Genomic DNA, 82,428 nt, shown 5'->3' with positions numbered 1-82,428 from the left:
CTATTTGTTTTTATTTACTAAAATCAACTACAGAACATCTGCATCTTTTAAATTAGAAAACTCAAAAAATCTATACTGAGGAATAAGCACCCAAGACCAAAACTGATGTTTTTGACATTTTACAGGATAATTTTCCCCAAACCTGCTTTTCCATCCACAAAGTTATCCACAGGCCATGACGGTTTATGGGTTTCCTGCAATCACGGCCGTCCGGGAACCTTTGGTTTTGTGACAAAAAATGCTGGTGGTCAGTCGACTGCATTGCTAAGCAGGTGCAAAGGGAAATTCAGGAAAGCACGCATGAGCACCGACACATTGTTATCTGGTCCGGCCAAACCGGCTGCCTCGGGCACCACCAAAAGCGTTGTCATCTTTCTGCATGGCTATGGCGCGGATGGAAATGACCTGATCGGTTTGGCGCCGCATCTGGCACGCGCCCTGCCCGACACCACCTTTTATTCACCAAACGCGCCCTTCCCGTGCGAAATGTCGCCGTTCGGACGCCAGTGGTTCAGTCTGGCCGAATATGATCCCGAATTCCTGCGTCGTGCGCCGGAAACCATGTCTGGCGCCCTTGCTGCCATGGCCGAAGGTGCACGTAAAAGTGCTGCCTATGTCGATGACTTCATCGATCACGTCATGGAAACCCACGGTGTGTCTGCGGACAAGGTCGCACTGGTCGGCTTTTCGCAAGGAACGATGATGTCCCTGCAAACCGCCCCCCGACGTGATAATGAAATTGCCGGCGTTGTCGGCTTTTCCGGTGCATTGCTTGGCGAACAGACTTTTGGTGCTGAAATCAGGTCCCGTCCGCCGATGGTGCTGGTCCATGGTACCGCCGATCCGGTCGTACCCATTGAGGCATCGCGTCTCGCCAAGGAAACGCTTGCTGCCAATGGCATTGAAGTCAGCCTTCATGAACGGCCCGGCCTGCAACATGGCATTGACGAAGAAGGCCTTCGCATTGCCGCAGGATTTTTGACAAAGGTGCTTGCCTGATCCCACGGGTTTGATCCGTCGCAAGACATTTGAAAAGGACATCTGCAATGATCGCAGATGTCCTTTTTTGATTCCTGACCGAACCCTGTGCGACACCACTTGTCTGCGCCTGCATGGACCCGTGTTGTCGCGCTGCAACAGGCACAACTTTTGATTAGTGAATTTCCTCAACAGGGCTAAATATTACTATACTTTTCGACAGGTAACTGTTTTAAAATATACGCGCATCAAGGGGTAAGGAAAGGGTGCCATCCCCCTGACATCGCTGCTGAAATGGCAACATACACGGGTACAGATCACATGTTACAAAACATCAAGATCAGCAAGAAGGTCGCGAGCCTGACCTTGCTGTCACTGGTTGCACTGCTTGTAATCTCGGCGCTGGAACTTTTTGCATTGCGGGAGGCCCTGCTCGAGGACCGCAAGGACAAAGTTAAAGCCACAACCACAATGCTTGTGACGGCCGCACAGTCCTATCAGGACCTGGTCGATAGCGGCGACCTTAGTCAGGAAGAAGCCGTAACAGAATTTTACCGGGTTGCTGCGGCATCCAAGTTCGACGATGGCACGGGTTATTTCTTTGCCTATGACAGCAAGGGCGTCAACATGATGCATGCCGCCAACCCCGCCCTTGTCGGCAAAGACCTTAGCAAACTTCAGGACCCGAGTGGCTCCTTCATCATTCAGAACATGCTCGACGTCGCCAAGGCACCGGCGGGTGGGTACTTCACCTATCTGTGGCCAAAGCCCGGCCACCCCGAAGAAGACCTTTTCGAAAAACAGTCCTTTGCTGCAACACTGCCCTGGGGCGACGTCATCGGTACCGGCATCTATATTGATGATGTCGATGCAGCTTTCTGGGAACAGGCTATTTTCGTTCTGGTCGTCATCGCGATTGTCATTGCGATCATGCTGGCTGTTTCCTTTGCAATTGGCCGCAACATCACGGTCGGACTAAGCAAACTTTCAAGCCGCATGACCGAAATCGCCAGTGGCAAACTTGAAGGCGAAATCGAAGGTCAGGACCGTGGTGACGAAGTTGGTGACATGGCCCGCACCGTGGTCGCCTTCCGCCAGCAGGCGCTTGAAAACCAGAAACTGCAAACCCGCCAGCAAGAGCTTGAGGCACAGGCCGACAAGCAACGCCGTCAGGACATCACCGATATGGCCGACAGCCTTGAATCGCGTGTCAAAGGCTTGATCCGTTCGATCTCGGGCTCGATCACCGAGATGAAAAAAGCCACATCCTCGATGGAAGAAGCCAGCAACACCAACAGCTCTCTCTCTGCGGCTGTGGCATCTGCAACAACCCAGACCTCGACCAACGTTCAGACTGTGTCTGCCGCGACCGAGGAACTGACCGCATCTTCCGATGAAATCGCCCAGCAGATTTCCCATTCCGCGGAAATCGCCAATCAGGCCAACGAACAGGCCACCCGCACCAACCAGACCGTTACCGGTTTGGCGGATGCGGCCCAGAAGATTGGCGATGTTGCCAAGCTGATCGGGGATATTGCCGAACAGACCAACCTGCTGGCCCTTAACGCCACCATCGAGGCGGCACGTGCCGGTGATGCTGGCAAAGGCTTTGCCGTGGTCGCAAGCGAGGTCAAAAACCTTGCCAACCAGACCGCCAAGGCGACCGAGGAAATCAACCAGCAGATCCTCTCTGTTCAGAATGAAACCGGCGAAGCGGTTGAGGCGATCCGTCTGATTTCCGAAACCATCGCGCAGGTCGCCGATAGCTCAACCGCGATTGCAGCCGCTGTCGAAGAACAGCATGCCGCGATTGGCGAGATTTCGCGTAATGTTCAGCAGGCTGCTGATGGCACCAGCGAAGTCTCCCAGCGGATCGAGACCGTCAATGAAAATGCCGGTCGCGTATCGTCTGGCACCAGCCAGTTGGCCCAGTCGGCCGAAAAACTGGTCGACGAAGCAAAATCGCTTGATGAGGCGGTTGAACACTTCCTTGCCGATCTGCGCAAACGCGCAACCGACTGATCCGCATCAACACGCAAACCATCCGAAAGGCTAGGGCAGAAATGCCCTGGCCTTTTTTGATGGCTCCGAAACTTAGAAATGACATTCAGTCAATATCTTAAACCGATACTGCAAGCCCATCGGTAAGTGCTACTTCGACGTTTGACTATACATAAACCTACACTTTAGGCTAATCTCTCTTGCATATGATCTGAAACTACACCAATATATTCGTATATTTTGATCAACAAGCCCTCGTCTGGCGGAGAAACCATATGCTTGGCAATCTAAAGATTGGTTACAAAATCGTCATCTTGTCTGTCATCGCGCTCATGGGCGTCATCGTCGTTGGCGGGCTTCAGCTCTCCACCCTGCGCGATGCACTCCTTGAAGACCGCAAGGACAAGATCCGGTCCACCACCAACTACATCACTTCAATCGCGCAGTCCTATCAGGACAAGGTTGATGCTGGTCTTCTCAGTCAGGAAGACGCGATCAGCCAATTCTACGAGTTGGCCGGTGCTGGCAAATATGACGGCAAGATCGGATATTTCTTTGTCTTTGCGACCAACGGCATAACCGAAATGCACGGTGCCAATCCAGCGCTTGTCGGCAAAAGCCTGAATGACGCGCAGGATTCCCAAGGCAATTATTTCATCCGCAATCTGATCGCGTCCGGTAACAAGGCCGGCGGTGGTTTCTCGTCCTATCACTGGCCCAAACCCGGTGAAGATGAAAAACTGACCTTCGAAAAGCTGTCCTTTGCCGAACCCCTGCCATGGGGCTCAATCATCGGCACGGGCATCTATATTGATGACGTCGATGCGGCTTTCCGTGAACAGGCAACATTTGTTGTCATCATTGGCGGTGTCATTCTGTTGATCCTGACCCTGGCCGGACTGGCCATTGGTCGCGATATCACCGGCGGACTTAAAACCCTTTCCGCCCGGATGCGGATTATCTCGTCAGGTGATCTCGAAGGCGAAATCGAAGGCCAGGGCCGCGCAGACGAAGTCGGCGACATGGCGCGCACCGTGGTCTCTTTCCGCGAACAAGCGCTTGAAAACCGTAAGCTTCAGGAAAATCAGCGTGCGCTTGAAGAACAAGCCGAAGAAAATCAGCGTAAGGCCGTGATGGAAATGGCCGATTCTCTTGACGTCAAGGTCAAGGGCCTGATCAGTTCGATCTCCAGATCGATCAAGGACATGCAATCGGCCACCGATGAAATGCGCAGCGCGACCAACATGAACAGCGAACTGTCGGCTGCTGTTGCCTCGGCAACCACCCAGACATCAAGCAACGTCCAAACAGTCTCCGCAGCGACTGAGGAACTGTCCGCGTCCTCCGATGAAATCGCCCAGCAAATTGCAACCTCGGCAAATATCGCCAATCAGGCCAATGAACAGGCGACCCGCACCAACCAGACCGTCACCGGCCTGTCCGAGGCCGCCCAGCGGATCGGCGACGTCGCAAGTCTGATTGGTGACATTGCCGAACAAACCAACCTGCTGGCCCTGAACGCCACCATCGAGGCCGCCCGTGCGGGTGATGCTGGCAAAGGCTTTGCCGTTGTGGCAAGCGAGGTCAAAAACCTTGCCAACCAGACCGCCAAGGCGACCGAGGAAATCAACCAGCAGATCCTGGCCGTTCAGAACGAAACCACCGAGGCGGTTGATGCCATCCGTCTGATTTCCGAAACCATCGCCCAGGTCGCTGACAGCTCAACCGCGATTGCGGCTGCGGTCGAAGAACAGCACGCCGCCATCGGCGAGATTTCACGCAGCGTTCAGCAGGCAGCTGACGGCACGCGCGAAGTATCCGAACGCATCGAGACGGTTAACAGCAACGCTGGCAAGGTATCTTCCGGTACCAACCAGCTTGCCAGTACGGCCGAAAAACTGGTCTCCGAGGCAGTCGCCCTTGATGACGCTGTTGAGGCCTTCCTTGATAACTTGCGCAAAAGCGCAACCAAATAAACGCACACACCAAGTAATTCAGGACACGTGCAAAAAAGCCGCCCCGGAGCATCTCCGGGGCGGCTTTCTTTTCGGATGGTCAAGCGTGTGCCGAGTTACGGACGCATGGCCTCGATCTCGATTTTGATGGTCACAGCGTCACCAACCTGTGACGTGTCCTGCCATTGGCCCTGCCCGACACCAAAGTCCGTGCGGTTAATCGTCACCGTCCCTTCGGCTTCGGCCTTGTTGCCTTCGATCTCAAGATCAAACGGCAAGATCACTTCGCGAGTGACATCACGGATCGTCAGATCAGCAACCGCTTCGTACTTGCCCGGCGCAACTTCGCTAAAGGACTTGGTGGCGAACTTCGCGGTCGGCCATTGTGCCACATCAAACCAGTCTGGCGAGACGATCTGACTGTCACGGTCGCCATTGCTGGTATTGACCGATGCAATATCAATCAGAACCTCGACCGAGGATCCGGCAAGGTCATCGGATGAAAAAACGATATCGGCTTCAAAGGATTCGAACTTGCCTTCAAACTCTGCACCAAGCTGGGTGCCGGTAAATTCAATTTCGCTTTCGTTGGCGTCCACCACCCATTGGTCGGCGGCCAGTGCAGCCCCGGAAAAACCGGCGATGGTCGTGGCAATTGCCAATGCAGGCAGCATTTTGCGTTTCATCTGAAACATGTCAGTTTTCCTCGAGTTTGCCGGGCAACATACGCCGCAATGTCGCGTCGCGATCCCAAAAATGATGTTTGAGTGCCGCTAGAAAATGAACACCGACCAGTCCGGCAACCGCCCATGACAACAACCAGTGCACCGTCCGCAAGGTTTCGAACAGTTCCTGATTGGGCGACACAAGATTGGGCAAGGTAAACAGGCCAAAGACGCTGACAGGGAAGTTCGCGGCCGACGACATGGTCCAACCGGTCAACGGCATGGCAAACATCAACAAATACAATCCCAGATGCCCGGCCTTTGCCGCCAGACGTTCGATTTGAAATTTGCCAAGCTCATGCGGGCTCGGTTCACTCAACCGCCAGATAACGCGAACGATCACCAACGCCAGGACCGTTATGCCAAGTGACTTGTGGCGCGATATCCATTCCAGCTTTTCCATACCCAGTGGCAGGAAATCCATGTACCAGCCAATCGAGAAAACGCTGATGACAAGAAGCGCCATCACCCAGTGAAAGGTCTTGGTCACCGCACCAAAGGCGTGCTTCGTACTGCGAATTGTCATAACCGGCTTTCCTTGCTGCCTGCCCTTGTCTTGCCCGGGTCTGAAATGTGATGTGCGCCGCAGCAAATTTGCCACAGCGCACACCCGAAATCCAATAAAGCCGGATTACTTCTGCTTCAGGAATTCCGAAGAAATCTGAAGCGTTACTTCGTCACCGACGCCCGGCACGAGGAAGTCCATGCCGTAATCCGTACGGGTCACAACACCGTCTGCCGAGAAACCGACAACTTCGTCACCGGTCATCGGATGGGTGCCTTCACCGCTAAGGGTAACGTCAAGAACCAGCGGCTTGGTTTCGCCAAGAAGGGTCAGGTCGCCGGTGACGGTTGCCGCATTGTCACCAACCAGCTCAACAGAGGTGCTGGTAAAGGTCGCGGTCGGGAATTCTTCGACATTGAAGAAATCGGCGGTTTTCATATGGTTATCAAGCGCCTCGACACCACTGTCGATCTGGTTGAGATCAATCGTGATGGTGGCAGATGATGCCGACGGATTTTCGCGATCAAGGGTCAGTTCGCCGGTAACACCGCCAAAACGGCCCTGATAATCGGAGAAACCAAGGTGGTTCACGATGAACAGAACACTGGTGTGGGTCGGATCCAGTTTATAGGTGTCGGCCGCCTGGGCCGAGAAAGCCGCACCGGAAAGACCGGCAACGACTGCCAGCGTTGCGCCAGCTTTTTTAATCGCGTTAAACATTTTAAATTCCCTCATTTTCACAAGGTGCAAAGGCTCATTGCACCGCAATAAATCGTGAAGTGAGGATGACAGGCCTACCCGGCGCTCTCAAGCCAACGAAACCGCAACACATATTTTCGGTTTTGGAAACAATGACAAAAACATTCGCCATATTCTTGACAATATAGCCCCAATCTCACCGAAACGGCTGGCCGCGATACCGTTGGTTTTTCGCCAATCCTGCAAAATCATGCAGCCGCACCACGAAAAAAAGCTGACCACATTTGCGGTCAGCTTGTTGCCAATCTGGATATGATCGGATTTATGGCTGCTCCGGGGCGGCCTGGCCTTGCGGGGCGGATTCGCCGCCGCTGGCATCGCCCTCGGCCGGATCAAGACATTCTTTCAGCCACACATCATAGACCGGATGTTCAAGAGCCGACAAACCGGGACTTGATGCGAACATCCAACCGGAAAACAGGTCTTTGCGGGGTGTGTTGCCATCTTCGCGAATGTCGGCAATATCAAGGAAAGTCGCACTTTCCGGCAGTTCTTCCGGGGGTGTTCGATAACATGCATCCACCCGGATTTCGAGTGTCCCGAAACGCGCAACCTGCCCTACTGGCACTTCAAAGGTCGAAATGCGGGCGGTAATTTTATCCAGTCCCTGCAACTGGGCAACCGGGGCCGGGCGATAATCAAGCGCCGAAGACGCCGTTCCGATCATTGCACATGTCGAACAAATCGCGGCAATCGCAAAGGATCGTTTCATTGTGGTCTTCAGTCCTGTTCGTCGCTTTTGTTATAGGGATTATGCAGTTCGGCAACCAGATCGCGCATCACATTACGGAACTGTTCTTCGTCACAGCCCATCAGAAGCGCATCTTCAAGCGCGTCCTGCATGATCTCGCGCAGTTCGCCGAAATTGTCATTGAGAACCTTGATCTTTTCCACGCATGAAAGCGGCGAGCCATCGCTGGCCTGCCAGGTGGGAAAGTGATCAACATTTCCGGTCTTTTTCATCAACCGCTCCGACATTTGGGGCAAGACAGGTCTCTTACGAATTTGACCGACGCCTTGCTGCGTTCTCTGCGTCGCACCTTGCTGTGCAATCCCGGCAAAATCATGGCCGCTTGTCGCGGGCCTCTGATCAATCAATTATCGCTGTTGGTCGAAGAATAGATAACCTGACCAATAAGATCTTCAAGGTTTACCGACCCTTGGGTGAATTCAATTTCGCCACCGGCCTCGATCATGTCGATATCCCCGCCCGGCTCAAGCGAAACAAATTTGCCACCCAGCAACCCGTCAGATGCAATCTTTGCCGAACTGTCCATCGGCAATGCCAGATCGGACCGCACCGACATCTTGACGACCGCCATATATGTATCGGGATCAAGTTCCTGGGCGGTCACCGTTCCGACGGTTACACCTGAAACACGAACGTCATTGCCAACAACAAGACCATCTATGCGATTGAAGCTGGCCATGATTTCATAGCCTTCCACCGTACTGATCCCGGCGCGTGAATAGGAATAGGCCGCAAATCCGACCGCAACAGCGATCACGGCAGCACCGGCAATGGTTTCAATCAGTCTGTTGCTCATCGACCTTATCCGTTCTGTATCTCTTTGAGACGTATATTGTATTGCCCCGCCTCGAAAAACAACCACCCAAAAGACAACCGCCGCAAACGGGCCATCGGGAAACAGAATTCAGGCAAAACATATCGAAAACACAAACGGGCGCGAGTTGCCCCGCGCCCGCCTGTTAATCGGTATTCTTTCGGATCAATCAGCCTTCCGGCGACCAAGCCTGATAGTCACCGGTCGCCGGTGCACGCTTGCCGCCACTATATTCATGGCCCTTCGGACGATAGGCATGCTTGGTGCCCGTCAGGTTCGGCTGGTGTTCTTTCTGCCAGTCATAACGGTCTTCGGCCTTTTCAGACAGCGGCGCATCAAGGGTGTAATGCAGCCAGGCATGCCATTCAGCCGGGACCTTGGATCCCTCGACGACACCTTTATAAACAACCCAACGCTTGGTGCGACGACCCTTTGCCTGAGTCTTTTCGGTGTAATAGGTATTGCCGAAACGGTCTTCGCCAACGCGCTTGCCAAACAGCGCAGTATAAATACGGGTGCCGACGGTGGCCATGTTGGGTCTCTCTCCAGATCTGGTTTGTCCGCCTGCTTTACGCGATGGCGGCAAAAGGCAGTACAGCGTGTTTGGTGATACAACCTGTCAATCAAGTGACTTATATGTCGTGATGTTCGTGGAAAGTCAATGTTTCAGGGCCCCCGGCCTCAACAATCCCAAGACAATTTATATCTGTTGGCAAACCGCCTCCTCACCCTGCCCCGCGCACGAATAAATCAGCGTCGGCCTTTGATGGAAATTTCCGTCTGAAAACAACCCACAACTGCTTGTAGGGCGACGACTCTTTGATCCATCTACATCTGGGGGCTTTGTCCACCTCCTTATCCACAATGCGCCCCATATATGTAGTAGGCCGGAAGGCTTGCTCCCCCTGCCTTTTCACACAGATCCGAAACAAGACTTTCATATAAATATCAAACTGTTATCATTGGTTTCCATGCTACGAAAAACCACGCGGTGCCTAATTTTCAGCTTGGCACTGGAAATGGAATGAAAACGGCGTTAGCTTGATCAAACGTTGGGTGGGTTTAACGCGTTCCCACACAATATGTAGTCCGAGTCTTAGGACCGACACACAATCGCGCTGCGAAACAAATCGCAGTTTTCCGGGCCTCCCGGACCGATTCAGAGATTGTTAACGAGAATCCCACCAGCATCGAATCAACAAGACAGCAATCAACCCACTACATGTTGTGGTAAAAATTACTGTCAACCACAAAGATTAGTGGACTGTGGCGAAATTTTGCCATTATAGTCTTTCCCACGGACCGGATGGTTCCAAGGGGGGACCAAACCACCGAATACCCATACCTGCGGGCTCTGGAAATGCTGGAAAATATCGGCATCAGGGGCAGCGCAAGAGCATTGAGCAAACTATATAAAGTCAGGCGATGTTGGCGCATCACCAGATAGCGCCCTGTTACGTCTGATCAGAACCGGAGCAGACCATGCGGATTACCAGAAAATTCACTCAGGAAGGTGTCAGCCCTTACGCCGACATCGAATTTCGTAAGTTGTCATCTGTCATCAAAAACCCGGATGGTTCCGTTGTTTTTGAGATGAATGACATCGACATGCCCGCCTCCTGGTCACAGGTCGCGAGTGACGTTCTGGCACAGAAATATTTCCGCAAGGCCGGTGTTCCGGTTGCCCTTAAACCGGTCAAGGAAAAGGACGTCCCGTCCTGGCTGTGGCGTAAGACCGCTGACACCGCCAAGCTTGACAAAATGCCGGCTGAAAAACGCTACATCAGCGAAACCAGCTCGACCCAGGTCTTTGACCGCCTGGCAGGCACCTGGACCTATTGGGGCTGGAAAGGCGGCTATTTTGACGCCGAATCCGATGCGCAGGCTTTCTTTGATGAAATGCGCTATCAGCTCTCCCACCAGATGGGTGCGCCGAACTCGCCGCAGTGGTTCAACACTGGTCTGCACTGGGCGTACGGCATTGATGGCCCGGCACAGGGTCACTCCTATGTTGATTTCAAAACCGGCGAACTGACCAAATCGGCAAGCTCGTATGAGCATCCGCAGCCGCATGCCTGCTTCATTCAGTCCGTTGCCGATGATCTCGTCAACGAAGGCGGCATCATGGACCTGTGGTCACGTGAAGCCCGTCTGTTCAAATTCGGCTCCGGTACCGGTTCTAATTTCTCCAACGTACGTGGTGGCGGCGAAAGCTTGTCTGGCGGCGGTCGTTCTTCCGGCCTGATGAGCTTCCTGAAAATCGGTGACCGTGCTGCTGGCGCCATTAAATCGGGTGGCACCACCCGTCGTGCTGCCAAAATGGTTGTCGTTGATATCGACCACCCGGACATCGAAGAATATATTGATTGGAAAGTCGTCGAAGAGCAGAAAGTTGCTGCCCTCGTCGCCGGTTCCAAACTGGCTGAAAAGCACCTGACAGCTGTTCTTGCTGCTTGCACCAACTGGGACGGTGCTGCTGACTCCGATGATCGCTTTGTACCGCGCGCCAACCCGCAGCTCAAAGAAGCTGTCTTGGCTGCCCGCGCTGTGATGATCCCGGATTCCTATATCAACAAGATCATCGAATTCGCCCGTCAGGGCTTCACCGAAATCAGCTTCAAGACCTATGACACTGATTGGGACTCCGAGGCATACCTGACCGTTTCGGGTCAGAACTCGAACAACTCTGTTCGTGTGTCGAACGACTTCCTTCAGGCTGTTCTTGATAACGGTGACTGGGAACTGATCCGCCGTACCGATGGCAAAGTTGCCAAAACCATCTCTGCCCGCGATTTGTGGGACAAAGTTGGTGAAGCTGCCTGGGCATGTGCAGATCCGGGCATCCAGTACGACACCACGATCAACGAATGGCACACCTGCCCGAACTCGGGTCGCATCAATGCGTCCAACCCGTGCTCGGAATATATGTTCCTTGACGATACCGCATGTAACCTCGCATCGCTGAACCTGATGAACTTCCGTTCTGATGACGGTGGCGTGGATATCGAGGCTTACGAACATGCTGTCCGTCTGTGGACGGTTGTTCTTGAAATCTCGGTTCTGATGGCGCAGTTCCCGTCTGACCGTATAGCGGAACTCTCCTATCGTTACCGTACCCTTGGTCTTGGCTATGCCAACATTGGCGGCCTTTTGATGAGCATGGGCATCCCGTATGACAGTGACGAAGGCCGTGCGATTGGCGCATCCCTCACCGCGATCATGTGTGGTGTTTCCTATGCAACCTCGGCTGAAATGGCCAGCGAACAGGGTGCGTTCCCGGGTTATGCCGACAACGCAGCTGAAATGCTGCGTGTCATGCGCAACCACCGCCGTGCCGCTTACGGCGAACAGGAAGGCTACGAAGGCCTGTCGATCAATCCGGTTCCGCTGGTTGCCGCTGACAGCCCCTATGCCGATCTTCCGGTTGCCGCCCGTGCGGCCTGGGACAAGGCGGTCGAGCTTGGCGAAAAGCATGGCTATCGTAACGCCCAGACCACCGTTATTGCACCGACCGGCACGATCGGTCTGGTCATGGATTGCGACACCACCGGTATCGAGCCTGACTTCGCACTCGTGAAGTTCAAAAAGCTTGCTGGCGGCGGTTACTTCAAAATCATCAACCGCACCGTTCCGGTTGCGCTTGCAACGCTCGGATATACCGAAAACCAGATCCGCGACATTGAAAAATACGCGGTTGGTCATGGCACCCTGGTTGGCTCGCCGTCCATCACTCATGATGACCTGAAAGCCAAGGGCTTTGACGACGACGCCATTGCCAAGGTTGAAGGTGCACTGAAGAACGCATTTGATGTCAAATTCGTCTTCAACAAATACACCTTTGGCGATGATTTCTGCGTCAACCAGCTCGGTCTGGATGCCAAGGCAATCAACAGCATGGACTTCGACATGCTGGCCGCCCTCGGTTTCGATAAAAAACAGATCGAACAGGCAAACACCTATGTTTGCGGTGCGATGACCCTTGAAGGTGCCCCGCATCTGCGTGACGAAGACCTCGCTGTCTTTGATTGTGCAAACCCGTGCGGCCGTATCGGCAAGCGTTACCTGTCGGCTGAAAGCCACATTCGCATGATGGCCGCGGCTCAGCCGTTCATCTCGGGTGCGATTTCCAAAACCATCAACATGCCAAGCAGCGCAAACATCCAGGATTGCAAAGATGCTTACATGCTGTCCTGGCGTCTCGGCCTCAAAGCCAACGCGCTGTACCGTGATGGTTCGAAACTCAGCCAGCCGCTGAACTCTGCCCTGGTTGAAGAAGACGATTACGCCGATCAGCCGACCGCTGCCAAGGCAGCCCAGGCGTCCGAGCAGATCGTCGAGAAAATCATCGAACGCGTCATTCGTGGCGACCGTCGCTCCCTTCCGGGCCGTCGCAAAGGCTACACCCAGAAGGCGACCGTTGGTGGGCACAAGGTTTACCTGCGCACCGGTGAATACGAAGACGGCAAGCTTGGTGAAATCTTCATCGACATGCACAAGGAAGGCGCTGCATTCCGCTCGCTGATGAACAACTTCGCAATCGCGGTGTCCATCGGCCTGCAATATGGCGTGCCGCTCGAAGAATATGTCGAAGCCTTCACCTTCACCCGCTTCGAGCCGTCCGGCATGGTTTCCGGTAACGATGCGATCAAGATGGCAACTTCCATCCTTGATTACATGTTCCGCGAACTGGCGATCTCCTATCTTGGCCGTAACGACCTCGCCCACGTTCAGCCGTCCGACATCCTGCCGGATGCGGTTGGCGAAGGTGTCAGCGAAGGTGATCTTGGTGAAGAAGCCAAGAAAACCGGCGATCAGGCGATTGAAACCATCCGCAAGGTGGCATCAAGCGGCTTCGTGCGTCGCAACCTCTATGTGGTTGATGGCGGTGTACAGACCGAAGAACGCGTCGTGGAAGTCAAATCCACCGGCACCGACGGTCATGGTCACAGCCATGAAACCACCGCAAGTGCGACCACCGCTGCACCGTCAGCACCGCAGAACAATGCGATCCTGACCACCAGCGAAGAAGTCATCGCCAAAACCGATGCCAAGATGGAACAGATCCGCGAAGCCCGCATGAAAGGCTACGAAGGTGATGGTTGCCCGGATTGCGGTAACTTCACCCTGGTGCGCAACGGCACCTGCCTGAAATGTGACTCTTGTGGCGCGACCACCGGTTGCTCCTAAGGGGTTGTCCCTTCCGAACACCTGATGTGATCAGCAAACCGGCCGGGGATTTCCCCGGCCGGTTTTGTTTTGGCCCTTTTATTGACGGAGTATCCCTATGTCCCTGCCCGTCCTCCACAACGACACCGCACTCATCGTCCTTGATGTGCAAAAGGCCATTGATGATCCGCGCTGGAATTCCAAAAACAATCCCGGCTATGCCGATGTGATTGCAAAGCTGTTGTCGGAATTTCGTGCAAGAAACCTGCCGGTCATTCACGTGCGCCACGAAGAAGCCAACCCAGCCTCAAGCTTCTATGTCGATGGCCCCGGCCAACCGTTCAAGGACGAAGCCCTGCCCATCGACGGCGAAACCGTCATTGCCAAACAGCAAAACTGTGCCTTTGTCGGCACATCACTTGAAAAACATCTGCATGACCGCGGCATCAAACGCCTGATCTTTACCGGTGTGGTTATCCATAATTCCATGGATGTCACCATCCGCATGGCCCATTGCCTTGGCTTTGAAAACTGGCTGGTTCTGGATGGCACCACGGCGATTGATGTGACAGACGCCAACGGCAAGACCTTCGCGGCACAGGACGTGTTTGATCTTTATGCCGCTGTGCTGGCCTCGGAATATTGTTCGCTGACCCAGAGTTCTGATGTGATTTCCGAATTGTCCTGATCGAACGTGCCCCGTCGGGAACAAGCATGGGGATCGTGCGTTATCTTTTCTGTTCAATATGTTGGCGGCTGCCATGCCCCCTTATACAGGGCGGCGCCAACCAAAACAGATAAAGACAGGAGCAAACATCATGTCCCTTGGCCGTATTCTGGGCGTTGTCGCCCTTGTAGTCGGTGTTGCCCTTTTGGTGACGGGCTATAACGCATCCGAAAGTGCTGTTGATCAGCTTTCGGAAACTTTCCTTGGCCGCTATACCGACGAAACGGTCTGGTATCTGATTGGCGGTATTGCCAGCGCGATCGGTGGCTTGCTGTTGCTCATCATGGGTGGCAAACGATAAGATTTCCGCCACTGTCCACTGGCAAAGTCCCGTGGGCAGTGGCAACAAGTCCCAGCCTATCCTCTCTATCCTCCTCAGACCGCCGCATTACGCCAGCGTATGCAGCCAGTGCTCATAGCGCTTATCAACACCATCACCAGCATGGTGCGCATGCGGTCGATGTCCGGCCCTGACATCCCCTGGCGTAACACCGTATTTCGCGCGGAACGCCCGGATAAAACCGGCATCGGTTTCATAACCACATTCCAGCGCAATGTCATACAGTGACCGCCGCCGTTCTGTGGGATCGCCCAGCAGTTTCAGGGCATGGCGCAGCCGCATCTCGCGCAGATAGTTTTTAACCCCGCCATGTTTTTCAAACAGCTGATACAGGCTTGATCGTGACAGGCCAAGATCATTGGCGGCCTTGTCTGCGGTCAATTCCGCCGCGAACAGATTTTGCCGAAAATATCGCCGGATCATCACACCTTTTTCGATATCACGGCGCATTGCGTCGGTGGAACGGGTCCCTCCGTCTGCGGCATTCAGGCAGGCTGACAGCATCATGATGATCGTTTTCTGCAACACCGATATTTCGTGATCGGCAAGCTCGTTGATATAGCGATTAAGAGCCAGAATTTGCTGAAACAGGATGCTGACCAGCGGGTCACGCTCTGACAGGAAACGCAGATTGTGATCATCAGGATGGGTCAGATGGTCCTCGACCAGATGCCGTGGCAAAAACAGATGCATCGACTTGAAGCCATCGCTGGTCTGGGCCTCGGTCCGCTGCGAAAGATCAAGCAGCAGCAACCCACCGGGTTGAAGAACATCTCCGCCAATGCCGATCTCGGATTTTACCCCGCCATCGGTGTAAAGCTGGATGTTGTAATGATCCATGCCGTCGGCGGCGATCATTTGCGATGTGCGTGAAAAGCTTTGTGAACAGCTTTGCGCCTCGATCATCAAAAGGTCGCGATGCCGCCATGAATTAAGGTTCGCAACAAAACCTGCCTCGCGGGTTTTGCGATCCATTTCGACACTGTAAATACAGTTGATGCTTTCTTTCCAGATCTCGAACTGTTTTGCTCTTGGCAGCTCGCCAAGCGAAAAACGCGACCTTTCAAGCAGCGCAGACTTGGGGTTTGTTTGATGCGTCATACCTTGACAGCCATATGTGGAAAACTCTTCCTGTTTTTACCCTGCGCCTATTTCTCCCGCTTTTCAATGGGCTTCTTATGCCAACGCATAGGGTAACCCTACTTTGCACCCCACCCAGAACTTCCCATTTTTGCGACGCAAGGCCACAGAAAATATGGCTTCAAGGCCCCTTTCAGTGTTTCCCTGAAACAAACAAAACCGGAAAATGGCAACAGACTGTTGACGAACAGTGACTGGTCAAGGCCAGATGCGACACGCATATTCAATTCAAATGGTTGAATAGCCCGATGAGGTATTCCAATGACTGATCCATCAGCAAACACCGACAGCACTGCACAAAGCCTGGCGCCAATGTTTATTTCCCATGGCTCGCCAATGCTGGTGGCGCGTCAAAGCACCCCGGCTTTCCATTTCTTTGTCGATGAGCTTTCGAAACTGACCGATGGCGTGCGTGCCATTGTCATGATCTCGGCCCACTGGCAGACCGAACGCCCGACGATCTCCACCGCGCAACGCCAGGAAACCATTCATGACTTCTATGGTTTCCCGCAGCCACTTTATCAGTTGCATTACGATGTGGCGGGTGACCCGGAACTGGCAGAACAAATCGCAGCACAAATCGGCAGTGAGACCGATGCCAAACGTGGCCTTGATCACGGGGCATGGATGCCGATGATCCTTGCCCGCCCGAATGCAGATATTCCGGTCTTTCAGCTTTCCATGCTCGGTCACGGTGGCCCGCGCGAACATTTCGAACTTGGCAAAAAGCTGCGCGGGTTGCGTGATCTGGGTGTTCTGGTCGTGGCAAGCGGTGCGATGACGCATAATCTGCGTGCGCTTGATCGCAACGAAGGCGCAATTGACCCGTGGGCAAAGGAATTCACCAACTGGATGGTGGAAAAGATCAAGGCACGCGATATCAACGCCCTGCTTGATTACAGAAGTCTTGCCCCCCACGCCGCCATGGCCCATCCGGACGACGATCATCTGATGCCCTTCTATGTTGCGCTGGGTGCTGCATCAGATGATTTCGAACCCGATCTTCTCCATGACAGTTACGAGTTCGGCAACCTTGCCATGACCGCCCTTCGTTTTTATGACCAGGGCGATGTCAAAAGCGCAGCCTGATCACGCTTTTTCGCAAAATTAAAAAGGCCGGGAGAATTCATCTCCCGGCCTTTTGTCTAGAACATCACGCGAAGCCCGGTGACCAGATAGGTCGCCTCGTAATCCTCGCCATCATGCTTGGCAAAATCTGCGGTGTCCCCGAACTTCCGTTCATAGGCAACACCGACATAGGGCACGATGGCGCGATCAATCAGGTCGTAGCTCAGACGCAAACCGAACTCCGCACTTGATAAGCCTTTCCCGACCTCGATCTCACGATCTTCGGAAAAGGCGGCATTGATCTCGAACGACGGCGTCAGGGTCACCCGATTGGTCAAAAGCCCTTCATATTCGACATCAAGCCGCGCACTGCCATCGCCCGTCTCGCTGACAAACAGATCCGCATCGACTTCAAACCACTGCGGTGCAAGCCCGACAACACCAACCGTGCCATACCAGCGATCCGCGCCCTCGGGGGTGTCAATCCGCACACCGCCCTTGGCATCGAAAAAGTCACTGATCGGGGTTTGCAGGACAAACCGGTTCTCAAGCTTTTCATAACTGTCGGCATCAAGGTCACGTTCGCCCTCCCCCTGCCAGCGCAGCTTGAGTTCGTCCGTTCCGACAAAGGCATCCGCATCCCAGACGAGGCGCTTTTCGCTTTCATCACTAATGCGGTATTCAAGCTGTTCTGCCTGAAAGCCATAGTAAACCCTGGCTTCAGCTGCCAGACCAACACCCGGAACGGCGCCCAGTGTCAATGCGACACCACTGGCGATCATCATCAAGTCACGTTTTTCCATGATCGATCAGTTCCCGTTCTCAAGCTGGGTGATGGCCGGACCGCCTTCAACAATGACCTTGCGGAACATGCCGGTTGCCATGTGATAGCTCAAATGACAATGGAATGCCCATTCACCCGGTTCATCGACCTCAGTTTCCGAATAGACAGTCGTGCCCGGATTGATGCTGATTGTGTGTTTGACCGGGTTCCACTTGCCCTGCCCGGTATCAAGGATCGACCACAATCCATGCAGATGCATCGGATGGGTCATCATGGTTTCATTGACGAATTTGAACCGCACCCGTTCGCCGTATTTCAGGCGGATCGGATCAGCATCCTCGTATTTCACACCATTGATCGACCAGCTATAGCGTTCCATATTGCCCGTCAGGCGCAATTCGATCTCGCGCGTTGCCGGGCGTTCTGCATAAAGCGGCTTCTGTGCTTTCAGATCCCCATATGACAGGAACTTGCCGCCATTGGCCGCCGCCGGAATAAGGCCACTGCCCGCCGCATAAAACGGATCGGCATTGTCGGCCATGGCGGAATGATCCATCCCGGCCATGTTCGAATGATCCATACCAGCCATATTCGAATGGTCCATTCCCGTCATGTTGGAATGGTCCATGCCTGACATACTGGAATGATCCATGCCCGGCATTGCATCCTGCGATCCGCCGTCTGCGGCACCATGATCCATTCCGGCCATATCACCATGCCCCATATCACCATGTGCCATGCCCATATCCGCCATGGTCAGCAACGGTGAGTCGGTGCGCAATTCCGGCATTTCGGCCCGCATTCCTTCACGCGGGGCCAGGGTGGCAAAGGCATAGCCCGACCGCCCCATCGATTCCGCAAGGATCGGATAGGCCTTGTCGTCCTTTGGCTGGACAATCACGTCATAGGTTTCGGCAACCGCAATGCGGAACTCGTCGACCTTGACCGGCTGGACGTTATTGCCATCTGCCTGCACCACGGTCATTTCAAGACCCGGAATACGGATATCGAAATAGGTCATTGCCGATGCATTGATGAAACGAAGCCGCACCCGTTCTTCCGGGGTAAACAACCCGGTCCAGTTCTGTTCGGGTGACATGCCGTTAATCAGGCCAACAAAGCCCTGAACATCTTCGATGTCGGTCCGCATCATCCGCATCTCACCCCAGTCGCCACGCTCCGAAAGCGTCGCGCCCAGACCGTTCTTGGAAACATCATCAAAGAAGTCGCCAATCGTGCGCTGTTTGCGGTTGTAGTAATCCGGCATCATTTTCAGATTGCGCAAAATGCGATCACCCGAATGGGGATGCTTGTCTTTCAGGACCACAACATATTCGCGGTCGAACTTGAAAGGCTCGCGTTTTTCCGGCTCGATAATGATCGAACCATAGGCCCCGTCCGGCTCCTGAAAACCGGAATGGCTGTGGAACCAGTATGTGCCGCTTTGCTTGACCGGAATGCGATAGGTAAATGTCTCGCCCGGTTCGATCCCGGGGAAACTGATGCCCGGCACCCCGTCCATCTGATAGGGCAGGATCAAGCCATGCCAATGGATCGATGTCGATTCTTTCAGGTTATTGGTGACATTGATCACCGCTTCCTCGCCTTCCTTGAAACGCAAGGTCGGCCCGGGTGATGCACCGTTATAACCGATGCCTTTGGTTTTGCTTTCACCGGTATCGATGGTGACATAATCGACCGTCAGGTCATAGGTCGCCGCCCGACTGCCAGTCGACAGGGCAACCATCGCCAACGCCCCTGCAAGGACGCCTTTGAGGTAGTTTGTTTTCATTTTATGGATTCCCAAAAACTTGCAGAAACGCCAGAGGCATTGGGCGTCGCCCCGCCTCTGGCACTTCAAACCAACTGGCCTATGACTGCAGACGGACCTTGCCCATCATGCCGCTTTCATAATGGCCCGGGACATTGCAGGCGAATTCAAGCTCTGCGTCGGCCGGGAAAGTCCAGATGATCTCGGCTGTTTTTCCGGGTTCAAGAAGGACACTGTTGGGATCGTCATGTTCCATGGTCATGCCGTTGCCCATATCCATTTTCATCCGGTCCATATGGATCTTGTCGATATCAAGCGCACCATGTTCCATCATCATCATCATTTCCTGCTGATGGCTGGCATGCATGGCCGCAGTCCCGATGTTGAATTCATGGACAAACTCGCCCTTGTTCTCGATCTGGAACAGGATGGTTTCACCTGCACGGACCTCGATCGTTTCCGCATCAAAGAAGTTGTCTTCCATGACCACCTTGATGGTCCGGGTGACATCTGCGGCGTTGCCCGGTGCACCGATTTCCGAAACTGTCGGTCCGGCACCGTGACCATGGCCTTGACCGTGGCTCGGGCTTGCAAACAGCGCACCCGGTGCGGCCATCAATGCGCCGATCATGGTTGTCGACATTGCAATACGGGCGAAAAAGGACGTTTTGAAGTTGGGCATATCATGCTCCTGAAAATAATCATCGAACGTGATTGCCGTCGCAGCCCTGCTTAAACAGGCGCGCATGGTGCTGTCAGGTCCCGACGGGATCAGACAAGCGACGGCAAGTGTTAGAAAAAGACGGGATTATTTTCAGGCGCGCGGGGGCCGGTAGTTGCCATCTGCATCCGCGGACGCAACCGGACGATCCTTGATCCAGAATGTCGCAGCCGAAACAATCGGCATGAACATTGAAAGTCCGTTCTGTTGATCAACATACGGCCCACAAACGGTCATGCCGCAAATATCGCCATGTGACGAATGCGGATCGTGGGATATCGGTTTGGCGACCGAGGAGGTTTCAATCACCATACCATGATGGCCTGCGTCGGGTTGGCCGGACGCTGCATGCACGCTTCCCTGACCCGACAGCAGGACTGTCAGTGCAATCAGAATAACAAGCGTGCAGGAAATAAGGCGCAAAATGGTTTCCACTCAGAAGTTGACAGGCAAATCGTTATGCCCGCCGCACCTTAACGTCAAGTGGCAATATTGTGGCACGCGGCTTGGTCGCCTGTTTGGGCCCACGCGCTGCCCTTGTTATTAACGCCGACGGTCTTTACGATCACAGGAAATGCAACGTCATCGCAGGATGGATTGGCTCCATGCTTTCGCAAGATCAGATCACTCTTGAAATCACCACCAGCGGTCAGGGATTGTACGAAGTCACCGAACCGATCCAGTCATGGGTGGCCGGGACCGGTCTGGCACGTGGGCAGCTGACCATCTTTGTCCGTCACACCTCGGCCAGCCTGACCATTCAGGAAAATGCCGATCCGGATGTGCGCTTTGATCTTGAAACCTTCTTTGGCCAGTTGGTGCAGGAAAATCCCAGCCTCTATCGCCATACCTGCGAAGGTCCTGATGACATGCCCGCCCACATCAAATCGGCCCTGACCGATGTGTCGCTGACCATCCCAGTATCAAACGGCCGCGCCGTGCTTGGGACGTGGCAAGGGATCTATCTGTTTGAACATCGCCGTGCGCCCCATCATCGCAAGGTCACCCTGCATCTGATCGGCGAATAGGCTTACGCGATTATGTCGTTATGCCGCCAAGTGCGGCTCGGACGCCCAAAGTCCTTTGACCTGCACTTCAAGCAATTCACGCAAAGTCCCGCACATATCCTCGCAGTCAAAATTCTGCGTGCTGAAATGTTCGTGGATGGTGAACAAAAACAACGACATCAGGGTTTTCTGGATCAAAACCGGCGGCAAATCACGGTTGAGCTCGCCTGAAAGCTGCGCTTCCTCGATCAGGGCCTGAATGGCTGCAATCAATCCGCTGCTTTCCATAACGGCATGCACCGCCCCCTTTCTTGGCGAAAAGACAATCTGCTGCATGATCACCTGCCACAGGCCGGGATTAAGCCCCACCTGCGTGAAGCGATAGGACGCAACATGCATCATCTTGTCCACAAAGCACCATTCCGGGTCCATCGTATAAAGACCCTTTTCAATCGCCTCTGCCATCTGTTGCCCAACGCAGCAGATCAGAAGATCTTCCTTGGTCGGGAAGTGATTGAAGATCGTTCCTTCGGCAACGCCGGCACGTTTTGCAATCTCTCGCGTGCTGACAGCGTCAAATTCCCCGGCACAGAAACAGTCACGCGCGGCATCAAGGATCTTCTGGCGCGTTTCTTCACGTCGCGCAGCTCGAATATTCATCAACGCCTCCGATTTAAATGAGCACACTCACTGAGTACACTCATTTAAATTACCGGATCGCGCATGTCAATTCCTGCCCAAGCCCTCACCGGCGTGCGGCGTGTATTACCGGCGCCCGACAGGTAGCAAAGATGTCTGTTTCCGGGCGATATAGTCCGGTCGCAACATGCATCGCGCCCAGCACGGTCGAAAACAGATTGTCATGCGAAAAGCGGCCCGTTTGCGCCTGCGCTGCAAGGCAATCGGTCTCGATCCTGTTGGCATCGGCATAGCCATCCGACATCCAGATCATCATCGGCACCTTGGTCTGTTCCGTGGGTGCGAGCATGTAGGGCGCACCATGCAGATACAACCCGCCCTCGCCCAGGGACTCTCCGTGGTCCGACACATAAAGCAACACCACGTTGTAATCATCCTGATAGGCTTTCAGCCGTTCGGTCAATTGGGCGACGACATAGTCGGTATAACGGATCGTATTGTCATAGGTATTGATCAGTTCTTCGGCGCTGCAATTTTCAATGTCACTGCGCGGGCAATCGGGGACAAAGGCCCGATGCTCATCGGGATAACGCTTGTAATAGGTCGGCCCGTGACTGCCCATCAGGTGAAAGGCAATCAATTGGTCGTGCGGTTCACCGGATGCGACTTCGTCGTCAAGACCGCGCAACATCACCGCATCAAAGCACGTCCCCAATGCACAATCATCGGGGAAGTCATCGGGCGATATTTCGATATGGCGCACCCGATCACACACCCCCTTGCAGCCCTCGTCATTTTCCTTCCACAGAACGTCGATACCGGCATGTGCGAGCACATCCATCAGGCTTTCACTATGGCGTGCGACGTCGCCGTCATAACCGGCATGATCCATCGGCGAAAACATGCAGGGCACCGAAACTGCGGTTGCCGTGCCGCACGATGAGACATCCTGAAACGCCAGCATGCCGTCAATCTGGCTGGTAAAGGGCGATGTCGGGCGCGTGTAGCCATTGGCTGCGACGCTTTGGGCGCGTGCGGTTTCACCGATCACCAGAAACATCAATGTCGGTTTATCATCACCGTCCGGCGCGACCTTGCGGGCATCCTGCCCGATGGTTTGAAACGGCATGTCGGCATACAGATACCGTCGCTTCACCAACTGGATCGTGCCGGCGATGTAGTTCGACGGCACAAGCTCCTTGCCCAGAACCTTGTGATTGCGCCCGACCGATGCGTAATCCTTGAAATAAAGCGATCCGATCCCGCCCAACACCAAAAGCGGCACCACCATCAAAACCAGCCGCTGCCCGATCCCGCGCAAAACGGTCTTCGGGAATTTAAGCGGCACAAGGATCAGTATCGCGGCCGGCAGAAGCCCGGTCACGGCAAACCACAATCCGGCCTGCAAATTCAAATATGAAAGCGCCTCGCCCTGATTGGTCTCGACCACGTTTTCGATCATGCCGCGGTCAAACACGATGCCGTATTTCAACATCGCATAATGCGCCAGCGCACCCGTGATAATCAGGAAAACAAAGAACGGCTTGAACAGATAGCGCCAGGAAAACGGCGTAAAAACAACAAGCGATGCACAGATCAGAACAAACGGCGCACTGATCGCAAAGCCCGCGTCATAATCGCCAAGGCCTGCCAGAATGCCGTAAAAGTGGCTAAGGACCTTCCAGTTCAGAACCAGCGTGAAATAGACCGCGAGTGTTAAAAGGCCAAATCGATAATCAATCGGTGAAAGGTGCAAAAAGGAACGAAGTCGACGCATCCGGGCATCCTTGGGGCAATGAACCATGCCCCTCGCATACCGTGCGAAGCTGACAACAAGCTGAAGTCACCCGGAATGTCTAATGATCCATCCGTCAAGTCAGGCCGCCGCCCTTGCTTGTTTGTTGGCCCTCTTGCTGGCACGCAGCCCCAAAAGGCTATGAATAACAAGCGTGGTGATCACCACCGTCCCGCTGATCAATGTCATTTCGTCGGGCACTTCATTGACAAACACCCAGACCAGAAACGATCCAAAGATCGCTTCATTAAGCATGATCAGACTGACCTCAGCGGCGGGAATTTTGCGCGATGCATAAGCGATCAACAAGAAGGACACCGGCAACACCCAAAAGCCCAACATCAAAAGCCAAACCCAATCCAGACCAACTGGCGATAACGGTTCGGCACCGGGCAGCAGGATCAGGGTGACGACAAACGCGCCAAACAACATGCCCTTAAGCGCGTCCACTTCGGGCTTGGCACCCAGCACATTGAAATAACCCGCCATACAGATCGCCGCCCCAAGGGCCAGCATATCCCCCAGCGCGTTTTTCCCGCCAAACCCGGCACTGAACATGCCAAGCAAGGCAACAAACACCACGACTGAGGCCACCCATGTCCGGATCGGCTGGGAACGCTTAAAGATAAACACGCCAATCAACCCGGCCAGAAGCGGTGTGGCGGCAATAATGATCAGGGTATTGGCGGCATCGGTATTGCGTACCGAAAACATGAAAAGCGTACAGGTCCCGCCGTAAAACAGACCGGTCAGCATCTCGAACCCGTTGGGCCGGATCGACTGCACGATGCCCTCGCCCCGCTTGGCCCCGTTCCAAAGTGCCACCAGCAAAAGCGCCACGGTCAAAAAGCCCAGCCGCCAGAACGCGGTTGTAAAATCATCGGCCGCAATCAGACGCAGCAAAAGCGCATCTGGCGACAGGATCACAACCCCCAAAAGTGCAATCCAGCCACCATGAACACTCCCGAACCGATCCCGCAACGTCATCTCACCCAACCCCTACGCGGTTTGCACCGCATCAAAATCCCAAAAACAAGGCAGCAGGTTTTCGCCGTGCTGCCGATAACCCATTGTTACGGGCCTTTCCCCTTATGGCAATTCGATTTTATTCAACTGTTTGAAAGGATCGCACAAACACTTGCCGCACCGCCCCTGCGCTTGATTGCATCGATACAAAGAAACTGTTTTGTTTGCCCCGCAACCCCGATAAGTTGGGGGCAAATTTGAACATCTGCCAAGCAAAAGGATGGATCATCATGGCTGGTAAAATCGACGCTCATCTTGCCGATCTCGGCATCACCCTGCCGACTGCGACTGCACCGGTTGCGAACTATGTGCCCTATGTCATCTCGGGCAAGCTGGTTCATATTTCCGGTCAGATCACCATGGAAAACGGCGAGTTGAAATTTATCGGCAAACTCGGTGCCGACTATGACGTCGAAACCGGTCAGAAGGCCGCCCGCCTTTGCGCACTCAACCTTGTTGCGCAACTCAAGGCCGCCATCGGCGATCTCGATAAGGTCACCCGCGTTGTCAAACTGAATGCGTTTGTTAATTCCGCCCCCGACTTCACCGATCAGCCGAAAGTCGTCAATGGCGCATCTGACACCATGGTCGAAATCTTTGGCGATGCGGGCAAACATGCGCGCTCGGCTGTTGGCGTCGCCGCCCTGCCGCTCGGTGTTGCGGTTGAAATTGATGGCATTTTCGAAGTCGCCTGATCTTTCAATCAGCCGCCTGAATGCAACACCGATCAGCATCGCTGGTCGGTGTTTTCTTTTGCGCGTTACAACTGATGGAAATGGGTTCGCACCATCTCGGCAAACACGTCGCGCACTTCGTTATGTGCGCCGGGTTTTTCCATCAGGCTGATTGCGAATTTCGGTAATTCCGGCAATGCATCATCCCGGCCCAGTGCTTCAAGATCATCGGGGATCGTGCCAACCAGAAATGCCGTGATCGACAAATCCGATCGCACCGTTGCCGCGGTTGCTTCGATATTGCCGCTTTCAAACACGCTGCGCCAGGCTATCCCTGCCTGATCCAGCGCATCAATCACTGCCGGTCGAAACGCGCATTCACGACTGACGAGCGACACCGGAAGCGGGCGCTTTGTCTGGGCCTTGCCCGATTTCGCCCCGACCCAGACCAGCGGCGCAATTTTCAGGAAATCACCCGTCATCTGCCCGACCGGCTCCTCAACCAGGGCAATATCAATCTCGCCACTATTGACCATGCTCCGCAGTTCCTGGGAGCTATGACACCGCAGTGAAAGCTCGATCCCCGGATAGTGATCGCAAAATTTTCTAAGCGGCGTGCGCATAAACGTGCCAACAAGATCATAAGGAATGCCAACGGTAAGCTTGCCGACATGGCCCGCCCCGGTCATGTCCTGCCAGATCTCGTCATTGAGCAAAAGCATCCTTTGCGCCTTGCGCAGCAATTGCTCCCCATTCTGGGTCAGGCGCAATCCCTTGCGCGCGCGCTCAAACAATCCGCACCCGAATGCGGTTTCAAGCCGCTTGATCTGCTGGCTGACCGCCCCTTGCGTCAGGTTAAGCACGTCCGCCGCACCGGTCATGCTGCCGGTTTCCGCCACCGTCACAAAGGCGCGCAACACCGCCACATCAAGGTTTCGCATGATATCCCTACCGATCCGGCTACAACATGATCAACAGCATTAACAAACGTAATGCCATCCATAATGAACATTCGCTTTCCTGATGCAAAGAATTGTTTTCTGATGTTCCTACCGCCCGGGCAACGCGCCACCACAGGACGATAGAATGATCGAAACACTGCTGCCGGTTTTATCCTTTACCCTGGCCGCGGCCCTGTCGCCCGGCGGGGCAACGACGCTTGCCACCGCATCGGGTGCGCAATTCGGCTTTCGCCGTTCTGTGCCGTTCATCATGGGTATTTCAATCGGCATGCTGACACTGGCAGCCGCCGGCGCGCTTGGGCTGGCGAATTTGCTGCGCGCCTTTCCGGCGATTGAGCTCATCACCAAACTGATCGGCACCAGCTATCTGGTGTGGCTGGCCGTCAAGATCGCCATGGCCCCGCCGCCACCCACCTCGACGATTGCGCGCAACCTTGATCAGGACACCCCGACAGACAGCAAACCCATCCCGTTTCTTGGCGCCTTCGGCCTGCTGTGGCTGAACCCGAAAGGCTGGGCTGTCACCATCGGCGCGGCGGCATCCTTTTCTGCCATCGCACAGGACCCGACCGAACTGGCCATTATTCTAGGCAGTGCCTTTGCCTTTTCCGGTTTTTTGTCGATGGCGCTTTGGTGCGCATTGGGCTTAAGCCTCTCGCTGTTGCTGACATCGGATTGGCAGTGGCGCACGGTCAATGTGACGCTTGGCGTACTTCTGATCGCCTCGATCATTCCAATGTGGCTCTAAAATCCCCTTGACCTCAACCCCGGTTGAGGTCGGACAAGGATCGCATCACATCCATTTGGGGAAACAGAATGCGCGTCTTTGTCACAGGTGGAACCGGCCTGATCGGATCGGCCATCGTTGAAAACCTGATCCGCCATCAACACGATGTCGTGGCACTTGCCCGATCACGCGCCAGCCACAAAATGCTGGCCGATCTCGGCGCAACGCCAATCCGGGGCGATATCACAAACCCGACCGCTTGGGTCAACGACCTGCCCGATGTTGATGCCGTCATTCACACGGCCTGTGATTTTTCCGATCAGATGCCGCGCATTGATGCCAATCTGCTCGATCACTTGATCCCGGCCCTTCATCGCATACCAGGCATGGTGCGCTTTCTCTATACCGGCGGCGTCTGGAGCTACCCGCAAACCCAACCGGGACAGATCGGCGATGAAACACTGCCCTTTGCCACTTTACCGGAATTTGACTGGATGATTGCCGGGCTAAACCGCATTCTTGGCGATGAAAAACTGCACGGCATCGTCATTCATCCCGGATGCGTCTATGCCACCGGCCGCCGTGGGCATACCGGCCTGTTTGAACGCGCCATCACATCCGCCCAAAGCAACAAGGTGATTACCATTGTTGGCGGTGACCATATTGATCAACCGATGGTCCACACCGATGATCTGGCCGATCTTTATTACCGCGCGCTCACCAATGCCAACCCCGGTTCCAGCTATATTGGGGTTGCGATCAACGGTGTTTCAAATGACGCCGTTGCCAAGCTGATCGCGAGCCACTTCGCCATTGATGACTGCCAGTTTGAAACGATCAGCAAACAAACCGCGATGAGCCGTCTTGGGAATTGGGCGGAGGGACTTGGCCATCATCAACATCTCAGCAGCGCCAAGGCAATCCGTGAACTGGGCTGGGACCCCAAACACCGTGATATCGAACAGGACATCAAGGCTTGTGCCGCTGCAACAATGGCCCACAGTTAACGATATTAACTTTCCGTGCTGATGGTCTTGAGCCCGACCACCCCGCCAATGATCATCAGCAACAATACCGCCTTAACTGCGGTCATCGGTTCCTTCAGGAACAACCAGCCAATCAGGGCGACCGATGCCGTGCCAAGCCCGGCCCACACCGCATAGGCCGTGCCGACCGGAATGATGCGCAACGTCATCGACAAAAACCAGAAGCTCAGGCCATAAACGCCAAGGCTTAACACCGTAAAACGCCAATCGGTAAATCCATCCGAGAATTTAAGCGATATCGTCCCGATCACTTCAAGACTGATCGCAATAAACAGATATACCCAGGCGAGCATGATCTTATTCCTTGTTTTTGGGGTGGTGGCGGAAGGCGCTCCTGACGGAAGGCACTCCCAAAATGGCCCAATTTTCCTTATGGGGCAATCCCCGCGCCCGCCTTATCGCCCCCCACCAAAATCGCCTTGCCGTAATCTGGATCAAAACGGATGGCAAAATCGTTGCGTATAGTGACCCAACAGGGCACATTGCCCGCAACGATTTGCCGGTCATAGCCGCACAGATGTGCGCGTGATATCCGGCCAGAGAATGGGATAAACAGTCATGATCGAAACCGATATTCTGATTGCAGGCGGCGGGATCGCCGGAATGAGTGCCGCGGCACGTTTTGCCGCCGACGGCCATCAGATCGTGATTGTCGACCCGGCCCCCTCTGACATCGGCGAAGGCACGGATTTACGCACCACCGCCTTCCTTGAGCCGGGTATTGAGACGCTTAAAAAAGCTGGCGTCTGGGATGCCATCAAACCGACCGGGGCCGAACTTCGCGTCATGCGTATTGTTGATGCCGGTGGTACCGAACGCACCCCGCGCGAAACTGCCGACTTTGATGGTTCTGAAACCAAGAACGGTTTCTTTGGCTGGAATGTCTCAAACAAGGCCGCCCGGGTGGCCCTGATGGCGCGCTTGGCCGAACTTGATAATGTCGATTTCCGCTTTTCCACCACCGTGACGGCGTTCAAAGGCACCTCGCGCTATGGCGAAGTAACGCTTTCGGATGGCCAGACCGTACGGGCCAAAGTCGTCATTGCCGCTGATGGCCGCAATTCATCCTTGCGCGACATGGCCGGGATCAAACACAAACGCTGGGCCTATGATCAAAGTGCGCTGGTGTTTGTCGTCACCCACAACAAACCACATGACAACATCTCGACCGAAATCCACCGTACCGGCGGCCCGCTAACACTCGTTCCCATGCCCGACCTTGATGGCAAGCCCTGCTCGTCCGTCGTCTGGATGGTGCCAGCTGCCCGCGCCGATGAACTCAACGCCATGAGTGACGAGGCCCTGTCCGCCGAAATCACCCACGACACCATGAACCTGTTTGGCCCGCTGACCGTCGCAAGCCCGCGCGCCGTCTGGCCGATGATCTCGCAAGTGCCATCGCGCCTGATTGCCGCCCGCCTTGCCTTGATCGCAGAATCCGCCCATGTCGTGCCACCAATTGGCGCGCAAGGCTTGAACATGAGCCTGCATGACATCGAAACCCTGGCCGAACTGATGGCCAAGGCCAAACTGCATAATGAGGATATCGGCGCGACCCCGCTCCTGAAATCCTATGAACGTCGCCAGCTTCCCAAAACCGTCATGCGGGTCGGCGGCATTGATCTGCTTAACCGCGCATCGATGTTCGAACCCAAGACCCTCCGCGACCTGCGCTATGCCGGCCTCACCGCGATTAACCGCATCGGCCCGCTTCGCAAACTCGCCATCAAGGTCGGGGTGGGCAAATAAGCCTGTCTCGCTTCAGCTTTGATGCAGACGAAGCTCGGCCATGAAGCCGTCCGCATGATCCGGGCGTGGGGAATAAAGCCTGAGCTCGGATTTAGTGTTGCGTGCAATCGCCTCGACAATCGCCAACCCAAGGCCCGAACCATCGGCCTTGCTGCTCGATCGTTTGAACCGGGTGGTCAGTTGATCCAGTTCATCCGGGCGAACGGGTGCACCCCCATTTGCGACTTGCACGATGTGCCCCTCGATCACGCGGATGTCGACGGGTTCTTCATCGCCACCATATTTCAGGGCATTTTCAATCAGGTTGCGCATGCAGATCGCAAAGGCATCAAGGTCAATATTGGCCGATAATGTCGCCAGATTGTCGGCATCACAGCGGATATGCGCCCCTTCCATCCCGGCCCGCTTGAGGTCTTCAATCACCAGATTAAGCGTCGGGCCAAGATCCTGATTATGCCCCGTCGGGCTAAAGCCACCGCTTGATTCCGCGCGTGCCAGCTGCAAAAGCTTTTCTGAGAGCCGCGACAGGCGTTTAAGCGCCTCTTCCGTCTGGACCGCACGTTTGCGGGCCGCGTGACCTTCGGGCAGTTCCGCCAGAAGCCTTTGCGTTTGCGCCAACGCCACGGCTATCGGGGTGCGCAGTTCATGCGCACTATTGGCGGTAAAGCTGCGCTCGACACTGAGTGCCGCCTCAAGCTTTGCCATCAACCGGTTGACCGCCGTGACAATGGTGCTGATTTCTTCGATCGGGTCATCCTGTGCAATCGGGGTCAGGTTGCCTTCGCCGCGCGTTTCGATCTCGTTGCGGACATGCCGCACCGGGGCAAGCGCGTGGGTCACGCTATAGACCACCGCAAGGATGGTCACCGGGATCAGGAAAATCAGCGGCGTAAATTGCGACACCATGGTTTCAATGATCGCTTCATTGCGATGCTCGGTCGGTTCGGCCACCTGCATGAACAGATCACCATTGCCGGTCACACTGGTATAAACGCGCACTTCATCACCATCGCTGAAACCGGGCTCAAGCGGCGCATCAAACGGCGTTTCCGGTGCATTTTGCGACCGCAGCAGAACGTCACCCTTTGCATCACGCAGTTGATATTGCATGAAGTCATCGAAATCGTCGAAATCACCATCATGATCGTCATGATCGCTGTCGTCGTCATCATCATGAACAGCGTCAAAGCCCGGTTCGGGCAAGACAACAATCCCGCCCGCGCCCTGATGGTTTTCAAGATAATCGATGATAAGGGTCGAGGTCCGCCGTGATGTCTCGACAAGGGCGGTATCCGCCCCCTCCTCCATCTCATGGCGGGCGGTATAGGCCGCAAACAGTGCGCCGATCACCCAAAACACCGCAACGATCAGCGTCAGGCGTTTGGTCAGAATAAACTGAAGACTGTTTTGCACCCTGATCTTCATTATCCCTCAACCCGATAGCCGACACCGCGCACGGTTTTGATGACGTCTTTGCCAAGCTTGCGGCGCAAACGGCTGACATAAACCTCGACCGTGTTGCTCTCGATCTCGGCCCCGAATTCATAAAGCGCTTCTTCAAGCTGACGTTTCGAAAGCGTCTGGCCCGGCCGTTTGACCATCTGATCAAACAGCGCCCATTCGCGCGATGTCAGATCGATATGTTCGCCATCGCGCAGCACCGACCGCCCGGCAAGGTCGACCTCGACCCCGCACTGCAGTTCCACAAATGGATTGGGATTGCCGCTATAGCGCCGCGAAACGGCGGCCAGGCGTGCGGATAACTCATTGAGATCAAACGGCTTGACCAGATAATCATCCGCCCCGGCATTTAGCCCCTCGATCCGGTCCGAAATCTGATCCTGTGCGGTCAGGATAATGCACGGTGTCGCCGATCCTTGGCGGCGAAGACCCCGCAGAAGATCAAGTCCCTTGCCATCGGGCAGGTTAAGGTCCAGCAGCAACACATCATAGTTGGTCCCGCGCAGCATGATCTCGGCATCGATCACACTTGCGCTGTGATCGACCGCCTCGCCGCTTGCCAGTAAATGATCGCGCACCGCCTCTGCCAGCATCAATTCATCTTCAACCAGAAGAATACGCACCCCAACCTCATCCCGAAACTTTGCACAATCGGCCTTGGTTAAGGGCGTTTCCTGACAATGTGCTGAACGGCGAAAAATATCCGGTTCAGGTTGCTGTCAGGGAAGCACGCCATACTCGGCACCGATCTTGACATATCCCCTATCTTATGAAGGAACCGAGCCATGAAAAACACTGTTTTGAAGAAAGCCGCCTTTGGCCTGTTTGCGACCACGCTTCTTGCCACTGCCTCTCTTGGCCTGAGTGCGAATGTCGCACAGGCCAGTGACGATTATTGCAACGTGCCGAAATCCGAATGGCAGAGCATGGATGCGCTCAAGGAAAAACTGACCGCCGAGGGCTGGGACGTCCGCAAGATCAAGGAAGATGAAGGCTGCTACGAAGTTTATGCCGTCAAGGCCGATGGCAAGAAGGTTGAAGCCTATTTCAACCCGGCGACTTTTGAGCTCGTCAAGGAAGACGACTGATTTTAATCGGTCCTCCCTCGGCTGCGTGCGCCTTTGACCGAAAGTCTGTCCCCCGGCCCCGTGCCTGCCTGCACGGGTGTCCTCGGTCAAAGCCGCCTCTCCGAACCAGTTACCTAAAACCGCATTAAACCGTCAGGAGCACGCATCATGTCTGTCAAAGTATGGGACCCGTTTGTCCGCCTGTTCCACTGGGGCTTGGCGGCAAGTTTCGTCATCGCCTGGATCACGGCCGATGAATGGGACAGCCTGCATCACTGGGCGGGCTATGCCGCAGGTGCCCTGATTGCGCTGCGCCTGATCTGGGGCCTGATTGGCACCCGTTATGCCCGCTTCACCCAGTTCATCAAAAGCCCGGCGGCAACGGTTAAATATCTTGGCGATATCCTGCGTGGCACGGAACCCCGTTATCTCGGCCATAACCCGGCCGGGGCGGCGATGATCGTGGCCCTGATGCTGGCCATGGCCGGTTGCGCGCTGACGGGCTGGATGTACACCACCACCATGTTCTGGGGCTCTGAATGGGTGGAAGAAACCCACGAGGCGCTGGCAAACGGCCTTCTGTTCCTGGTGCTGCTGCATGTTGGCGGCGTGTTGCTCGCCAGCATCCGCCATCACGAAAATCTGGTGCGTGCCATGATCACGGGCCGCAAACGCCACCCGGCAACGGATGATATTTCCTGACCGGACTTTACGACCTTCACGCCCTCAATGCTTCCCTGACATCCTGAATTAAGGTTTGTCCCAACTCAAGGCAACCGCGTCCACCCCTGGCCGGTTGCCTCTTTTTTCTGGGGAAACAGTCCTTAGCGTGCAATTGGCTTTGCCGGATTGCCAACAACCGTCGCACCCGCCGCAACATCGCGCGTCACCACGGCCCCGGCGCCAATGATCGCATCATCACCAATCGTGATTCCCGGCAGAATAATCGCCCCGCCGCCGACCCAGACATTGTCGCCAATCGTCACCGGCCGCCCGATTTCAAGATGCTGTTTGCGCAGTTCCGGGTCGCGATGATGATCGGCACAGTAAATCTGCACATTCGGGCCCAGCATCGAATGCCGCCCGATCTTCACGGGTGCGGTATCCAAAATCACGCAACCGACATTTAAAAACACGTCGGCGGCCAGATGGATATTCACCCCATAGGCACAATGAAACCGCGCCTCGATCCGCACATCGTCCGCGCATGATGCGAACAACGCGCGCAGTTTCGGCCCGATATTGCCGCGCTCTGCAGGATAGAGCACGCTATGCTCATGACAGGCCTCAAGCGCGCGATGGCGCATCACGGTAAGTTCCGGATCAAGGCAGGAATACCAGTCACCGGCCTGCATTTTTTCAAGTTCGCTTTGGGCCATGATGTTCAGGGATGTTGTTCAGGACGGTCTTCACGTTACGCCCGATTGCGGGTAACTGCAATCTGCACAGCACCCCGCCGTTAACACCACCGACCACCATGGCCCACAAAGCATGTCGAACTTTACTTGCCCGTCACATGCGCCAGTTCCGCACCATGGGTTGCCAGCGCATCACACGCCTTTGCCCATGCCGGGTCGCTTTCATCAAATGCACTGCGCAGATAGGCCGCACTCATCCGCTGGGTTACGGCAAGGCGATCGGGATCTTCATCATCGGTTTCCTTGGCATCGTAGCCTGCAATACCGCCCAGCCCGTGCTTGCCGCCTTTGAGCGTCAGCAAATAATCACCGCCCGGGCTGCAATGGAACGGGTCGGTATGCCATGCCGCCCCGCGCGTGGTCAGGTGCGGGTTATCGTCTTCATCCCCCGCCACCACAAGGGTGCGTGTCGTCATATGGGAAAAATCGGGATTGAGTGCTGTATAGTTCGCGCGCGCATGCTCGCTAAGGCTCTCCCCGCCATTGCCCGGCGCTGCCAGCAACACACCGACCTTGATCCGCGGCTCCAGAAGGTTGACATCCTGCGCATCCGGATCGGCGGTATCGGTCAACCGCGCGCCGAGTAACATTCCCACCGTCTGCCCGCCAAGTGAATGCCCCACAGCCGCAATCCGGTCATGGTCAAGTCGCCGGTCAAGGATCGGGTGGGCGGCTTCGATCTCGGACAGGTGATCAATGATATGTTTGAAGTCCTCGACCCGCGACCGCCAGAAAAACGGTGCCCCCGGTGCGTCCGGCCCGAACCCGGCAACTTTCGAATTGCCGTGGGTCGGCTGGATCACGGCAAAGCCCTGCTCTGCATAAAACTGTGCCAGCGGGCCATAGCCATTCATCGACGGAATATAAAGCGACGGCCCATGCCCGTGCGACAACAGGATAATCGGAAAATGATCCCCCACCGCAGGCAGGGTAATCCGCATCTCAATCGGCTGTGGTCGATCAGCAACCGGCAAAATCACCGGACAGATCGAAAGGGTCGGCACCGCATCCCGAACCGGAATATGACGGGCACTGGTGATCAGATTGTTCATGAAAAGCATCCTTGTTTTGCTTGGCGAAACCGTCGATTTCGCCTATAAACCAACAAACGGAACGACGTTCCTGTTGTCGATTCAAATACGGAACAATGTTCCGTTTATCAAGTGTGAAATTCAACACCCGGACTCCGTCCGCGTCCGATCACGCTGGTTTATTGTGGAATAACAAAGCGATGCAGGAAGAAACCACCGGCACAAAAAAACGCATCCGTGCTGATGCCGCCCGCAACGAAGACGCGGTGCTTGAAGCCGCCAAGACGGTTTTTGCCACCGCGGGCGTCGATGCGCCGGTGCGTGAAATTGCCAAATCCGCCGGGGTTGGGGTCGGCACGCTCTATCGTCGTTTTCCCAAACGAAGCGATCTGGTCGTTGCCGTCTTCAAACGCGAAGTTGATGCCTGTGCCGCAGATGCCAAAACGCTCGCAAAGGACCACCCGCCGGGCGAGGCCCTGTCGCGCTGGCTCAGGCGCTATTGCCAGTTTATTGTCACGAAAAAGGGATTGGCCTCGGCACTTCATTCCGGCGACCCGGCCTTTGATGCCCTGCCCCATTACTTCCGCAGCAACTTTGAACCGGCCCTGCAAAACCTGCTTTCTGCGGCGGCCAAGGCGGGCGAAGCCCGATCAGACATCGATGCCTATGATCTGCTGCGCGCCATTGGCAACCTTGCCAGTGCCGGGAGCACCTCAGGGGGCAAAGCGGGCGACGATCCCGAACATCATGAAGGCATGCAGCATACCTATCGCATGCTGGATCTGATGATTGATGGCCTGCGCTATGGCAAATCGGGCTGACGGGCCGACAACAACGCCCTAAACGTAATCCGGCGCAAACTGTTCAAGATCAAGCGTCGGGGTTTTGCCGATATCGCCGCGATGTTTTTCAAGGAACACGCCCGCTGCCTCGCGCCCCTTGTCGCGCAGCATGGTCATGAAATCCCATTCCGCATTCATCTTGGACGTGTGATCCAGCTCAAGCATCACATCACTGGCAATCAGATGCATGCGCATGGTGCCCCAACTGCTGGCTTCGCACTGATGGGGCGGCATGTCCTTGCGGATCACCGACATCATGCGCAGCTCCTTGACCAGCGAACTGTTAAACGAAATCTCGTTAAGTCGGCTTGATATCTCGTGCGAGGTTTTCGGGATCCCCGGCCGTTTGACCGGATTGATCTGTACGAGCACCGTGTCATTGGCCGAACATTCCCGCACAAGCGGGCCAAGGCTGGGATTGCCGGAATATCCCCCGTCCCAATAGGGCACGCCATCAATCTCGACGGTCTTGTAAATATTGGGCAAACAGGCCGAGGCCAGCAAAACATCAAGGCTGATATCGGGGTTGCGAAACACCCGTGCCTGCCCGGTTTCGACATTGGTCGCGGTGATGAAAAGCTTGGTCGGGCTTTTGTTGAGCAAATCAAAATCGACCACATCGCTCAAAAGCGCCGCCAGCGGATTATCCCCCGCCGGATTAAGGTCATAGGGCGAAAACAGTTTCGCACTCATATCAAGCCACTGATACATCGGCGAATTGCCAAGCGACCAGTTGCCAAACAAAACATCAATCGGGGAACGTTGCAGCGGGCTGAACCGCGCGGCCTCCGATACCGCTGACCAAAACCGCTCAAGATCCTCGCGCGCCCCGTCATATTTGCCCTTGCAAAAGCCCGACGTCACCACGGCGGCATTCATCGCACCCGCCGATGTGCCCGAAATCGCCTCAAGCTCGATCTCTTCATCCTCAAGCAACCGGTCCAGAACGCCCCAGGTAAACGCCCCGTGCGATCCCCCGCCCTGCAGGGCAAGGTTGATCTGTTTGCGGTTGGTCGCCGTCGATTGCTTCGCACGCTCGCTCATGCCATCTCCTGCACCTGGGTCATAATGTTCGGATCACTGGTCATGATATGTCGCAAACAGCGCGATCTGCCAGCAATGATATCACCGAAGGAAGGTTAGGCTTCTCAATCTTTATCGAATGGCGGGATACTCTCATACATCAAACCTGTTTTGGATTTTGCGCCTTCTCTGGATGTTTGTTTAATCTGCGCGAAGACCAAATAATTTTTGGCAACAAAGCAAAGATAGCCCGAAAATACTCCGGCGGCGCTTGTGGCTCGGTGTCTTTTTCCATACAATAAAACAGGAATAAAAGATCGATTTTATCTCCTTATAGTTGAAAATTACACATACAAAAAAGGCAACTCAGTACACTTCGAGGTAAAAACATTCATTTATGGAAGGTACCCGTATGAACGATGAGGAGCTAAAAACGTGGCTTTGCTCTCAAATGGCTGCAATTGAAGATGAGCAAACAATTCGAGAGCGGTTGAGAAAGTTAGTTTCTTTATATGAAATTACAGATAACGGATTAGAAAAAGCCAGCCTAGCAGATCAAATCCAAATGTTGGAAGAACACCTGGAGGAAGCGCCCCTACGCACATTAGACCAACCACAAGGTATAGATGAACTTATGCTAGGCCTTATTCAATACAGATCAATGGTATTTGCCTTTGAGAAGGTAAAATCTGAGAATAGCCATTTCGAAAAATTACCCTTTTTCAAAATGTGGATAGTATCCGCAGGCTACCTTGTCGCAACAATTATTGGTAAACTTACAAACAAACATAGTCGAGATAACTCTCTTAAATCCGCTTGGAAAAAATGTAATCAAGCAATTAAAGAGTCCGGCATAATTTCGACCGAGGAATGGAAGAAATTAGACAACTTAATGCGAACCAACACGTACTTCTCGAATGAAAGCTCCAAAGCAATTCGGTTTCGCAACAAGACCATTGCTCACAATGAGGCAACATTCACTCCAAGCTGGTCCGATTTTGACAATGACATTAAGATTTTGGCGCGAGTTTGGTCTGTGCTCTCAATATGGTGTGCATTTCCTCAACCATCCCCATTCAATGATTCAAAACAGATGTTTTCGGGACTAGAGGCATTTTTTAACACCAATGAATTTGATCAACTGAGCAAACACTACGAGCACTATGTTTCACAATTTTGCGAATGGTGCCGGACAAGTTTGGTAGCTGGCGAGCCACAAACTAGGTCTCCGTTTTTGTCACTGAAAGTCACGATCAAGCATTATCCGAACCGTGTTTAACAAGAAAACGAGAACCATTAATAACGTTTAGGTCTTATACCACGTCAAACTGGCCGGAAGGTCCTGCTTGGGGGCCAGCGCAATCACCTGATCAAGGAACAGGCGCGCAATCGGTGACAGGCTTTTGCTTTTGCGCGTAATCACGCCGATATGGCGATGGCGTTCCGGGGTGGTGAGTGGCACAAACACCAGCTTTTCGGGTGCTGCCATATCCGACACACGGGCGGCCAGTTCCGGCAGAACCGTGATCCCCACCCCCTCGGCGACCATGGCCGCCAGCGTAATGGTGTTGGATGTTTCAACAATCGGACGCGGCAGGATCGGTCCGGTTGCGCCCAAGGCGATATCGCTGCCTTCCTCTGCACTGCTGGCGTTCGGATCGAGTGAGCGCAGCACCTTTTCCTCGGCCCGCATCGCCTTCTGCGCGCGGGCCAGAACCGTTTTCGCCGCCGGAATGCCCGCCGCCACCGCATCGCGCACAGCAGGGCTCAGGACCGGCATGGTATCGCTTGAAAGGTCGCTGGTCACACCGGGCTGCGCCATCATCGCGCCGGTCCCGGATTCCGGCCCCAACCCGACAAGCTTCTCACCGGTCAAATCCGACCAGCGCAAAACAGATTTTTGGGCAAAGGCATGATCGGCCCGGCACAGCACGCCAAACCGATCGGAAAACAGCGGGCGAAAGGCAATATCGGGCAACGCCTGCCACTCCCCGGCAATGCCGAGATCGGCGGCATTATTCGCCACCGCTTCATGCACTTCACCGGCATTGCGTTCATCAAGGCGAATACGCGCATCGGGATGGGTAGCAACAAATTCGGAAATCACGGCGGGCAAAATACGCGTCAGAACCGAGGGTGCCGCTGCAATCGTAATCTTGCCACCGACACCTTTGGACAGCGCATCCAGATCGCCAAGCGCCTCTTCAAAATCGGCCAGCAACCGCCGCGCAATCGGCAGGAAACGCTCGCCGGTCTGGGTCAGCGCCACCTGCCGTGTCGTCCGATCAAAAAGGGCGGCCCCCGTCACATCCTCAAACTGGCGAATGGTTGCGGTAACCGCGGGCACCCCAAGGCCCAAAATCCCGGCCGCAGCCGTAAAATTCCCCTGATCGGCAACTGCGACAAACACGCGCATATGACGGATATTCAGCGATGACAGCATGGTCTTGATCGTCCGTTCCGGTTAACTCCCCTGCCCGATCAAGAGCATAGCGCCCGAACCGGATTTGGGAAAACGGTTATTGGGATGACGTCGCAGCAGTCTTTTCAAGCGTCGGCGGCACAGTCTTGATTGCGGTCACGGTTGGATGCACCTCGATCAGGCATTCGCGGAAGACGCGCGCCATGCGTGACATCACCGATTGCGGGAAGTTGGCGACACACATGGCGATCTTGAAGCTGAGCAGATCGGGACGAAGGGCGCGCATTTCGCCGCGTTCCACCCATTGCCGGGCAAAGTGGGTTGGCAGGAAACTGACGAACTTGCCGCTTCGGATCAGGTAAGCCAAGCCTTCCATGTCATAGGCCGTCGCACTGGGCGGATGTTTGAACAGGGACTGGAACGCCAGCGCCACCGAATAACCACGACGGGCGTATTTCTGTTCGGCCAGTTGTTCGATTGGCATTTTTTCATGGGCCTTTTCAAACAATGGATGCTCCTTGCCGCAATACATCGTCTGTTCTTCGTGAAAAAGCTGCTGCATCTGCACGGCTGCATTCATCGGCTGGTTGGGCATGACGGCGATTTCCATCTGCCGACTGAGCAGCGCGTTTTCAATCTGGTTGGGCGATACGACAACAAAAGTCGGATGTACGCCGGGTGCCCGTTCATGAAACAGCGCAATCGCCCGATCCAGTTTGCAATTGGGGTTTTCGACCATGGCATCGACCACCCCAATGCGAAGTTCCCCCACCATATTGCCGCGAATGGCCCCGACCTCGGCCCGGAATGAGTCGGCCGCGGCAAACAGTTTGATCACTTCGCTATAGATTTTTTGCCCATGTTCGGTCAGCGAAAAGCCCGACCGCCCGCGCCGACACAGCTTGACCCCCAACCGGGTTTCAAGCGCGGACATCTGGGTGCTGATGGTCGATCTTGAAATGCCAAGCTCGTCCTGGGCGGCGGTGAAACCGTTGCTTTCGACGATGGTTCTGAAAATCCGCAACTGGCGGAAATCGACATCACTGAGCGGCGGAAGTGTTACTGACATCGGCGCTTGACCTTCGTGAAAGCATTACGTTGAAAAAATCAGACGTTTAGTTTGAAAGTTTCATATTATTGAACACGTCCCCGCGTGGCAATCTTCGTCCAAGCTTTTGAGATAATTGCCGTGTCCGCGCGTCACCCCACCCGACCGCGACGGCATGCCACCACCATCGCCACCATCGCCATCGCGCCAGGATCTGCCCTCATGCCCAACACTGCTGACAAACCTGATACTGCGTCCGCTATTTCCTTTGTACCGCCCTCGGCGATGACCCTGCCGCGTTATGCCGGGGTGGCAAGCTTCATGCGCGCCCCGCATCTGTCGATTGATGACCCGGTAACACGTGACGTCGATATCGCCATGGTCGGCGTGCCATGGGATGGCGGCACCACCAACCGTCCGGGTGCGCGGCACGGCCCGCGCCAGTTGCGCGATCTATCGACCATGATCCGGCCCAAACACCCGGTCACCAGCCAGAACCCGTTTGAAGACCGCAACATCGCCGATCTGGGCGACGCGCAGGTCAATCCGGCCGACATCATGGATACGCTGGAAAGTGTGACGGGCTTTATCGCCAAGCTGAAATCAAAGGGCATCAGCCCACTTAGTGCCGGTGGCGATCATTTGCTGTCCTATCCGATCCTCAGGGCACTGGCATCCGATGGCCCGCTTGGCATGGTGCATTTCGATGCCCATACCGACCTTTTTGACAGCTATTTCAACGGTTTCAAATACACCCACGGCACGCCGTTCCGCCGCGCGATCGAGGACGGCTACCTTGATCCCAAGCGCGTGGTTCAGATCGGCATTCGCGGCACGATGTATGACGGCGAAGATGTTGAATGGGGCCTGGCCCAAGGCGTTCGCATCATCCGCATGGAAGAAGTCATTGATCGCGGCCTTGATGATGTGATGGCCGAGGCGCGCGAAATTGTTGGCATGGATAAGACCTATGTCAGCTTTGACATTGATTCTGTGGACCCCGCCTTTGCACCGGGCACCGGCACGCCGGAAATCGGCGGCTTCACCAGCCGCGAGGCGCAAAAAATGATCCGGCTGTTAGCCGGTCTAAACCTTGTGGGTGCAGACCTTGTCGAGGTCTCGCCCCCCTTCGATCCTTCGGGAGGAACAGCCTGGCTTGGCATTTCGCTGATGTATGAATTGCTGTGCGTGCTGGCCGGGTCAAACGCCACCAGAAACCCGAACCGAAAATCGGGCTAAGGCCAAATCAAAGAAACCAAAGTCTAAATCAGAGAGCATCTCACACCGGAGACACCATCCATGAAACGCATTCTTTCGAAAATCTGCCTGTCGGGTGCGGCCCTCGCAACCGCCTTCTCGCTTTCCACCGCCGCCTCGGCCGAGGAACTGACCATCGCCCACTCGACCTGGGTTGGCTATGGCCCGCTTTATATCGCCCAGGACGAGGGCTTCTTTGAAGAAGAAGGCCTTGATGTCAAACTTGTGGTTATGGAAGACGTCAAAACCCGTATGCCGGCCTTGGCGGCTGGCCGGATTGATGTTGCCGTCACCACGATTGATACCGTGCTTGGTTTTTACACCGATGACCATCCGCTGACCTATCTGTTTGCGCTTGATGATTCACGTGGCGGTGATGGCATTGTTGCCAATGCCGACATCAAAACCATCGAAGACCTCAAGGGCAAAAACGTCGCCTATACCGAGGGGTCAGTTTCGCAGTTCTTCCTGAGCGTTCTTCTCAAGGAAGCCGGCATGAGCCTTTCTGACGTCAATTCGATGAACATGTCGGCCGGTGATGCCGGTGCGGCCTTTGTCGCCAAGCGCGTTGATGCGGCTGTTACGTGGGAGCCGTGGCTGACACGCGGCAAGGATACCGAACATGGTCACCTTCTGATCGATAGCTCCAAGGCACCCGGCCTGATCACCGATATCGCGGTGACGACCGAGGAAACCCTGGAAGCCCGTCGCCCGGAAATGGAAGCACTTTATCGTGCATGGGCCAAGGCAATCGCCTGGCAGAAAGCCAACGAAGAAGCAGCCGACGTGATCATGGCAATGGGTGTTGGCGGCTGGCTTGAAGATCCGGCGGTCTTTGCGGAAACCCGTGCGGGCATTGCGTTTTATGATGACGCAATGAACAAGACCTTCATGGATCCGGCCAACGAAGACGGCATTGTCGGCACCATTTCCAACGCCATGACCCTTGGCAAGGAAAGCGGCATGGTTACGTTGGACGCCGATCCGAAAAGCCTGCTGGCTGCGGACATCGTCAAATAACGTGAACAACACCTAAGCTTAAAAGAGCAAGCATCATGTGGACCAGATCCCTCTTCTCGCCCAAGACCGATATCGACAAGGGAACCTATGTCACCCTGTCGCTGATTTCGGTTGCTATTATCCTGGCCCTGTGGTGCTTGCTCACCTATGGCGGGATCACGCCCCGGGACTTCCTTGCCGCCCCGCATGAGGTGGTTCAAGCCGGCATCAAACGCATGGCCAATATGTCTTTGTTTGAACATATGTGGGCAAGCCTTGTTGTCATCCTGTCGGGCTTTATCCTGGCCTCGATCTTTGCCGTTCCGATCGGCATCCTGATGGGCAGTTTCCGCGCGGTGCAGGCGCTGATTGAACCGATCACCGGTTTCATGCGCTATATCCCGGTTTCGGCCCTGATCCCGCTTCTGATCCTGTGGATCGGCATCGGGATCGAACAGAAAATCATGGTGATTTTCCTCGGCACCTTTTTCCAGCAGCTTATTCTGATTTCCGATGTGTCGGCCCGGATTTCCAAGGATCTGATCGATTGCGCCTATACGCTGGGTGCGGATCGCCGCCGTGTCGTCACGCGCGTTCTGGTGCCGGCCTGCATGCCCGGTGTGATGGATAACCTGCGGGTTACCATGGGCTGGGCCTGGACCTATCTGGTGGTGGCCGAACTGGTCGCGGCCGATACCGGCCTTGGCTACATGATCCTGAACGCCATGCGCGGGCTGTTTACCGATGTAATTTTGCTTGGTGTCTTTACCATCGGCATCTTGGGCCTGATCACCGACTTCTTCTTTAAATGGGCACGCCGGCGTTTGCTGCCCTGGTCTGCCGATTTTTAAGGGGCGATACAGTCATGAGCATGCTTTCCCTTCGTGACATCACGGTACGGTTCGAACCCAAGGGCAAACCACCGGTTCTGGCCCTTGACGACGTCTCGCTTGATGTTGCCAACGATACCTTTTCCGTCATTGTCGGCCCGTCGGGTTGTGGCAAATCAACGCTCCTCCGCCTTGTTGCCGGGCTTGAAACGCCGACATCCGGGCGCCTTGAACTCGATGGCCAACCGATCAACGGCCCGTCGGCCGATCGCGGCATGGTGTTTCAAAGCTACACCCTGTTTCCCTGGTTGACCGTGCGTGAAAACGTCATGTTCGGCCCGAAGCTCAAGGGCCTTTCAAAATCCGAATGCGAAGACATCGCCGATGATCTGATCAAGGCAGTCCATCTTGACGGGTTTGAAAAATCCTATCCCAAGGAACTCTCGGGCGGCATGCGCCAGCGCGTGGCCCTTGCCCGGGCGCTGGCCAATGATCCGCGCATTTTGCTGATGGATGAACCGTTTGGCGCGCTTGATAGCCAGACCCGCCAAATGATGCAGGAACTCCTGCTTGATGTCTGGCAAAGCCGCCGCAAGACGGTGCTTTTCATCACCCATGACATTGACGAGGCGATCTTCCTGGGCGACGAAGTGCACGTGATGTCGGCGCGCCCCGGCCTGATCAAGCAGTCGCTTGATATCAACATTCCGCGCCCCCGCCACATCGATGCGCTCACAAGCCCGGAATTCATGGATTACAAACGCACCATCCTGTCGCTGATGCATGACGAGGCGATCAAGGCCGAAGACGCCGCCAACCAGCGCAAATCGGCCTAAAGCCGTCAAAAAAGCGCGGCAAAACAAACACCTGCCTGACTTGCCACCACCCGACAGGCTCAGGCACAGGGAATGTGCGGCTCACAGCAAATCCCGCACATTCCCGACTTTTATAGTCAGGTGATTTTCCGTCAGACTTTCGGCTCTCTTCTTACCAAAGAAGCAAGCGCCACCAGAACCGGATTTATAGGAATAGTTTGAAGGTTACATACTTGCCGCAATCGACAGGTCATAATAGGCCATGACATCAAGCTTACCTTCGGCAGGGACAGCAGAGACCTCCGTCTCGGCATTGATGGCCGACATTAAGAGGCACTTTGAAGGTGCCTAAAAATAAAACTGTCCCCTTTTTTTGTTGCATTAGTCGGGCTCTATCAAATAGCCACGAAGGCAGAGTATAACCGCTTCATTCAACGTCGCAGCATCTCTCCGAACAGATCTCTCAGGATTTTCTCTAACCGCAATAGCACAGGTGTATAAATTGCCAAGGCGCTGCACGTCAGAACGGATCATCAGAGAACACCCATTGTTCGCAAGTTCAGAAAACAGTCTCTCCAACTCATCCAATGAAAAGACTCCGGCTTCCGCTATAGATTTTGCGATGTCCATTTTCACCTCAACGCATTTGCAATGTCTGACACTTCCACTAAGTCACCTCTCTCGACTCTAAGAGTTAGCTCAAACATTTGACTATCTGTAAGATTTACAGTTAACCCAGTTCTTCCCGCAAAACTCTTATATGCTGCGATAGCAGTTCTCTTATTTCCGTTTTCAAAAGTGTGGTTTTTTATTATCGAACGGAAAATTGCCGCACCTTGTTCTGATGGTAAATCGTAGTACGAAGCGCTCTGCAAAATTGAGTGAAGGTCGCCACTAAACAAATTTCCTCCGCCATCTGTCGTGCGGTTGAAATCAATAATTTCCTCCACAAAGCTATCAGTGTCGTTGGCGAAGTCGAATGTCTTGTTTGCCCCACTTATAGCACCATTCTTATGGCTTGCAATTTTACTGAGCAGATCATCAGCCTTATCCGTCAGGCCTGCCTTACGGGCAAGTTCATAGGACTTCTCAAGAATCTTGAGTTTGCCAAGGGTAACGTCGATGGCCACATTTAGACCAGCCTCCAGAATGGCATCCTCAAACTGCTCGTCGGTCAGTTCTCCATTGATATACGCATCAACCAGTTCATATGCAGTTGTCGCATTGTCATACAGCTCATAAGCCGTCCATGCGACCATCGCCCCTTGGAATAGCAACACTACCGCCGGCAAGATGTTGTCATTTGCAACACTCTCGCCCGCATCGGCCCCGATATAGACCTCGTTACCGCTGGTCGCGATCAAGGCCGCCGCCGCCGCACCGGCAAGACGCCCGACATCCACTCCATTCTGGCGCCACTCCTCAAACATGGCATTCATGGTGTCGCGTTGTTCTGGCGTGATCTCTTCGGGTTTATCCAGGTCAATCTTGGTAAAGTTCTGAATTTCTTGAAGTTTGCTTTCTTCGGTCAGCCACTGATAGAGCTCGGCTGATACCGCGCCACCAACACCTCCAGCAGCACCGGCGGCACAACCACCGGATTGCGAAATTTCGCCCCGCGCACAGCCCAGTGCCGCATGAGCGACCTTGTGCCAAAGCCAGGTTCCCGGATCGACACTGGTTGTCCCATCGGCGTTGGTGGTCATCATCGCCTTGTATTCGGCACCGATTTCAGCCGCCAGCGACGCGCCAATCGTGCTTGCCGCCGCCAGCCGCAAATTTCCGACCAGCGTATCGCTGAAATCAGCCCCAGTAATCGCGCTGTCCACACCAGAGCGAATGACACCGTCGATGCTATTTTCCAGAAGCGTTGTAATGAATTCAGAATTTTCGCCGAGCTGCTCAAGCCCGAACGTATCAAGGTTAATTGAATCTGTAGCGCCAGCGGTCAGGGCACTAACTACGATGCCACGGAGTGTGTTACTGGAGAAAATAGATTGAAAGGCCCCACGCATATCACCCGAAACAGCACCATTGGCAATCGAGGTCGCTGCCGTTGCCGCAACACTTGCAAGAGCGGCATTAACCATGGTCATGGTCGTTAATTGTGCAGCTGTTCCTGCATATATAACGCCATTAAAAGATGCTGTTGCCAAAGTTGTCGTCGCACCTGCCTCAAGGGCGGCTGCCCCGACAAGGTTGGCTGACAATGCAGCAGTTGCGCCGGCAGTAATAATCGCCGTCGCAATCGCAATCAGTGCCATTGCACCACCACCAAGGCCAGAGCTCTGGTCGTACCAGGTCTCATAGATTTCCTCGACGCCCTGCCAGTCGACATTCTCCATGCCTTGCAGGTCAGCAAGGTATTCAAGGCCCGGTGCCTCGGCCAACTGGGCGATGTCAGTGGCAAAATCGCCGGTGGAGCGGTATTCAACCACCACGCCGCCAGGGCTTTCGATGATGAAATCCCCACCCGATTCAAGGATGGCATGACGGACCACTTCCTTTTCGTGGCCATATTCCGTCATCGTCCATTTAAGGGTGCCGCCCTCATATTCCGAAACCGACAGGTAATCGCGTTCCTTGTCGGTCAGAAGCCACAATTTGGCATCCGGATCGGCAAACGGACCTTTGCCGACGCTGATGTTCAAATCGCCCCCGGCCGAAACCCGGCTGGCACGAATGGTGGTATCCGATCCCGACTGCGTGGTCAGATCGGTAAGCGACGTGATTTCCGTCCCCTTGATCTCGGTCAGATCGCGGATTTCCGTGCGCGAGCTGGATCCACCGAACATCCCGCCGAAGCGGCCTGTTTTCTCGACCTTGTGTTCACGGTGATGCTGTTCCTGAAGCGAGGTAATCGTCAGCCCGCCAAAGGCAGTAATGTCAATATCGCCGCCGCTTTCGACTTCGGACCCGGCAATGCCGATATTGCCCATGGCATTGAGCGACATGTCATCGCCGCTAGACAGCACACTTTCCTGATAGGTCAGGTGATTCTCGTTAAGGCTTTCGGTTTTCTTCTTGCCAAAGAAACCGCCGCGCCCAGAACTCGACTTATAGGAATAGCTTGAGTTTTCCATACCTGCCGTAACCGACAGGTCGTTATAGGCCATGACATCAAGCTTGCCGTCAGCAGAAACGGTGGATGCTTCGATCCCCACGTTGGTGCCGGTCATAGCAATATTGCCACCGGCATTGATCGCCGACGTCAGGAGCTCTTCGGAATGTGCCTTGGATGATGACTTGCCACTGGTTTGCGAATAATCATAAACATTGCGCGCAGAGCCGACCAAAAGGTCACCGCCCGCTGCCAGTTTGACGTCACCATCAACATTTGCATCAGTCCCGACCACCGACACGTCATTGGCTGCTTCAACCGTCAGGTTACCGCCAATATTAAGCGTGCCGCCCTGATGGGTAACAGATGTGCCACTGCCGCTGCCGGTTTTGACGCGTTTGGTCGTGTATTTCTCACAATCGCCATCATTTGATGAACAATCGGGATTTCTAACCCGAACATCGGAATAGAGAGCGCGGGTGAAGTTGGTTGTCTCCTCGATGGTTTCAACCAAAACATCGCCACTGTCACTTTTAAGCGTGACGTCGTTTGCGGCCTCGATATCCACCGCCGCAAGGCGGACTTCCTCGTCACCCGAAAGGCTGATATCGCCATCCGATTTCAGATCGCCGCGTTCAAGGTCAATCCGATCAGCAGTGATAGTCGTTTCGCTGTTACTGACAATCTGCCCACCGCCAATTTGCTTGACCTCACCGGCAGCAATATCCACCTTGTCAGCAGAAATCAGCGCCCCGTTGCGTTTATCAAGGAAGGCAGTCACCGCAGAAAGCGGTTTGGCCCCATTATCGCTTGAAGTCGGCAGAGCCAACGCAAGTTCAAGCTGATCACTGATCACGTCATTGCGTGTCTGACCGGCACCATCCCCGCCAAGCAGTTGGGCCGTGCGAATTTGCTGGGTCGCCCAGGCTTGGCGTACGGTGGGGTCATTGGAAGACAGCACTTCAAAGGCGCGCAGTTCGTTCTGTTCGATCAGCGGCTCAAAATCAAGTCGGCTGAACAGATAGGGCGATGACATGAAGGCATCGAGTTCACCGGATTCCGGGGTTTCGAAATTCTCGTGTGCCTCTTCAAGAACCTCTTCAAGTTCGGCGATCAGGTTAACCAGGGTCGACGTTTCCGCACCTGGCGTTGATGTTTCCGGTGTCGGTGCAACGGTGCTTTTGGACGGTTTTGGAACCTCTGCGTTCAGACGGTTGCTGGTGCTTTGAAGATGCACGCCGATATCGGCCAGCAACTGAGACGCACTTCGGCTGCCGATCGTCATGTTCTTGAGTGAATCGGTCACCGAAATGTTCAGATTTCCATGTGCTTGAATCACACCGCCAAATGTATCCGCGAAATCAAGCACACCTTCGTGGCAGGTGAAGCAGCCGCGTTTATGCACTTCATGGCGGGACTGACTGGCCCCAAACGACGTATTGGTCAGATTTTCAGCGGTGATGTCCAGGTCGCCCGCCGCCTGAATAGCACCATAGACATTGTTGATATTTTTGGCTTCAAGCAGAATGTTCTTGCCTGCCTTAAGTTCCGCCAGAACGCCATCGTCATTCAGGGTATCCTGGGTGATCGTCACCAGGATCGTGTATCCAGCGCCCGAACCCGCCCGAATAGAATTCCACAGATTGCTGATTTCCGGCAGGACGGCCCCGTCCTTGACATAAGAAGGATTAAGGGCTGCAAGCGTATCGGCACTTATGGCCTGACCAGACGACAGGCTTTCCCAAAGGGCCAGATATTGCGGAAGATACTCCGCCTTGATAGAGCCGGGCTCAGGACCTTCCACAACCGGCTCCGGATCTGTCGGCGCACCTGACGAGCCCCCTGCTCCGCCCGGCTCCGTGGTTTCAGGCTCGGCAACGACCTCTTCAACACGCGCGCTATCAGCCATAAGGTCACGCATGAATTCGACAAGGGACGGCACACCTGCCTCGGACGCCTTACCTGACAGACGTCCAAAGTATGTAACCCAGGATGAACCAAGTGTTTTTCCGTCACCACCAATTGCCGAGGCCTGCAACAGAAGCAGGAGCTCCGGGTCAAGTTCTGTTGCACTATTCAACTCGTCAGAAAACAGCTGTTCCCAGAGCGCGACATAGCTTTCGGTATATTCCGGCCGCACTGTGCCGTCTTCAGCAAGATATGTCGCAGAAAGCAGGCGGCTTTTGATATCGCCATTCGGGTTAACCGGGCCCGGGGTTTCATAGAACTGATAGATGTTGTCCTTGATATTTGCCGTCGGCGCGGTGCCCTGGTTGACGATATTCTCGGCCTTGATTTCAAGGTCACCCCCGAACGCTTCAATGCGGCCATTGCGGTTCAGGACATAATCGGCACGCCCGTTCGCAACCTCGGAGGAGCCGATCGTGACATTGTTATTGGCCCACAAAATACCGCCATCATTGCGGATATCGGGCGCGTCAATATCAAGGTTGCCATAGGCCGCGACAACGCCGTTATTTTCGATGCCGGTTCCGGCCTTCAGGGTCGTGTCACTTTCTGATCGGATCAGGGCTGTTTTGCCCGATGTGATCTGCTCTTGCGCTTCAAGGCTGACGCTTGCACCCGAATTCAGCTCGCCACTGTTTGTGATATTCTTGGCGGTGAGATTAAGGTTACCCGCAGATTTCACACTGCCCGCGCCCTCGAAATCCTCGGTCGTGGTGATTGTTGTTTCAGCACCCGATGAAACTTTCGACGCAGCGCCGAAGCTGATTTTGCCATTCGCATCAAGGGTGAGGTTGCCTGCTGACGCCACAGCACCATTCATATTCACCCCAACCCCGTCATCGGTTGCGATGAGGCTGATGTAATCCGCATACATGCCGCCAAGTGCTGCCACATCCAAGGCGACTTCAGGCACAGCACCACTGCCAGCGATCTCGCCATGGGTCAGCCCGACATAATCGACAGAATTACTGCCGGTGATGACATTAAGTTGCTTTGCCTTGAGCTTTGCGGCATCGCGAATGGCAACGGTTCTTGCAATCAGGTCGATCTGATCACTGGCCTGATTGCCACTGACCGCATCCAAACCCGTGCCATTAATCAAAATATCACCGCGGGTCACATCAAACCCGGCAAGCTCCCCTGAGGCGTTGATATTGGCCGCACCTGTGGAAAGGGTTGCTCTGCTGGTGTTGATAAAACCGCAGCCATTACACGTGATGCCATTTTCGTTGACGATGACAAGCTGGGCCTTTTTGCCTGCCACCTCCAGAAGACCATTCATCTGGGATCGCGACCCGCCAATGATCTGATGAAGGATCGTTGACGCTTCCTGCCCGCTTCTCAGGTTCGGGTTACCTTCGATGTAGCCTTTTTCCAGCTGGGAATAGGTTATCGTCGCAGAGTTGTTATCGATTGCGCCACGGGTGGGAATATCGAAACTGTTATGGATGTTGTTCGACAGGCCCTTGGCGTTGGGCGTATTGATATTATAGATCGTCAATCCGTTTCGCGATTGGTCAACAGCGGAACGGTCCGTGTTTGCCGCCTGCTGTGCGCCCGCAACAACAGGTGAAAGCGTGTAAAGCACGGCTGCAATCAAAGCTGAACTTTTCTGAAGACCCGGCAAAAGTTTGCTGATGTACTGCATGATCTATGTCCCAACGGCCCCGTTAAAACGAAAAAGACGCTTGCGCGTATCTGATTATTCCTGAATCCGTGAAGGCTTCGGGACGCTTAAGCGCCCGGGCAACCACAAGATCCAGATTGAAAATCCCAAGGAAATTGACCCGTACTCCGGCGGATGCTCCTGCCAGAAACGGGGCGTCATAAGTCTCTCGGTCATCCTTGCTGAGCTCGACATAACCGGCATCAAGTCCAAGCACGATGTCCAGGCTGGCATCTTCATCCTGAAATGCCCGGTAGCTCAGATCGTTGCGCGTCGAAATGCCCGACCTTCCGGAAAGACTGTCTTCTCGAAAGCCACGGATGCTAAAATATCCACCCCCGATGGCGAACTTGTCGGAGCTCCCAAGATTATCTTCCGAATATTGACCATTGATTTGGTGGCTCAAACGCAAAAGCCCCTCTGCAAAGCTGGCTTGCAGCGCAGAGCTCGCCGTAAACAGCAATGGCTCTGGATCAATGTCGGAGTCCAGTGGCGGCTCCGCCCCCAGCGCGTTCAGTCCGCGAATGGCGTTGACAGACCAGTCGTGGTAGCCGTTCTCAAAATTGAAACGCCCATTCACACCGAACTTGGACTTGGTCGAAAATCGCCTTTGAACGACGACTTCGAATTCGTCCAGGAAGTTTCTTGAACGGGATGTTTCAATACCGGCGACTGCATAGAATTTGGAAGATTCTCCGCGCCAGATAAGGCGTTGGAGATCGGTGGAAATCCAGTGACTGCGCCCATATACGGGCAAGTCCTCGTTGATTGCCGGAAGAATAAAGCCGTATTGGCTATATCCGGCGCCAACGCTGACACTCCAGTTGCCGAACGGTACAAAATAACTTCCGCTCGCCGTTCTGGAATATGTATCGCTCGAAGTTAAACCCTTCTTCGTAGAAGAGGCATTCAACTGAATCGTGTCATTAAGATTCAGCAGGTTATCGTAATACAGGTTCCCGCCGATCTTTTGACGCCCGGTATTTTTGTAGCCGAAATTGTTGAAGGTCAGCGTTCCGCCATAAGGTCGTTCATTCACCGCAGAAAGACGAATGATCGAAGTCCCTTGCCGTTCTCCGGGGTAAAGTTTGAACTTTCCCGATTGCGAGCGCGGAGAGTTGAAGTTTTCCAACGCTTGCTCGATCTCGCGCAAATTGACGATGTCCCCTTCGCTTGTGGGAAAGGCCCCCACAATACGGGAGTCCGCATCGTCCCCGGACTCGTAGTCAAACCCCTCAATACGCCCGGGTATGATCAGGACTTTGAGGATGCCGTTTGAAAGATCCTGTTCCGGCAAATAAACGCGTGTCGTGATATAGCCGCGATCCGAATAGAACGCGTTCATATCATTCAAATAGGCGTTGAGATCACTGAGATTGACACATTTGCCATTCAGTCGGTCGAAGTTGTCGGGCACAACCTCAAAACCGTCCAACCCTTCGATCTCTGTAGACTGAATTGCAAAGCAAGGCTGATCTGTGTCGTCCGGAACGGTGGGCGCAGACGTTTCCGGTTGCAGCCGGATATCGGGCCTGCGTTGTGGTTGCCGCCCAAAATCCCAGTCTCTCTGCTGCTGGCGCAACTGTTCCTGTTCAATTGATCTGTTGACCGCGTCAGGAACAGTTTGGGCATGTGCCGAAACCAGCACCAAGCTGGCCGAAAGCAGTACGCCCCCCCATATGCAGCGGCGAACAAAATTTCGACGCACGGAAGGGTTAATCCGATTAAACTTGCGGACTAGGTGTTCGGTCTGCCGACCACATTTAACGGCGTTCGAATTCATCGTACTTAGCGATTGCACTCAGATCAAAAAAATGAACGGCAACATCAGATTTTTCTGATTTAAATGACTGTGCGTCATTTTTTCTTCGCTAAGACAAAATTCAGAAATCGAAAGTGACGAGCGTCACAGAAAGTTGAAATCGATTGATAAAGAAGACGCCAACAATAACCATAGGTTTCTGTTGGCTATACTCTACGGGCAGAACCTACCCCAACGAGGTAATCCCAAAGAACGTTTTATGACCACCGTTCGTCAACTAGCGCCACCCCAAACGTGAAGATTTGAGAGGCGATCAAGGCTGAAGACGCCGCCAACCAGCGCAAATCGGCCTAAGCCCCGCAAACAAAGCGACAAAAACAAACACCTGCCTGACTTGCCACCACCCGACAGGTTCAGGCACAGGGAATGTGCGGCTCACAGCAAATCCCGCACATTCCCGCTCCTAACCGCATGATGCCGCGCGGCTCGGGCGACATATCTGGAAAAGACGGGAACTAAAATCTCGGTGCAGAGGAGAACGCTCTAAGCACTCAAATCCACATGTCGCGCACCACCATTGGCGTCCGACCACCACATCAGCGCTTCGCGATAGGCGGGCATATTCGGCAGGTCGTGCGCAGTGCCGTTACTGCCAATGACCTGATCCCAGGCCTGGGTCAATTTATTGACCACCGGATTATCGGTTCGGACATCCTCGGTTCCACCGCTTAGCATGTAGGCGGTTTGATGCGAGGCACGTGCCTCTGCCCAGGCAAATGTTTCCTTTTCCGCATCACTTGCCACGTCATAGAATTCGATCATTTTGCGATGGACTTCAGTCCAATCACCGTCTGGGCCGCTTGATTGGACGATATCGGAAATTCGGCTCGCCACTTCGTCTTTGGCCGCCTTGACTTCCGCGTTGGAAAAAAGCCCGCCTTCATTGGTCTGAATGGCATACAGCATCTGGCGATCAAATTCGGGAAAACCAACCGTATCCCAATCATCTGACGTCATACGCGCGGTATCAGCGCTGCCAAGCTTGGCATATCCGGCATCGATTTTCGCCCGCGCCGTTAGTGCGGCACCGGCCAGCGTGCCGTGGGTGGCGGTCGGTTTGGCTGGCGCCTGCTCCGTCGCTTGGCCGGCTGGGGCGGCACTGCCGTCGGACTTTGCCCCAACAGCCGATCGTTGACCTGACTTGGGGGACAGATAGGAATAGCTGTTTGCCAGAAATCCCGAAATAGACGTCATTATCGCCCCCTGCCCGTTATGCATTGCCCATAAAGGGCATTCTTGGATCCAAAGAGAACTCATAGTTACACAGAACAACTTTAACGAGCAATTAAATTCAACCAATAAATGTCTGCAAGTCAGATAACGCCTCAAAGAAATCCAACCCTGAATCCTCCAAAAAGTCGAATTGTATGAGGATTGAAAATACGTCATCGCGGTGCATTTTGACCGGCGCTTTTGAGTACCCTGCCGGGCGTTTTGATTATTCACTTATTTTGAATAATCTTTCGGAATTTTCGATTTGTCTATTCAATCGCGATCAGGTCAAATGGGTTTGCATGCCAGATCGGGGTGCCGGCCCGCACCGGAAAAAACCCGATAAAAGCATATGATATTATCATACGAGTATTGAGAGAGCCTGATGTCCGTTTCTGCCCCGGCTGCCATTCCGGTTACCAACGCGTCAAACAAAAGCGTGATCAAAAAGCTGCCGGCCCTGACCCCGGATCGGTCGCTGGACAGTTTGACGCTGGGCTTTCTTAAAACGCTGGAGGCCGAGGGCAAGTTTGAGGGTGAAATCCATGCCGATTTCCCGACCCGGCTGATCAATGCCACCGATAACAGCGTTTATCAAGTGATGCCAACCGCCGTGCTGCAGCCCAAGACGCGCGATGACATCAATGTCGTGATGGAACTGGCGGGGCGCGAGAAATTTTCCGAGGTCAAAATCACCCCGCGCGGGGGGGGCACCGGCACCAATGGCCAGTCGCTGAATAACACCATCATTCTCGATACCTCCAAACACCTCAACAATATCCTGGGCTTTGATGCGGAGCGCGGGCTTGTCCATGTCGAGCCCGGTGTGGTGCTGGATCAGCTTAATGCCTGGCTAAAGCCATACGGCTATTTCTTCCCGCCCGCAGTATCCACCGCAAGCCGCGCCACGGTGGGCGGCATGATCGGATCGGATAGCTCCGGCAAGGGATCGCGGATTTATGGCAAGACCAGCCATTATATCCATGACATGACCACGGTCCTGATCGATGGCACGGATTTCAATACCCGCGCGATGACCGCACTTGAGGCCCAAGACACCATGGAACGGGCAGACCGGGTTGGTCAGCTTTATAAAAAGGTCCATGACGAGATCGCGCCCCGGCGGGATCAGATCAAATCAACCTTCCCGGAAATGAACCGGGGGCTGACCGGCTATAACCTTAAGGAAGCGGTATCTGACACCGGGGACATGAACCTGTCGTTCCTGATTGCCGGGGCCGAGGGCAGCCTTGGCATGGTCAAGGAAATTACCTTCCGCGTCATTCCACTTCCCAAGCACAAGGCCGTCACGGTGGTGCGCTATGACAGCTTTGACAGTGCCCTTCGTCACGTCAAAACGCTGGTGCAGTTTGACCCGGTGGCAATTGAAAGCATCGATGACAAGGTCATGAAACTGGCCGAGCAGGATGAAAGCTGGCACATGCTGGGCAAGCTTCTCGGCACGGAAAACAGCAGCACGCCGACACGCGGCTTTAACGTCGTCGAGTTCGTTGGCGAGACGGAGGCCGAGGTCGCGGCCAAACAGGCGGAACTCAAATCCTACCTCGATACCAACCCGACGGAAGACTTTGCCCCCATCGGCTTTGTGCAGGCGACCGACCCGGGCCAGATCGCCGCCATCTGGTCGATCCGGGCGAAATCGGTGGGACTTCTGGGGAACCTTGAGGGCAAACGCCGCGCCACCCCGTTTGTCGAAGATACCGCCGTACCGCCGGAAAACCTTGCCGATTTCATTGCCGAGTTCAGAGCACTTTTGGATGCCGAGGGGCTTGATTACGGCATGTTTGGCCATGTCGATGTCGGCTGCCTGCATGTCCGCCCGCTGCTTGACATGATGGATGAAGAGGACGAGGCCCGCATTCGCCGCGTTTCCGACGCGGTGGCGGAACTTACCAAACGCTATAACGGCCTGATCTGGGGCGAGCATGGCAAGGGCTTCCGCGGCGAATACTCCCCCGTTTATTTCGGGCCGGAGCTTTATGATGTTCTGCGTCGCATCAAGGAGGCGTTCGATCCCGAAGGGCAGCTTAACCCCGGCAAGATCGCCTCGCCTTATTCCAAAAACACACCCATAACGGCGATTGACGAAGCACCCATGCGCGGCCAGTTTGACCGCCAGATCGAGGATGCGTTGCGTGATGAATACCTGAACGCGACGCGGTGTAACGGCAACGGGGCGTGCTTTAACTGGGATCTGATGGATGCCATGTGCCCGTCCTATAAAGTCACGCGATCGCGCGTGCATTCGCCCAAGGGCCGGGCCGGGATGATCCGCGAATGGATCCGACAGCTTTCGGTCGGCACCGATCCGATGAACAAGGATCTGGCCGTGATCAATGGCCGGGATTTTTCCCATGACGTCTATGAGGCGATGGCCGGTTGCCTGTCGTGCAAGGCGTGTGCGGGGCAATGCCCGGTCAAGGTCGATATCCCGGAAATGAAATCCCGGTTTCTCGAGACCTATCACACGCGCTACAAGCGCCCGATCAAGGACCATGTGATTGCATCGCTTGAAAACATCGCCCCCCTTCTGGCAAAGGCACCGGGGCTGTTTAACGCGTTGCAATCCATCCCGCCGATGCCATGGATCTTCAAACGCTTCATCGGGCTTACCGATTTGCCGAAACTCCATCGCCAGAGCCTTAAATCCGGCCTCCGCGCGCGTGGCATTGGCAAGTTCAAGCAGGCGGAGCTAGAGGCCTTAAGTGCGGATGAAAAGGCCAAGTCGGTGATCCTGGTGCAGGATTGCTTTACCACGCATTACGACACCCATGTGGTGCTGGCCCATGTCGACCTGTTGCAACGCCTTGGATATCGCGTGTTCGTGCCGCCCTACCGCCCGAATGGCAAGGCGATGCATGTGAAGGGGTTCTTGAAACGTTTTGATTATCAGGCGATGCAAAATGACATTGTGCTGGGCAAAATCGCGCAAACCGGCGTTGCCATGATCGGGATCGAGGCCAGCGTGACCCTGACCTACCGGCAGGAATACGCCCAGCGACTAAGCAACCGCCCGGATTATCGCGTGCATCTGTTCCATGAATGGCTGGCGGGCGAGATCGAGCACGGCCGCCACACCCCGCCGAAAATTGATAACGGCGTTAACATCAACACCACCGATACCCCGGCAAGCCTGTTCCCCCATTGCACGGAAAAGACGTCGCTTCCCGATGTCGGCGTGAAATGGCAGAAAATCTTTGCCGCGTTCGGGCTTAAACTGACCACGGAAAAAACCGGCTGCTGCGGTATGGCCGGTGTTTATGGCCATGAAACCCGCCACCTGGAAACCTCGCGCGAATTGTATGATCTTAGCTGGAAAAAGAAGGTCGATGCGACGGGGCCTGAAAACATGCTGGTGACCGGCTATTCCTGCCGCTGTCAGGTGGACCGCTATGAAGGTGTGAAGCCGCAGCATCCGGTCGAATACCTCGCCAAACTTATTGCATAGGAAACCCCATGATCCGTCACATCGTTCTGACCAAATTCAAGGCCGAGGTCACCAAGGCCGAAATCGACAGCCTGTTTGCCAAGTTGGCGGACCTTCAAAGCCACATCCCCGGCATGCGCGGCTTTGATGGCGGAGTGTCGGTCAGCCCGGAGGGCCTGGAACAAGGCTTCCGCCACGGATTTTCAATTGATTTTGACGATGCGGCGGCACGCGACGCCTATCTGGAACATCCAGAACATAAAGCCTTGGGTGGGCAGTTGGTTGGGCTGCTGGAAGGTGATGTCGCCGGGTTGGTGGTGTTTGATCTGGTTGTTGGAACCTCAGCGTAGTCGTTCGGTTTTGAGCTCGAACAGCCTGCTCACAGTCTATCGCCGCCGCTGTCAGCTACTCTGCGATATTGTAAGAGTAAAGCCTTGCTTAGTATCCGGTAGAGCATTGGTAAAAGCGGTGAAGGAGTGACTATTAAACTAAGCGTACTCTGGAGACAAAGCTGTTTGAAAGTATGACAGCTCCGGGCCGCTCGCATTCAATCGTTTAAAGAACTGTGGTGGCTGGAAAGCTCCCACCTTGGAGCGAATTGACGACAACGATAGGCCTTTCCCTAGAGGAAACACGTCCTCGAACACAATTGCATAGCCCTTGGTCGCGCCAGAAAAATATTCTTTAAATTCAAATTCGCTAACGCCGCTGACGTCAGAAAATTCTTCCCAGATGCCATCTGGACTCGCCTCAGCGACCCGGTCCACTACACCAAGTGCGCAAACTTCGCCTTTTGGAAGTTTGCTATATATCCAGACGTGCGTGCCTGGCACAAGGTTGAGAGCTTTACGGCGCAACTCTACTTTCTTTTCTCCGCGAAGCATTCGGCGAACATATCGGTCTTCGACTGAGATAAGAATGTTATCCGTTCGCGCCATTCAATCCCCCTGCAGCAACCACTTTAAGTAGCTCGTTATGACTAATACGTGTTGCGGTAACAAACCGCGCACCATTGTTGCATCCGAGCTTACACAGTTTGCTGTATGACACGATATCGTTAAATTTCACTATACTGCTACAAAGCAAAGTTAGCTTGCGCGGACTTTTGCCAATGTTCTTAAGTTCCGAATGCCGCACTACACCAAATCGGTTGGTTTCAACTGCAATCTGTGCGGATGTCAGCTCTCGCACCTGTGTTGCATTTGCAATTGCGACTGCACTGCTTCGCCCATTTCCGGCAGACGACTCATAAAAAATAATCACACTATTGGGCTGTATAGTTTTATTCGGCCTACTGTAATAAACGCGTGAACTGTGAATCGAAGCGGAGTGATCCCCCAACAAAGAGAGCTGATCAGAAGTCCCAAGCAGGTCGTCCGCATAATATCTTCGGATTGGTACAATCAATCCATCGCGATGCGGCAAAAGAAGAATTAAAGGTGACAACAGCGTCTCAAATTCAGCGAGAGACAACTGATTGAGGTTATCCTCTGCGTCACGATACTCAATTACTTGACTGGCGCTTTCATACTTCGGTGGCTGCTCAGGCAACTTTATTTTGGCGAGAGCAATTAAGTCGGCCCTGAACTGAGACCAGAGATTACTTGTAATGACCTTGCCGTATGAAATTTTATGGAAAACTGTTCTAGAGGTTTTATCTTCATCGTCGGGGCGAAATCCCAGTGAGAGAGCGACTTCACGTGTTTTCGCATGCCCTACAGGTATTTCCAGCTCAAGAATTGCCGGCGCATGCTTAGATAAGTTCTCACAAAGTTTTCCAAGTAGGCCATCAACGACAGCTTTTGTATTTCCGGAAGTTTCGCTGGCAACTAATTTCACTGATGTGGCAGATGGCCCGCGCCGCTCAGCTTTCCAAGTCATCATTGCGACAAGCTTATTACCTTCTTTAACAGCCTGACAATGCGCTCCTGTCAGTCCTGTCCAACCTTTTAGCAAGGCGGATCGAAGACCTTCACTTAACAATACGATATCAAAGAAGCCTTCTACTTCCGCCTTGGACACAGCCTTAGCATCAACGATAGAGATTTCGACATTGGTGATTTCGTCTGAGCGAAACTCTAGTCCCCGATTAAATTCGTCGTCGGGGCTTTCAGCAAAATCGCTGACGCTCAAGACGTCCAACTGATAGTTTTCCAGCAGACGGTCTCGCGCTCTCAGAATTGCCTTCTCACTAGTGATGAAGCCATTAGCAGCGTGAATAATGCACAATGACAAATGCCTAAGGTCGGAAATATCTTGCTTAGTTAAAGTTGCCGACCGCGCACGATCTGGAAAAACCAATCTGGCAAGGTCATTCTGAAGACCTTTAAGTTTCCTTAGCTCGTCTTTATCCCTTACGTCCGGAATTTCAGAGAATAGGGCACATAGCTTCAGCATAGTATCGTCATCGGGATTATAGCTTGTGCGCAAGAGCTCTTTCGGAAACTCATCAGTCAAAGCTGCTTGAAACTCATGATTTAGAGCAGCTTTAAGAACTGCCTTTGCCTCCTTCTCGCGAGGTCGCCCTTTGCTAAAATCAAAAAGAACATTCAAGTCTATCGCATAAAGAGGCGTTGCTCCCGAAAAAGCGCTTTTCAACCCAAGGCTTGGAACCGAAGCTTGGCGTTGATCTCCCATTAGATCGAACAAATTGGGAGTATCAAGGTCTAGGACTTTCGTCAAAATGGTGCGGTTGCGGACCTTCCCACCTCTTTCTGATCGAACCGTTTCGAAACCTGAGTTTTCATAAAACTTGTTTGCGGCAACAAGGTCAGATGCCACCCGGGCGGTAATACTCAGATACCCTCTAGTTTCCGCCCAAGACACAAGAGTACTGATTAGGGATTTCCCTACACCCAGATGGCGACATTCCGCGACGCAATAGGTTTGCATAACCCTTACGTAAGGAAAAACGCCGCCAAACATCAAATGGCCAAGGTAAGCACCACTTGAGGAAACAGCTACAAATAGCTTTCCCTGCTCTGCAGCTTGTTGGTAAGCAGCTTCTGGCAAAAAACCTAGCGCCAACCTCTCGGTATCAGCCGCCTCCTGGCAATCGGTCACAAATTTATATACGTCGACAGCCTTAGATAAAATTGAGAACCCAATAGCCAACTGCGACCCCTTTAATTCAACACCCACCAACACGTATAATATTTGGCGGACTGCCTATACAAGAACTAGTTAAAGTAGAAACTCAAATTTCTTGTAAGAGGCCTAGTTGTTTATTCGCGCAATTTATTAAAACTCGCCCCCAAAGACAGGAACCTAAAGCTACGTAGTTTAACCAAACCCAAAACCTCGCGGTCACTGCACTTAAATTTGTTTTTGCAGAAGACAAGAAACGCAAAAAGGCAGCACCTATTTATGGTACTGCCTTTTGGTTTTGGTGCGTGTGGTGCGAGATTCCCGCCTTCGCGGGAATGACGGTTTGGGGTGGTGGCGGTGTGGTGATGGTGGCGGGTTGCGCCGGTCTAATCAGACCGGCTTTGAGGTCACCAAATTCGATTTCTGCCGTGGCAGGTATTTGCCATCGCCCTTTTGGCCGGTGACTTTGCCGTCCTTGACCACGGTTTTGCCGCGCACGATGGTGTGCACCGGCCAGCCTTTGACTTCAAGGCCTTCATAGGGGCTGTAGTCGCAGCCCTGTTGCAGGATGTCGTTGGTGATGGTGACGTTTTTATTCGGGTCCCAAAGGGCCAGGTCGGCGTCCGAGCCAATGGCGATGGTGCCCTTTTGCGGGTACATGCCGTACAGTTTGGCGTGGTTGGTGGCCGTCAGTGCGACAAAGCGATTGAGGTCGATGCGGCCCTTTTGCACGCCTTCGGAAAACAGGATCGGCAGACGCGTCGCCACGCCCGGGATGCCATTGGGGATCCAGCGGAAGCTTTTCTTGCCCTTTTCATTGAGCTTGCCTTCCGGGTCATTGAAGCGGAACGGGCAATGATCGGATGAGAACAGGTCAAACACACCGCGTTCCAGACCATCCCAACAGGCGTCCTGACTTTCCTTGTCGCGTGGCGGCGGGGAGCAGACGAATTTCGCGCCCTCAAGCTCATCCTGATCAAGATCATCTGCGGTCAGCATGAGATATTGCGGGCAGGTTTCGCCAACAACCTTGGACCCGCGCACGCGCGCGCGTTCGATTTCTTCCATCGCCTGCTGATTGGAGACATGGACAATCACAATCGGGGTATCGACGATTTCGGCCAGTGACAGCGCGCGATGGGTGGCTTCGCGTTCGGCCGCGATGGGCCGCGTTGTGGCGTGGGATTTGGCGGAGAATTCACCGGCGGCTTCGTGCTGGCCGATCAGGAAGCGAATGGCGTCCTCGTTCTCGCAATGCACCAGCACCAGCGCGCCGGTATTGCGCGCCGCGTCAAGGGTATCGAGAATTTCATCATCGCGCAGACGCAGGTTTTCATAGGTCATGAAAACCTTGAACGAGGTATAGCCGTCCTCGACCAGGGCCGGGAGTTCTTGGCCCAGCACGGACGGGGTCGGATCGGTGACGATCAGGTGGAAGGCCACATCAATATGGCAATTGCCATCCGCCTTGGCGTGATAGACATCAAGCGAATGACGCAGGCTGTCGCCCTTTTCCTGCATGCAGAATGCGAGGATCGAGGTATTGCCGCCAATCGCGGCCGAACGGGTGCCGCTTTCGAAATCATCGGCCATGACGATGCCATCGCCGGATGGCTGATCAATATGGACATGGCTGTCGATCCCGCCGGGCATGACGTAAAGCCCGGTGGCATCAACGATGTCGTCCGCGCCGGTCAGGGCATCGGCGATGGCGGCAATCTTGCCATCCTTGATGCCCAGATCAGCAACATAGGTGTCGCTGGCGGTAACGATGGTGCCGTTTTTGATGATGCGGTCAAACTGCATGATGTGGCCTGCCCCCCTTATTGATCGGTCGCGTCAAGCAGGCGGTCAAACGCCGCAGTCAGACGGTCCACCTGTTCAATCGTGTTGTAGTGCACCATCGACACACGCAAAACGCCAGCATTATCAGACAGGCCCATATATTCGACCAGACGGCGGGAATGGAAATCACCAAAGCGAATGGCGATCTTTTCGCGGTCAATGATCTTGCAGACGTCCTCTGCATTGCGGCCATCAAAGCGGAACGCAATGGTCGGGATGCGCGTGCCATCGCGGTTGGTGTCCTGCCCGATGACAACACAGTCATTGCGTGCGCGCAGGTAAGTCAGCAACCGTTCGGTCAGGGCATTTTCCTGTGTGGCGATGGCGTCATAGGCGGCGACGATTTTATCGCGTGTGCTGCCGGTGCCGGACTTGTCTCCCATGGCCCGTTCGCCCAGCTCCGTCAGGTAATCGACGATGCCGCAAACCGAATAGGCCATTTCATAGCTGGGGTTGCCGGGCTCAAGCTTTCCGGGGACTTTGTCCTTGCCGTAGAAGTAGTGGTACAGCGTATCAAGCTCGAGCAGCAGGTCATACTTGCCATACATCATGGCCCCATGCGGGCCGTAGGTTTTATAGAGGCTAAAGACATAATAATCCGCGTCAAAGGCCTTCACATCCACCGCGCGGTGCGGGGCATAGGCCACGGCATCGATACAGATTTTCGCACCATTGGCGTGGGCGTAATCGGCGAATTCGCGGATCGGGTTGATTTCGCCAATGATGTTGGACACGTGCGTGACGCAGACCAGTTTGGTCTTGTCGCTCATTGCAGCCTTGAGGCCATCAAGGCTGAGACGGCCGGTTTTGACATCGGGTTCCCAGAAACGGATGTTCACACCGAATTCCTCGAGTGCCACCCACGGGCCGATATTGCTTTCGTGATCGCCGATGGTGACGACAACCTCATCACCCGGTTTGAACTGGCTGCGCATGGCACGCGCGAGGTTTTGCAAAAGAACCGTGGTCGAGGCGCCGAAAATGATTTCTTCAGGCCGCGTGGCATTGACCAGCTGGGCAGCGGATTTGCGGGCATCGAGAAGTGCTTCGGCAGCCTTTTGCGAGACTTCGTAGGAGCCGCCGATCTGCACATTGCGCTCGATCAGAAACGCATTGATGCGGTCCAGTGCCTTGGACAGGATTTGCGAGCCGCCGGCATTGTCAAAAAAGGTCCAGCCATTTGCGAGGGCGGGAAACTGGCTGTGGACATAGTCCATATCAAGGGTACGTTGATCTGCCATTGAAGGCATCCTCCGGTTGATTTGTCTTTTATTTTAATGGTCGAGAACGGCGTGGAGGAAGTTCCTTGTGCGTTCTTCTTTCGGCGCATCAAAAATTTCGCTGGGCGTTCCGGCCTCGATAATCGCGCCGCCATCCATGAACAGGACGCGGTCGGCGACCTGACGGGCAAAGCCCATTTCATGGGTGACCACGACCATGGTGACCCCGGTCCCGGCGAGCTTTTTCATGACATCGAGAACCTCGCCGACCATTTCGGGATCAAGGGCGGAGGTTGGCTCGTCAAACAGAAGCACGCGCGGTTCCATGGCAAGGGCACGGGCAATCGCCACCCGCTGTTGCTGCCCGCCTGAAAGCTGGGCCGGGTATTTGTCGGCCTGAACCGAAATGCCGACACGTTCCAGCAGGTCACGCGCACGTTTTTCAGCATCCGCTTCGGACATTTTGCGGACCCGGATCGGGGCAAGCATGACATTGCGCAGCACGGTCATGTGCGGGAACAGGTTAAACGACTGAAACACCATGCCGACTTCGGCCCGGACCTGATCAAGGTCAGGCCCCGGGCGCACCGGAATGCCATCAACGGTGATTTCGCTGCCACGCTCGAACGGTTCGAGATGGTTGATGCAGCGAATAAGCGTTGATTTGCCAGAACCCGACGGGCCGACAACGCACAGCACTTCTCCTTGCGCGATATCAAGGTTGATGCCATGCAGGGCGGTGAACTGGCCATAGGTCTTGCGCAGGTTGGAAATTTTGATCAATGGCGCTTTCATCAGCTTCTCCCGCGGCTAAAACGTTTTTCAAGATGCGCGACATAGCGCACCATCGGCAGAAGCAGGATCAGATAGATCACGGCAGCACCGATCAGCGGCGTCGGGTTGGCGGAAAGCGCCTGTGCCTGGGTCGCCTGTTTGAGCAGGTCGGGCATGGCGACAACCGATGCCAGGGCGGTGTCTTTGAGCACATTGATGCAGTTATTGGTCAGCGGCGGAATGACGATGCGGATGGCCTGCGGCAGGATGACATCGGTCATGATGTAGCGGTTGGACAGACCTAGGGCCGCGGACGCTTCAAACTGGCCCTTGGGGATGGCTTCGATCCCGGCGCGGAAAATTTCGGCGGTGTAGGCCGCGGACACCAGTGTTAATGCGGTGACGGCCGAGAAGAAGGGCGAAAGCCTGATGCCGACAAAGGGCAGCGCGTAATACACAATAATCAGCAACACCAGAAGCGGGATCGAGCGGAAGACATCGATATAGGCCCGCACAAGACCGGTCACCACCGGCCCGGCATAGAGCCGCAGCACGGCCAGAAACAGGCCGCCGATCAGACCGGCAATGATGCTGGTTGCGCCAATCCCGATGGTGACAAGCAAGCCGTTCATCAGTTGCGGCAGGCTTTGCATCAGGACGGGAATGTTAAAGAAAGTCGAAAATAAATCCATTTTACCACCCGGTCAGGTTGCCCCGCCGACGACACCGAAAAAGGATTGGTATCGTCGGCAGGGATGATCAGCGATATGCGCGATTATTTAAGGGTCGGCATATCAAGGACCTGAACGGTCGAGGTGGTGTCTTCTGGCGTTGCGCCGAACCAGGTTTCATGCAGACCGGCGATGAAGCCTTCTTTTTTCAGTTCGGTGATAACATCGTTAACTTCGGTTGCGAGGGCCGCATCCTTGTTAAACATGATCGAGTATTTTTCACCGGTGGTGATGCGCTCGACCACTTTAAGGGCCGGCTTGTCCTTGACGTAATAGAGCAATGCCGGGATGTCGCTTACGTAACCGTCAATACGGCCCGCCTGCAGGTCAAGCATGGCTGGCGACAGGCCTTCGTAACGGCGGACATCGGCAATGCCGTATTCGCCGCCATTTGCGGTGACCCACATATCGCCGGTGGATCCGGTATCAACACCAACAACCTTGCCATCCATGGTAGCAAGCCCGGTAACGCCGCCTTCTGCGGTGGCGGTCAGGGACTGGTCACTGTCGTAATAAGGCTGTGCGAAGGTGACAGACTCAAGACGCTTGTCGGTGATGGTGATCGAGGAGACCGCCATGTCGATCCGGCCCGACTGGACCGCCGGGAACAGGCCGTTGAACGGGATGTTGACGAACTCGACCGATTTGCCAAGGCGGCTTGCGATTTCATTGACGAGATCGACTTCGAAACCGACCACGGTGCCGTCAGCTTCTTCGAATTCCCACGGCACGTTGCCGATATTGGCACCAACGGTCAGGTCTGCTGCGTTTGCGGATGCCAGTGAGGACACGGCAAGAACGCCGCCAACGACGCTGGACGTCAGAAAGTTGAGAAACTTCATTATGATTTCCTTGTGTTTTTAGCCTACCCTGAGATACTTCTGGTCTAACTGGTCAGACCAGTCAGGCCAGACAAACATATTTGGATGATACGTGCAAGATTGTTTGTGCAAAAATGAGTCAGATTTGCTTTGATACCGACAACTGAGCAAAAAATACGCAAGAAGGACACGAGGGAATGTTCAACCGCACGCCGCTGCCGCAGACGGTCGCACGCCAAATTCAGGACATGATCCAGAACGGGGAACTGACGCCGGGCGACAAAATCCCATCCCAGCGCGAATTCGCGCAGAAATTCGGCATTTCCCGGGCTTCCTTGCGCGAAGCACTTCTGACACTCGAAACCCTTGGCCTGATCAAGACCGAAGCCGGGCGCGGCACCTTTGTCACCGACCCCGCCAGCCGCGCCAAAGCCGACATGGCACCCTGGCGCTATTCGGAAAGCCACAGTGTTTTTGACGTGTTCCAGACGCGCATGATCCTTGAAAGCGAGATTGCCGCGCTGGCCTGTGGCCGCCTGACTGCGACCCAGCTTGAGGCAATGGAAGACGCCACCAACCGGATGGAAAAATGCTGGGCCGAGCAGGACCTGATTGCCAATGTCGAGGCCGATCTGGAATTCCATGCGACAATCGTCGAGGCATGTTCGAACAGCATGATGCGCGAACTTTATCAGGCGGTGCGCGACAAAATCACCGAAACCCAGCGCCAGCCGATCCCGATCACCGATCCCGAACGCATGCGCGCCTCCATTGGCGAACACCGCAAGATCATCAAGGCTCTGCGCGATAATGACGCCGAACGTGCGCGGCGTGAAATGCAGGCCCATGTCCGCAACACCGCGCGTTGTGCCGGTTTGCAAACCTGACCTGCCCCACCGCCTCCATTAAAGAAACGGCAGCATCTTGGTGATGTGATCAGCAAACGCGTCTGTGGCCGGGCTTGGATTAATCTCGGATCTCAGGACGCGCAGGCCCAGTTTCGGCAAAGGTGGCAGCGGCGATTTCAGGATGAAAAGATCACTCGGCACCGCCTTTTGCATCATCACGCTGATGGCAAGGCCAGAGCGGGTCACCGCAATCAGCCCAGCCAGGCTGTTGCTGGCATAGGCGATTTGATAGGGCAGCTTGGCGCTATCCATCGCATCACGGGCAGATCGATGATCAAGCGCGTTGGCGGCGGCCAATGCCAGCGGGATCGGGCTTTGCGGGTCGGTATTCTGGTTGAAATCATGGAGTTCCAGCGTGGGTTTGTTGCCGACCCAGGCGAGTTGTTCGGTGCGGATAAAGTCACCGCCGGGCGCTATATCCGGAGTGGAGACCAGCGCCATGTCGATCTGGCGGGCATGCAGGAGTTTTTGTAATTCCGGCGTCGGGGCCGACACCACCCGGATTTCAATATCGCGGTGGATCGCGCCAAAGCTTTTGAGCAAGGCCGGGAAAAAGGCGATCAGGTAATCTTCCGGGCAGCCAAAGGTGATGGCACCGCGTAATCCCTGATCAGAAAAGCTTGAGACCGCATCATCATGCAGGCGCAAGATGCCTTCGGCATAGCTCAGAAACCGTTCCCCCGCCCCGGTCAGCCGCACCCCACTGCCCGAACGATGAAACAGGCTTTGGCCCAGCGCGTCTTCAAGGCGCTGGATCTGCATCGTCACAGTTGATTGCGTCCTGCCAACCTGAATGGCCGCAGCACTCAGTGTGCCGGCATGGGCAGCCCGAACAAAGGTGGTCAGCAGTTTGAGATCAAGCAGTGCCTGCATGTGGGGGCTCCGTCCATTACAGCCATCAATATTTTTGATATCGGAGTGCAAGCATTATCAATTTTACCGCTTTCGCGCCACAAGATAGGCTTTTCCCATCACATGAAGCGATCAGCACAGGGGAAAACCATGTCACGCAACGACGATGCCGCCTTTTGGGAAGGCGCAAATAACCACCTGATCCGGTATGGCAGCCCGTTTGATCCGGCGATCATTGAACGTGCCAAGGGATCATATGTTTATGACGCCGATGGGCGGGCGATCCTTGATTTTACATCGGGCCAGATGTCGGCGGTTCTGGGCCATGGCCACCCGCGCATTGTCGAGACCGTACAGCGGCAGGTCGAAACCGTCGCACACCTGTTTAGCAGCATGCTGACCCGCCCGGTGGTGGAGCTGGCCGAACGGTTGGCCGCCCTTGCACCGGGGCTGGAAAAGGTTTTGTTCCTGTCGACCGGGGCCGAAAGCAACGAGGCCGCCATTCGCATGGCAAAGCTTGTCACCGGCAAGCATGAGATCGTGGCGTTTTCCAAAAGCTGGCACGGCATGACCGGGGTCGCGGCATCAGCGACCTATAGTGCTGGGCGCAAGGGATATGGCCCGGCCGCCGTCGGATCCTTTGCCATTCCGGCACCCAATGCGTTTCGCCCGCGCTTCAAGCATCCGGACGGGTCGCTTGACTGGCAGACGGAGCTTGATGATGCGTTTGAGCTTCTGGATGCGCAATCGACGGGCAATCTGGCGGCGTTCGTCGCCGAGCCGATCTTATCGAGCGGCGGGATCCTTGAACTGCCGAAAGGCTACCTCGCCGCGCTTAAGAAGAAATGCGAAGAGCGCGGGATGCTGTTGATTTTGGATGAGGCGCAAACCGGCATCGGGCGCACCGGCGACATGTTTGCGTTTCAGCGCGATGGGGTCACGCCCGATATCCTGACCCTATCGAAAACCATTGGGGCTGGCTTACCGCTCTCGGCCGTGATGACGACGCCCGAGATCGAGCAGGCTGCCTATGAAAAGGGTTTCCTGTTTTACACCACCCATGTGTCCGACCCCCTGCCCGCCGCGGTTGGTTTGACGGTGCTGGATGTGGTGCGCGACGAGAAGCTGGTGGCGCGCGCCAAGCAGATGGGCGCGCAGCTTTTTGAAGGCCTGTCTTCCATCAAGGATCAATATGCCTGTGTCGGCGATGTGCGCGGGCGCGGCTTGCTTCTGGGCATGGAGATCATCAAGGAAACCGGCAACCGCGCGCCTGATCATGAAATGGGGGCGGCCATCATGGCCGAGGCCTTCAAGCGCGGGCTTAGCATGAATATCGTCAAGATGCCGGGCATGGGTGGTGTGTTCCGCATTGCCCCGCCGCTGACCATCAGTTCCGAGGAACTCGATCAGGGCATTTCGATCATTGGCGATGCCGTAAAGGCGTGCGTTGACGCACGCTAAGTTATAACAACAATGCGAGACAGCCCCGGCAACAAAGGCCGGGGCTGTCTTTGTTTAAAAATCAAACGTCTGCGAGTTTTGTCAACTGACCGCCAATCGCCTTGAAGCGTGCGAAATAACGGGTTGGGTCCAAAAGCTGATAGGGGAAATAAAGGCCCGACCCAGTAGGTGGATTGCCATCCAATCCAGCCAAACGTTCCAACACCAGGGCCACCCCCAACCCGGTCAGCGGCATCTGACCTTTGGGGTGACTAACGGCATGACGGGTTTTTAGACGCTTGCCATTCAAATCGATGCCGGCAAGTTCGATGATGATCTCGGTCGACGGTGCTTTGCCAGTCCGACGCGATGAGCTTTCTCCCAGTGCCAGACGAAAATGGACGTTGGGCGCCCCGGTTGCGTGGCCCAAGGCCAATACATCATTTGGCGAAAAGATATTGGCGGAAATCTCGGTGCCATCCATGGCTCGGAAACAGGTATTGGTATCCTCCCCCACAAACCACCGCCATTCACCATCGACCCGTGCGAGTGCGGCCGACAGGGTTTGGGTTTGACGATTATAGTCAAGTTCGGCAGCCGGGCCGAAATCATCCTGCTCGTCTAGCAAGGCACCAATCGCGATATCGTCAATCCGGTCGAACTGCCGGGCGATTTCAAGGGTCGGAATGGTGGTTGCCCCGACAAGCCATTCGGTGCCGAGAACCACTGGCGATATATCGGGTGACGTTATGTAAGCCGCAACATCCGGACCCAATTCGATAATGCCGGGCGAGATACTGATATGACCTATACCGCGATTTTGCGCGAAACGAAGCGTCGTGCCCATGGTGTCGGTAAATAGCACAGCCATCGCCGAAACAGCTTGATCGCCGAGCCCCAAATCATCGCGCGACAAATCGACCTTTGCTGCCGTGGCATTGCCGAGCTGATCGGCCATTGCTTGCGCCCGATCCAGATTTCGACCGGCAATAAGCAATGGGACATCCGGAAATTGATCGCGCAAATAATGCGCAGTGTGACGACCGACGATTCCGGCACCGCCGAGCAAGAGGATTGGTGCATTTGACATTTTAGACCCTTTCATTTGAGGCAGAAGTCGCTTACTTTTCATAAGCTACTAAACGTAAGTTACCTTAAGTAAGTTACTTATGGTAACTTACGCAAGCCCCTGACTGAAGAATCATGGAAAAATCATGCGAAAACCTGCATTGGAATCAGCACACCGGCCGGAAAACCGCCGTTTATCACGGGAAGACAGACGACGCCAGATGCTTGATGTCGCACGTGATATCATTCGTGAAGAAGGTGCAGATCGGCTAACTTTGGCCTATGTTGCAGAATGTTCGGGGGTATCAAAGCCCATTGCGTACGACCATTTCGGCACGCGGACCGGGTTGCTCGATGCGTTATATCGGCATCTCGACGCGCAACAAAGCACTGCCCTGCGGGCAGCTTTGGCCGAAGGGGAGCGCAATCTGACGCAGACGGCAAAGCTGTTGGCCGAAACTTATATGCATTGTTCCGCCGACAGTAGCGGGGAATGGCATGCCGTTAGCGCAGCACTGGCCGGGAGCGGTGCGCTGGGTCAGGTGCATCAGGAATTACTTGATGACTACACCGCCCTGTTCGCCAGCACGCTTGCCAGCTACAGCCCCATCCCCAATGATGAATTACATCGGCGGTGCGTCGGCCTGATTGGCGCAGGAGAGGCGATTGCCATGACCATGCTGTCGGGCCATTGTGACGAGCCCGAAGCAGCCAAAAGCTTTGCCGCCCTGATCGAGGGCGGCGTGATTTAAGGGTTGGGCACCTGAGATTTGGCGCTTAGCCCTTGCGGAGCGTGATCACGGTCAGTTCACCCGGCACGCCAACCCGGATGGCGAAGCCCGGCCATTGGGCGGTGCCGTTATTGACGTAAAGCTGCATGTCCTCGATGTCATACATGCCCGATACAAAGCCGCCATTGAGCATGGCAACGATATTGTCAAAGCCCCATACCATGCCGCCGTGGGTATGGCCGGAAAGTTGCAGATCGACACCCAGCGGTGCTGCGTCGCGGGCCATTTTCGGCTGGTGATCAAGCAGGATCACCGGGGCATTTTCCGGGCGGCCTGCAAGCGCCTTGGCGACATCGGGTTCGGGTCGGTCCGTGTTGCCGGCGCGAAGGTCGGTGACGCCGGCGATGGTCAATTGATCACCATCGCGATCCAGCACGATATGGTCGTTTTCAAGGGTGAGCATATTGAGCCCGCCATAGTGGCGCATCCAGTTTTCATAACCGAAATAATATTCGTGATTGCCCGGAATGGTGATGATCCCGTCGCGCGCGCTCAGATCAACAAGCGGTTGCACATCATCATAGCGCAGCGGCAATTCACCATCGATCAGATCACCGGTGATCACGATCAGGTCCGGCTCAAGCGCGTTGGTTTTTTCAACCACCTCCGCCACCCAGGGGCGTTCATAGAGCTTGCTGATATGAAGGTCGGTCAGTTGAACGATGCGATAGCCATCAAACGCATCGGGAAGGTCGCGGATGGTGACGTCCATTTCCTTGACGTCGGGCACGCGCATGCCCTCTGCCACGCCAAAGCAGGCCAGTGCGATGGCGGCAAAGGACATGACGGTGCGCAGGATTTTTGGCGGGTGTTGCTTACGGCGCAGGATCACCCAGCGCAGCAAAAGACCGATCAGGTCATAGGCCAGCTGGAACCACACCAGAAAGAAAATCACGCCGAATGCCACGTTGATGGCGACAACAATCGGCTGCGGGAATTCCGGCAAGAACATGCTGCCAAAAGCGATGCGGGAATACAGATGATGCTGGGAGCCGATCAGCAAAAGCACGCCAAAACTGATCTTTGCCCAGCGCGGCCATGCCAGATAGCGCACGTGACGCACAAGAACATACAAACAGGCAAGAGCGACATTGATGTGAAAAAACAGCACCGGACAGACAATCCTTTGAAAACAAATGAGGCGTCGCGCAATATAGCCGAAACGAGCGGAACAATCGCAACCATTCACTTAAACGTCTGAAACAGGTGATTGGTTTTCAAAAAAGATTGCGCAACATCAAAGCCCGACCAATCTCGATCATCTAGGATCATTCCAGAGAGTGTTGCGTTGCACAATTGCAAGAGCAATACTCGTTGAAATTGTTGACCAAGTCGCGTCGTGCCCTGTCCGTGTGCCCTGCCTTGGTCCGCCCCGTCGTCGGAGAATGGAATGAAAAGCTTGCGTGCCGTGTTGATCGTTCTTGTGGGGGTTGCCGCTGCCGCCGGGGGTGGATATGCCTATTGGCAGTCACAGCAATCAGACCTGCCTGACTATATCACATCGGGCAATGGCCGGATTGAGGCCGAGGAAATCCGGGTGGCGACCAAATATGCCGGCCGGGTTGAGGAAGTTCTGGTCGAAGAAGGTGATCAGGTCTCCGCAGGTCAGGTCATGGCCCGGATGGACACCGCCGAACTGGTTGCCAACCGTGCGCGCGCCCGTGCGGAACTTGCCAGTGCCGAGCAAGGCATTGCCGAGGCAGAGGCCCTGATTGTTCAGCGCGAAAGCGAGCTTTCCTTTGCCGAGCAGCAGCTTTCGCGTGCCGAGGAACTGGTCAAGAACAACAACATTTCACGCGAACAACTTGATCAGAGACGTGCTGATCGCAATGTCGCAAAAGCAGCCCTTACCGCGGCCCAGGCGCGCCTTGTCAGTGCGCGCATGAATGTCTCGGCGGCATCGGCCGCCCTTGAAGGCATTCAGGTGCAGATTGATGATTCGGTCCTGAAAGCCCCGCGCGATGGCCGGGTGCAATACCGCCTTGCCGAACCGGGCGAGGTTTTGGCTGGTGGCGGCCCGGTCATCACCCTGATTGATTTGACCGATGTCTATATGAATGTGTTCCTGCCGACCCGTCAGGCGGGGTTGGCGTTTGTTGGCAATGAAGCGCGGATTGTTCTGGATGCCGCACCGAGCTTTGTCATTCCGGCCAAGGTATCGTTTGTCGCCGATGACGCACAATTCACCCCGCGCGAGGTCGAAACACGGGCCGAGCGCGACAAACTGATGTTTCGCGTCAAGGTGCGGATCGACCCGGAATTACTGGCCGAGCATATCGAACGGGTGAAAACCGGCCTGCCCGGTGAGGCCTATATCATGCTGGCCGATCATACCGACTGGCCGGAGGCGTTCACCCCGAATGTGCCTGATGACGCCACCCTGCGTCAGAACACGCAATAGAGCGCGCCCAGATGGTGGACAGCACCGAAAACAGCAATAACACCAGCACTTCCCGAGAGACATCAGAAGTCGCCGTGCGGCTTGAGGATGTCACGCTGCGATATGGCAAGGTGGCCGCCCTTGACGGGATCAGCCTTGAAATCCCGGCCGGACAGACCGTGGGCTTTATCGGGCCGGACGGGGTGGGAAAATCAAGTGCGCTTGCCCTGATTTCGGGTGCGCGCAAGGTGCAGGACGGCACGGTCGAGACGCTTGGCGGATCGATGAAAGATGCCAAGCACCGCAACGCGATCCTGCCGCGCATTGCCTATATGCCACAGGGGCTTGGCAAGAACCTGTATATGGACCTGACGGTGCGCGAGAACCTTGAGTTTTTTGGCCGCCTGTTTGGTCAGGGCAAGCGTGAGCGTGATGAACGCATTGCAAGGCTTGTTGCCGCGACCGGGCTTGATCCGTTTACCGAGCGCCCGGCAGGCAAGCTTTCGGGGGGCATGAAACAGAAACTCGGGCTTTGTTGTGCTCTGATCCATGATCCCGATATTCTTATTCTCGATGAGCCGACCACCGGGGTTGATCCCCTGTCGCGGCAGCAATTCTGGCAATTGATCGATGCCATCCGCCAAACCCAAAGCGAGATGACGGTTCTGGTCGCCACCGCCTATATGGATGAGGCGGCGCGCTTTGACCGGTTGATTGCGATGAATGATGGCAAGGTGCTGGCGACCGGCACAGCGGACGAGATTTTGGAGCGTACCGGGACTGATACGCTTGAGGCCGCGTTTATCGCGCTTTTGCCCGAGGAAGAACGCCAAGGTCATCATGAACTGAACATTCCTGAACGCACCATTCATGGCGACACGCCAGCGATTGTTGCCGAGCACCTGACCAAGAAGTTTGGCGATTTTACCGCGGTCGATGATGTCAGCTTCCGGATCGAGAAAGGCGAAATTTTCGGATTTCTCGGCTCCAACGGCTGTGGCAAGACCACGACCATGAAGATGCTGACAGGGCTTTTGAATGCGTCTGAGGGCACAGCCGAACTGTTTGGCAAACCGGTCGATGGGCAGGATATCGCGCTGCGTAATCGGGTTGGCTATATGAGCCAGGCCTTTTCGCTGTATTCCGAACTGACGGTGATGCAGAATCTGGAGCTGCATGCGCATCTGTTTCATTTACCCAAGGACAAGATCAAACCAAGGATCGAGGAACTTTCGAAACGGTTCGGGCTGGGCCCCTATCTTGATGATCTGAGTGAACGCTTGCCACTTGGCGTGCGTCAGCGGTTGTCGCTGGCGGTTGCGATCATTCACAGCCCGGAAATCCTGATTTTGGATGAACCGACATCGGGTGTTGATCCGGTCGCACGTGACGGGTTCTGGGAATTGCTGGTCGAGCTTTCGCGCGATCAGGGGGTGACGATTTTCATCTCCACCCACTTCATGAACGAAGCAGAGCGGTGCGATCGCATATCGCTGATGCATGCAGGCAAGGTGTTGATCAGCGATACGCCGAGCGCCATCACCAAGGGGCGCGGCTGCGACACTCTTGAAGACGCGTTTATCAGCCATCTGGAAGAAGCGGAAGGTCCGGATGGAGCGGAGGGCTCGGATGGCGCGAATGCAGGCGCGCCAGACGCCCCTGCCCCCGCAGATGCCCTTGCCACGGACGACGATGCCAAGGCCAACTGGAAACCGGCGCGAGCATCGCTGTTCAGCTTCCGGCGTTTATGGGCCTATTCCCTGCGTGAAACGATGGAGCTGGTGCGCGATCCGATCCGGTTGATGTTTGCCTTGATTGGCACGGCCATCCTGATGCCGGTGTTTGGCTGGGGCATTACATTTGATGTCGAAAACCTGACCTATGCGGTGCTTGATCGTGACCAAAGCGCCGAAAGCCGGACCTATATCGAAAACCTTTCGGGATCGCGGTATTTCGAGGCGCAGGAACCGTTGCTGAGCAATGACGAGCTTGAGGCACGGCTGCTTTCTGGGGACATTGCGTTGGCGATTGAAATCCCGCCCGGCTTCGGGCGCGATGTTGCGCGCGGCGACAGCCCGGAAATCGGGGCGTTTATTGATGGATCGATGCCATTTCGCGCCGAAACCATTCACGGCTATGTCGAAGGCATTCATAACCAATATCTGGCAGAACATCGGAAACGCGATGTCGGTAGTGCCGATTCAGGGCAGCCGATGCGCATTGAAACGCGGTACCGCTATAATCAGGATTTCAAAAGCATCTATGCCATGGTGCCATCGGTTATTGCGTTGCTTTTGATGTTTATCCCGGCGGTTTTGATGGCGGTTGGCGTGGTCCGCGAGAAGGAACTGGGATCGATCACCAACCTTTATGTGACGCCTGTTTCCAAGCTTGAGTTTTTGTGGGGCAAACAATTGCCCTATATCGGGTTGGGCCTGATCAACTTTGTTTTGATGACGGCGATGGCGCTGTTCTGGTTTGAGGTGCCGTTGCGCGGCAATGGCCTGACCCTTCTGGTCGGGGCGATCCTGTTTGTTACGGCGACCACGGGATTGGGGCTTTTGATTTCGTCCTTTACCAGTACGCAGATCGCGGCCCTTTTTGGCACAGCAATCGCCACCATGGTGCCATCGGTGATGTTTTCGGGGATGATGCAGCCGGTATCTTCGCTTGAAGGCGCGCCGGTGGTGCTTTCGACCATCATCCCGACATCGCATTTCATGTCGATCAGTGTCGGCACCTTTACCAAGGCGCTGGGCTTTGCAGAGCTTTATCCCGAACTGATCAGCCTTCTGATTTTCTTCCCGGCATTGACCGTTCTTTCGATGCTGCTTCTCAAAAAGCAGGAGGTGTAAGGATATGCTTGGCAGACGGATCAGCAATATCTATCGCCTTGGTATCAAGGAGCTTTTCAGCCTCAGACGTGACATGGTGCTTATGGCGCTGATTGTCTGGGCGTTTTCCTTTGCGATTTACAACGCCGCCACCGGCTTTTCGCATGATTTGCGCCGTGGATCGATCGCGATTGCCGATCAGGATGGATCGGCACTTTCGCTGCGTATTTCAGATGCATTTCTGGCCCCGTATTTTCAGGAACCGGTCCGCATTGCCGAACGCGATATTGATGCGGCGATGAATAGTGGTGAATTTACCTTTGTGCTGGTGATCCCGCCGCGGTTTGAGGCCGATGTGGTTTCGGGCCGCGACCCGGAAGTGCAGCTTAACATCGATGCCACGGCGATGATGCAGGCCGGGATCGGCCAAGGCTATGTCAGCAACATCATCGCACAGGAAGTCTCGACCTGGCTTGGCGGTAAATCGGCCTGGGCCGGGCAGAACCAGTCTGATGCCGCAACCATCGTGACGCGTTATGCCTATAACCAGAATGTGCAAAGCGAATGGTTTACCAGCACGATGGAGATCATCAATGCGATCACCATGCTGTCGATTATTCTTTCAGGTGCGGCCCTTATCCGCGAACGCGAACATGGCACGATCGAGCATCTTCTGGTGATGCCGGTGGATCCCTATGAGATCATGCTGGCCAAGGTCTGGGCCAACGGGCTTGTGATTTTGATTGCCTGCATGCTGTCGCTTATTTTCGTGGTCGAGCTGGTGCTGGGCGTGCCGATTGCCGGATCGAAGCTTTTGTTCATGGGCGGTGTGGTGATTTATCTGTTCTTTGCCACGGCCCTTGGCATTTTCCTCGCCACCATGACGCGATCCATGCCGCAATTTGGCCTGCTGTTCATTCTGGTGGTGTTGCCGTTGCGATTGCTTTCGGGCGGCAGCACGCCGCTTGAAAGCATGCCCGAGACTTTGCAAAACATCATGCAGTTCTCCCCCGCGACCCATTTCGTCAAATACGCGCAGGCGATCCTGTTCAGGGGGGCTGGCATTGAGGTTGTCTGGCCGGAATTCCTGCTGGTGTTTGCGATCGGGGTTGGTTTCTTTGCCTTTAGTGCGCTTCGTTTCAGGAAAAGTATCGCGCAGATGCGATAAGGCCTGGTCCGGACACACAAAACCCCGCACGGGAACCCGGCGGGGTGGGAATGGTGGGCCTAACAAGACTCGAACTTGTGACCTCTCGCATGTCAAGCGAACGCTCTAACCAACTGAGCTATAGGCCCGCAAATCCATCTTTCGAAAGACCGAAGCTTTGTAACCAAAACACCGGTCTGTGCCGTTTGCGTCGGCGAGGCGGTATTTAGCCCAAGGCGGACCTTGGCGCAACCCCAGAAATGGTTTTTTGACAAAAAATGTTCATCAAATCCGTGGCAATTCCCATATGCTAGAGGGTATGGTGCGAATGGATCGCAGGAGCCTGATAACACCCACACAAACCTGACGCTGTGTCATAAGGGATGGACATTACGAAAGACAATGAACCAGTTGCCTTCGGAAATCGCCTCAACTGGCCCCGCCACCGTTATCCTGCCACCACGGCAAACCCTGCCGGTGGTGTTTGCATCCCCGCATTCAGGCCGCCATTACCCGCAGGATCTGATTGAACGCGCACGCATTGGCGCGTTTGAGCTGCGCGCGTCTGAAGATGCCTTTGTCGATCAGTTGTTCACGGCCGCCCCGAAACTGGGCGCGCCTTTGCTGTGTGCGACATTTCCGCGCGCCTATGTCGATGTAAACCGGGCGGCGATGGAACTTGATCCGCGGATGTTTGACGGCGATCTGCCCGATGATAACGAGATCAATTCGATGCGCGCCCTTTCGGGATTGGGTTCCATCCCGCGCGTGGTCAGCGGCGGGGTCGAGATTTACAAAACCCGCCTGCCCGCCGAAGAAGCGCTTTCGCGGATCGATACCTATTACCGGCCCTATCACACGGCGTTGCAGAAGCTGATTGATCTGACGCGGGCGACGTTTGGCTATTGCATTCTGATTGATTGCCATTCGATGCCCGGGGATTCGTGCGACAGCGCAAAAAACCGCGTTGATCTGGTGCTTGGCGATTGCTATGGAAGTTCCTGCCACCCGTCATTGACGCGGTTTGTGGACGATTGTTTTCGCGATATGGGCTTTGCGCCCGCGCACAATGATCCATATGCCGGGGGTTATTGCACACGCCATTACGGTCGCCCGCAAGAACATGTGCACAGCCTTCAGATCGAGCTTTCTCGTGCGCTTTATATGGATGAAACGACAATCAGCCCGCATCGCGGATTTGACACCCTGCGCGATCAGATGACCGATCTGATATCGCGCTTTCATGATCTCGACGGGAACCCGTTCTAATGAGCAATACCATCGATACCAGTGACGTTTTAAGCGATCTGGTCATCCGCGATGCAGAACCCGAAGATTTTGAACGGATCACCGAGATTTACGGCCATCACGTCCTGCATGGCCTGGCATCGTTTGAGGAACGCGCCCCCGAAATCGCCGAACTGACATCGCGCTGGCAACATGTGCGCGAACGCGGCCTGCCCTATCTGGTGGCAGATGTCGATGGCCGGGTTGAGGGATTTGCCTATGCCGGGGCCTACCGGACCCGCCCGGCCTATCGTTTTACGGTCGAGGATACGATTTACATCGCACCCGAAGTTGTCGGCAAGGGTGCTGGCAGTGCGTTGCTTGCGGAACTGATCAAGCGCGTCACCGCCCTTGGCTATCGCCAGATGATTGCCGTGATCGGCGATAGCGCCAATGTCGCTTCGATCGGCCTGCATGCACGTCTGGGGTTCCGGGTGGCGGGCACGCTTCAGTCGGCGGGCTTTAAAATGGGCCGCTGGGTCGATAGCGTGATCATGCAACGCGGTCTGGGTGACGGGGATGGCAATATCCCCGATGGCAATCCAACGCGCGAAAAATAGCCGAAAAGAAGTCCAAAGGGATTTTAAAGGGCGCTTCCTGATTTTGCCGGGCAGCGCCCTTGGCGTATCTGCGCGCCGCGATTACCCCAAGTTGATTTGCACCGCACCATTCCAACAATTCCAAAACACATGAGATGTTCAGGCGCTGAGCAGATGCTTTAGATTGGGCTAAAGGGCTGAATTTAGGCAAAAAAGAAGGCCGCCTGTGACAGCGGCCCAAGTCTAGGGAGGAAACGTCCAAGAAACGAGCGACAAGTCGCTCGCCGGAATGCACTGCGTCCTACCGCAGCGCACAAATGAACATTACCCATTCACCGGACAGGACGCAACAGCTTTTTGACTATTTTTTTGTCAGAAATATTACTGCTTCTTTTTTGTGCATTATTTTGAGGCATTGCACCCCAAACGCCCGCAAATTTCACATCTCGCGGCTATTTTTTGATCACCGAAGAAAATGGAATTTTCGAAAAAGCTGAGAGAATCGACGCGAATCCGAACTGACCTTGCGCAAGTTGAAGCCGATTCCACGCCTTTCCCTAGCCCGATTCTACCCTGCACAGAACAGGCCTCAACAGTGATCGACGCTGGAATGCGCCGCCATGATATCCGTCAGACAGGGTTTTATGGATCAGGAGAGGAATAGCGTCGCGACCGGACGCATTGATTATTGGGCAACAGAGCCCAGTCAGGGCTCACAATAGGCAGCTAGTTTACGCTGCGATCAACCGAGGGGGCATTGGTGGTCGACGGGGACGCCAGAGCGCTTACCGTATTGCGCCGCCCGGAATAGCCTTGTGCGACGAGATCATCGCGGTCCTGGCGTTTTTTTGCCTCGTACATGCGCTGATCAGCAAGGTCGATCAGGTTTTGCGGCAAGGCAATGGCATCTTCGATGCGTTCGGAAAGACCGACACTGGCGCGCTGCACCTGCCCGTTTTCAAGCTTTGCCAGCCCCGGCGCCATCACACGTTCAAGCACCTCGACAGCGCGGGCACGGCCCAGTTCGGGCAACAGCACCAGGAATTCTTCGCCGCCCCACCGAACAACCATGTCAGAACGGCGGAAACGATGGATCAGGTTATTGCCGACCTCGCCCAGAATGCGGTCGCCGTAATCATGGCCATAGCGATCATTGATCTGCTTGAAATCATCAAGATCGATGAAGGCAACGGTATAGGGCACCTTCTTGCGCAGTGCGCCTTCGAAGCTGACCCGGATCATCTCCATGCCAAAGGCACGGGTATAACAGTTGGTCAGCGGATCAATGGCGATTTCATGGGCGGCGGTAACCGTGCGATAAAGCTGCACAAGGGCCGATACCAGCGCCAGCGGCAACAGGAATGCCAGCAGCATTTCAAACGGCACGAACCCGGTCGCAAGCCCGCTTTGCGCACCAATCACAAGCAACACGGCAAATGGCACTGAAAGAACGGCGGCCTCGACCAGGGTGACGGGCATGATGGCAATCATCATCACCAGACCGATCAGAAGGAAGCTGTGCGAACTGTGCATGTAATCGGTTGCAAGCGGGTCATTGCCGGCAAAGACACATAGCAAACTTGCCGCGACAATCAGCATCAGCATCGGCAGGTACGGAAAGCGTCGGCGCAAGCGCGCACTGACCGCGCGGTTGGTGAGAACCACAAGCGCAACTCCCGCGACCAGAAGCCGCAGGATAAAGGTCTGCGACGACCACATTTCAGCGGCAAAGGCCCCGTCCCAGAACGGAACGGCAAGCGTCAGGACAAGAACGAAAAGGGCGGCGAAACGGGCGGTAAGCTGGATCGATTCCTTGCGGCGCAGATGCAGGAGTTCTGCATGCCGTGGCGTGTAGAGAAAATCCCGATAGCAGCATCGAAACGTCTTTTTTGACGGACTGCTATTTTCCTGAGGGCCTGAATCCACGCGAACCGCTCCAACCAGATTTAAGCGGGCCACACAGGCCCTTTATATAGATGTCTCATCGTTCCTTTATTTGGTCCAAGACACAACTATACATTAGGGTGGCGTCATGCAGCAGATGGGCCGAAATGGAGCTTTAAAACGCTCAAGACCGACCGCAAGATGTTGATTCGTAAACAAAAAGTTAACCCGCAACCCACCATATCTGGCTGTAAAAAAAATTTCCCTTAGCTTTTCTACCTTGGGTCGAAAATTCGGGTGCCGGTTTTTTTTACATTGGAAATAAAAACGGCGCACCGGTTTGCCGATGCGCCGTTTTATATCGCCCCGATAACAGGGCGATTATGCCGTTGTATAGCGTTTAGCCTTATCAACCCCAGAGTTCGCGATCGGGCAGCCCCATCACACCGTTTTTAAACGTCAGAGCATGATCGCGATCCTTGGCCATCCAAATCGGCCCATCCAGATCAACAATGCGCGACATGGCACCGGTGATCATGGCCGGTGCCATGGCAAGCGATGTTCCGACCATGCAGCCGGTCATCAGTTGCATGCCGGCCTTGGATGCGGCCTCGGCCAACTCAAGCGCGCCGGTGAGACCACCGGTCTTATCGAGCTTGATGTTGATCATGTCATAGAGATTGGCCAGACGCGGAATGTCGGCCATCGTATGAACAGACTCGTCGGCACACAGAAGCACCGGGCAATCGATATCGATCAGGCCATCATCCTGCCCGGCGGGCAGCGGCTGTTCGATCATCTCGACACCCAGACCATCAAGTTCGGCACCGATATCTTCGAGCAGATCAAGTGACCAGGCTTCGTTGGCATCGACAATGATGCGGGCCTTGGGCGAACCTTCACGCACAGCGCGGACCGACTCAAGGACGTTTTCGCCATTGAGCTTGACCTTCAGCAACGGGGCATGGGCGATCTTGCGGGCGGCTTCGCGCATATTGTCCGGGGTATCGATCGACAGCGTTTCGGCTGTGATCAAACCTTCGGGCGCCTTGTGGCCAATCAATTCCCATACGCGACGTCCCATACGCTTGGCTTCCAGATCCCAATAGGCGCAGTCGACTGCGTTACGCGCAGCACCGGCCTTCATGGCATCCTGGAGTTCCTTGCGGGTCATGCCACGGTCAAGGGCGTCTGCCTGTGCTTCGATGTCGGCAATGACACCTTCGACCGTTTCATTATACCGGGCATAGGGAACGCATTCCCCCTGCCCGGTATGGGTGCCGTCGCTGAGCGTCACCTTGACCACATGTGCCTCGGTCCGGGCCCCGCGCGAGATCTTGAAGACCTGTGCGAGGGGGAAGACTTCGGAAATCACAGTGAGTTTTGGCAACTTAGATCTCCTGCAGCTTGTCGACCAGCGACGCAACGCCGGTACGGACCGGGTCAACTGCCGGGAGGCCGAATTCGGCTTCGATGTCAGCCAGAAGTTTCTTGGCCGCTGCGTCATCAAGCGCCTTGGTGTTGATGGCAAAACCGACAACCTTGCAATCCGGGTTGGTCAGTTTGGCGTGCAACAGGTTGACGTCGAGGCAGGTTTTCA

General features: G+C 54.9%; 70 protein-coding genes and 1 tRNA gene (1 of these 71 cut by a window edge). 30 read left to right on the top strand and 41 right to left on the bottom strand.

All coding sequences use genetic code 11. The features are described from left to right. Positions 1-300: 300 nt before the first annotated feature. The 3 genes from AC5Q5A_RS17990 to AC5Q5A_RS17980 all read left to right on the top strand — a co-directional run bounded on the left by AC5Q5A_RS17990 (position 301) and on the right by AC5Q5A_RS17980 (position 4,955). Positions 301-999 (top strand): alpha/beta hydrolase, encoded by a 699-nt coding sequence (locus AC5Q5A_RS17990; RefSeq protein ID WP_493896114.1) that lies wholly within the window; start codon positions 301-303, stop codon positions 997-999. Positions 1,000-1,299: 300 nt separating this feature from the next. Further along, complete coding sequence (locus AC5Q5A_RS17985; protein ID WP_064780721.1) at positions 1,300-3,000, top strand: methyl-accepting chemotaxis protein; 1,701 nt, start codon at positions 1,300-1,302, stop codon at positions 2,998-3,000. 254 nt (positions 3,001-3,254) lie between these two features. Beyond that, complete coding sequence (locus tag AC5Q5A_RS17980; RefSeq protein ID WP_493896113.1) at positions 3,255-4,955, top strand: methyl-accepting chemotaxis protein; 1,701 nt, start codon at positions 3,255-3,257, stop codon at positions 4,953-4,955. A gap of 95 nt (positions 4,956-5,050) precedes the next feature. Here the strand turns inward: AC5Q5A_RS17980 and AC5Q5A_RS17975 are convergent, their stop codons facing one another. The 7 genes from AC5Q5A_RS17975 to AC5Q5A_RS17945 all read right to left on the bottom strand — a co-directional run bounded on the left by AC5Q5A_RS17975 (position 5,051) and on the right by AC5Q5A_RS17945 (position 9,020). Beyond that, positions 5,051-5,629: a YceI family protein gene (locus AC5Q5A_RS17975; RefSeq protein ID WP_493896112.1), complete on the bottom strand. Its 579-nt coding sequence runs from the start codon at positions 5,627-5,629 to the stop codon at positions 5,051-5,053. Between the two features lies 1 nt (position 5,630). Continuing rightward, the gene (locus AC5Q5A_RS17970; RefSeq protein WP_493896111.1) at positions 5,631-6,185 is read right to left on the bottom strand and encodes a cytochrome b; all 555 of its coding nucleotides are present in this window, start codon (positions 6,183-6,185) and stop codon (positions 5,631-5,633) included. A gap of 105 nt (positions 6,186-6,290) precedes the next feature. Then, a complete protein-coding gene (locus AC5Q5A_RS17965) occupies positions 6,291-6,884 on the bottom strand; it encodes a YceI family protein (RefSeq protein ID WP_493896110.1) in 594 nt (197 codons plus the stop codon). Between the two features lie 301 nt (positions 6,885-7,185). Next, positions 7,186-7,635: a DUF2155 domain-containing protein gene (locus tag AC5Q5A_RS17960; protein WP_008891462.1), complete on the bottom strand. Its 450-nt coding sequence runs from the start codon at positions 7,633-7,635 to the stop codon at positions 7,186-7,188. An 8-nt stretch (positions 7,636-7,643) separates the two neighbouring features. Next, positions 7,644-7,886 carry a hypothetical protein gene (locus tag AC5Q5A_RS17955; protein WP_008891461.1) on the bottom strand — a complete coding sequence of 81 codons (243 nt, stop codon included), beginning with the start codon at positions 7,884-7,886 and terminating at the stop codon, positions 7,644-7,646. A 131-nt stretch (positions 7,887-8,017) separates the two neighbouring features. Continuing rightward, positions 8,018-8,470, bottom strand: a complete 453-nt coding sequence (gene mlaD / locus AC5Q5A_RS17950; protein WP_008891460.1) for an outer membrane lipid asymmetry maintenance protein MlaD — start codon at positions 8,468-8,470, stop codon at positions 8,018-8,020. Positions 8,471-8,657: 187 nt separating this feature from the next. Then, entirely contained in the window at positions 8,658-9,020 is a 363-nt protein-coding gene (locus tag AC5Q5A_RS17945; RefSeq protein ID WP_493896109.1) for an NADH:ubiquinone oxidoreductase subunit NDUFA12, read from the bottom strand. A gap of 950 nt (positions 9,021-9,970) precedes the next feature. On the opposite strand from AC5Q5A_RS17945, the gene AC5Q5A_RS17940 reads away from it, so the two are divergent. The 3 genes from AC5Q5A_RS17940 (at position 9,971) to AC5Q5A_RS17930 (ending at position 14,682) form a co-directional block, all read left to right on the top strand. Then, positions 9,971-13,675, top strand: a complete 3,705-nt coding sequence (locus tag AC5Q5A_RS17940; protein WP_493896108.1) for a vitamin B12-dependent ribonucleotide reductase — start codon at positions 9,971-9,973, stop codon at positions 13,673-13,675. A 97-nt stretch (positions 13,676-13,772) separates the two neighbouring features. After that, positions 13,773-14,342, top strand: a complete 570-nt coding sequence (locus AC5Q5A_RS17935) for an isochorismatase family protein (RefSeq protein WP_493896107.1) — start codon at positions 13,773-13,775, stop codon at positions 14,340-14,342. Between the two features lie 130 nt (positions 14,343-14,472). Next, entirely contained in the window at positions 14,473-14,682 is a 210-nt protein-coding gene (locus AC5Q5A_RS17930) for a DUF3185 family protein (RefSeq protein ID WP_008891455.1), read from the top strand. Positions 14,683-14,769: 87 nt separating this feature from the next. On the opposite strand, the gene AC5Q5A_RS17925 is transcribed toward AC5Q5A_RS17930, so the two are convergent. Further along, complete coding sequence (locus tag AC5Q5A_RS17925) at positions 14,770-15,822, bottom strand: helix-turn-helix domain-containing protein (protein WP_493896106.1); 1,053 nt, start codon at positions 15,820-15,822, stop codon at positions 14,770-14,772. A 300-nt stretch (positions 15,823-16,122) separates the two neighbouring features. Between AC5Q5A_RS17925 and AC5Q5A_RS17920 the strand changes: the two genes are divergently transcribed. After that, positions 16,123-16,950 (top strand): DODA-type extradiol aromatic ring-opening family dioxygenase, encoded by an 828-nt coding sequence (locus AC5Q5A_RS17920; protein ID WP_493896105.1) that lies wholly within the window; start codon positions 16,123-16,125, stop codon positions 16,948-16,950. A gap of 56 nt (positions 16,951-17,006) precedes the next feature. Here the strand turns inward: AC5Q5A_RS17920 and AC5Q5A_RS17915 are convergent, their stop codons facing one another. The 4 genes from AC5Q5A_RS17915 to AC5Q5A_RS17900 all read right to left on the bottom strand — a co-directional run bounded on the left by AC5Q5A_RS17915 (position 17,007) and on the right by AC5Q5A_RS17900 (position 20,628). Then, positions 17,007-17,732 carry a copper resistance protein B gene (locus AC5Q5A_RS17915; RefSeq protein ID WP_493896104.1) on the bottom strand — a complete coding sequence of 242 codons (726 nt, stop codon included), beginning with the start codon at positions 17,730-17,732 and terminating at the stop codon, positions 17,007-17,009. 6 nt (positions 17,733-17,738) lie between these two features. Beyond that, entirely contained in the window at positions 17,739-19,505 is a 1,767-nt protein-coding gene (locus tag AC5Q5A_RS17910) for a copper resistance system multicopper oxidase (RefSeq protein WP_493896103.1), read from the bottom strand. Positions 19,506-19,584: 79 nt separating this feature from the next. After that, positions 19,585-20,166, bottom strand: coding sequence for a cupredoxin domain-containing protein (locus tag AC5Q5A_RS17905; protein WP_493896102.1), 582 nt, complete (start codon positions 20,164-20,166; stop codon positions 19,585-19,587). A gap of 132 nt (positions 20,167-20,298) precedes the next feature. Next, the gene (locus tag AC5Q5A_RS17900; RefSeq protein ID WP_338181855.1) at positions 20,299-20,628 is read right to left on the bottom strand and encodes a hypothetical protein; all 330 of its coding nucleotides are present in this window, start codon (positions 20,626-20,628) and stop codon (positions 20,299-20,301) included. Between the two features lie 182 nt (positions 20,629-20,810). On the opposite strand from AC5Q5A_RS17900, the gene AC5Q5A_RS17895 reads away from it, so the two are divergent. Further along, positions 20,811-21,233: a secondary thiamine-phosphate synthase enzyme YjbQ gene (locus tag AC5Q5A_RS17895; RefSeq protein WP_063087246.1), complete on the top strand. Its 423-nt coding sequence runs from the start codon at positions 20,811-20,813 to the stop codon at positions 21,231-21,233. 18 nt (positions 21,234-21,251) lie between these two features. Here the strand turns inward: AC5Q5A_RS17895 and AC5Q5A_RS17890 are convergent, their stop codons facing one another. The 3 genes from AC5Q5A_RS17890 to AC5Q5A_RS17880 all read right to left on the bottom strand — a co-directional run bounded on the left by AC5Q5A_RS17890 (position 21,252) and on the right by AC5Q5A_RS17880 (position 24,633). After that, on the bottom strand, positions 21,252-21,872 hold the full coding sequence (locus AC5Q5A_RS17890) for a TetR/AcrR family transcriptional regulator (protein ID WP_008891451.1): 621 nt from the start codon (positions 21,870-21,872) through the stop codon (positions 21,252-21,254). A gap of 85 nt (positions 21,873-21,957) precedes the next feature. Continuing rightward, on the bottom strand, positions 21,958-23,628 hold the full coding sequence (locus AC5Q5A_RS17885; RefSeq protein ID WP_493896101.1) for a phosphoethanolamine transferase: 1,671 nt from the start codon (positions 23,626-23,628) through the stop codon (positions 21,958-21,960). Between the two features lie 99 nt (positions 23,629-23,727). Then, positions 23,728-24,633 (bottom strand): DMT family transporter, encoded by a 906-nt coding sequence (locus AC5Q5A_RS17880; RefSeq protein ID WP_493896100.1) that lies wholly within the window; start codon positions 24,631-24,633, stop codon positions 23,728-23,730. 269 nt (positions 24,634-24,902) lie between these two features. On the opposite strand from AC5Q5A_RS17880, the gene AC5Q5A_RS17875 reads away from it, so the two are divergent. Then, a complete protein-coding gene (locus AC5Q5A_RS17875) occupies positions 24,903-25,367 on the top strand; it encodes a RidA family protein (RefSeq protein WP_064780708.1) in 465 nt (154 codons plus the stop codon). Between the two features lie 65 nt (positions 25,368-25,432). Here AC5Q5A_RS17875 and AC5Q5A_RS17870 read toward each other — a convergent pair whose 3' ends face one another. Further along, positions 25,433-26,287 (bottom strand): LysR family transcriptional regulator, encoded by an 855-nt coding sequence (locus AC5Q5A_RS17870; RefSeq protein ID WP_493896099.1) that lies wholly within the window; start codon positions 26,285-26,287, stop codon positions 25,433-25,435. A 145-nt stretch (positions 26,288-26,432) separates the two neighbouring features. On the opposite strand from AC5Q5A_RS17870, the gene AC5Q5A_RS17865 reads away from it, so the two are divergent. Together AC5Q5A_RS17865 and AC5Q5A_RS17860 are read left to right on the top strand one after the other, a co-directional pair. Then, the gene (locus tag AC5Q5A_RS17865) at positions 26,433-27,056 is read left to right on the top strand and encodes a LysE family translocator (RefSeq protein WP_296989689.1); all 624 of its coding nucleotides are present in this window, start codon (positions 26,433-26,435) and stop codon (positions 27,054-27,056) included. Positions 27,057-27,124: 68 nt separating this feature from the next. Beyond that, positions 27,125-28,042 carry an NAD-dependent epimerase/dehydratase family protein gene (locus tag AC5Q5A_RS17860; protein ID WP_493896098.1) on the top strand — a complete coding sequence of 306 codons (918 nt, stop codon included), beginning with the start codon at positions 27,125-27,127 and terminating at the stop codon, positions 28,040-28,042. A gap of 5 nt (positions 28,043-28,047) precedes the next feature. Here AC5Q5A_RS17860 and AC5Q5A_RS17855 read toward each other — a convergent pair whose 3' ends face one another. Further along, on the bottom strand, positions 28,048-28,374 hold the full coding sequence (locus AC5Q5A_RS17855; RefSeq protein WP_062957772.1) for a DMT family transporter: 327 nt from the start codon (positions 28,372-28,374) through the stop codon (positions 28,048-28,050). A 265-nt stretch (positions 28,375-28,639) separates the two neighbouring features. Between AC5Q5A_RS17855 and AC5Q5A_RS17850 the strand changes: the two genes are divergently transcribed. Beyond that, entirely contained in the window at positions 28,640-29,830 is a 1,191-nt protein-coding gene (locus AC5Q5A_RS17850) for an FAD-dependent oxidoreductase (protein WP_493896097.1), read from the top strand. Between the two features lie 12 nt (positions 29,831-29,842). Here the strand turns inward: AC5Q5A_RS17850 and AC5Q5A_RS17845 are convergent, their stop codons facing one another. Beyond that, the gene (locus tag AC5Q5A_RS17845) at positions 29,843-31,243 is read right to left on the bottom strand and encodes an ATP-binding protein (protein WP_493896096.1); all 1,401 of its coding nucleotides are present in this window, start codon (positions 31,241-31,243) and stop codon (positions 29,843-29,845) included. 11 nt (positions 31,244-31,254) lie between these two features. Further along, positions 31,255-31,914 (bottom strand): response regulator transcription factor, encoded by a 660-nt coding sequence (locus AC5Q5A_RS17840; RefSeq protein ID WP_493896095.1) that lies wholly within the window; start codon positions 31,912-31,914, stop codon positions 31,255-31,257. A gap of 162 nt (positions 31,915-32,076) precedes the next feature. Here AC5Q5A_RS17840 and AC5Q5A_RS17835 point away from each other — a divergent pair, with 162 nt between their 5' ends. Beyond that, the gene (locus tag AC5Q5A_RS17835) at positions 32,077-32,379 is read left to right on the top strand and encodes a PepSY domain-containing protein (protein ID WP_493896094.1); all 303 of its coding nucleotides are present in this window, start codon (positions 32,077-32,079) and stop codon (positions 32,377-32,379) included. Between the two features lie 147 nt (positions 32,380-32,526). Next, positions 32,527-33,060, top strand: coding sequence for a cytochrome b/b6 domain-containing protein (locus tag AC5Q5A_RS17830; RefSeq protein ID WP_493896093.1), 534 nt, complete (start codon positions 32,527-32,529; stop codon positions 33,058-33,060). Positions 33,061-33,182: 122 nt separating this feature from the next. Here the strand turns inward: AC5Q5A_RS17830 and AC5Q5A_RS17825 are convergent, their stop codons facing one another. Together AC5Q5A_RS17825 and AC5Q5A_RS17820 are read right to left on the bottom strand one after the other, a co-directional pair. Beyond that, complete coding sequence (locus AC5Q5A_RS17825) at positions 33,183-33,737, bottom strand: sugar O-acetyltransferase (RefSeq protein ID WP_493896092.1); 555 nt, start codon at positions 33,735-33,737, stop codon at positions 33,183-33,185. A gap of 122 nt (positions 33,738-33,859) precedes the next feature. After that, a complete protein-coding gene (locus tag AC5Q5A_RS17820; RefSeq protein WP_493896091.1) occupies positions 33,860-34,828 on the bottom strand; it encodes an alpha/beta hydrolase family protein in 969 nt (322 codons plus the stop codon). Between the two features lie 179 nt (positions 34,829-35,007). Between AC5Q5A_RS17820 and AC5Q5A_RS17815 the strand changes: the two genes are divergently transcribed. Then, positions 35,008-35,628 carry a TetR/AcrR family transcriptional regulator gene (locus tag AC5Q5A_RS17815; protein WP_493896090.1) on the top strand — a complete coding sequence of 207 codons (621 nt, stop codon included), beginning with the start codon at positions 35,008-35,010 and terminating at the stop codon, positions 35,626-35,628. A gap of 18 nt (positions 35,629-35,646) precedes the next feature. Here AC5Q5A_RS17815 and AC5Q5A_RS17810 read toward each other — a convergent pair whose 3' ends face one another. Further along, positions 35,647-36,693 (bottom strand): patatin-like phospholipase family protein, encoded by a 1,047-nt coding sequence (locus AC5Q5A_RS17810; protein ID WP_493896089.1) that lies wholly within the window; start codon positions 36,691-36,693, stop codon positions 35,647-35,649. Positions 36,694-37,084: 391 nt separating this feature from the next. Here AC5Q5A_RS17810 and AC5Q5A_RS17805 point away from each other — a divergent pair, with 391 nt between their 5' ends. Beyond that, complete coding sequence (locus tag AC5Q5A_RS17805) at positions 37,085-37,951, top strand: hypothetical protein (RefSeq protein ID WP_493896088.1); 867 nt, start codon at positions 37,085-37,087, stop codon at positions 37,949-37,951. A gap of 27 nt (positions 37,952-37,978) precedes the next feature. On the opposite strand, the gene AC5Q5A_RS17800 is transcribed toward AC5Q5A_RS17805, so the two are convergent. Both AC5Q5A_RS17800 and AC5Q5A_RS17795 read right to left on the bottom strand, forming a co-directional pair. Then, on the bottom strand, positions 37,979-39,115 hold the full coding sequence (locus AC5Q5A_RS17800; protein WP_493896087.1) for a LysR family transcriptional regulator: 1,137 nt from the start codon (positions 39,113-39,115) through the stop codon (positions 37,979-37,981). A gap of 76 nt (positions 39,116-39,191) precedes the next feature. Further along, a complete protein-coding gene (locus AC5Q5A_RS17795; RefSeq protein ID WP_493896086.1) occupies positions 39,192-40,163 on the bottom strand; it encodes a LysR family transcriptional regulator in 972 nt (323 codons plus the stop codon). A gap of 201 nt (positions 40,164-40,364) precedes the next feature. Here AC5Q5A_RS17795 and speB point away from each other — a divergent pair, with 201 nt between their 5' ends. The 4 genes from speB to AC5Q5A_RS17775 are packed head-to-tail and all read left to right on the top strand — an operon-like array spanning position 40,365 to position 44,064. Beyond that, a complete protein-coding gene (gene speB / locus AC5Q5A_RS17790) occupies positions 40,365-41,381 on the top strand; it encodes an agmatinase (RefSeq protein WP_493896085.1) in 1,017 nt (338 codons plus the stop codon). Between the two features lie 60 nt (positions 41,382-41,441). Then, positions 41,442-42,419 (top strand): ABC transporter substrate-binding protein, encoded by a 978-nt coding sequence (locus AC5Q5A_RS17785; RefSeq protein ID WP_493896084.1) that lies wholly within the window; start codon positions 41,442-41,444, stop codon positions 42,417-42,419. Positions 42,420-42,454: 35 nt separating this feature from the next. Then, on the top strand, positions 42,455-43,249 hold the full coding sequence (locus tag AC5Q5A_RS17780; RefSeq protein WP_493896083.1) for an ABC transporter permease: 795 nt from the start codon (positions 42,455-42,457) through the stop codon (positions 43,247-43,249). A gap of 14 nt (positions 43,250-43,263) precedes the next feature. Further along, positions 43,264-44,064, top strand: coding sequence for an ABC transporter ATP-binding protein (locus AC5Q5A_RS17775; RefSeq protein ID WP_063087222.1), 801 nt, complete (start codon positions 43,264-43,266; stop codon positions 44,062-44,064). A gap of 611 nt (positions 44,065-44,675) precedes the next feature. Here the strand turns inward: AC5Q5A_RS17775 and AC5Q5A_RS17770 are convergent. From AC5Q5A_RS17770 to AC5Q5A_RS17760, 3 genes are all read right to left on the bottom strand, one after another. Then, complete coding sequence (locus AC5Q5A_RS17770; RefSeq protein ID WP_493896082.1) at positions 44,676-50,720, bottom strand: two-partner secretion domain-containing protein; 6,045 nt, start codon at positions 50,718-50,720, stop codon at positions 44,676-44,678. A gap of 22 nt (positions 50,721-50,742) precedes the next feature. Then, entirely contained in the window at positions 50,743-52,521 is a 1,779-nt protein-coding gene (locus AC5Q5A_RS17765; RefSeq protein ID WP_493896081.1) for a ShlB/FhaC/HecB family hemolysin secretion/activation protein, read from the bottom strand. Between the two features lie 522 nt (positions 52,522-53,043). Continuing rightward, positions 53,044-53,754 carry a hypothetical protein gene (locus tag AC5Q5A_RS17760; RefSeq protein WP_493896080.1) on the bottom strand — a complete coding sequence of 237 codons (711 nt, stop codon included), beginning with the start codon at positions 53,752-53,754 and terminating at the stop codon, positions 53,044-53,046. A gap of 403 nt (positions 53,755-54,157) precedes the next feature. Here AC5Q5A_RS17760 and AC5Q5A_RS17755 point away from each other — a divergent pair, with 403 nt between their 5' ends. Both AC5Q5A_RS17755 and AC5Q5A_RS17750 read left to right on the top strand, forming a co-directional pair. Continuing rightward, a complete protein-coding gene (locus AC5Q5A_RS17755; protein ID WP_493896079.1) occupies positions 54,158-57,241 on the top strand; it encodes an FAD-binding and (Fe-S)-binding domain-containing protein in 3,084 nt (1,027 codons plus the stop codon). 8 nt (positions 57,242-57,249) lie between these two features. Then, positions 57,250-57,570 (top strand): Dabb family protein, encoded by a 321-nt coding sequence (locus AC5Q5A_RS17750; protein ID WP_493896078.1) that lies wholly within the window; start codon positions 57,250-57,252, stop codon positions 57,568-57,570. Positions 57,571-57,708: 138 nt separating this feature from the next. On the opposite strand, the gene AC5Q5A_RS17745 is transcribed toward AC5Q5A_RS17750, so the two are convergent. From AC5Q5A_RS17745 to AC5Q5A_RS17715, 7 genes are all read right to left on the bottom strand, one after another. Next, on the bottom strand, positions 57,709-58,158 hold the full coding sequence (locus AC5Q5A_RS17745) for an ASCH domain-containing protein (protein WP_493896077.1): 450 nt from the start codon (positions 58,156-58,158) through the stop codon (positions 57,709-57,711). Next, positions 58,142-60,334 (bottom strand): GNAT family N-acetyltransferase, encoded by a 2,193-nt coding sequence (locus AC5Q5A_RS17740; protein ID WP_493896076.1) that lies wholly within the window; start codon positions 60,332-60,334, stop codon positions 58,142-58,144. The genes AC5Q5A_RS17745 and AC5Q5A_RS17740 overlap by 17 nt, the downstream gene beginning before the upstream one ends. Positions 60,335-60,697: 363 nt before the next feature. Continuing rightward, positions 60,698-62,113 carry a dihydropyrimidinase gene (gene hydA, locus AC5Q5A_RS17735; RefSeq protein ID WP_493896075.1) on the bottom strand — a complete coding sequence of 472 codons (1,416 nt, stop codon included), beginning with the start codon at positions 62,111-62,113 and terminating at the stop codon, positions 60,698-60,700. A 17-nt stretch (positions 62,114-62,130) separates the two neighbouring features. Next, positions 62,131-63,393 (bottom strand): cysteine desulfurase-like protein, encoded by a 1,263-nt coding sequence (locus AC5Q5A_RS17730; RefSeq protein ID WP_493896074.1) that lies wholly within the window; start codon positions 63,391-63,393, stop codon positions 62,131-62,133. 33 nt (positions 63,394-63,426) lie between these two features. Further along, positions 63,427-64,167, bottom strand: a complete 741-nt coding sequence (locus AC5Q5A_RS17725; protein WP_493896073.1) for an amino acid ABC transporter ATP-binding protein — start codon at positions 64,165-64,167, stop codon at positions 63,427-63,429. After that, complete coding sequence (locus AC5Q5A_RS17720) at positions 64,167-64,838, bottom strand: amino acid ABC transporter permease (protein WP_008891419.1); 672 nt, start codon at positions 64,836-64,838, stop codon at positions 64,167-64,169. Before AC5Q5A_RS17720 ends, AC5Q5A_RS17725 begins: the two co-directional genes overlap by 1 nt. Before the next feature lie 83 nt (positions 64,839-64,921). After that, positions 64,922-65,719 (bottom strand): ABC transporter substrate-binding protein, encoded by a 798-nt coding sequence (locus tag AC5Q5A_RS17715; RefSeq protein ID WP_120225001.1) that lies wholly within the window; start codon positions 65,717-65,719, stop codon positions 64,922-64,924. 176 nt (positions 65,720-65,895) lie between these two features. Here AC5Q5A_RS17715 and AC5Q5A_RS17710 point away from each other — a divergent pair, with 176 nt between their 5' ends. Beyond that, the gene (locus AC5Q5A_RS17710) at positions 65,896-66,585 is read left to right on the top strand and encodes a FadR/GntR family transcriptional regulator (protein WP_210516901.1); all 690 of its coding nucleotides are present in this window, start codon (positions 65,896-65,898) and stop codon (positions 66,583-66,585) included. 18 nt (positions 66,586-66,603) lie between these two features. On the opposite strand, the gene AC5Q5A_RS17705 is transcribed toward AC5Q5A_RS17710, so the two are convergent. Beyond that, positions 66,604-67,479 (bottom strand): LysR family transcriptional regulator, encoded by an 876-nt coding sequence (locus AC5Q5A_RS17705; protein ID WP_493896072.1) that lies wholly within the window; start codon positions 67,477-67,479, stop codon positions 66,604-66,606. A gap of 129 nt (positions 67,480-67,608) precedes the next feature. On the opposite strand from AC5Q5A_RS17705, the gene AC5Q5A_RS17700 reads away from it, so the two are divergent. Then, positions 67,609-68,919, top strand: a complete 1,311-nt coding sequence (locus tag AC5Q5A_RS17700; RefSeq protein ID WP_493896071.1) for an aspartate aminotransferase family protein — start codon at positions 67,609-67,611, stop codon at positions 68,917-68,919. A 61-nt stretch (positions 68,920-68,980) separates the two neighbouring features. Here the strand turns inward: AC5Q5A_RS17700 and AC5Q5A_RS17695 are convergent, their stop codons facing one another. After that, a complete protein-coding gene (locus tag AC5Q5A_RS17695) occupies positions 68,981-69,988 on the bottom strand; it encodes a hypothetical protein (protein WP_493896070.1) in 1,008 nt (335 codons plus the stop codon). 199 nt (positions 69,989-70,187) lie between these two features. Between AC5Q5A_RS17695 and AC5Q5A_RS17690 the strand changes: the two genes are divergently transcribed. After that, positions 70,188-70,718, top strand: coding sequence for a TetR/AcrR family transcriptional regulator (locus AC5Q5A_RS17690; protein ID WP_493896069.1), 531 nt, complete (start codon positions 70,188-70,190; stop codon positions 70,716-70,718). A gap of 25 nt (positions 70,719-70,743) precedes the next feature. Here AC5Q5A_RS17690 and AC5Q5A_RS17685 read toward each other — a convergent pair whose 3' ends face one another. Further along, entirely contained in the window at positions 70,744-71,868 is a 1,125-nt protein-coding gene (locus tag AC5Q5A_RS17685; RefSeq protein WP_493896068.1) for a metallophosphoesterase, read from the bottom strand. A 279-nt stretch (positions 71,869-72,147) separates the two neighbouring features. On the opposite strand from AC5Q5A_RS17685, the gene AC5Q5A_RS17680 reads away from it, so the two are divergent. Genes AC5Q5A_RS17680 through AC5Q5A_RS17670 form a run of 3 tightly spaced genes read left to right on the top strand, consistent with a single transcriptional unit; the run spans position 72,148 to position 77,139 of the window. Continuing rightward, a complete protein-coding gene (locus AC5Q5A_RS17680; RefSeq protein ID WP_493896067.1) occupies positions 72,148-73,158 on the top strand; it encodes an HlyD family secretion protein in 1,011 nt (336 codons plus the stop codon). Positions 73,159-73,169: 11 nt separating this feature from the next. Further along, positions 73,170-75,992, top strand: a complete 2,823-nt coding sequence (rbbA, locus tag AC5Q5A_RS17675; RefSeq protein WP_493896066.1) for a ribosome-associated ATPase/putative transporter RbbA — start codon at positions 73,170-73,172, stop codon at positions 75,990-75,992. Positions 75,993-75,996: 4 nt separating this feature from the next. Next, on the top strand, positions 75,997-77,139 hold the full coding sequence (locus AC5Q5A_RS17670; protein WP_493896065.1) for an ABC transporter permease: 1,143 nt from the start codon (positions 75,997-75,999) through the stop codon (positions 77,137-77,139). 51 nt (positions 77,140-77,190) lie between these two features. Here AC5Q5A_RS17670 and AC5Q5A_RS17665 read toward each other — a convergent pair. Further along, a tRNA-Val gene (locus tag AC5Q5A_RS17665) sits at positions 77,191-77,267 on the bottom strand. Positions 77,268-77,520: 253 nt separating this feature from the next. Between AC5Q5A_RS17665 and AC5Q5A_RS17660 the strand changes: the two genes are divergently transcribed. Next, entirely contained in the window at positions 77,521-78,387 is an 867-nt protein-coding gene (locus AC5Q5A_RS17660) for an N-formylglutamate amidohydrolase (protein ID WP_338185624.1), read from the top strand. Further along, entirely contained in the window at positions 78,387-78,965 is a 579-nt protein-coding gene (locus AC5Q5A_RS17655; RefSeq protein ID WP_008891409.1) for a GNAT family N-acetyltransferase, read from the top strand. Before AC5Q5A_RS17660 ends, AC5Q5A_RS17655 begins: the two co-directional genes overlap by 1 nt. 705 nt (positions 78,966-79,670) lie before the next feature. On the opposite strand, the gene AC5Q5A_RS17650 is transcribed toward AC5Q5A_RS17655, so the two are convergent. The 3 genes from AC5Q5A_RS17650 to dgcN all read right to left on the bottom strand — a co-directional run. Then, positions 79,671-80,870 (bottom strand): GGDEF domain-containing protein, encoded by a 1,200-nt coding sequence (locus AC5Q5A_RS17650; RefSeq protein ID WP_120225009.1) that lies wholly within the window; start codon positions 80,868-80,870, stop codon positions 79,671-79,673. Between the two features lie 367 nt (positions 80,871-81,237). Then, on the bottom strand, positions 81,238-82,218 hold the full coding sequence (dgcA, locus tag AC5Q5A_RS17645; protein WP_008891407.1) for an N-acetyl-D-Glu racemase DgcA: 981 nt from the start codon (positions 82,216-82,218) through the stop codon (positions 81,238-81,240). 1 nt (position 82,219) lies between these two features. Continuing rightward, on the bottom strand, positions 82,220-82,428 hold the final stretch of the coding sequence (gene dgcN / locus AC5Q5A_RS17640) for an N-acetyltransferase DgcN (RefSeq protein WP_008891406.1). The gene runs 796 nt beyond the window's last position; the window shows 209 of its 1,005 coding nt (coding positions 797-1,005); the start codon falls outside the window, past its right edge — the gene reads right to left on this strand; its stop codon occupies positions 82,220-82,222.

This window comes from Thalassospira sp. CA1 (assembly GCF_059052855.1).
The sequence above is the reverse complement of the archived record's forward strand: the minus strand, read 5'-3'. Positions and strand labels throughout refer to the sequence as shown.

Coding starts and splice junctions, on each gene's coding strand:
- AC5Q5A_RS17990 (WP_493896114.1), top strand. CDS start 301: ATGAGCACCGACACATTGTTATCTGGTCCGGCCAAACCGGCTGCCTCG.
- AC5Q5A_RS17985 (WP_064780721.1), top strand. CDS start 1,300: ATGTTACAAAACATCAAGATCAGCAAGAAGGTCGCGAGCCTGACCTTG.
- AC5Q5A_RS17980 (WP_493896113.1), top strand. CDS start 3,255: ATGCTTGGCAATCTAAAGATTGGTTACAAAATCGTCATCTTGTCTGTC.
- AC5Q5A_RS17975 (WP_493896112.1), bottom strand. CDS start 5,629: ATGTTTCAGATGAAACGCAAAATGCTGCCTGCATTGGCAATTGCCACG.
- AC5Q5A_RS17970 (WP_493896111.1), bottom strand. CDS start 6,185: ATGACAATTCGCAGTACGAAGCACGCCTTTGGTGCGGTGACCAAGACC.
- AC5Q5A_RS17965 (WP_493896110.1), bottom strand. CDS start 6,884: ATGTTTAACGCGATTAAAAAAGCTGGCGCAACGCTGGCAGTCGTTGCC.
- AC5Q5A_RS17960 (WP_008891462.1), bottom strand. CDS start 7,635: ATGAAACGATCCTTTGCGATTGCCGCGATTTGTTCGACATGTGCAATG.
- AC5Q5A_RS17955 (WP_008891461.1), bottom strand. CDS start 7,886: ATGAAAAAGACCGGAAATGTTGATCACTTTCCCACCTGGCAGGCCAGC.
- mlaD (WP_008891460.1), bottom strand. CDS start 8,470: ATGAGCAACAGACTGATTGAAACCATTGCCGGTGCTGCCGTGATCGCT.
- AC5Q5A_RS17945 (WP_493896109.1), bottom strand. CDS start 9,020: ATGGCCACCGTCGGCACCCGTATTTATACTGCGCTGTTTGGCAAGCGC.
- AC5Q5A_RS17940 (WP_493896108.1), top strand. CDS start 9,971: ATGCGGATTACCAGAAAATTCACTCAGGAAGGTGTCAGCCCTTACGCC.
- AC5Q5A_RS17935 (WP_493896107.1), top strand. CDS start 13,773: ATGTCCCTGCCCGTCCTCCACAACGACACCGCACTCATCGTCCTTGAT.
- AC5Q5A_RS17930 (WP_008891455.1), top strand. CDS start 14,473: ATGTCCCTTGGCCGTATTCTGGGCGTTGTCGCCCTTGTAGTCGGTGTT.
- AC5Q5A_RS17925 (WP_493896106.1), bottom strand. CDS start 15,822: ATGACGCATCAAACAAACCCCAAGTCTGCGCTGCTTGAAAGGTCGCGT.
- AC5Q5A_RS17920 (WP_493896105.1), top strand. CDS start 16,123: ATGACTGATCCATCAGCAAACACCGACAGCACTGCACAAAGCCTGGCG.
- AC5Q5A_RS17915 (WP_493896104.1), bottom strand. CDS start 17,732: ATGGAAAAACGTGACTTGATGATGATCGCCAGTGGTGTCGCATTGACA.
- AC5Q5A_RS17910 (WP_493896103.1), bottom strand. CDS start 19,505: ATGAAAACAAACTACCTCAAAGGCGTCCTTGCAGGGGCGTTGGCGATG.
- AC5Q5A_RS17905 (WP_493896102.1), bottom strand. CDS start 20,166: ATGCCCAACTTCAAAACGTCCTTTTTCGCCCGTATTGCAATGTCGACA.
- AC5Q5A_RS17895 (WP_063087246.1), top strand. CDS start 20,811: ATGCTTTCGCAAGATCAGATCACTCTTGAAATCACCACCAGCGGTCAG.
- AC5Q5A_RS17890 (WP_008891451.1), bottom strand. CDS start 21,872: ATGAATATTCGAGCTGCGCGACGTGAAGAAACGCGCCAGAAGATCCTT.
- AC5Q5A_RS17885 (WP_493896101.1), bottom strand. CDS start 23,628: ATGCGTCGACTTCGTTCCTTTTTGCACCTTTCACCGATTGATTATCGA.
- AC5Q5A_RS17880 (WP_493896100.1), bottom strand. CDS start 24,633: ATGACGTTGCGGGATCGGTTCGGGAGTGTTCATGGTGGCTGGATTGCA.
- AC5Q5A_RS17875 (WP_064780708.1), top strand. CDS start 24,903: ATGGCTGGTAAAATCGACGCTCATCTTGCCGATCTCGGCATCACCCTG.
- AC5Q5A_RS17870 (WP_493896099.1), bottom strand. CDS start 26,287: ATGCGAAACCTTGATGTGGCGGTGTTGCGCGCCTTTGTGACGGTGGCG.
- AC5Q5A_RS17865 (WP_296989689.1), top strand. CDS start 26,433: ATGATCGAAACACTGCTGCCGGTTTTATCCTTTACCCTGGCCGCGGCC.
- AC5Q5A_RS17860 (WP_493896098.1), top strand. CDS start 27,125: ATGCGCGTCTTTGTCACAGGTGGAACCGGCCTGATCGGATCGGCCATC.
- AC5Q5A_RS17855 (WP_062957772.1), bottom strand. CDS start 28,374: ATGCTCGCCTGGGTATATCTGTTTATTGCGATCAGTCTTGAAGTGATC.
- AC5Q5A_RS17850 (WP_493896097.1), top strand. CDS start 28,640: ATGATCGAAACCGATATTCTGATTGCAGGCGGCGGGATCGCCGGAATG.
- AC5Q5A_RS17835 (WP_493896094.1), top strand. CDS start 32,077: ATGAAAAACACTGTTTTGAAGAAAGCCGCCTTTGGCCTGTTTGCGACC.
- AC5Q5A_RS17830 (WP_493896093.1), top strand. CDS start 32,527: ATGTCTGTCAAAGTATGGGACCCGTTTGTCCGCCTGTTCCACTGGGGC.
- AC5Q5A_RS17825 (WP_493896092.1), bottom strand. CDS start 33,737: ATGGCCCAAAGCGAACTTGAAAAAATGCAGGCCGGTGACTGGTATTCC.
- AC5Q5A_RS17820 (WP_493896091.1), bottom strand. CDS start 34,828: ATGAACAATCTGATCACCAGTGCCCGTCATATTCCGGTTCGGGATGCG.
- AC5Q5A_RS17815 (WP_493896090.1), top strand. CDS start 35,008: ATGCAGGAAGAAACCACCGGCACAAAAAAACGCATCCGTGCTGATGCC.
- AC5Q5A_RS17810 (WP_493896089.1), bottom strand. CDS start 36,693: ATGAGCGAGCGTGCGAAGCAATCGACGGCGACCAACCGCAAACAGATC.
- AC5Q5A_RS17805 (WP_493896088.1), top strand. CDS start 37,085: ATGAACGATGAGGAGCTAAAAACGTGGCTTTGCTCTCAAATGGCTGCA.
- AC5Q5A_RS17800 (WP_493896087.1), bottom strand. CDS start 39,115: ATGCTGTCATCGCTGAATATCCGTCATATGCGCGTGTTTGTCGCAGTT.
- AC5Q5A_RS17795 (WP_493896086.1), bottom strand. CDS start 40,163: ATGTCAGTAACACTTCCGCCGCTCAGTGATGTCGATTTCCGCCAGTTG.
- speB (WP_493896085.1), top strand. CDS start 40,365: ATGCCCAACACTGCTGACAAACCTGATACTGCGTCCGCTATTTCCTTT.
- AC5Q5A_RS17785 (WP_493896084.1), top strand. CDS start 41,442: ATGAAACGCATTCTTTCGAAAATCTGCCTGTCGGGTGCGGCCCTCGCA.
- AC5Q5A_RS17780 (WP_493896083.1), top strand. CDS start 42,455: ATGTGGACCAGATCCCTCTTCTCGCCCAAGACCGATATCGACAAGGGA.
- AC5Q5A_RS17775 (WP_063087222.1), top strand. CDS start 43,264: ATGAGCATGCTTTCCCTTCGTGACATCACGGTACGGTTCGAACCCAAG.
- AC5Q5A_RS17770 (WP_493896082.1), bottom strand. CDS start 50,720: ATGCAGTACATCAGCAAACTTTTGCCGGGTCTTCAGAAAAGTTCAGCT.
- AC5Q5A_RS17765 (WP_493896081.1), bottom strand. CDS start 52,521: ATGAATTCGAACGCCGTTAAATGTGGTCGGCAGACCGAACACCTAGTC.
- AC5Q5A_RS17760 (WP_493896080.1), bottom strand. CDS start 53,754: ATGACGTCTATTTCGGGATTTCTGGCAAACAGCTATTCCTATCTGTCC.
- AC5Q5A_RS17755 (WP_493896079.1), top strand. CDS start 54,158: ATGTCCGTTTCTGCCCCGGCTGCCATTCCGGTTACCAACGCGTCAAAC.
- AC5Q5A_RS17750 (WP_493896078.1), top strand. CDS start 57,250: ATGATCCGTCACATCGTTCTGACCAAATTCAAGGCCGAGGTCACCAAG.
- AC5Q5A_RS17745 (WP_493896077.1), bottom strand. CDS start 58,158: ATGGCGCGAACGGATAACATTCTTATCTCAGTCGAAGACCGATATGTT.
- hydA (WP_493896075.1), bottom strand. CDS start 62,113: ATGCAGTTTGACCGCATCATCAAAAACGGCACCATCGTTACCGCCAGC.
- AC5Q5A_RS17730 (WP_493896074.1), bottom strand. CDS start 63,393: ATGGCAGATCAACGTACCCTTGATATGGACTATGTCCACAGCCAGTTT.
- AC5Q5A_RS17725 (WP_493896073.1), bottom strand. CDS start 64,167: ATGAAAGCGCCATTGATCAAAATTTCCAACCTGCGCAAGACCTATGGC.
- AC5Q5A_RS17720 (WP_008891419.1), bottom strand. CDS start 64,838: ATGGATTTATTTTCGACTTTCTTTAACATTCCCGTCCTGATGCAAAGC.
- AC5Q5A_RS17715 (WP_120225001.1), bottom strand. CDS start 65,719: ATGAAGTTTCTCAACTTTCTGACGTCCAGCGTCGTTGGCGGCGTTCTT.
- AC5Q5A_RS17710 (WP_210516901.1), top strand. CDS start 65,896: ATGTTCAACCGCACGCCGCTGCCGCAGACGGTCGCACGCCAAATTCAG.
- AC5Q5A_RS17705 (WP_493896072.1), bottom strand. CDS start 67,479: ATGCAGGCACTGCTTGATCTCAAACTGCTGACCACCTTTGTTCGGGCT.
- AC5Q5A_RS17700 (WP_493896071.1), top strand. CDS start 67,609: ATGTCACGCAACGACGATGCCGCCTTTTGGGAAGGCGCAAATAACCAC.
- AC5Q5A_RS17695 (WP_493896070.1), bottom strand. CDS start 69,988: ATGTCAAATGCACCAATCCTCTTGCTCGGCGGTGCCGGAATCGTCGGT.
- AC5Q5A_RS17690 (WP_493896069.1), top strand. CDS start 70,188: ATGCTTGATGTCGCACGTGATATCATTCGTGAAGAAGGTGCAGATCGG.
- AC5Q5A_RS17680 (WP_493896067.1), top strand. CDS start 72,148: ATGAAAAGCTTGCGTGCCGTGTTGATCGTTCTTGTGGGGGTTGCCGCT.
- rbbA (WP_493896066.1), top strand. CDS start 73,170: ATGGTGGACAGCACCGAAAACAGCAATAACACCAGCACTTCCCGAGAG.
- AC5Q5A_RS17670 (WP_493896065.1), top strand. CDS start 75,997: ATGCTTGGCAGACGGATCAGCAATATCTATCGCCTTGGTATCAAGGAG.
- AC5Q5A_RS17660 (WP_338185624.1), top strand. CDS start 77,521: ATGAACCAGTTGCCTTCGGAAATCGCCTCAACTGGCCCCGCCACCGTT.
- AC5Q5A_RS17655 (WP_008891409.1), top strand. CDS start 78,387: ATGAGCAATACCATCGATACCAGTGACGTTTTAAGCGATCTGGTCATC.